Raw genomic sequence first — 111,550 nt, 5'->3', positions numbered from 1 at the left:
TCGCTCTTTGGCGCGCTCATCTACTGGAGCTTCACGCTGGCGCTCTGGGGAGCCATCGCCGGGGGCGGCCTCGCCGTCTATTACGGCGCGCGACTGCCGCCGATCGATCAGCTGGCGGTGCCCAAACGCCCGCCCAATATCGCCATCCTCGACGTGAACGGCGAACTCCTCGCCAACCGCGGCGACACCGGCGGCGCGGCGATCCGGCTCGCGGACCTCCCGCCCTATGTCCCAAAGGCCTTCATCGCGATCGAGGATCGCCGCTTCTACTCGCATTGGGGCGTCGATCCGATCGGCATCGGCCGCGCCATTGTCCGCAACGTCACGGGACGCGGCGGCATGCAGGGCGGCTCGACGCTGACGCAGCAGCTCGCCAAAAACCTGTTCCTGACCCAGGAGCGCACCATCTCGCGCAAGATCCAGGAGGCGATCCTCGCGCTCTGGCTCGAGCATAAATATTCCAAGGACCAGATTCTCGAACTCTATCTCAACCGCGTCTATTTCGGCTCCGGCGCCTATGGCGTCGAAGCCGCGGCCGAGCGCTACTTCGGCCATGGCGCGAAAACCATCACCCTCTCCGAAGCCGCCGTCCTCGCCGGGCTGATGAAGGCGCCGAGCAAGCTTGCGCCGGATCGCAATCCGGAGGGAGCGGCCGAGCGCGCGGCGCAGGTGATCGCGGCGATGGCGCAGGAAGGCCATATCAGCGAGTCGACGGCGACGACGGCGCTGTCGCATTCCGCACGCGCCCGGAGCGACATCGGCGCGGGGTCGATCAATTACGCCGCCGACTATGTCATGGACATGCTCGACGACACGATCGGCGCGATCGACCAGGACATCGTCGTCACGACGACGATCGACGCGCGCATGGAGATGGCGGCGGAAGGCGCGCTCAAGCAGGAGCTCGACGAGAAAGGCGCGAAATTCGGCGTCGCCCAGGGCGCGATCGTCGCCCTCGATCCCACTGGCGCGATCCGGGCGCTCGTCGGCGGGCGCGACTATTCGGCCAGCCAGTTCAACCGCGCGGTCTCGGCCAAACGCCAACCCGGCTCCGCCTTCAAACCCTTTGTCTATCTGACGGGGCTCGAACAGGGGCTTACCCCTGAGTCGGTGCGCGAGGATGGTCCGCTCGACGTCAAAGGCTGGCGGCCTGAAAACTACAGCCGTCAATATCTCGGACCCGTCACCCTCACCAAGGCGCTGTCGCTGTCGCTCAACACCGTCGCCGTGCGCGTCGGCCTCGAAGTCGGCCCCAAGGCCGTGGCGAAGACTGCGCATCGCCTCGGCATCCAGTCCGACCTGCAGGCGAACGCCTCGATCGCGCTCGGCACGTCCGAGGTGACGCCGCTCGAGCTCGTCGCCGCCTATACGCCTTTCGCCAATGGCGGGATCGGCGTCCAACCGCATGTCATTCTCAAGGTGAAGACCGCCGCCGGCAAGACGCTCTACCAGCGCAAGAACGCGTCGCTCGGACGCGTCATCGCGCCGCAATATGTGGCGATGATGAACGACATGATGCGGGAGACGCTGCTCACCGGCACCGCCCGCAAGGCCGAGCTTCCGGGATGGAACGCCGCCGGCAAAACGGGCACGAGCCAGGATTTCCGCGACGCCTGGTTCGTCGGCTACACCGGCCGGCTGGTCGCGGGCGTCTGGCTCGGCAATGACGACAACTCGCCGACGAAAAAAGCTTCCGGGGGCAATCTGCCGGTCGAAATCTGGAGCCGCTTCATGAGCGTCGCCTTGAAGGGCCAACCCGTCGCCGGCCTGCCCTCGGGCGCCTGGCGGTCGGACAACATTGCGCTTCCCGAGGAGATCGCCAAGCCGATGGATGACCTCATCGGCTTGTTCACCGGGGAGTCGAGGCCCGCGCCCCGGCCGCAATCGGCGAGAACGGCGCCTGCGCCGCGACCGCCGGCGCATATCCCCGGCGACTCGCCCGACCAGCCGCCCGTAGCGGAGGCGTCGCCCGCGCCGCGGGACGCTCCGCCCAGGTCGCCGCCGCGCGCGATCGACGATCTTCTGCCGCCGGAAGACATCCCGACGGTCGGTTCGATCGAACGGCCACGGCAGAGGCGCGGGGCGCCGGATAGAAACTTTTTCGAGGATCTCTTCGGCGGCGGCTGAGGCAGGGTCGACGCCTCGCGCGACCGGCCAAACGCTACTCCGCCGGAGCGCCCACCGAGGCCGAGGGCGGCCGCGCGGCAAAAAATTTGGTCGCCGCGACGATGACGACGAGCGTCGCGAGATACACCGCGACCTGCATGGCGGAAGGCTGGTCGGCGTAGCCGATCAGCGTGTGCAGCACCCGGCCGACGATGCTCTTATCCGACAAAATCCATGACGAGTCCCAGGCGGTGTCGGAGAGCGCCGTCACGAAGCCCGCCTGCTGCAGAAAAGCGACGCATTGCGCCGCAAGGCCGGCGGCGAGCAGCGTGATGAGCCATGTCGTTACGGCGAACAGGCGGCGCGGAGGGATCGCGACGAGCCCATAGAATGTCGCGACGCTCGTCAACGCGCCGAGCGCCAGTCCGGCCAGTCCCCCGGCGAAGACGTCCCAGCCGGATTCGCCAGAGGCGAGAATGCCATAGAGAAACAGCGCCACCTCGGCGCCCTCGCGCAAGACGGCCAGTCCGACGACGGCCGTCAGCGCGAAGAGCGTCTCGTCGCCGCGCGCCACCGCCCGCCCGACGTCGGAAAGGTTCTGCGCCAGCTCGCGCCCATGCTGCGCCATCCAGATGTTGTGCCAGACGAGCATGACGACGGCGATCGCGAGGATCGAGGCGTTAAAGAGCTCCTGCCCGCTGCCGGCGAAAGCTTGCGAGAGCCGGTCGGCGAAAGCGGCGACGACAATCGCGCCCAGCGCGCCGATTCCGACGCCGGCCGCGACGAAGCCGCGAGAGCCGGCGACGCCGCGAGTCACGGCCAGAACGATGCCAATGATGAGACCGGCTTCGATGGCCTCGCGGAAGACGATGATGAGCGCGCCGAGCATGGCTATTCCGCGATGACCTCGCCCTTGGCCGTGTTATCGTGAAACTCGCCTTCGAATTTGTAGCGGCCGGCTTTCAGCGGCCGAAGCGTGAAAGTCGCCTCGCTGTTGCCGGGGATCACTTTCTCGATCCGCAGGCTCTTGCTTTCAAACTCTTCGGGCGTGGCGTCGAGGTTCTTCACGGTCAGCGTCGCCGGCTGATTGGCTGGAACGCGAAGTTCGGCCGGTTCGAAGCGATGATCCTTGATCGTGAGCGTGAAGGCGTTCTCAGCCGCAGCGGCGCTGGAGATGCTCAAAGCCGAGGCCACGAGGACCCCCACAAAATGGTCGCGCTTCAAAAACCGCATCTCCCGAGTTCGCTGAGCGCCGACGGTCCCGCCGCGTCCATATCGAAAGTAAGAAGGCCAAAACATGAGGTCAATCAATCTAGTCTGGAGCGCTTCCAAGCTGATGTCGCAGGGGCGCGCGCCTCACCCTGGATAGCCGTGCCGCGATTTCGAGGCGCGCAGGAGCGATATCGCGCGGCCGTCCTGACCGTTGGAGCAGGCTGACGCCGCCTCGCCGATCTCGTTCGAGATCTGAGCATGGACGCTCCTATTGACGTGTCCCATCGCAAGATCATTGTCGATCACTGAGCGATAGCGGGCGACCGCGCCGGCGCAACCCGGGGCGTCCGGCGGAGGCGCTTCGACCATCCGCGCCGGCGGCGGGCCCGCTGGCCCGGGAGGAACGATCTGCGGTTGGCGCGCGGCGTTGCAGCCGGCGAGGCCAGCCGCGGCGCATGCGGCCAAGAAAAGTAGACGTGCGCGCATCCGTTTCTCCAAAGCTTGGCTGAGGTTTCGCTTCTCATAGCGGGGGGCGGGCGTCTTGGGCAAATATGTCCTCTTCGCTTGCCGGCGCCGCCAAACCGCGTCAGCATCGCAAAGCGCCCTGACGCTCTTTTGTCCGCAGTTGCTTAAGCTTCCCAAGCTGCTGGAGGAAAAGATGATTCGCAACATTATCCTGCTCGACGGCACATGGAATACGCCGCGCGATTTCACCAGCATTTGCAAGAAGTCCTGGGACGAGAAAGTCTCCGAAAAGCTCATCCCGCCGAAAGGCGCGGACGGCGTCGAGCAGAACGTCCGCTACTTTTCCGGCGTCGGCGCCGAAGGATTCAAGATCGTCGGCGGCGCCGCCGGCCTCGGCCTGCGGACCATCGTGCAGGACGCCTACAACTGGGTCGTCGACAATTATCGGGACGATCAGGAGCTGTATATCTACGGATTTTCGCGCGGCGCCTATGCCGCCCGCGCCTTGGCCGGCCTGATCGGCGACTGCGGCATCCGAAAGACGACAGACAAAAGCATCTTCGACATCGTGAAGGCCAACAAGAGCGCGAAGAAGTCGTCGCGGCTCGGCGCGCCGCCGAGCGGTCCCGACGTTCAGGCGAACAATCGCATCAAGCTGCTCGGCGTTTTCGACACCGTCGGCTCATATGGCGTGCCCGCCGGGTTCAGCGGGCTTGCGCCGCTCGGCCGCTACGTCACGCTGGCGGTGTTCGGCGGTTTTGAGGACACGCAGCTCGGTCCGCATGTCGATCACGCGCTGCACGCGATCGGCGTCGACGAGCGCCGCCGTCCGTTCACGCCGACCTTCTGGACGGTGAAGAAGGGAGAGCCGCATCCAAAGAACATCGAGCAGATCTGGTTTCCGGGCGTCCATTGCAACGTCGGCGGCGGCTATCCGGAATCCGGCCTTTCGGACATCGCATTGATCTGGATGATCGCGCGCACGCAGGCGCTCACCGGAACCTCCTTCGACGAAGCGGCGATCAGGCGCGCGCTGAAACCGAACATCGACGGAAACATCCCCGATTCCGCCGAGAAATATCCGATCGACAGGAATTTTCCGCGCAGTCGCGAAATGTTTCCGGCCGGGGCGCCCGCCAACAGTTTTTTCAGCTCCGGCGGCGATCCCGCCGAGGAACAGGTCAATGAGAAGATCCATTGGAGCGTGCTGGCCAAGCTCGGCCGCAGCTGCAACATCTATGGCGCCAATAGCCGCTACGATCCTCCAAACCTGAAAGAGGCGATGGCGCGGCTCGGCTCGAACCTCGCGGGGAGGGTGGCGTCCATCACTGAAGAGGAGGCCCGATTGCTGCCGCCCGATCTCGTCGAGCTGGCGAAGGCCAGCGCCGCCGGCCAGCCTGCCGACGCAACGCCGTGAACGGCAGGACGACCCGGCGTCGGTGGCCCGGGGCTCTCGCGTTTTTCGCTTGGCGGCGCGGCGCTAAGGGGCTATAAGCCGCTTGAATTCGTGGCGCGCGGCCGGCAGGTCCCGCGCCGCGATCGTTTTACGGCGCGAGTCATTTGTGACGTGAGTCATAGGGGTGGATCGCGCGTCCCCGCATAGCCCGGTAGCCGAATGGTCAATCCGTTTCAATTCCTGCAGGAAGTCCGCGCCGAGGCGGGCAAGGTCACTTGGCCTTCGCGGCGCGAGACGCTCATCACGACCGGCCTCGTCATCCTGATGGTGCTATTCGCAAGCCTTTTTTTCGTCGTCGTCGATTCGGCGCTGCGTTTCGGCGTCGGGTTGATGCTGGGCGTCGGTCGATAGACAATTGGAGCTAGTCGCGCCGCTATGAGCATGCGCTGGTACATCGTTCACGCCTATTCGAACTTCGAAAAGAAGGTCGCCGAGGCGATCCGCGAGGGCGCGGGGCAGCGCGGGCTCGCCGACCAATTCGAAGAGATTCTGGTCCCGACCGAACAGGTCATGGAAGTGCGACGCGGACGCAAGGTCTCCGCCGAGCGCAAATTCTTCCCCGGCTATGTGCTGGTGAAATGCGAACTCACGGATCAGGTGTTCTCGCTCATCAAGAATACGCCGAAGGTCACCGGCTTTCTTGGCGCCGACAACAAGCCGATGCCGATCAGCGAGGAAGAGGCCCTGCGCATCAAGGGCCAGGTCGCCGATGGCGTCGAGCGGCCGAAGCCCACGATCATGTTCGAGGTGGGCGAGACGGTGCGCGTCGCCGACGGGCCTTTCGCCTCTTTCAACGGCCTCGTCGAGGAAATCGACGAGGCGCGTTCACGCCTCAAGGTCGCCGTGTCGATCTTCGGCCGGCCGACGCCGGTGGAGCTGGAGTTCGCCCAGGTCGAGAAGGTTTAAGCCGCCTGCTGCCGGAAGAGGCGCATCCCTCCCCTTGACGGGGAGGGTGGCTTGCGCAGCAAGCCGGGCGGGGTGCAAAGCATCCCCAACCCGATCTCCTGCGGCGATCGACCTCCCCGCACGGGGCGAGGTAGAGGCTCGGATCAACTGGGTTCGTCCCGCGCTTTTGCAAAATCATGTTATGAAAGAACGCCGCCCGTGTTCAGCGGCGATCGGAGCCGCGATGAGCGACGAGCCCGAGAATTTCACGCTGGCGCTGCTGCGCAAGATCGACGCGAAGGTGGATGGCCTTCGCGAAGAGATGGCGACGAAGAGCGACCTAGCTGACGTCCGCTCGGAGCTTAGCTCTGAGATTCATTCGCTGCGCGCCGACGTGGCCTCGGACATGATGAATCTGGAAAAGCAGATCAAGGAGCAGGAGAAGCGCCTGAGTGACCAGATTTCCGGGCTGCGCCGCTCGGTGATGGAATATCATTCCTCGCAAATCGGGCACGGAGTTCTGCTGACCGAATTCGAAGAGCGCTTACGCCGCCTCGAACAACATGTAGGACTCACGCCCGAGGGGCACTGAGGTCTATTGCGGACGGAACGAGGAGGTTTTCGCACCCGTTTTTCTGAGGCGCTACGACAATTCTCGTTCAACGGAACTTAGCCCTGGTCGCTAAAATGAGTCGGGCACTAAGTCATGCGCCTTGAGCGCGTTAAACAAATCGGCGATGTCAGGGTAGCGATCGCCAAGCAGCGTTGTCTCTGTGGCGAAACCCGGCTTGCGGAAAGCAGTAAAGGCGATCTCAAGCCCAGCGTAATAATCTTCCATCCCCATCTGGTAGCTTGGGACATTGGTGAAAACAATAAATGCCGATATGTCAGGCTTTAAATTACCCGGCTGCTTTTCTACTGCGCGGACTGAAGCGATAGCATCGCTCTGCCACCATACACCCTCATCAGTCCCCGACGGCATTGGAGGTAAATTCATATCAAGAAAGATAAGTCGCTCGCCAGAGGCTGGCTTTTCCAAGGCAACTCGGAGTAGACGAGAAACGTCGCGCTTCATTTCGTCCGGCGAGGGACTCGGGCCAGGTTTGCCCAGGATGCCGGGTCGGCCCTTTGCTTTCATTTCGACGAAATAGCTTCGGGCCGTCCTTCTGTGTATTGCTGTTGCATCGCAATGTTTCCGGTCAGAATCCGTTTCGTCAGAAAAGTCGATCTTGAAGCCCGCCCGCACAAGGGAAGCGGCGACCATTAACTCGTGGCGCGCGCCGTGGAATTGATCTGGGACTCGTAGCGACTTCAACAGCCGCTCCCTGGGTCTCGCATTGTCGGCGATGATAAAAAGATCGTGAGCGACGGTGAAGAAGTTAATTGCTGCCACTGTCGACAGAATTTTGCCGTGCGCGCCAGACTTACTGTAAGCCTCGGCATGGGCACGCATAGACTTCCACCATACGTGGAGAGGATGTGCTTCATTGCGGCGAAACCCTTCGCCCATGTCGCGAAGTAAGTCAGACTCCAAAAAGTTGAGAAAGCTGCCTCCGCCAGCCCAATGCAGAATTTGATCCCCGCGAACGATGAAGCGATCGCGGTCACTGCCCGCAAGTAGAGGAGGGCGATGCAGACCAAATTGCTGATAATGCCTCACCTTTGCCATTTGGCCTTGGTTGAAGGCGTCGCGCACATATTGCGGCACAACATGCCAGTTCTCTATCGGCGCGTCGGGACGATTGATGGTGTAGGCACCATGACAGTGCTTGAAGCGTTTTCCGCTTCCACAGAAACAGGGCTTATTTCGAGACAGCATATTCTGGGCTGACCTCTCAGATCTGCTTGATTTCTCAATATTAATGAGCCTGGAACCAACGGTTCTGCCAAGTTGATGAGCTTACAATCCGGGCTTTTGCCGACCCCCAAATTAACAGATTTGTTCGATTCAGATCAGGCAGTTGATCATTTCTCGGGCATCGCTTAGAAGCTCGGGTTCCTGCGGCAACTTTGCGCTGGACATCATACGTGGCGGGTCTGCCCCGACGCCATTGGGGAGCTCAGACCGGACCACGAACTGCAACCGGCGCCGACGCGTGAAAAATCGCGGCGGGCGTCAAACGTTGGAGAAAGCAAATGGCGAAGAAAATCGCCGGCTATATCAAACTGCAAGTGCCGGCCGGCGCGGCCAATCCGTCGCCGCCGATCGGTCCCGCGCTCGGCCAGCGCGGCCTCAACATCATGGAGTTCTGCAAGGCGTTCAACGCCAAGACGGGACAGATCGAGAAGGGGACGCCCATCCCCGTCGTCATCACCGCCTATCAGGACCGCTCCTTCACCTTCGAAATGAAGCAGCCGCCGGTCAGCTTCTTCCTCAAGAAGGCGGTGGGCCTCAAGATCGGCAAGAAGCCGGCCTCCGGCTCCAAATTGCCGGGCCGCAACGTCGTCGGAAAGATCACACAGGCGCAGATCCGCGACATCGCGGAAAAGAAGATCGTCGATCTCAACTGCGCTTCGATCGAATCCGCGATGTCGATGATCGCCGGCTCCGCCCGCGCGATGGGCCTTGAGGTGGTGGAGTAAAACCATGGCGCATGTCGGAAAACGTATTGCCAAGTCCCGCGAGGGCATCGAACGCACCAAGCTCTATGCGATTGACGAGGCGGTGAAGCTCGTGCGCGAGCGCGCCAAGGCCAAGTTCGACGAATCCGTCGAAATCGCCATGAATCTTGGCGTCGACCCCAAACACGCCGACCAGATGGTGCGCGGCGTGGTCAATCTGCCGAACGGCACCGGCCGCGTTCTGCGCGTCGCGGTTTTCGCGCGCGGCGCCAAGGCCGATGAAGCCACGGCGGCGGGTGCCGACGTCGTCGGCGCCGAAGACCTCGTGACGACGGTGCAGGGCGGAACGATCGACTTCGACCGCTGCATCGCGACGCCGGACATGATGCCGCTCGTCGGCCGCCTCGGCAAGGTGCTCGGCCCGCGCGGCCTAATGCCGAACCCGAAGGTCGGCACGGTGACGATGGACGTCGCCGGCGCGGTGAAGGCCTCGAAGGGCGGCGCGGTCGAGTTTCGCGTCGAAAAGGCCGGCATCGTGCAGGGAACGATCGGCAAGGCCTCGTTCGACGACGGCAAGCTCGTCGAGAACATCAAGGCCTTCGTCGACGCCGTGGCCAAAGCGAAGCCGCAGGGCGCCAAGGGCACCTATATTCAGCGCGTCGCGCTCAGCTCCACCCAGGGGCCGGGCGTGAAGGTCGACGTGTCGAGCCTCGGCGCAGCCCCCCACTGAGCCAAGTCCTTTCGACAAAAAAGCCGGCGGGTGACCGCCGGCTTTTTGTTTTGGTTCATCCAACGTAAAGATTCGCCGCGCCAAAACAGACGGCGAGAGCGCGACGCGGCCCCCTGTCGCAGGGCCCTTCTCCGCCTTGTGCGGCTGAGCTTTTGTCAATAGGTTCCGCGCGGGCGACGACGGGCGGCGGCTCCGGTTTTTCGCTTATTCAAAGGCGCGCGCGCCGTTTTCGCTTGTTTCGGGATTTGCGCTTCATGTCCGTGCTGATCGACAAGAACACCAAAGTCATCACCCAAGGCTTCACCGGCAAGACCGCCACCTTCCACTCCGTCCAGGCCCTCGATTATGGGACCAAAATGGTCGGCGGCGTGTCGCCCGGCAAAGGCGGCTCGATCCATCTCGATCTTCCGGTCTTCGACACGGTGCTCGAGGCGCGCGAAAAGACCGGCGCCGACGCGTCCGTGGTCTATGTGCCCCCGCCAGGCGCCGCCGACGCGATCTGCGAGGCGATCGAAGCCGAGATCCCCCTCATCGTCTGCATCACCGAGGGCGTGCCGGTTCAGGACATGATCCGCGTCAAGCGCGCGCTCTGCGGCTCCAAATCCCGGCTCATCGGCCCGAACTGTCCCGGCGTCGTCACCGCCGGCGAGAGCAAGATCGGCATCATGCCCGGCAATATTTTCTCGCGCGGCTCGGTCGGCGTCGTGTCGCGCTCCGGCACGCTCACCTATGAGGCGGTGTTCCAGACGACGCGCGAAGGCTTAGGTCAAACGACGGCCGTCGGCATCGGCGGCGATCCCGTCAAAGGCACGGATTTTATTGAAGTGCTGGAGTTGTTTCTCGCAGACGAGGCAACTAAGTCCATCATCATGATCGGCGAGATCGGCGGGGCGGCGGAGGAAGACGCGGCCCAATTCTTGAAAGACGAAGCTAAGCGCGGCCGCAAGAAGCCGATGGTCGGGTTCATCGCGGGCCGCACCGCGCCTCCCGGCCGCCGTATGGGCCACGCGGGCGCGATCGTCTCGGGCGGCAAAGGCGACGCCGAAAGTAAAATCGCAGCCATGGAGTCGGCGGGCATCAAAGTGTCGCCCTCGCCTGCGAGGCTGGGAAAGACCTTGGTCGAAGCGCTGAAGGGCTAGCGGCTCGCCCGCTCATCGCTTCGAAAGTCGTCGGGGGCTTTGAGCGCCGGCGCTTTTGGGAAAGATTGAGATGGCGCGTTTTGAAACCAATGGCGGCGCCGGACCCGCCGCGCCGGTGGGCGCGCGCTCGCCGCAAAATGACTTTCTTGCTTCGACATCGTTTCTGCAGGGGGCGAACGCGGGCTATCTCGAGGGCCTGCTTGCGGCCTATGAGGCCGATCCCTCCTCGGTCAGCGCCGACTGGCGCAATTTCTTCGCCGAGATGGGCGTCAGACCGCAGGAGCAGGCCGTCGCCGACGGCCCGAGCTGGGCGCGGCGCGACTGGCCGCAGCCGAACGGCGAATGGGTGAGCGCGATCATCGGCGAGGCGCCGGCGCCTGCAAAATCGCCAGTCGCTCCTGTCCCCGCGCCGACGCCCGGCGGCGAGGACGTGTTGCGGGCGACGCGCGATTCCGTGCGCGCCCTGATGATGATCCGCGCCTATCGCATGCGCGGCCATCTGCACGCCAATCTCGACCCGCTCGGGCTGGAGCAGCGCTACGATCACGGCGAACTCAATCCGCAGACCTACGGGTTCACCGACGAGGACTACGAGCGCAAAATCTTCCTCGATGGCGTGTTGGGGATGCGATACGCCACGCTCTTTGAAATGGTCACGATCCTGCGCCGCACCTATTGCGGGACGATCGGCTTCGAATTCATGCATATCTCCAATCCGGAGGAGAAGGCCTGGCTGCAGGCGCGCATCGAAGGCCCCAAGAAAGAGATCGTCTTCACGCAGGAAGGCAAACGCGCCATTCTCAACAAGCTCGTCGAGGCGGAAGGTTTCGAGAAGTTCCTCGACGTCAAATACACCGGCACGAAGCGCTTCGGCCTCGACGGCGCTGAATCCATTGTTCCGGCGCTGGAGCAGATCATCAAGCGCGGCGGCGCGCTCGGGGTGCAGGAAATCGTTCTCGGCATGGCCCACCGCGGCCGTCTCAACCTGCTTTCGCAAGTGATGGCCAAGCCGCACCGCGCTCTGTTTCACGAATTCAAGGGCGGCTCTTTCCTGCCGGATGAAGTCGAAGGCTCCGGCGACGTCAAATATCACCTCGGCGCGTCGTCGGATCGCGTGTTCGACGACAACAAGGTGCATCTCTCGCTCACCGCCAATCCGTCGCATCTCGAGATCGTCGATCCGGTCGTGCTCGGCAAAGTGCGCGCCAAGCAGGATCAGCATCATTGCGCCGACGGCGACCGCCGCTCGGTGATGCCGCTCCTCATCCACGGCGACGCGGCCTTCGCCGGCCAGGGCGTCGTCGCGGAATGTTTCGGCCTTTCCGGATTGAAGGGGCATCGCACCGGCGGCTCGATCCACTTCATCATCAACAATCAGATCGGCTTCACCACCTACCCGCGCTACTCGCGGTCCTCGCCCTATCCGTCCGATGTCGCGAAGATGGTCGAGGCGCCGATACTTCACGTGAACGGCGACGACCCGGAAGCCGTCGTCTTCGCCGCCCGCGTCGCCGCCGAGTTCCGTCAGCAGTTCCAAAAGCCCGTCGTGATCGACATGTGGTGCTATCGCCGCTTCGGCCATAATGAGGGCGACGAGCCGGGATTCACCCAGCCGCTGATGTATAAGAAAATCCGGGCGCACCGCACGGCGCTCGATATCTATGCGGACCGTCTGATCGCGGAAGGCGTGACGACTCGCGAAGACGTCGATCGCATGAAGGAAGACTGGCGCGCGCGGCTCAACGAAGAGTTCGAAGCGGGCCAGAGCTACAAGCCCAACAAGGCGGATTGGCTCGACGGCCGCTGGGCGGGAAAGAAATCGGGCTGGCAACTCTCGGAGAACGAACGTCGCGGACAGACCGGCGTGGCGCTCGAGACGCTGCAGCACATCGGCGCCGAGATCACCTCGACGCCGCCCGACTTTCACGCCCACCGCACGATCCAGCGTTTTCTCGACAATCGGAAGGCGGCGATCGAACACGGCGGGCCGATCGACTGGGCGACGGCCGAAGCGCTGGCGATCAGTTCGCTGCTCTATGAAGGCTACAATGTGCGGCTCTCCGGGCAGGACAGCGAGCGCGGCACCTTTTCGCAACGTCACAGCGTGCTCATCGATCAGGAGAACGAAGCGCGCTATCTGCCGTTCAATCACATCGCCGAAGGCCAGGGCCGCTACGAAGTCGTCAATTCGATGCTCTCCGAAGAGGCGGTGCTCGGCTTCGAATATGGCTATTCGCTGGCCGAGCCCGACGCGCTGGTGTTGTGGGAGGCGCAGTTCGGCGATTTCGCCAATGGCGCGCAGGTCGTCTTCGACCAGTTCATTTCATCGGCCGAACGCAAGTGGCTGCGCATGTCGGGACTCGTCTGCCTCTTGCCGCATGGCTACGAAGGCCAGGGTCCGGAACATTCCTCGGCGCGGCTCGAGCGCTATCTGCAGCTGTGCGCCGAAGACAATATGCAGGTGGCCAATTGCACGACGCCTGCGAACTACTTCCATATCCTTCGCCGTCAGCTGCACAGAAGCTTCCGCAAGCCGCTGGTGCTGATGACCCCGAAATCGCTGCTGCGCCATAAGCGCGCCGTCTCGCGGCTCGGCGAAATGGGCATGGCCTCAAGCTTTCAGCGGCTGCTCCTCGACGACGCCGAAACGTCGCCGACGGAGACGTTCGTCCTCAAAGCCGACGAAAACATTCGCCGGGTCATTTTGTGTTCGGGCAAGGTCTATTACGACCTCCTCGACGAACGCGAGAAACGCGGCGTCGACGACGTGTATCTGCTGCGGGTCGAGCAGCTCTATCCATTTCCGCTCAAGGGCCTCGTCGCGGCGCTCGGGCGCTTCAAGGAGGCCGACGTCGTGTGGTGTCAGGAAGAGCCCAAGAACATGGGCGCCTGGTCCTTCGTCGACTCCTATCTCGAATGGGTGCTGACGCAGATCGGCGGCAAGTCGAGGCGCGCCCGCTACGTTGGACGCGCCGCCTCGGCGTCGACGGCCACGGGCACCATGTCCCGGCACCTTGCACAGCTGAAATTGTTCCTGGAGGAAGCGTTCGCGCCGTAAGACGCAACGCGAGCGAAGAGAGAGCCGATGGCTGAAATACGCGTGCCGACCTTGGGCGAATCGGTGACTGAAGCGACGATCGGCCGCTGGTTCAAGAAGGCGGGCGACGCGGTGCGCGCCGACGAGGCGCTCGCCGAGCTCGAGACCGACAAAGTCACGCTCGAAGTCAACGCCCCCGCCGCCGGCGTGCTCGCCGAGATCGTCGCCAAGGAGGGCGAAACTGTCGGTCCTGGCGCGCTGCTCGGACAGATTGCCGAAGGCGCCGCCGCGTCGGCGAAGAGCGGCGAGACCGCCGGCAAGAGCCCCGCGCCTAAGCCTGCGCCCAAATCCGCTGCGGCTCCGGCGCCGGCTGCGCCCGCCCCGGCCGCGACGACGATGCCGCCGGCACCCTCCGCCGCTAAGATCGCCGTTGAGCAAGGGATCGACATTGCTCAGGTTCCCGGCAGCGGCAAGCGCGGCCAGGCGCTGAAATCGGACGTCGTTCAATTCGCCGCGCGTCAGGCGGCTGCCCCGCAACCCGCGCAAGAAGGCCGCGTCCAGGAGCTTCCCGCCCAGGAAGCGCGAGTCGAGGCGCCGCCGCCCCGCGTGCCCGTTCCGCAGGAAGACGCCCGCCGCGAGGAGCGGGTGAAAATGTCGCGCTTGCGTCAGACGATCGCGCGCCGGCTGAAAGAGGCTCAAAACACCGCCGCCATGCTGACGACGTTCAACGAAGTCGACATGTCGGCGCTCATCGAATTGCGCAAACGCTACAAGGAGGCGTTCGAGAAGCGGCACGGCGTGAAGCTTGGCTTCATGGGCTTCTTCGTGAAGGCCTGTTGCCAGGCGCTGGAAGAGGTCCCTGCCGTCAATGCGGAGATCGACGGGACGGACATCATCTACAAGCGCTTCTGCCACGTCGGGGTCGCCGTCGGCACGGAGAAGGGACTCGTCGTGCCGGTGGTGCGCGACGCCGAGCGTCTGTCGCTCGCCGAGATCGAAAAAACCATCGCCGAACTTGGTCGCAAAGCGCGCGAGGGCGCGCTCGACATCGCCGATCTGCAGGGCGGCACCTTCACGATTTCCAACGGCGGCGTCTATGGTTCGCTGATGTCCACGCCGATCCTGAATGCGCCGCAATCGGGCATTCTCGGCATGCACAAGATCCAGGAACGCCCTGTGGTCGTCGACGGCAAGATCGAAGCGCGGCCGATGATGTATCTGGCGCTTTCTTACGATCACCGTGTCGTCGATGGGAAAGAAGCCGTGACTTTCCTGGTGCGCGTCAAAGAGTTGCTCGAAGATCCTGCACGGCTGGCGCTCGGCCTGTAGCCGCGACCCCTTCAAAATCTCCAAAGGCTACACATCTTATTTCAGACGGCGCGCCCGCCAGTGGGGCCGTCGGCGGGGACGAAAGGACCGCCTTGGAGGTAGAGATGGAAATGAAAACCGCCACCGAAACCAGAGAGTCTCCGCTGACGCCCGAGCAGTTCGCGCAACTTGGCGATGGCCTCATCGCTTATGTGCGATCGATGAGTTCGGAAGACGTTAACCGGCTTTACCCGCAGGCGCCGCAGATTGCGCCGGGGCTGACGATCTTTGCGCTTTTCGGTGCGGATGGCGCGCCGATCGTGCTTGCGGATTCGGAAGAAGGCTGCATCGGCAACGCACGTGAAAATCATCTGCAGATGGTGAGCCTGCACTAACCGTCCCAGTAAGGGGCGCGCCGTCGGCGCGCCTGCCGCCCGGGCAACGTCACACGCTCGGCGACGACCCCTCCCGCAACTCAGCCGTTAGCTTCTCTCGAGCGGGCGCCGTTATGGCTCTCCGGGGGGAGCTTCGACGCGAGCACCTTGTCGAGACGCCGTCCGTCGAGGTCGATGACTTCGAAGCGCCATCCGAGCTTCTCCACCGTTTCGCCGAGGGTCGGAAACCGAATGAGGCCGTCGAGGACAAGGCCGGCCACCGTTTCAAAGCTCCTATTCTCGGGCAGCGCAACGTGTAAAAGCTCGGCCATTTCGTCGACCGGCATCCAGCCGGCCAGCAGCCAGCTGCCGTCTTCGCGCTGAAGCGCCTCTGGCTCTTCATGCCCCTCGTCGGACCTGAACGCGCCGGCGATGGCGTCGAGAATATCGGCGGGCGTCACCACGCCTTCGAAGTGGCCATATTCGTCGTGCACGAGCGCCATCGGCGTCTCGGCTTCGCGCAAAACATTCAGCGCGTCGAGCGCGTCGATCGAATCGGGCACGACCGGCGCCGACCGGACATGGGATTCGAGGTCGAGCGGCTCGCCGCGCAGCGCGGGTCCAAGCAGGTCTCGGATCAGCAGGACGCCGATCATGTCGTCCATATCGCCCCGACTGACCGGCAGGCGCGCATGGGACGTCTCGATGAGACGCTCGCGCAGAATGTTCTCCGGCTCGCTGAGATTGAGCCAGTCCACCTCCGTGCGCGGGGTCATCAGCGCCCGCGCGGCGCGGTCGCCCAGCCGCAGCACGCCCGCAATCATCTGCTGTTCGTCGGCCTCGATCGCCCCTGCGGAATGCGCCTCGGCGACAAAGGTCTTGATTTCCTCATCGGTGACCCAGGACTGAAGCTCGTTGGCCTGGCCGACGAACAGCAAGATGAGCTTCGTCGACTCATCGAGCAGCCAGACCACCGGCGTGACCAGAGTGGAAAGCAACGCCATCGGCGCAGCCATGCGGCAGGCGATGGCTTCCGCATGGCGCAGCGCGATGTTCTTGGGCAGCAATTCCCCGATCACGACGGAAAGATAGGTGATGACGCCGATAACGCCGCCATAGCCGATCCAGTCCGCCGCACTGTCCGATAGACCAAGCGCGCGCAGCTCTTGCGAAAGCCGCTGACCGAGCGCGGCGCCGGAAAAGGCGCCCGCGAGGACTCCAACGAGCGTGATCCCGATCTGAACGGTGGAGAGGAAGCGTCCCGGGTTTTCCGCCAGCGCCAGGGCGGCGGCGGCGCCGCGGCGACCTTCGGCGGCCAAAGTCTTCAGCCGCACTTTGCGCGACGAAACGATGGCGAGCTCGGACAACGAGAAAATCCCGTTGATGACTATCAACACAAGCGCGACGGCTAGCTCGAACATGACACCTGATAGGGCTTTCTGCGCAGGCTCTCAAGCAAATGGCGTCGGCAAGCGGTGACGGCGACGACATTTGTCGCCTGGGCGTCGATCCTGCCGAGAAGGCGGGCAATCGCGCGTTCCGAAATCTACATCACAGGATTCCAGGTGATCCGGAAGCGCTCAGTCGCGCGCCGCGATGTCGATCTTTTTGATGACCCGCTCCGGCTCGGGCCGCGCCAGATCGATCGAGAGCAGCCCGTTGACGAGATCGGCCCCGAGCACCTGCATCCCTTCGGCCAGGAGAAAGGCGCGCTGAAACTGCCGCGCGGCGATGCCGCGATGCAGGAAATGCCGCTCTCGATCCTCGGTTTGGCGCCCGCGGATGACAAGCTGATTTTCTTCGAGCGAGACGTCGAGCTGGTCGCGGGTGAAGCCTGCGACGGCCAGTGTTATCCGAAGCCGCTCCGGCGCGCTCTCGACGCGCGGAATGCGCTCGATATTATAGGGAGGGTAGCCGTCGGAGGCGGTGCGGGCGACGCGGTCGAGCGCCCGTTCGATCTCATCGAAGCCGAGCAGGAACGGCGAGTTGAGCGGCGGACGCGACATGTCTTGAAGCCCTGTTGGCGCCTCTTCGGCCAGAGCCCGTGAAGCGCTCCGGCTCCAGCTATATGGCCGAGCCAGCCGAGCCATTCAAGCGCGGCCGATGCGCGCGCCCGCCATTGACGCGCGAACGACAAACGCCCATGTGCGAGCAAGCTTCCCCTTAAGAGCGGCAACCATGGGCAAAGCACAGCATCTCTTCCTCGCAATTGTCCTCGCCGCGTCCTTCGGAGCGCCGGCGGCCGCCGAAACGCCGCCGCCAATCATCGCGCCGGAAGGCGAACGCTTCACGCTCACCCCTGCCGAGGGCGGCTACGTCCGGCTGAACAAGGAGACCGGCGCACTGTCCTATTGCTCGGTGAAAGACGGCGTCACGGCGTGTCGGCTTGGCGCCGAGGAGCGCGACGCGTTTGAGGCGGAGATCGACCGTCTGCGCAAGGAGAACGCCGCGCTCAAAGCGCGCGCCGAGGGTGCGCCCGTCCCCCCGGCGGCAAGGCCGAACATGGCGCCGAGCGAAGAGGAATTCGAGCGCGCGCTCTCCTTTACCGAGCGCTTTCTGCGCCGCATAATGCGCCTGTTCCGCGAAGAGACCTCGCCGGGAGGCGCTCTGTGAGGACCAAAGCGACGACGTGTCCGCGGGAGCGCCCCGGTGGCTGATCAGGGACCCTTCGCCAATTGGCCGCATCTCGACAAGCCGCCCCGGCCTGAGCGGTCAGAGACCGCCCATGACGTGCTGCTCCTGCCGATCTCCGACAAAATTTCACAGGAAACCAACCAGATGGCGTCGAACAACACGCTTGAAAATTTCCTCGGCGGCTCGCCGCTCAACATTCTTGCGCGGTTGTTCGTCATTTCGCTCGTCGTCGGCGCCCTGCTGATGTGGCTCGAACTGCGGCCGATCGACATTTTTCGCGGCGTGCAGGCTTTCTTCGACCGCATCTATCAGCTGGGCTTCGGCGCGGTGCGGGAGCTTGTCAGCTATGTGCTCGCCGGCGCCATTTTCGTCGTGCCGGCGTGGCTCGTTCTGCGACTCGTCAATGTGGGCGCGAGCAAGCGATGAGGAAGCGCCAGCCGGCGGCGATCTAAAAGGTTCGGCGCCGGCCGATGCTCGACGTCTGATCCGGATCCTCGATGAGCTGGCCGATGCCGTCCCGGCGCGGCGGAAGCGGCGGCGGCGGCGGCGCATAGGCTTCAGGTCCGGCGACGGGGCCGAACCCGTCCCGCGCGCCGACTCCAGGTCCTTCGAACGCTGCGAGCGGCGGCTTGCCCGTCGTGTCATTGTCGGTCTCGTCATCGGGCGCAGGCGGCGCGCGCCCCTGCGCGATCAGCGGCGACGGGTCGGGCGGCGGCAGCGTCTCTTGCGGCGCGGGCTTGCAGATGCTGCGCCCCGAGCGGCCGTGCAGGGCGAGATCGACGTGAATATGGTTGTAGTGAAAGGCGTTGGAGCCTGGCGACAGCACCGTCGAGAAATGCCCGCACGAGCCGCGATGCACGTCCATCAGGAAGGCGCGCGTCTGGTCGTCGCCGTTGCGCCAGTCTCTCACGAGCGTGATCTCGCGGCCGTTGGCGAGCACGAAGCCGCCGATGTCCAGCGCATTGCCGAAGGAATGTTCAGAAAGCTGCGCGCCGCGCTGATTGTTCATGCCGCGGCAGGCGTAAGAGCCCATTGAATTGATCTGAACCACCTGCTGTCCGAAGCGCGCCTGCGCGGCGGGCTGGACGGTGTCGGCGAGCCAGGCGTCGAGTTCGGCCACCATCGAGCAGTCGAGCGTGGCGGTCGCGTTGAACGAAACGGCCCCGCCCTGCAGCGCCGTCACTTTGAACGGCCTCGTCAGGCCGCAAATGCCCGGACCGTCGACTTCAGGCGCGAGCGCGATGTAGTCGGAAGGGTTGACGCGCCTTTCGGCGAGACAGGCGTTTTCAGCCTGCGTGCGCCAGGCCGGACGCTGCGGCTTCTGCCCGATCGAGCAAGCGGAAAGCGTCGCCGCGACGAGCGCCGGCACGAGCAACGAGTGATGGGCGCGGCGGACCATGGCCGCGACAATGGGCGCCGGGCCGTTAATTCAGGGTCGAGAATTGTGGTTAATGCTCAGATATTTGAGGACTGTGGCGGGCGATCCACACGCCCGCGCAAGCTGCACGGGATGTGCTGCTCACGAGCGCGATAACGGGCGACGTGATCAGCGCGCAAATTTGCTCAAGCGCCGCTTCCATGTTTCGCCGGCTTTCAATTCAGTCTTCAAAACCCATTTCCGTCGAATCGTCCTGATCGCGCGCGACGATGTCTTGAGAATGACTTCCGGTTCCGGTTCTTTTGCGCGCTGCGCCGTGAAAATCGGGGTCACTACTGCCTGCGGCGCGGTCTGCGGCTTCGCCTTTTTTGGTTTCGCAGGAACAGCCTCTGCAACTTTGGCCGGCTGACGCACACGACGCGTCCGAGTTGATGCGCCTCGCGCCGGAGGATCGCTTATGACGTCGTCCTGCAAGAGGTTCGGGAGCACACGTCCCGGCAGGCCTGTCGATGGCGAGAGAATCTGGGGACGTTCAGCCATTTTGGCGCCGAAAACCGCGTCCGCCGCGTTTAGAGCCGCCAAATATGAGGCGTCACGTTCGACCTCAGGGGCGCCCGAAGCGCTGGAGCCATTAAGCGATGGACTCCCACTCGCATTTTCAGGCTCGTCGATCTTCCACGGATTCGAAGTGCGAGATTTGGGAGACCGACCTTTATATGCCGTGATGAACGGACGAGTGGGCTGGCGCATTGAAGCTGAAGATCTTTCTGTTGGGTATATGGCAAGGAAGGTCGCTCGAAAGACCCGCCTCGGCACAAGCGTAACTGAGTATTGAGAAAACGCCCCGGCATGACGCTCAGTCCAAGCGTCTGGGACGAAGGACATTTGCTGCCTATAACAGAAAAGCCGCAAGAAGTCATCGTAATGGCCCACTGATGGCGTAAAGGGGACGGAACTCAAAATTCGTTTTACGCCAGGACGTGGGGCGCTCACATTCCATTTTGAGCCGATCAGTCAGCTTGCTGAGTCACGCTGCGGCTATGGGGTTGCGCGCTTCGATCTCAGATTGTTTTGCAGCCCCTCTAGAAAAGCTTCAGGTCTATCCCAACTGAAAAACGATCAAGCGCTGCGATTTGTCTTCTCCAACAACGAACGACTCGGAGCGTTGCTGAAAGACCCTCTAAACGGATCATCAAAACCCTCCATTCGCTCGCCTGATATGTCGGCGCAACGCAAGAAAACAGAAGTCCATTGACGTTCACCCGGGAGATTTCAGTCATGCGAAACATGCTCGCTGCAGCGACGGTCGGCCTCGTCGTTTTTCTTGTCCAGGACATCGCCCAGGCGGCCACCGCCCAAAGTCCGGCGACGCTACGCGCCGGACCGGGAACGTCGTGGCGTAGAATCGGCCAGATCCCGGCCGGATCCGATGTGCAGGTGTTGAGCTGCAACCCGGGCTGGCGTCACAGCTGGTGCCAGATCCGCTATGGTTCAAAGACCGGGTGGGTGAACGCTCCTGCGCTCGGGACGTCCGGATCGCAGGTCATCGTTGCGCCAGTCGTGACAACTGACGCCGCCAGTCTCAAGCGACGCGCGAGCATGTTTTCCTCGGTTATCGAGGTCATTCCCGGCGGCAAAAAGGTCGACGTCCTTCGTTGTAGAAGTGGCCTCGGCAGGGGTTGGTGCCGCGTCTCTTATCAGGGCAAGACCGGATTCGTCAGAGGCGGTCTTTTGGCGCGCCAACGGTCCGTCATTCCCCGTTAGGAACGCGGGAGCGAGCCAAGAAAATTCGGCCCGAATCCGCAAAAAGATAAAGGCGCAAATCGGACATCGCCGATTTGCGCCTCTTTATGTTCAGGTCAGCGCTTGAGCAGCCTTAACCGGCGTTATGCGCCTTTATCTTCGCCTTTGCGGCCGCGCATAAAGGATTCGAACTCCTCGCGGTCACGGGCGCGGCGCAGCTGGTCGATATGTTCGGCAAAGTCGCGCTCCGCTTCGGCGACCTTGCGACGCTCTTCCTCAAGACGCGCGAGTTCGCCTTCGCGCCACTCATCAAAGGCGACATTGCCGGTGGAGCGCATGAAGGACGGGCCGCTCCAGGCGGCCGAACCCTCTCGGGCGACGCCGCTCACGGCTTCCTTCACCCGCGCGCCCTGCTCCTGGGCGAAGGCGAAGAAGTCGCCTTCAAAGCCCTGGCTGCGCTGCCAAAGCTTCCAGACCAGTATGCCGAGGCCGAGCGGCCAGAAGATCAAAAAGCCAAGGATCACCGCCGCGATCTCGTAGGGCCTCCAGGACATTCGTCCGTGATGCCCCCAGGGCGTGCCGCCCTCTGCGGATGACGACATGCGAGAATAACGATGGCAGCTCATGATGGGCTCCAGTTTGTCAACGGCCGCCCGCCGCAAAGCGGGGCCGACACCAATGTAATATGCATTAACATTGGCGCAAGGGAAAGCGCCGCGCCAAAAAAATTGGCGCGGCGCCTTCAAGCGTTTCGCGTTCGCGTATCAGGCCGCCTTGCCGCTCAGATCCTCTTCAAGCACGGCGTCATCCGCGAAGGCCGCCGCGCTTTCGAGCGTCGCCGCCGGCTCGATCTCAATGTCGATTTCGAGCAGCGACATGTCTTCCTTGCGATGCATCTTCACCATGACCTTTTCGGGGTCGACGTTGATGTGCTTGGAGATCGCGATGAGGACTTCCTTGTGCAGCACGGCGATCAGATCCGAATCGCGCGCCGATTTGCGTTCATGCGCGAGAAGGATCTGCAGGCGCTCGCGCGCAACCGGCGCGGTGGCGCCGCGACGCCCGAACAATCCGAAAATATTCATGCCGCCCTCCGACCAAAGAGCCGAACGAAAAGTCCCCTCTTGTCAGCGGGAATGTTCACCGGCAGTTTTTCGCCGCACAGCCTCTTCGCCGCTTCCGAATAGGCGCGCGCCGCGGGGCTCATGGCGTTGTGAAGAATGATGGGCGCGCCGACGTTCGACGCGCGCAGGACGTCTTCGCTCTCCGGCACGATCCCGAGCAGCGGTATCGAGAGAATTTCGAGCACATCGTCGACGCTGAGCATCTCGCCGCGGCCGGCGCGCTGCGCGTCATAGCGCGTCAGCAGCAGATGCTTCTCGACGCGTTCGCCCTTTTCGGCGCGTTCGGTCTTGGCGTCGAGCAATCCGATGATGCGATCGGAATCGCGCACCGAGGAGACTTCCGGATTGGCGACGACCACCGCGACGTCGGCGAAGCGCATCGCGAGCGTCGCGCCGCGTTCGATGCCGGCGGGACTGTCGCAGACGATCCAGTCGAACTTCTCGCGCAATTCATTGATGACGCGCTGCACGCCCTCTTCGGTCAAGGCGTCCTTGTCGCGCGTCTGCGACGCGGGCAGCAGATAGAGATTGTTCAAGCGCTTGTCGCGGATGAGCGCCTGATGCAGCTTGGCGTCGCCCTGGGCGACGTTGATGAGATCAAACACGACGCGCCGCTCGGCGCCCATGACGAGATCGAGGTTGCGCAGGCCGACGTCGAAGTCGACGACCGCGACCTTGTGACCCTGTTGGGCCAGCGCGGCCCCGAGAGCCGCGGTCGACGTTGTCTTTCCGACGCCTCCTTTGCCGGAGGTCACCACCAAAGTCTTGGCCATTGTTCGTCCTCTCTTAATCGAGCCGCGCGATCTTGACCGTCTCGTTTTCGAGCCAGGCCTGGATGGATTGGCTCTGAACATTCGCCGAGATCTCGTCGGCGGTGAGATAAACGCCGCAAACCGAGAGCAGCTCGGCTTCGAGCTTGCGGCAGAAAATTCGCGCGCGTTTTTCGCCATAGGCGCCGGCCATCGCGCGGCCGCGCAGCGTGCCGTAGATATGCACGGAGCCGCCCGCCATGATTTCCGCGCCCGACGCGACGGAGCCGATCACGGTCACGTCGCCGTCCGGATGATAAATCGACTGCCCGGAGCGCACCGGCTCCAGCAGGATCAGCGGCGCAGCCGAGGGGGCCGGCGGCTCGGACGATTTGGGATCGACGGACTCCGCGCCGCCGGCGCCGAGCGCGTTGGCGATATCCTCGAAGGCTGCTTCTTCGCTTGGGGACAGCGTTCCAGGGCTTGCGTCTTTGGCGCGCGTTGCGCTGACGTCCGGCGGCGGTTGGGGGGTGGCGCGACCGCCGGCCAGAATCGGCGGCAGATCGTCGCTGGCCCATGACGGGTCGACCCCCGACAATCCCATGAGGCGTATGCCGCGCCGGGTGAGATTTTCGAGGAGCTCGGTAAGTTGTGGCCGCTCAATCGTCAGTTTGGCGAGGTCGATGACGATCGACTTCCGGCTGAAAAAGGCGGGCGACTGCTCAAGCAGCGCGTCGAGCTGCTCGAGCCAGCCTTCGATCGGCTGCTCGGGCTCCAGCGTCAGGACGGGAAAGGACCTGCCTCTGAAGCGGATGTGTCGGGATGACGCTTGCGTCACGGGAGCCCTCACGCAATTGGGATTTGCGTCATTTGAGGGCGTTAACGTTAATGAAGGATTAAAGCGCGCGCGTAATTTGGCGCCCTGTCGCGCTTTATTAAGAGATTAAGCTGGCGCGGCTTTCGCGCGCGCCGCAGCGCTCTCCATGACGCCTTGCGCGGCGCTCTCGAGCACCAGCGCCGGATCCGCGCTTTTGACGGGATCGAAATGGCCCGAGATGGTCAGCATCGCGACGCCATGCGCAAGCGACCATATTTGCAGCGCCGCGTAGCGCGCCCCCTGCGCCGGCGCGCCCGCCTGCTGCAGCCACGCCACCACGGCGCGCCAAAGGATTTCGAGCGCATGGTCGGCGGCGCCGCCGGCGCCGGGATCGGCAAGCGTCTTCGCCTGCCCGAACATCGCCGCGTAGAGTCCGGGCTCTTCGCGCGCAAATTTGAGATAGGCGGCGCACATCGCCCGCATCGCGCTCTTGGCGTCAGGCCGGCCTTCGTCCCACGCCGTTTCAATTCGTGCGCCAAAGGTCTCGAAACCGCGGCGCGCCAGCTCGCTCATCAGCGCGTCGCGTCCGCTGAAGTGACGGTAGGGGGCGGCGGGCGAAACGCCGGCGCGGCGCGCCGCCTCGGTCAGCGTCAGCGCCGATGGTCCGCCTTCGGCGAGAATGTCCAAAGCGGCGTCGATCAGCGCCTGTTTGAGCGAACCGTGGTGATAGCCTCGCTTATTGTGCATCTCTCACCCCGGCGCGGATCGGCGTCATCGCCCCGTCGCCGGGTTATCCCGAGAGCTTGGCGACCAGTGCGTCGGAGACCTCGAAATTCGCGTAGACGGTCTGAACGTCGTCATTGTCCTCGAGCAAGCCGACGAGCTTGAGGATTTTCTCGCCCGAATCATCGTCGACCTTGATCGTGTTCTGCGGGCGCCAGACGAGCGCCGCCTTGCGCGGCTCGCCGAATTTCTCCTCAAGCGCCTTGGCGACGTCGCGCAACGATTCGACGGACGTAATCACTTCATGCGTCTCGTCGGTCGTCGAGACGTCGTCGGCGCCGGCGTCGATCGCCGCCTCCATCATCGCATCTTCAGTCGCCGCCTTCTTGTCGAATTCGATGAGCCCGACGCGGTCGAACATGAACGACACGGCGCCTGTCTCGGCGAGCGCGCCGCCGGCCTTAGTGAAATAGGAGCGCACCTCGCCGGCCGTGCGGTTGCGATTGTCGGTCAGGGCCTCGACGATCACGGCGACGCCGCCCGGCGCGTAGCCCTCGTAACGCACTTCATCGTAATTTTCGGCGTCGGCGCCCGAGGCCTTCTTGATCGCGCGTTCGATGTTGTCCTTTGGCATGTTCTCCGCCCGAGCGGCGAGAACGGCGGCGCGCAGCCGCGCGTTCATATTCGGGTCGGGCATGCCCATCTTGGCGGCGACGGTGATTTCTCGGGCGAGCTTTGAAAACAGCTTGGAGCGGATCGCGTCCTGCTTGCCCTTCTTGTGCATGATGTTCTTGAATTGACTATGCCCGGCCATGCGCTCCCGCCCTGCTCCTCGATGAATCTTCGCCGTCCGGCGTCCGGCGGGTCATATACGCCGGACGTATCCGGAAATAAAGAAAAGCGCCCAGGAGAGTATGGGCGCCAAAGGAGAGTATGATTGAGCGCAAGCGATGAAGAGCGAAATTCCCGGCCTGAGCCCGACGGGCCGGCCCCGTCCGCACTCCCGGCGCCGCATATCCCGGACCTCGCCGCCGCCAAGCGGCTGCAGGCGATCCTCTCCAGTCCGTCGTACCGCAAGGCCGACGAGGACATTCATTTCCTGACATCGGCCGAAGCGCGCGGTCCTCGACTGGAGCTCGAATATCTCAAGGCTGAACTGCTGCTGCGACGCCATGGCGTCACCGATACGGTCGTCGTTTTCGGCTCGACTCGCATCGTCGAGCCCGCTTTAGCGGAAAGCCGCCTCGCCGAATCGCAGGCGCGCGCGACAGCCAATCCCGATGACGCGGCTCTCGCCAGACAGCTCGCGGCGGCGAAACGCGCCCGCGATAATTCACGCTATTATCAGATCGCGCGCGAGTTCGGCGCGCTCGTCGGCGCCGCCCGCGAGAGCGGAGACCGGCCGCGCCTCGCGATCGTCACCGGCGGCGGACCGGGCATTATGGAGGCGGCGAACCGCGGCGCCTTCGAGGCCGGCGCCGAGACGGTGGGGCTCAACATCACCCTCCCGCACGAGCAGCTGCCCAACAGCTATGTCACGCCATCGCTTTGCCTGCGCTTCCGCTATTTCGCGCTGCGCAAAATGCATTTCATGCTGCGGGCGCGGGCGCTGGTCGCCTTTCCGGGGGGCTTTGGCACGTTCGACGAATTATTCGAGACGCTCACGCTGGTGCAGACCGGCAAGGTCAAGCCGATCCCGATCATTCTCGTCGGCGAAAGCTATTGGCGACGCGCCTTTGACGTCGACTTTCTGGTCGACGAGGGCGTCATCGCTCCACAGGACCGCGATATTTTCCGCTACGCCGAAACCGCCCCTGACATTTGGGAAGAAATCCGGCGCTGGGGCGACCGTAAGGAAGATCTCCTATTTGAATGAAGGCCTTAGGCTGTGCCGGCGATCGCCTGCCCGATCCCCTGCCCGATCCCCCGCCATTGTAAAGCCTATGCCCCGCCTTATCTCAGCTAGCGCGGCGCAAAGCGCGCGCTTTTTTAAAAAGGGAGAATACTCATGAGTTGGCTCAAGGCGATCGCTGGCGGCGTGATCGGGGCTGAAGCCCTGAACCTTATTAAGGATTATGTGGAGAAGCAGGGCGGCCTCCACGGCGTCGTCAAGAATTTCGAGAACTCCGGACTGGGAAAGCAGATCCACTCCTGGGTCGGCCTCGGTCCCAATGAAAAGATCAGCGAGATGGACATCAGCAAGGTGGTCAACGCCGATAAGCTGATGGAAATCGCCAAGAACGCCGGCATCGACATCGACAAGGCGAAAGCGCTTCTCGCTCAGTATCTGCCGGAAGTGATCGACAAGGCGACGCCGGAAGGCAAACTGCCGCCGCCCGACAAGCCGGCGTAAGCGGACCAACGCCAATTCTCGACACTGCCGACGGCGGCGCGCGCCGCCGTCCGGCCTGTTCCCGCCCACGCTCTTGCTTCACGCGCCCTGATTCTGTAATTCCCTCGCGCGCGCCCTTTGCGCCCGCGCCAGGGCGCGGAACGCCCTGAGGCCGCGCCGCTGCGGGGGTTTCGCCTTCGCCACGGCCGCCAGCCAATTTGAATAGGACCATTAATGACCAAGCGCGCGCTGGTGACCGGGGTTACAGGACAGGACGGCGCCTATCTCTCCCAGTTTCTCCTCGACAAGGGCTATGAAGTGCATGGCGTGGTGCGGCGCTCGTCGCATCGGGGCGTCGAGGACCATCGCCTGCGCTGGCTCGGCATCAGCGGCAAGCTGAATTTGCACGACGCCGATCTTGCGGATCTTTCAAGCCTGCTGCGCACCGTTCAGGCCATCCAGCCGGATGAAATCTATAATCTGGCGGCGCAATCCTATGTCGCGTCGTCCTGGCGCCAGCCGATCCTCACCGCGAACGTCACCGGCGTCGGCGTCACCAACGTGCTTGAGGCGATGCGGCTCGGCGCGCCCAAAGCGCGCTTCTACCAGGCGTCCTCCTCCGAAATGTACGGGCTCATCCAGGAGCCGATGCAAAGCGAGAAGACGCCCTTCTATCCGCGCAGCCCCTATGCCGTGGCGAAGCTCTACGGCCATTGGATCACGGTGAACTATCGCGAGAGCTTCGGCCTTCACGCGTCCTCGGGCATTCTCTTCAATCACGAAAGCCCGCTGCGCGGCGTCGAATTCGTCACCCGCAAGGTCACGACCGGCGTCGCCGCGATCAAACTCGGACTCGCGACGGAGTTGCGGCTCGGCAATATCGACGCCAAGCGCGACTGGGGGCACGCCAAGGATTACGTGCGCGCCATGTGGCTGATGCTGCAGCAGGAGAAGCCGGACGATTACGTCGTGGCGACCGGCGTCACCACCACGGTGCGCGATATGTGCCACATCGCTTTCGAGCACGCCGGCCTCGACATGGAGAAATTCGTCATCATCGATCCGGCCTTCTACCGCCCGGCCGAGGTGGACGTTTTGCTTGGCGATTCAAGCAAGGCGCGGCAGGTTCTCGGCTGGAAGCCGGAGATCGATCTTCGCGAAATGATTTGCGAGATGGTCGACGCCGATCTCGAGCGGCTGCGGCGCGAGTCGGCCTAACCCGAAAAAGGGCGCCCGCGATGGCCGCCTTCGAGCGCATCTTGGTGACGGGCGGCGCCGGATTTGTCGGCGGCCACCTCTGCGCCGCCCTCGCCGAGGCCTATCCGCAGGCGACGCGGTCGCTGCTGCTGCGTCCCGGCGAACGCGGGGGCCATGAGGCTTTCGCCGCAGCCGTCGCCGATCTTGTCGACGAAGCCGCGATCGATTCGCTGATTGCGCGCATGCGTCCCGATCTCGTCGTCCATCTGGCGGGTCAGTCGTCGATCGCGCAGGCGCTGCACGCCGGCGAAATGACCTGGCGGGTGAATTTTCATGGTTCTTTCGCGCTTGCGGCGGCGGTCGCGCGGCACTGCCCAACCGCGGCGTTTCTCTTCGCCTCAACCGCGGCGGCCTATGGCGCAAGCTTTCGCGACGGGGTGTTGAACGAGGACGCCCCGTTGCGGCCGGTGGACGTCTACAGCCGCTCGAAAGTCGCCGCCGAGAGCGCGCTTTCGGATCTGCTGGCTCCCAAAGGGCGGCTCATCGTGGCGCGGCCGGTCAATCATTCAGGGCCGGGCCAGCGCAATCGCAACTTCGCTCTCGCCTCCTTCGCCGCGCAGATCGCCGCGATCGAGGCGGGGCGCGCCGAGCCCCGCCTCAGGGTCGGCGATCTCTCCAAGGCCCGCGATTTCCTCGACGTGCGCGACGTCATCGACGCCTATATGCGGCTGATCGCAAGTGCACGGGATCTGCCCGCCTCCGTCTCGATCTTCAACATCGCGTCCGGAAGGGCGCATCGCATGGAGGCGCTGCTCGAGCGGCTGCGCGGACAGGCAAGGGCGCAATTTGAGATCGAGGTCGATCCGGCGCTGCTGCGCCCTGAAAGCGACATCGCCAGCGTCGCCTGCGACGCGACGAGACTGACTGAAGCGACCGGCTGGCGTCCTCGCCACGACATCGACGACATGCTGCAGGCGCTCCTCGACGACGCCCGCGCCGCCCAAGCGCAGGCCACAACGGCGCCGTCATGAGCAAGCGGTCATGAGCGAGCGGTCATGAGCGAGCGGCAAAACCGAGAGCCCGAGCAGGACCGCGAACGCATCCGCCTGCTCGAATTTCAGCTCGATTATTTGCGCGCCGAACTCCTGCATCTGACCCACGAGCGCTATCGGCTGATCTATTCGGTCTCCGGCCACATCTATCGCTTTCTTCGGCCGGTCGAAGCGTTCCTCGCCGACGCCGCCAGCGCTGTCGTCGCGCGTTTTCGCCCGCCGCCGCCCAACGCGACCACGCCGTCGGCGTCCGGTGAAGTCGCGCCGGCCGCTCGAGGCGCGCCGCTGCCGGCGCGAAGGCTGCTGGTCGATGTGACGGGAACGATCAAGCGCGACGCCGGCACCGGCATTCAGCGCGTCGTCAAGGAAGTGACGCGCGGCCTCTATAGCGGCGAAAGCTTCGACCTGCCGGTTCTGGCGGCACGCTGCGAGGACGGCCGGCTGCTGACCGCCAATGGCTTCATCGCCGAACTTGTCGGCGGCGAAGCCGCGCCCGACTCCGAGATCGCGATCGCCGGAGGCGACCGCTTTCTGATGCTTTCTGACAGCTGGAACGCCTTCGACGAACTCGCGCCGGTTTTTGCGAAGATTCGGGACGCGGGCGGCGAGGTCGTCACCTGCATCTTCGATCTCATTCCGGAGCTTTATCCGCACGCCTGCCACGAAGTGACGGTGCCGCGCTATCGCGCCTGGCTGCGCAAGGCGCTCCTCGAGAGCGACAGTTTCCTGGCGATTTCGCGAACCGTCGCCGATGAACTCGCCGACTATGTCGCCGCGCAAGGGCTGCCGCATCGTCCCGGTCTCAAGATCGGCTGGTTTCACTGCGGCTCCGATCTTGCGCTGCGCGCAGACGCCGCGCCGCGCGACAAAATCAAAGCGGCGGTCGCCGGGGATGCGCCGGTCTTTCTCGCCGTCGGCACGATCGAACCGCGCAAAGGGCAGCGCGTCGCCCTTCGCGCCTGTGAAGACCTCTGGGCGAGAGGCCGCGACGTCCGACTCATCGTCGTGGGTCGGCGCGGCTGGTTTGAAGAAGCGGTGGCAAGCGAAATTCTCGGACATAAGGAATTCGGCCGTCGGCTGTTCTGGTTCGACGATGCGGACGACGACGAGCTTTCGTTTCTCTACGACCATGCGGCGGCGCTGATCTTCCCCTCCTATGCCGAAGGGTTCGGCCTGCCGATCGTCGAGGCGGCGCGCCGCGGCCGCCCGGTCATCTGCAGCGACATCCCGGTCTTTCGCGAGGTCGGACGGGCCGGCGCGCTCTATTTTCAGGTCAACAACGCCAAGGCGCTGGCGGAGACGATCGCCGACTTTCTCGACGGCCGCCGCGTCGCCGACCCGGACCAGGTCTTGCGCGTCGCCTGGCGCGACGCCGCGCGGCGCATCGTCGAGGTGGTCGCGCGTGAGGACTGGAGCCGGCGCCTGCCGTAGCCTGCTGGTTTGCGTTGCACCATGAGAACGCCGGATTTCCGCGCTCCCTCAAAGCGTGTTAGAGAGGCGCCAATTGGCCGTGCGGCCCGGCCAGCGCTCTCGCGGCGCGCTGGGCCACGCGGCTTTTCGCTTCCAATGCGGGTAGGGCTTTCGCCTTCTCCCACGCCAAAAACGGAAACGCTCTCCATGCCGATCAATATTCCGCTTCTCAATCAGCAGACGCCGCAGACCGTGCTCAAGATGATCAATCTCGAAGCGTCGCAGCTCTCGCTGCCGGATTCGCGCGAATTGATGTGGGGCGCTTTCGGCGCCTATGGCGTGCTCCAGGCGATCGCGCAGTCGTTCAACCACTCGCTGCTCGGAAGCCTGATCTACGGCGTGCTGAGCGTGGTCCTTCTCTACGGCGGAACGTACGGCCTGCTGCGCGTTCTGAAAGAGGACGCAAAGTTTCAGCGCACCGCCACGGCGCTCGCCATCATGAGCGGGCTTGCGGCGCTCGTCTATACTATCCTGCACCTCCTCTTCGGCATCGCCCTGCCGCCGCCCTTGCCGACCGAAAAGCTGCTGCGCTTTCTGCTCTTTCCGATTCTGATTTGGATGGTGTTCATGTACGCCTTCGTGTTCCGGCACGTGTCGCTGCGCCCGGCGCCGGCCTTCTTCGCGGCGGCGCTGTTCGTCATCGTCATCGAGGTGATCCTGTCGCCGATCAGCCGATAGCAGCAAATCCCTACTCGGACGGCGCGGCGCCCGGCCGCCTCGTTTCGCGAATTTCGCGAATGCCTCGCATGTGATCGACGGAACCGCGGCGCAATGCTAAACAGCGCGCCAGCGGCGCGCAGACGCCCGATTGCCTACGCTAAACGGATTAACGACGCTTATGACCCTATCATTTGATGTTCTGGGCATTGGCAACGCCATCGTCGACACGATCGCGCGCGCCGAGGACCACGATTTGCTGCAGGCCGGACTGCGCAAAGGCTCGATGACGCTCGTCGACGAAGCGCGCGCCGCTGAACTTTATACAGCGATGGGCCCGACGACGGTTATTTCCGGCGGCTCGGCCGCCAACACCATGGCGGGCCTTGCGAGCCTGGGGCGCGCCGCGGGATTCGTCGGCAAGGTCAAGGAAGACGACGCGGGGCGCGAATTCGCGCACGACATCCGCAAGGCCGGAGTCGCCTTCGACACGCCGGCGGCCGCCGACGGCGCCGCGACCGCGCGCTGCTTGATTTTCGTGACGCCGGACGGCCAGCGCACGATGAACACGTTCCTCGGCGCCTGTCAGGCGCTCGCTCCGGCGGACATCGACGAGGAGACGGTCGCGCGCGCGAAGGTCCTCTACATGGAGGGCTATCTCTGGGACCCGCCCGGCGCCAAGGAGGCCTTCCTGAAGGCGGCGAAGATCTCGCGCGCCAACGGACGCAAGGTGGCGATCACCCTTTCCGACAGTTTCTGCGTCGATCGCTATCGCGGCGAATTTCTCTCTCTCATCCGCGATCGGGTGGTCGACATCGTTTTCGCCAATGAAAGCGAATTGCACGCGCTCTATCAAACCGGCGATTTCGAGACGGCGCTCGCGGCGCTGCGCGCCGAAGACGGACTTCTTGGCGTCGTCACGCGGTCGGAAAAGGGCTGCGTCGTGGCGAATGGCGCGAGCGCCCTCGCCGCGCCGGCCTGTCCTGTCGATGCGGTCGTCGACACGACCGGCGCGGGCGACCTCTTCGCCGCCGGCTTTCTCGCCGGCTATACGCAGGACTTGCCGCATGAGCGCAGCGCGATGCTCGGCGCGCTCGCCGCGGCGGAGATCATCTCTCACGTCGGCGCGCGGCCGCAGAAGGATTTGCTGCAACTCGCCCGTGACACTGGCGTGCTGGAATAAGTTCGGGTTTCCTCGACCTGAGGCGCTCGATCGGCGATTCAAACAAGCTGGAGGAACGAAAGATGCGCCTTGTCTCCAAAGCGGTTCTGGCCGCATTTGCCGCAGTCGCGAGCCTCGCGCTCACCGTTGAAGCGCGCACGGAGGAGCAGATGACGAAAAGCCTCACAGGCCTTCAGCACAAGGACACGAAGGTCGGGACCGGCGCGACCCCCAAGATCGGTCAGACGGCGGTCATGCATTACACCGGCTGGCTCTACAACAATGGCGAGAAGGGCAAGAAGTTCGACTCGTCGCATGATCGCGGCCAACCGTTCGAATTCCGGCTGGGCCAGGGTCAGGTGATCAAGGGCTGGGACGAAGGCGTTGAAGGCATGAAGGTCGGCGGCAAGCGCACGTTGGTCATTCCGCCGGAACTCGGCTACGGCGCGCGCGGCGCCGGCGGCGTCATTCCGCCGAACGCCTGGCTGATCTTCGATGTCGAGCTGGTCGGGGTGAAGTAGCGCTCAGATCAGCGATTCGGCGACGCCGCCGTCAACGCGCAGTCCCGCCCCCGTCGTCGCCGACGACAGGGGCGAGGCGAGATAAACGGCAAGATTTGCGACTTCCTCGACGCTCGCCACGCGCTGAATGATCGATGTCGGCCTTTGCGACGTCACGAACTCCGTCGCGACGATGTCGATTGGCTTGCCGGAATTTCGCCGTTCGGCCTCGAGCATCTCCGCGACCCCTTCGGAAAGCGTCGGTCCCGGCAATATGGCGTTCACCGTCACGCCCGATCCCGCCATACGTTTCGCAAGTCCGCGCGAAAGGGCGAGCTGCGCGGTTTTCATCACGCCGTAATGGATCATTTCGACAGGAATGTTCAGCCCCGATTCGGACGAGACGAATAGCACCCGGCCCCAGCCATTCTTGCGCATCTGCGGCAGATAGGAACGCGAAAGGCGCACGCCGGACATTACATTGACGGCGAAATAGCGCTCCCAATCCTCATCGGTCGTCTCGAAAAAATCCTTTGGTCCATACATGCCCAGATTGTTGACGAGAATGTCCGCGGTGGGCGCGGCGGCGACAAGCGCCTCGCAGCCCGACGCGGCGCCGAGGTCAGAAGCAACGCCGCGATGTTTTTGCGCGGGCGCAATTTGGCGCAGGCGCTCGACCGCAGCCGCGACCGTCGCGCTTTTGCGCCCATTGACGATGACCGCCGCGCCAGCCTCCGCCAGCCCCTTGGCGATGGCGAAGCCGATGCCTTCGGTCGAGCCTGTGACGACGGCGGTTTTGCCGGAAAGGTCGATCCGCACAGCGACTTCCGTGATCTACGCCCGCTTAGCGCCCGAAAATCCACATAGCGGCAAAGAGCACTAAGGCGAGTCCGATCAGCAGCGTTCTGTCCGACCTTCGGCGCGTCTCGCCCAGCGCCTCGATCGAGCGCGCCGAAAGATCAATGCCGCGCTCGGACATTTCGCTCACCCGCTGGATCGCCGTTTCGGCGTCCTGCAATGTCTGCGGCAGCCGCGTCGCGAGCTTCGCCAGCTCCGCGAGACTTCTGCTCGCGTCCTCGATCTTCGCCTTGACGCCGAGGTTCTCTTCGATCCAGGAGCGCACCACGGGGTCGCAGGTCTTCCAGATGTCGAGTTTGGGATCATAGGCGCGGGCGACGCCCTCGGCGACGACCATGGTCTTCTGCAGCAGCACCAGCTCGGTGCGCGTGCGCATGTCAAAGAGCGCGGTCACTTCGAAGAGCAGCGTCAGCAGCCGCGCCATCGAAATATCGGCGGCGTTGATCGTGTGCATCGGTTCGCCGATCGCGCGCAGCGCCTGCGAAAATTCTTCGATGGAATGGCTGGCGGGAACATAGCCTGCCTCGAAATGAACCTCGGCGACGCGTTTATAATCGCGAATGATGAAGCCGTAGAGGATTTCGGCAAGAAACCGGCGCTCCTTCAGCCCCAGCCGGCCCATGATGCCGAAGTCGATGGCGACGAGCCTGCCCCGCTTGTCGACGAAAAGATTGCCCTGATGCATGTCGGCGTGAAAAAAACCGTCGCGCATCGCATGGCGTAGGAACGACTGCAGCACATTGCGGCCGATCGCCTTGAGGTCATAGCCCTCGGCGGCGACCCGCTCGATGTCCGAGAGCGGAACGCCGTCGACCCATTCAAGCGTCAGCACTTCGCGATCGGTGCGGCTCCAGTCGACGCTGGGCACGTGAATCTCCGGATCGCCGGCGACATTGTCGGCGAATTCGGACGCGGCCGCCGCCTCGAGACGAAAATCGGTTTCAAGCCTTACGGTGCGCGCGAGCGTATCGACGACCTCGATCATGCGCAGCCGGCGCGCTTCCGAGGAATAGCGCTCAGCCAGTCGCGCCACGCGATACATGTCGCGCAGATCGAGCGCGAATCGGCCTTCGATCCCCGGCCGCAGCACTTTCACCGCAACCTTGCGCACGCCCTCCTTGTATTGCGCCTGGGCGACATGCACCTGCGCGACGGAGGCGGCTGCGACAGGCTCGCCGAAAGATACAAACAGCTCGTCGATGCTTCGGCCGAGCGCCTTTTCGACGATCGCGACGGCTTTGTCTCGGCCGAACGGCTCCATCCGGTCCTGCAGCGCCGTCAGCGCATCGGCGATCTCGCCCCCGACGATGTCGGGGCGCGTCGCCAGAAATTGTCCGAGCTTCACATAGGAGGGGCCGATCTGCGCCAGCGCGCGCACCAGCGCCCGCCCGGCACCGTCGCGCTTGCTGCCCGCGAAGAGATTGGCGAAGCGCACGAGCGGCGCCGCGGCCGGCGGCAAAAGCGCCGGATCGAGGAGCGCAAAGACGCCTTCGCGCGCCATGATGTAGCCGGCGCGCGCCAGACGATAGAAATGACCGACGCCAAGGATCACGAACGCCGCCGCTCTTTAGATCACGCTGAACTTGGGCGGAATCGCCCAAATTAGCGTGATCGCATGCAAAAGATTAGAGCGCGGCGTCACCGGGTCCCGATTTTTCGCAGCGCGCTCGTTAGAGATCAGCTCTTCCAGCCGGAATGGATCGCCACCACGCCGCCCGTCAACCGCTCGAAACCCGTGCGCCGAAAGCCCGCCTTGCGGATCATCCGTTCGAATTCTTCCGCGCTTGGGAATTTGCGGATCGATTCGACGAGATAGCGGTAGGGCTCGGAATCTCCCGCGACAAGCTTGCCGATCGCCGGAATGACGTTGAACGAATAGGCTTCGTAAAGCTTGTCGAGGCCCGGAACGGCGACCTGCGAAAACTCAAGGCACAGAAAGCGGCCGCCGGGCTTCAGCACGCGATAGGCTTCGGCGAGGGCGACGTCGATGCGCGGCACGTTGCGAATGCCGAAAGCGACCGTGTAGCTGTCGAAATGCGCGTCGGGAAAAGGCAGCGATTCGGCGTTGGCCTGTACGAATTCTACGCCGGAAACGCCGCGCTCGCGCGCGCGATCGCGGCCCACTTCCAGCATGTCGCCATTGATGTCGAGCACGACGATTTCCGCGTCATGGGCCGCGCTCGTGGAGATGCGAAAAGCGACGTCGCCCGTGCCGCCCGCGACGTCGAGATGGCGAAAGTCCTTGCGCCCCCGCGCATTGACCTTGGCGACGAGCGTGTCCTTCCACAGCCGGTGCATGCCGCCCGACATGAGGTCGTTCATGATATCGTAGCGCCGCGCAACCTTGTGGAAGACGTCGTCGACGAGGCCCTGTTTCTCGTTCAAGGGAACCTCGGAATAGCCGAAATGGGTCGAGCCCTCTCGCTCGGAAGTTCGATCAATCATCAGGCGCTCGGGTGACGAGGAAGGAAGGGGACGGTATAGCCTGTCGCCGAGCCGGTGGCTACGCCCGCGCCGCCCCAGCCCGCCGGCACTTTGACGGGATCAACCCACTTCATGCCAGAGCTGCCCGAAGTCGAAACCGTGCGACGGGGATTGGCGCCCGCGCTCGTCGGCGCGACGATCGAGCGCGTCGAGCTGAGGCGCCATGATCTGCGCTTTCCTTTCCCCGAACGCTTTGCCGCGCGTCTTCAGGACCGCCGCGTTCTCGACCTTCGCCGGCGCGCGAAATATCTCCTCGCCGATCTCGACGACGGCCATTCGCTAATCATGCATCTTGGCATGAGCGGCTCGTTTCGGATCGATGAAGAAACGCCGGGCGCGTTTCACCACAAGCGCGACAAAAACGCCGCCCATGACCATGTCGTCTTGCATCTCGATCATGGGCGGCGCGTCGTCTACAACGACCCCCGCCGTTTCGGCTACATGCTGCTCATCGCCACGCAGGCGATCGATGAAGACAAGCTCTTTCGCGGTCTCGGCGTCGAACCTTTGAATGGCGCGCTCGACGCGGCGCTCCTTGCCCGCGCCTTTCGCGGACGCGCCGCGCCGGCGAAGGCGCTGCTGCTCGACCAGCGCCTGATCGCCGGCCTCGGCAATATCTATGTCTGCGAGGCGCTGCATCGGGCGCATATTTCGCCGCTGCGCGCGGCGGGATCGCTCGTCACGGACAGCGGCCGGCCGACGGCGGCGCTGGCGCGGCTGCCGGAGGCGATCAAGGATGTCTTGACCGATGCGCTGAAGGCCGGCGGATCGTCGCTGCGCGATCATCGCCAGATCGACGGCTCGCTCGGCTATTTCCAGCACAGTTTCCGCGTCTACGACCGCGAAGGCGCCGCCTGCCCAACCCCGGGCTGCAAGGGAACGATCACGCGCGTCGTTCAATCTGGCCGCTCGACGTTTTATTGTCCCGGCTGTCAGAAGTAACGCCCTTGCGAGGCGGCCCGCGGCGAGCTTAATAACCCCCATGTCCCAAAATGCAGTCGCGCCAAAGCCGACGCTCGCCGTCGCCGGCCTTTCCAAAACTTATGGCGATCGCAGAGTCGTCGGCCCGCTCGACTTCTCGCTGGAGGCCGGCTCCGTCACCGGCCTGCTCGGCGGCAATGGCGCCGGCAAGACCACGACCATCGGCATGGTGATGGGGCTGATCGAACCGACCCAAGGTTCGGTCCACGCTTTCGGCTACGACATGTCGCGCGAGCGCTACGGCGCGCTCGGCCGGATGAACTTCGAAAGTCCCTATGTCGACATGCCGCATCGCCTCACCGTGCGGCAGAATTTGCGCGTCTTCGGCATGCTCTACGACGTCGACGATCTCGACGCGAAGATCGAGCAGCTCGCGAAGGATCTGGCGCTTGGGGATTTTCTCGACCGCCAGACCGGACGCCTGTCCGCAGGCCAGAAAACGCGCGTCGCCATCGCCAAATCGTTGATCAACGACCCGCAACTGCTGCTGCTGGACGAACCGACCGCGTCGCTCGACCCCGACACGGCGGACTGGGTGCGCGCACGGTTAGAGGCGCATCGGCGCACGCATAATTGCGCCATTCTCCTCGCCTCCCACAATATGAGCGAGGTCGAGCGTCTGTGTGACCGCGTGCTGATGTTGAAGGACGGCACGCTCGTCGACGATGATTCCCCCGCGAGCCTCCTGGCGCGCTATGGCCGCGACACGCTCGAAGAAGTGTTTCTCGACGTCGCCCGCGGTCGCGTGGACGGAGCCCCGGCATGAATGTTTCCGTCAAGCACATCGGCGCGATGGTGCTGCGCTACGCCTATCTCTTACGCGCGTCCTACACGCGCGTGCTCGACATTATCTATTGGCCGACCGTCCAGCTCCTCACCTGGGGATTTCTGCAGACCTATCTCGTGCGCGCCGGCGCTCTCGCGGCGCCGGGCGGGGCGGCGCAGGCCGCCGGCACGCTGATCGGCGCCATTCTTCTGTGGGACATTCTGCTGCGCGGACAACAGGGCTTCTGCTTCTCCTTCATCGAGGAGTTGTGGTCGCGCAATCTCCCCAACATTCTGATGAGCCCGCTGCGGCCGGCGGAGTTCGTCGGCGCGCTTGTGGCCTTGAGCCTCATTCGACTCGCTGTCGGCGTGCTTCCCGTTACGATTTTTGCGATCCTGTTCTTCGGCTTCAATCTCTGGGCGCTCGGGATCGCCTTCGCCGCCTTCTTCGTCGTGCTGATGTTGTTCGCCTGGAGCATCGGTCTCTTCGTCTCCGGCATTCTGCTGCGTTATGGACTTGGCGCGGAAAACCTCGTGTGGTCGCTGATGTTCTTCGTGCAGCCGCTCGGCGCCGTCTATTATCCTGTGACTACGCTGCCCAACTGGCTGCAGCCGATCTCCTGGATGCTGCCGCCGACCTATGTGTTCGAAGGTCTGCGCGCCGTGTTGATCGATCACGTCGTCCGCTGGGATTTGCTGGCGCAGGGCTTCGCGATCGACGTTTTTCTCTTCGCGGCCGCATCGGCGGCGTTCGGCCTGCTGCTGAAAAGCGCGCGGCGCGCCGGCACGCTGCTGCAGACCGGAGAGTGACGATGGCCGCGAGCCGCGCCGACACAGCTCTCCACGCGCGAGGGCTTTTCGAGAGTCGCGCCAAGGCGCGCGAGGCGATCGAAGCCGGGCTTGTCACCGTCGACGGACGCATTGTCAAAAAGCCATCCGAGCCGATCGCCGCCGACGCCCATATTGTCGCGCAAGCGGCCTACCCCTGGGTGTCGCGCGGCGGCGTGAAGCTTGCCCACGCGCTCGATCATTTCGGCGTTGATCCCGAAGGGCGCTTCTGTCTTGACGTCGGCGCCTCGACGGGCGGCTTTACCGACGTTCTGCTGAATCGCGGCGCGCGCCATGTCGTCGCGGCCGACGTCGGTCACGGGCAATTGCATGCGCGGCTGCGCGCGGATCGGCGCGTGACCTCGCTTGAAGGGGCGGACGCGCGCGCGCTGACGGCGGCGCATCTGACTGAGGCGCCGAGCCTGATCGTGATCGACGCAAGCTTCATTTCGCTTAGCGTCCTGCTGCCGCATGTTCTGTCACTCGCCGCGCCGCGCGCCGACCTTGTCGCGCTGATCAAGCCGCAATTCGAAGCGGGACGCGCGGCCGTGAAGAAAGGCGTGGTGCGCGACGAGAAGATTCACGCACAAGTCTGCGCGCGCATCGAAGGCGAGATCGAAGCTTTGGGCTGGCGTGTCTTGAGCGTCATTCCCTCGCCGATCGAGGGCGGCGACGGCAATCGCGAGTTTCTCGTTCACGCCACGCTTGGATAGGACAAACGGATTGTTTGAAAGTCAGGCCAAACCCTCGGCCCCTCATCTCACTTCTCCCCGCAAGCGGGGAGAAGGGATATCGGCGCCACGCCTTCGGGACAAAGCAAGCGCGCGATTTTTTCGCGGAACGCCTGCCGTCCCCTCTCCCCGACGCAAGTCGGATGTTTCCGACTTGCGCATCGGAAGCCAAAGTCGGCAACAGCCGACTTTGGGTCGGGGAGAGGTAAGGTGAGGGGCTTGGTGACTGGCCCGCAGCGTCTCGTCATCGAGCGGCTCGGCAATCGCGGCGAGGGCGTGGCGCTGCTTGGCGGACGGCGCGTCTTCATTCCCTATGCGCTTGCCGGCGAGACCGTGACGGCGGAGGTCGACGGCGAGCATGCGCATCTCGTCGACATCGTCGAAGCGTCGCCGCAGCGCATCGCGCCGATCTGTCCATACTTTGAGGATTGTGGCGGCTGCGCCGTTCAAACGCTGCGCGCCGACGCCTATGCGGCGTGGAAGCGCAGTCTCGTCGAAACGGCGCTCCTCAATGCTGGACTGACGCTCGACGTGGCGCCGACCGTCGACGCGCATGGCGCAGGCCGGCGGCGCGTGACCTTCCATGCCCGGTTCGACGACGGCAAGGCGTGGGTCGGCTATATGGCGGCGCGCTCGCATCGAATCGTCGAGATCGAAGCCTGTCCATTGCTCGCGCCCGAACTTGCCGGCGCGCTGCCCGCCGCCCGCGCGATCGCGACAATTCTCGCGCCGCGCAGCAAGCCGCTCGACATCGCCGTCACCGCGACCCTCGGCGGCCTCGACGTGGAGCTGCGCGGCGGCGGGCCGCTCAATGATTCGGAAACCAGCGCGCTGCTCGCCTCCGCTGATGCGCTTGATCTCGCGCGGCTGACGAACCACGGCAAGCTTGTCGCTCTCCGCCGTGCGCCGCAGATCAAAATCGGCGAAGCGACGCTCACGCTTCCGCCTGGCGTATTCCTGCAGGCGACCCAGGACGGCGAAGAAACGCTCGCGGCGCGCGTTTTAAGCGCGACGGCGAAAGCGCAAAACGTCGCCGATCTGTTTTGCGGCGCCGGCGCCTTCGCGCTTCGGCTGGCGCGGCGCGCGCAAGTGAAAGCCTATGATATGGACGCCGGCGCACTCGCGGCGATGCGCGCCGCGGCGCATGCGACGCCCGGCCTGCGCGCACTCGAAGACGCCGCCCGCGATCTCTTCACGCGTCCGCTCAGCGCCAGTGAACTCAATGGATTCGACGCCGTCGTGTTCGATCCGCCGCGCGCCGGCGCCGCCGCGCAGGCGGCTGAAATCGCGCGATCGGAAGCTCCCATCGTCGTCGCCGTCTCCTGCCATGCACAAAGTTTCGCCCGCGACGCCGCAATTTTGCTCAAAGGCGGCTACGTCATCCGGGAGATCACGCCCATCGACCAGTTCCGCTATGCGGCGCATGTCGAGATCGTGGCCGTTTTTGAGAAGTCGAGCGGACGCAAATCCGCAAAACGGCGGCTGCTTGGATGAAATTGTCGGCGCCTGCGCCGCTCGTGCGTGCCAAGAATGTCACAGGATGGTTAAGAAACGCCGAGGCGCGGCCGGGTTCTCGCAGAGCGGAGTTGCCGGGCGCCCAAATCAGGCATAGGATTTGCGAGTGGTCCAGCGTAGCCGGAAATTCAAATGATTTCCGCGGTCTGGAAGGAGAACGTCATGATGAATGCGCTTATCGCCGCGACATTATGCAGTATCGTCCTCGCAAGCGCGCCGGTCGCCATGCGCGCTTATGTCTATGCCCGCCGCAAAGATGATCGCCGCCGTCACTATCGCTAAGGACAGCGCGACAAAAAGGGCGCATCTTACTGCCTGTGACAGCCATTCGGTCTGACGCGCCTCTTTTGCTATCTCGTCTCGCAGCCATTGTCGGCGAGGCGGCCGTCGTAACGGATGCGACGGTGATGTCCCCTTACCTGGCCGAGCCTCGCGACCTCTATCATGGCCGCGCGCTCTGCGTTCTCAAGCCAAAAAGCCCGCAAGAAGTCGCCGGCGTCCTGGCGCTGTGCAATGAAACCGGCGTGTCCGTAACGCCCCAGGGCGGCAACACCGGCCTCGTCGGCGGACAAACCCCCGACCCAAGCGGCGCATCCGTCGTGCTCTCGCTCGAGCGCCTCAATCAGATTCGCGCCGTCGACGCGACGGCCGACGCGATGACGGTCGAGGCCGGCGTGACGCTGTCGCAGGCGCAGGACGCCGCGCAGGCCGCCGACCGCTATTTCCCGCTTTCGCTGGCCTCCGAAGGAAGCTGCACCATCGGCGGCAATCTCGCGACCAACGCCGGCGGGGTGCATGTCCTCGCCTATGGCTCGATGCGCGATTTGGTGCTGGGCGTCGAGGTCGCGCTCGCCAACGGCCGGCTGCTCTCGACGCTCGGCGCGCTGCGCAAGGACAACACCGGCTACGATCTGACGCGTCTCTTTGTCGGTTCGGAAGGCACGCTCGGCGTCATCACCGCCACGACGCTGAAGCTTTTCCCCTCACCGCGCTCCCACGCCGTCGCCTTTCTCGGGCTTCGCGATCCCGCTCAGGCGCTTTTACTGCTGAATTTCGTCAAAGGCCGTGCGGGGCCGATGCTCCACGCCTTCGAACTCGTGTCGCGGCAGGGCCTCGAACTCGTTCTGCGTCACATTCCCGGAACGCGCGATCCTCTGGCGCAGCCGCATGACTGGTATGCGCTGATCGAGCTTGCCGCCTTCGCCGATGGCGAAGCCGAGCGCGCCGCCGCCGAGGTTCTCGCCGCCGCGATCGAGGCGGAGTTGGCGCAAGATGCAACGCTCGCGCAATCACTGGATCAGGTGCGCGCCCTGTGGAAGCTGCGCGAAAGCATGTCGGAAGCCCAGAAGCGTGAAGGCGGCTCGATCAAGCACGACATCGCCGTTCCGGTGAACGCGATTCCACGCTTCATCGATGAGGCTGGGCGACGGCTGCGCGCCGCGCTCCCACTGGCGCGGCCGGTGCCCTTCGGCCATATGGGCGACGGCAACATCCACTATAACGTCTCGCAGCCTGTCGGCGCCGATAAGGCGAAATTCATCGCGCGCTGGGCCGAGGTCAACGCCATCGTCCACGGCGTCGTGCATGAGTTCGGCGGCTCGATTTCCGCCGAACATGGGATCGGACGGCTGAAGCGGGAGCTCCTGCGCGAAACGAAAGACCCGGTCGCGCTCGACGCCATGCGCGCTATCAAGGCTGCGCTCGACCCGAACGGCATCCTCAACCCGGGCGTATTGCTCTAGCTTCGGCGTTGCGGACAGACGATCTTCACCGTGATCCCGTCCCTGTAGATGAAATATTCGACGCAAGACTGACCATTGACGTCGACCGGCCGCTTGCCGACGTCAGCGGCGCGCAGGAAATCCGTCATCGACGTATGGCCTTTGTCGTCCCAATCCATCTCCGCCCAGTCGTAGCCTTGCCGCCAGGCTGTGATGGCGCGCGCGACGAAAAAGAACGCCGGAATCGCCAGGATCGCGGCGATTGTCGCCACAATGAGCCATTTGCCTACGGGCGCCGACATGTCATCCTTTCTTGGAGCGCTTCACCTCGGTGAGCGCCCATTCAGCGGTTTTTTCGCGACAGGCCGCGCCCTGAAGGCTTTCCTCCGTCTCTTTCACGACGATGTCGCCATGGAAGGCGCGGCAAATCCTGCCTTCCAGCGGATAGGGCTGGCCCACCGGCGTGAAGGAGCCCTTGGCGCCGCTCTGCGGATTGTCCCAATTGACGCTCGTCCCGCTTCCTTGCGGATCGAGCGCGGTGCTCAGCGCCGCGATCGCTCGGCGCTGATCTTCCGAATCGAGCGCGCCGGACAGTTTGGGAGGAGACTTTGGAATCGCGCTTGTGACGTCCGACGCGACGCGTTCAGAATTCCACATGACGGAAGGGTCCGAGGCCATGGGGACGGCGATCGAGCAGCCGGCAAGGCCGCCGGCCGTCGCCGTCAGGACAATGAGCTTTGCGCCGCGCGACATTTGAGCAATGACGCAAGCGGCGGTATGTCTGACGCACTGAAACTGCAAAGCGCCACCTTTGAAGCGCCGATCTTTGACTCGGCTTGAGAAAGGATTCTCGCTTGAACGCGTTAACGTCGGGTGACTTTGTCGAGGCCGCCGAACCTTTCGCATTGTTTGGTCAATGGTTCCAGGACGCTCAACTCAAGGAGTTGAACGATCCCGAGGCGATGGTCTTGGCGACGGCCGACGCGCACGGCCTGCCCGACGCGCGCATGGTGCTCCTGAAGGAATGGACGCCAGAGGGTTTCGTCTTCTACACCAACGCCGAGAGCGCCAAGGGGCGCCAACTCGAGGCGAACATGCAGGCGGCGGGGCTCTTTCACTGGAAGTCGCTTCGCCGGCAGGTGCGGCTGCGCGGACCCGTCAGCCGCGTCAGCGACGCCGAGGCGGACGAATATTTCGCCAGCCGGCCGCGCGATTCCCGCATTGGCGCGTGGGCGAGCCAACAGTCGCGCCCGCTGGAAAGCCGGTTCGCGCTCGAAAAGTCCGTCGCCGTCTTCGCCGCCAAATATGCGGTGGGCGGCATTCCCCGCCCGCCTTATTGGCGCGGCTTTCGAATTGCGCCGGTCGCGATGGAATTCTGGTCCGATCGGCCGTTCCGGCTCCACGACCGCGTCCGCTTTTTTCGGGCCGAGCCGGGACAAGATTGGCAAAAGGAGCGGCTCTATCCATGACAGGGCAAGCAAAGCGCGCGACGGCGGCGCTCGTTGTGGCGGCGGCCGCGGCGCTTTTTTCGGCCGACGCCGCCGCGCAGGATCCTTTCGATTTCCTCTTCGGCGGCGGCTACGACGGTCCCCGCCGCGCCCGACGCGCGCCCAGCGCGCCGCGGCGGTCCGAGCGTCCGCCGCCGCGCAAGCGGGATGGCGCCGCGCAGACCCAGACCAAGGGTCAAAATCAGCAGGCTCCGGGCGCGCCAGCGGCGACCGGAGCGCCGGCGGCGCCGAGCGGGCCGGAGGGGCCGCCGCCGCCCTATGATCCCCAGATCACGCGGCTCTCGGAAGTCCTCGGCGCGCTGGCCTTCCTGCGCGACCTCTGCGGGTCGGGGGACGGCGAGGAATGGCGGGGGAAGATGTCGGCGCTGCTCGACGCCGACGCCCCCAGCGGCGCGCGCCGCCAGAGGCTCATGGCGTCCTTCAACCACGGATTTCGTGGCTATGAGCTGACCTATCGCGCCTGCACGCCCAACGCCAAGACGGTGATCTCCCGCTATCTGGCGGAGGCCTCGCGGCTGACCCGCGACATCACCTATCGCTACGGAAACCCCTAAGCGGACTCGCGAAATTAACCTTCCGGCGAGCGTCGCCTCGCGCGGCGCGGGCGGGTTCTCTAGAGTAGCGTCATGAACGAATTGAACGTCGCCTCGCTCTACGACTTGGGCGGGGACCAGCACCGAGCGGCCCTTGCCTATGTCACCGAGGCCTTCGCCGAGGCGATTCTCGCGGGGATCGAAAGCGATTCCTTCGCGCATGCCGCCCTCTGCGCGGCGTTGCGCGAACTGGTGGCGACCTATGGCGAGGAATCGGTGGCGGTCTTCGCCGAAACGCTGCCCGCGCGGCTGCGGGCGGGCGAATTCACCACCGGCCTGAGACATTAGATCGCACTGCATTTGAGCAAGATCGCTCGAATGCGGATCAATCTCAAAAGTTTAGGGCGCGCTCTCCGCCCCTAACGCCGCCACTTTTGCGCAGCGCGCGCCAAGTCGATTGCGGTTATTCGCCGCGACCCCGCGAATGCGGACTGACTTTTGCACTGCAAGGCCCTAGAACGCCGGACGCCGCAGGCGTAGACGCCCGGCGGCTTTGCACAGCGACTCCTGCGCCTTAAATCCGAAACGACATGCCCCGCACGCTTCTGTGTCTCGCACGGCACGGCGAGACCAACTGGAATATCGAAAGGCGCTTTCAGGGCCAGTTCGACATTGCGCTGAACGCCCGCGGACGCGCGCAGGCGGCCGCCCTGGCGAAGGAGCTCGCCGGCGCGCATTTCGACAGAGTCTATTCAAGCGACCTGCGCCGCGCGCTCGCGACAGCGACGCCGATCGCCGGCGCGCGCGGCCTCGACGTCGCCAAGACCCCGGCGCTGCGCGAGAAGGACGACGGCGTTTGGCAGGGCCACACGCATGCGGAAGTGCAGGCGACGCACGCCGACATCTATCCGAACTATCTGACGCGCCGGCCGGATTTCGCCGCGCCGCAAGGCGAAAGCCTGGAACATTTCGCCGAGCGGGTGCGCAAGGCCTTGACCCAGATCGCCAAGGAGAGCGCCGGCGAAACCGTGCTGGTCGTCGCCCATGCCGGCGTGCTCGACATCGCCTGGCGGCTCGCCGCCGGCAAGAAGCTCGACGAAAAGCGCGAGCATCCGGTGCTCAACGCCACGCCGAACTGGATCGCCTATGAGGACGGGAAATGGTCGCTCGTCGACTGGGCGACGCCGGAGGGACGCGCCGAAATCGCCGCGCCATGGGACGGCCGTGAACTGCCTCGTCGCGAAGCCGCACGCGCGTTGATCGTCGATCAGGATAACGACGTCCTGCTGATGCGCTACGCCGGCGGGCTCACGCCGCATTTTCTGGCGCTCGGACATCATCACTTCTGGGCGACGCCGGGCGGGGCGGTCATGGAAGGCGAGGACTTCGAGTCGGCGCTGCGTCGGGAGGTCTATGAAGAGACGGGCCTCACCCTTCTCGATCCCGGTCCGGTCGTCGCGACGCGCGAATTTCCGATGGAGATCGGCGACGACTGGCATCAGGCGGTGGAGCGCTATTATCTCATCCGCACCGAACGCTTCGCGATCGAGCCGCACGACCTGACCGAGGAGGAAAAAATCCATGTGCTCGGCTGGCGCTGGTGGAGCGCGGACGAGATCGCGGTCTCGCACGATCTGATTTTCCCCGAAGGGCTCGAGGCGCTGCTGCGCAAAGTCGGCACGTAGCGAGGTTCGCTGGCGCGAGCGTCTCAGACGCATTCCGCTCGCCTGTCATTCCCGACGCGCGTATGGACGCGCGATCGGGAATCCAGAGCAAATCCAGCACTCCTGAGTCGGCTCTGGATTCCCGGTCAGGCCTTCGGCCTGCCGGGAATGACAGGCCCCGCAAATGGATCAACCGGATTTCGTAATTACTCACTTCGTCATGAAGACGTCCCTGCGCGGGAATTTCTCGAAGACCGACGGATCCTGCCCGAAATTCGTCGCGAGAATGTCGGTCGGATTGCCGGCGATCCATTGTGACAGATCGATCGTCTGATAATGCGCGTTGTTGAAGACGATGAGCACGCGCACCGTATCGGTCCCGACATTTTCCAGCGAATGACCCATGCCCTGGGGAATATAGCCGACGTCGCCTTTCGAGAACGTCTCCTGGCGCCAGCGGCCCTTTGACCCAAACAGCGTGACGCAAAGCTGTCCGCTCAGCACATATTGCCATTCGGAAGCATTGGGGTGCCAATGCAATTCGCGAAGCGCGCCGGGCTCCATTTCCAGAACGACGCCGGTCATCGTCGTGGAAATCGGGAATTGCGATCCGTCGACGCGCCACTCGATTCCGCCGGGGAACGTCTCGAAGGGCTTCTGCGACAGAAGGCTGTATTTGTGGGTCAGCGGCGGCGGCTTCCATCCCTGCAACGGTCGCGAGGGGATCTCCGGCGGATTATTGCCCCTGGCGAAATAGACTTCCTGCTTGGGGAAACTGTCGAAGGTCGACGCTGGGACGCCGAAATTCTTGGCGAGCAGCTCCTTGGGCGCATGGCCGAGCCAGTCGCTGATACTGAAGGTGCCGAATTCGGAGAAATAGCCGTTGTCGAAGACGAGGATGAAATGACACAGGTCTTTTCCCAGCGTCTCGATGACATGGCCATGGCCGCGCGGAAAATACCAAAGATCGCCCGCCTCGAAATCATTGGTCTCCGAGCAGCCCGCCGGATCGATGACGGTGGTGCGCACACGTCCCTCAGTGACGAAGCCCCACTCGGCGGCTGTCGCGTGCCAGTGAAGCTCGCGCATGACGCCCTGCTCCATGCGCATTGAAACGCCGGCGATATCCTTGGAGATCGGCAGCTGAGCGACGGTCGCTTCCTTGCCATAGCTGGCGCCGTCGACGCGTCCTTGAGATTTTTCAAGCTCGAACTTGAACGTCGGCAGCTCGGCGCCCGAGGTCACGGGGTCGGGCACATTATTATGAAAGCTCGTGTGTCCGCCTTCCGAGCTTATCGGGATCGTCAATGAGAACATTACCAGCCCCCGCTGTTCTGACTGTGTGTCGCAATCTCTCGTCGCATGACAAGCACATCGGCTGATTCTGAATCGCGACGGCTCAGCTTGCGAGCATGCCTGCTCGAACGGCGCGCGACAAGGCGCGGCTGCGGCGACTGCGCTTCGCCCGCAGATGAAATTCTCCCGTTACGATTTACATTGGTGACAAAGGGAAGCCTTAAGGCGAAAACTTCTTGCCGAGAAGCGGCCCTTCCCGGGCCTTGCCAAGCAGCGGCCCTTGCCAAGTAGATCCTGTGTCCGGCCGCCGCCGGCGCCTCGTGGAGACAAATGTGACGCCAGCGACGACCGCCAACGCGCCCATTCCGCAACGCGGCGATATGCGCCGCTCCGTGCATGTGCCCGAAGGCGGCAGATTTCTCCGGCGGCTCTTCGTGTTTCTGGGTCCGGGCTATCTCGTCGCCACCGGCTATATGGACCCCGGCAACTGGGCGACGGCGCTCGCCGGCGGCTCGAAATTCGGTACGGCGTTGCTTTTCGTCGCCGTGCTGTCGAGCTTAATGGCGATCGTCCTGCAATCCCTTGCGGCGCGGCTCGGCGTCGGCGCGGAGCTGGATTTGGCGCAGGCCTGCCGGCGGCATTATCCCTTCCCGGCCGCGGTCGGGCTCTGGATCTTGGCGGAAATCGGCATTTTCGCCACGGATCTCGCCGAAGTGATCGGCACCGCCATCGGCCTGCAGTTGCTGTTCGGCCTGCCGCTCGCCGTCGGCATCCTCATTACGGTGCTCGACACCTTTCTGGTCCTTGCTCTGGAGCGGGCCGGCTTTCGCAAGATCGAGCTTTTCGTCGTCGCGATGCTTGCGCTCATCGCCTTTTCCTTCCTGGCGCAACTCATCATGGCGCGCCCCGATCTGGCGCAGATCGCGCAAGGACTCGTGCCGACGCAGCGCTTTTTCACCGATCCAGAGATGCTCTACATCGGCCTGGGCATCCTCGGCGCGACGGTCATGCCGCATAATCTCTTCCTGCACTCTTTTGTCGTGCAAACCCGCGCCGTCGCCGAGCCGCTCGATAAGAAACGCGAGGCGATTCGCTTCGCGGTGATCGACAGCACGCTGGCGCTGTTTCTCGCGCTGTTCGTCAACGGCGCCATCCTCGTTCTCGCCGCCGCGGTCTTCCACGCGACCGGCCATACGGAAGTCGCGGAGCTTGGCGAGGCCTATAGGCTCATCGCGCCTTTGCTCGGGCAGCCGGTCGCTGCGACGCTTTTCGCCGTCGCGCTCATCGCCTGCGGGCTCAATTCGACCGTGACCGCCACCCTCACCGGCCAGATCGTCATGGAGGGATTTGTGCGGCTGCGGATGAAGCCGGCGACGCGTCGGCTCATCACCCGCTGCATCGCGATCGCGCCGGCGATCGGGGTGACGCTTTACGCGGGCGAGTCGGCGACGGCGCAGCTGCTCGTCCTGAGCCAAGTGGCGCTGAGCGTGACGCTGCCCTTCGCCGTCGTGCCGCTCATAGCCTTCACGGCGCAGCGCAGCGTCATGGGAGAACTCGTCGCGCCCAAACGCACCACCGCGCTTGCGGCGCTCATCGCCGCCGTCATCATCGCGCTGAATGCGAAGCTTCTGTGGGACGCCGTCGCCGGCTGAGCGCCTCGCGGACGTGACAGCGCGCGCCATTGCCAAGCCGACGCATCTCGCTTAACTCGTCGCAACTTTTGTTGGAGCCGCGTCGAGATGAAACTCCCCAATCAATTCTACCGTCCGCTCGCCATCGGCGCCCCGGCGCCGCTGCGCGAACCGCCCGTCAAGGTCGAGCGGATGATTCATTTCGTCCCGCCGCATCTTGAAAAATTCCGCGCCAAAGTTCCCGAGCTCGTCAAACAGGTCGACGTTGTGCTCGGCAATCTCGAAGACGCGATTCCCGCCGACGCCAAAGAAGCCGCCCGCGCCGGCTTTATTGAAATGGCCAAGGCGACCGACTTCGGCTCGACTGGCCTGTGGACGCGCATGAACGCGCTGAACAGCCCCTGGGCGCTCGACGACATGATCGAGATCGTCGGCGCGGTCGGGCGCAAGCTCGACGTCGTCATGCTGCCCAAGGTCGAGGGACCCTGGGACATCGCCTATCTCGACCAGCTTCTGGCGCAGCTCGAAGCGCGGCATAGCGTGACGAAGCCGATCCTTATTCACGCCATTCTGGAGACGGCGGAAGGCGTCAAGAATGTCGACGCCATCGCGTCGGCTTCGCCGCGCATGCATGGCATTTCGCTTGGACCGGCCGATCTCGCCGCCTCTCGCGCCATGAAGACCACCCGCGTCGGCGGCGGCCATCCGGATTATAAGGTGATCGCCGACGCCGAGCCCGGCCAGGGCCTGCGCGCATCGTTCCAGCAGGACCTCTGGCATTACACCATCGCCAAGATGGTCGACGCCTGCGCGTCCGCCGGCATCAAGGCCTTCTATGGCCCCTTCGGCGATTTCTCCGACGCCCCCGCCTGCGAGGCGCAATTCCGCAACGCCTTTTTGCTCGGCTGCGCCGGCGCCTGGTCGCTGCATCCGTCGCAAATCGCCATCGCCAAGAAGGTCTTTTCGCCCGATCCGCAAGAAGTCGCCTTCGCCAAGCGGGTGCTTGACGCCATGCCGGACGGCACCGGCGCGGTGATGATCGACGGCCGAATGCAGGACGACGCCACCTGGAAGCAGTGCAAGGTCGTCGTTGACCTCGCCAAACAGGTCGCCGCCAAAGACGCCGACCTCGCCACGCTCTACGGATTTTGAGAGGATTTGGCTGTGGCGCGACGTCCGATTGACGGCTGCGCCCCGGCTGCGTTACTAAAAGGCAAGTAAACAGCGTGTTAAAGGCGCCTTGGAATGCCGCGAGAAAACTCCGCGAAATTTTCTATTGGACAGGTGGTCAAGCATCGCCGCTATCCGTTCCGCGGCGTGATCTATGACGTTGATCCGGTGTTCGCCAACACTGAAGAGTGGTGGCTTTCAATTCCGGAAGAGCTGCGTCCGAACAAGGATCAGCCTTTCTATCACCTCTTCGCCGAGAACGCCGAAACCGAATATGTCGCCTATGTGTCGGAGCAAAATCTGCTGCCCGACAACAGCAACAGGCCGGTGCGCCATCCACAGGTCGACGAGACCTTCGAGCGCGATGACGACGGCGTCTATCGCATGCGGGCGCCCAAGCGCCACTGAGCAGCGGCGCTTCCGATCGGACCACGCGCTGCCGCATTGCGAAAAAAACCCGCAGCGCCGGGATTGACGATCGCGCGAATCGACCACATTTTGGTTGCAGGTCGAACTTCATCGCGGGAGAGACCGGCGCTCGCGCCGGCGCCGAAGGCGAAACCGCCCCGGAAACGCTCAGGCCCAAAGGACCGCGACGAAGTAGAAACTCTGGAAAGCGGCGACGCGCGCAAGCGTTTCGCCCACCGAAGGGCGTAACCTGTCGCTTTTAGCGCAGGGAAATCTCTCAGGTCACCGGACAGAGGGGGCGCGTAGCGAAGTTTTAGCTTTGCTGCGCCAACCATGTCCTGGCGGAGTTGATGGTGACCGAACTCGACGTCGCGACCGCGCCTCCCGCGCTGGCCAAACTCCCGCTCGACGCCGTGCATCGACGGCTTGGCGCGCGCATGGCGCCTTTCGCCGGCTACGAGATGCCGCTGCAATATGAGCAGGGCATCGTCGCCGAAACGCTCCATACGCGACGCAGCGCGAGTCTGTTCGATGTTTCGCATATGGGTCAAGCCATCCTCGCCGGCGCGCGCGCCGCACGGGCGCTTGAAAGTCTAACGCCGGCGGATTTGGCGTCGCTTTCGCCGGAACGCACGCGTTACACGCAGCTGCTCAATGAGAGCGGCGGCATCCTCGACGATCTTCTCGTCACCCGTCTGCCAGGCGTCGAGGAGCGGCTGCTGCTTGTGGTCAACGCCTCGCGCAAGCAGGCCGATTTCGCGCTTATCAGCGCCGCGTTGCCGCAGTTCGACTTCAATCCATTGGACCGCGCGTTGCTCGCCCTTCAGGGCCCGCGCGCGTCCTCGGTCCTCGGCGCACTCCTCCCCGGCGCCGAGGACCTTCCTTTCATGGGCTGGCGCGCCTTCGACTTCGGCGGCGCGCCGCTCTTCGTGTCGCGCAGCGGCTATACGGGCGAAGACGGATTTGAGCTGTCGCTGCGCGCCGAGCATGCCGAAGACCTTGCGCGCCTGTTGCTGTCGCATGAGGACGTCGCGCCGGCGGGCCTTGGCGCGCGCGACGCCTTGCGGCTGGAGGCGGGCCTGCCCCTCTATGGCCACGACCTCGACGAAACCACAGATCCCGTCGAAGCCGGACTCGGCTGGTCGATCGGCAAACGCCGGCGCGTCGAAGGCGGGTTCCCCGGCTTCGAGCGCATTCGGCTCGCGCTTGAGCAGGGTCCCGCCCGCAGGCGCGTCGGGCTCGAGCCGCAATCAAAGGCGCCGCTGCGCGAAGGCGCGGAGCTCTCGGCGCGCGACGGCGAAGCTGTTGGCCATGTGACGTCGGGCGGCTTTTCGCCGACGCTGCAACGCCCGATCGCGATGGGCTATGTCGCCAGCAATCACGCAAACCTCGGCGCGACGCTTTCGGCGCCGCTGCGCGACAAACGCGTCGACGTCACAGTGGCGGCTCTGCCTTTCGTCCCGCACCGCTATTTCAAAACGCCGGCTGGAAAGGATGCGAGATGACCGATCTTCGTTACTCGAAGGATCATGAATATGTCGCGCTCGATGGCGATCTCGCGACGCTGGGCATATCGGACTATGCGCAGTCGCAGCTCGGCGACATCGTCTTCATCGAACTGCCTGAAGTCGGCAAGAAGGTCGCGAAGGGCAAAGAGATCGCGGTCATCGAGAGCGTAAAAGCCGCGAGCGAAGTCTATTCGCCTGTGAGCGGCGAAGTCGTCGAAGTCAATCCCGAGCTTGGCGAAGCGCCGGCGCTCGTCAACGACGATCCGCTTGGACGCGGTTGGCTCATCAAGGTGAGAGTCAGCGATCCTGGCGAATGCGCATCGCTGATGGACGACGCCGCCTATTCGAGCTTCCTGAAAACGATCTAGAGCAGGTTCCGAAAAAGTTGACAGACTTTTTCGATGAGAACCTGCTCCAGCATTTTGGTTTTGAGCGATTCCTTCTCGATCACATGATTCCATGTGATCGGGAAGCGCTCTAAGCGCAAGGAAAAGAACGATGCGCTATCATCCGCTGTCGGAGGCCGACAGAAACGCGATGCTCGCGACGATCGGCGTGTCGTCGATCGAAGCGCTCTACGCCGATGCGCCGCCCGCGACTCTGCTAAAGACGCCGCTCGACCTGCCGTCCGGCAAGTCGGAGCTCGACGTCGAGCGTTTCTTCGCAAGGCTTGCCGCCCGCAATATGCCTGCATCGCGCGCGCCGTTCTTCGTCGGCGCCGGCGCTTACAAGCATCACATTCCTGCAAGCGTCGATCATCTCATTCAACGATCGGAATTCTTGACGAGCTACACGCCTTATCAGCCGGAGATCTCGCAGGGCACGCTGCAATATCTTTTTGAATTCCAAACCCAGGTCGCTCTGCTCACAGGTATGGAGGTCGCCAACGCCTCGATGTACGACGGCTCAACGGCGACCGCCGAAGCCGTGCTCATGGCGCATCGCGTGACGAAGCGACGCAAGGCGCTGCTCTCCGGCGGCCTGCATCCGCATTACGCCGAAGTCGTGCGCACCATCTCGCGCCTCGCCGAAGACGAAGTCGAGACAATGGCGCCCGACATTCGCGCCGCCGAAGATCTCATCGCGCGCATCGACGACACGCTTTCTTGCGTCGTCGTGCAGACGCCCGACGTCTTCGGCAATCTGCGCGATCTGACGGAGATCGCGGAAGCTTGCCACAAGAACGGCGCGCTTCTCATCGCCGTCTTCACCGAAGCCGTGTCGCTTGGTCTCCTAAAATCTCCTGGCGCGATGGGCGCCGACATTGTCGTCGGCGAAGGCCAGTCGATCGGCAATTCGCTCAATTTCGGCGGACCTTATGTTGGTCTCTTCGCGACGCGACATGAATTCCTGCGGCAGATGCCCGGCCGCCTCGCCGGCGAAAGCGTCGACGCCGACGGCAGGCGCTCCTATGTGCTGACGCTGTCGACCCGTGAGCAGCATATCCGCCGCGACAAGGCGACCTCGAACATCTGCACCAACTCGGGCCTGTGCGCGCTCGCCTTCACCATTCATCTGACCCTGCTTGGCGAAGCAGGATTGACGCGGCTCGCGCGCGTCAATCACGCCAATGCGGTCTTGCTGGCGCAAATGCTCAAGGAAGTTCCAAACGTCGAAGTGCTCAACGAGACCTTCTTCAACGAGTTTACGCTTCGCATCGAAGGCGACGCCGCCGCGCTTGTTGAGAGAATGGCGGCGCGCGGCGTGCTCGCCGGCGTTCCCGTCTCGCGGCTCCTGCCGCGCGCGGGGCTTGACGATCTTGTCCTCGTCGCCACCACCGAAGTGAATACGCAAGAAGATCGCGACGCGTTCGTCGCGGCGCTTAAGGAGTCGCTCTGATGCTCGACAGACCCGCAGTCATCGAACCGCTCGATGACGACAAAACGCCCGCGACCTTCACCGGCAATCGCGGGCTCGATCAGGAAGAGCCGCTGATCTTCGAGATCGGCCGGCTCGACGCGACCGGCGTCGACATCGACCATCCTGCGCCGATCGCGACGCGGCTCGGCGCGCTGGAGCGCAATGCGCCCATCGGTCTTCCGGGCCTCACCGAACCGGAGACGATGCGCCATTATGTGCGTCTGTCGCGCAAGAATTATTCGATCGACGCGGGGCTCTATCCGCTCGGCTCCTGCACGATGAAGCATAATCCGCGCAGCAATGAGAAGATCGCGCGCTATGAGGGCTTCGCCGATCTGCATCCGCTGCAGCCGCAATCGACGGCGCAGGGCGCGCTGGAGTTGATGCAGATTCTCGCCGACTGGCTGATGACGCTCACCAATATGCAGGCGGTGGCGATGTCGCCGAAGGCCGGCGCGCATGGCGAACTCTGCGGCATGATGGCGATCAAGTCTGCGATCGCCGCCAGAGGCGAAAGCGCGACGCGCAATGTCGTTCTCATTCCGCAGTCGGCGCACGGCACCAATCCGGCGACGGCGGCGCTGCTCGGCTTTTCGGTTCGCGTCGTTCCGGCGGCGGCGGATGGAACCGTGCGCGCCGAGGCTGTCAAAGAGGCGCTCGCTCCCGACGTCGCCGCGATCATGCTGACCAACCCCAACACTTGCGGGCTGTTCGAGCGCGAGATCGTCGACATCGCCGACGCGATGCACGAGGCCGGCGGCTATTTCTATTGCGACGGCGCGAATTTCAACGCGATCGCCGGCGTCGCGCGGCCCGGCGACTTCGGCATCGACGCCATGCACATCAATTTGCACAAGACCTTCTCGACGCCGCATGGCGGCGGCGGACCTGGCGCAGGCCCGGTCGTTCTCTCAGAACGTCTCGCGCCTTTCGCGCCGGTCCCCTTCATTCGACGCAACGGCGATGCGCTGGAGCTTGTCGAAGCGGCTGAGGGCACGCAGAGCTTCGGGCGCCTGACCGCCTTCCACGGCCAGATGGGCATGTTCGTGCGGGCGCTCGCCTATATGCTTGCGCATGGCGCCGACGGGGTCGCCCAGGCCTCGAAAGACGCCGTGCTGTCGGCGAACTATGTCCGCGCGTCGCTACGTGACGTGATGACTCAGCCGTTCGGCGATCGCATCTGCATGCATGAAGTTCTGTTCGACGACGCCTGGCTGCGCGGCACCGGCGTGACGACGCTCGATTTCGCCAAGGCGATGATCGACGAAGGCTATCATCCGATGACGATTTATTTCCCGCTCGTCGTCCACGGCGCCATGCTCATCGAGCCGACGGAATCGGAATCGAAAGCCTCGCTCGATCTCTTCATCGCGACGCTGCGCGATCTCGCGCGCAGCGCCAAAGCCGGCGAGGTGGCGCGCTTTACCCCCGCGCCGCGATTGGCCCCGCGTAGGCGCGTCGATGAAGCGCTCGCGGCGAGAAAGCCGGTGCTGCGTTGGGAGAAGAAAACGGCGACGATTTAGCAGTGGATCGTTGATGACGGAATCGCGCGTTCGCTTGGGCCGCGTCATTCCCGGCAGGCCGTAGGCCTGACCGGGAATCCAGAGCAACGTCACCAAAGATTATTCTTTCTGGATTCCCGGTCGCGCGCTATGCGCGCGTCGGGAATGACATTCGAACTGTTCGATAGACGCGATATCAGAGCGCCGGCGGCGCGGTGTGCGGCGGCAGAATCGGCAGCACGACCTCAGGCTGGCGCCCGGTCAGCGAATCCAGGAAGGCGACGATCTTGTCGGTCTCGTCGGCGCTGAGTTCGACGCCGAGCTGGCTTTCGCCCATCACCGCCACGGCCTTCTTCAGATCGAAGGTCGCGCCGGTGTGGAAATAGGGCGCCGTCAGTTCGACATTGCGCAGCGAGGGCACCTTGAAGGCGTATTTGTCGGCGACCGCCTTGGTGACCGCGAAGCGGCCCCAATCGTCCGGCGGCAGAAATTCCGCGGTCGGCTGCTTGACGACGCCGAAACGCGCATACATGCCGCCGCCGACATTGACGCCGTTGTGGCAGGTGACGCAGCCCTTATCGATGAAGAGCTTCAACCCGTCCTTCTGCGCGTCGGACAGCGCCTGATCGTCGCCTTTGAGCCAGCGGTCGAACGGCGCGTCCGGCGTGATCAGCGTCGCTTCAAACAACGCAATGGCCCGGCCGATATTGTCATAGGCGACGGGATCGCTCTGTTCGGGAAAGGCCTGTTTGAAGGCCGCCACGTAACCTGGGATTTTCTTGAATTGCTCGACGGCGCGCTGTTTGGCGATTGCGTGCTCCGTCGGATTGATCGGCATCGGCCCCCCGCGCGTCTTCAACATCGCCTTGGGATTGGCCATCACCGAATTAACCACCTGGTCCGAAAGATTGGCGGCGCGCCCGTCCCAATATTGGGCCTTGTTGAAAATGGCGTTCAACACCGTGAGGACTTCGCGGCCGGCGAGCTGCGCGTTGTGCCCGCCCGAGAGCGCGCCGCCGTCGACGCCGCCCATGCTCAGATTGTGACAGTCGGCGCAGCTGACATCGCCGCTTCCGGAAAGTCGCGGCTCGAAGAACAGCATCTTGCCGAGCGCGAGTTTTTCCGGCGTCGCCGTCTCTCCAGGAATCGCCGGCGGCGCCGTGGGAATCGGCTCGAACAATTCCTTCGCCCGGTCCCTCAGGCCTGCCTCGGCAAAAGCCGGGCCGCCGACAAGAAGCGCGACAAGAGAGACGATCGAAGAAAGACGCATGGCGGATTTCACCCGGATGGAAGCGGCGCAAGAGGTTGAAGCTTATACCACAGCTGCATGGGCGCGAGGCTAGATGCGTCGGTCGGCGGCTAAGCGTCACACGTCATTGGATTCCGGCTGAACCTTTCGCTTGGACCCTTGTCATTCCCGGCAGGCCGAAGGCCTGACCGGGAATCCAGGGCCTATGCGGAAATGGTGGTTTTGCACTGGATTCCCGATCGCGCGCGTTGCGCGCGTCGGGAATGACAGCCAAGCAGATCGGCCAAAATTCGTATCATTGGCTCGCCCAAAGAATGCGGGCCATCCAGCTGACCTCGTCGCGCGGAATCGTGCGGTCGGGATAGGCCGGATTGACCGAACGCAGTTCGATGGTTCGCGCCGTCTCGCGCTTCAGCTCCTTGGCCATGATCTCGCCCGCGGTGGTCTTGACCACCACCCGGTCGCCGCGCCGCACCGGCGCCGCCGGCGAGACGATCACCACATCGCCGTCGCGATACAGCGGCGCCATGGAGTCGCCTGAAATCTCGAGCGCGTAGGAATGTTCGTCGGCCTCGGCCAAGACGTCGATTTCGTCCCAGCCGGCGCCGGTGGCGAAGCCGGCATCGTCGAAAAAGCCGCCGACTCCGGCCTGGGCGAGACCGATCAGCGGCCGGGTATGACGCCAGCGGCCGGCGGCGCTGTTCGCCATCACCAGCGACATGAATTCCTCGAGCCCGGCGCCGGTCGCCTGCAACACTTTGGCGATCGATTCGGTCGAAGGCCAGCGCTGGCGCCCGCTCGTCGTTTCGCGCTTGGAGCGATTGAAGGTCGTGGGATCGAGGCCGGCTTTGCGCGCCAGGCCCGACGGCGTCATGCCATATCGCTCGCCGAGCGCGTCGATCGCCGCCCAGATCTGAGCATGGGTGAGAATGTCGGACATGGCTGGCCGCGTTCGGAAGAATTTCCTAGTCGGTAGGAATATATCTATTAACTATGCCGCACAATAGGAAATCCGCGCTTCGGCTTGGCGCGAACGGAGCCAAGCGCCATAACCTCCACTCCCTGTGCGATCTTTTGATTCGCCGCGCTAACTTCCGGTTCCATGCTCTCCTCGCCCGAGCCCGCGCCAAATCGCCCGCGCCGCCCTTTCCTCACACTCTGGCTTGGGATTCTCGTCGCCATCATCGTCGCGGGGAGCGTGGCCTTGGCCGCTGTCGCGATCCTCGGACTCGGCGAATTTCTGTCGCTCGTGAGCCGCCTGCCGACGCCGACGCCGCAGACGGCGGCCGTCGCAGCGATCTTCGCGGCGACCTATCTCGTGCTCGCGATCGGCAAGCTGCCCTACTATCGGCTCGACCGCGCCGGCGGCGCGCTGCTCGGCGCGAGCCTGATGATCGGCGTCGGCGCCTTGAGCCTCGACGAGGCCTACCGGTCCATTGATTTCGACGCCATCACCCTGCTGCTCGGCATGATGATCGTCGTCGCCAATCTGCGCCTTTCAGGCTTCTTCCGCCGCGCCGCCGATTGGCTCGCGGACGTCGCGCGTCGCCCGATTTTTCTGCTCGCGGCGGTCGCGGCGGCGACGGGGCTGTTTTCGGCTTTTCTCGTCAATGACGCGATCTGTCTCGTCATGCCGCCGCTGGTCGTCGATCTGGCGCGGCGGCTCAAGCGCGATCCGACGCCCTATGTGCTGGCGATCCCGCTCGCCTCCAATGTCGGCAGCGTCGCGACGATCACCGGCAATCCGCAAAATATGATCATCGCCGCCGCCTCGGGCATTTCCTACGGCGACTTCGCTGAGGCGCTCTGGCCGATCGCCCTCGCCGGCGTCGCGCTGACGATCCTTTTGGTGGCGATCGCCTTTCCGCGCGAATTTTTTTCGCGCGAGAAGCTGACGCCGATCGTCGCGGCGCCGCGCCCTTTTCATGCGGCGCTCGCCTCGAAAGCGCTGCTGATCACCGCGGCGATGATCGGTTTCTTTTTCGCCGGCGTTCCGCCCGCCAAAGCGGCGATCATCGCCGGCGGGCTGCTGCTGCTCACGCGGCGCATCGGCTCGAAGAAAATCTACAGCGAAATCGACTGGCCGCTGCTTCTGATGTTCGCCGGACTCTTCATCGTCGTCGGCGCCTTCGACAAGGTGGTGCTGACGCAAGGAGAGATCGCGGACGTCGGGCGGCTCAAACTCGATGACGCATCGACGCTCGCGCTCGTCTCCGCCGTGCTGTCCAACATCGTCAGCAATGTGCCGGCGGTCCTCGCGCTGAAGCCGTTCATCGTCGGACTGAGCGATCCGAGGCGCGCCTGGCTGATCGTGGCGATGGCCTCGACGCTCGCCGGCAATTTCACGCTTGTCGGCTCGATCGCCAATCTCATCGTCGTCGAGCGGGCGCGCGCGCTTGGCGTCACGATCGGCTTCTGGACCTATTTTAAGGTCGGCGCGCCGCTGACACTGGCGACGATCGCGCTCGGACTGTGGAGGCTGTAGGGGGCGCTACGCCTCCTCCCCGCTTTCTTCCGCGGCGCGTCCCGATATGCGCCGGCGCGTATGCTCGCGCCGGATCTTTCGATTGCGCTCCGCATGCCGCGCGCGCGTCTTGTCGTCGGACGGCTGCAGCAGCTTGCGAAACTCGTCGCGTTTTTCGTGGATCGAAGCGATGACGAAGCCCATCGGCACGCCGATATCGACGAGCACGGTTTCGGCGAGCTGCAGGCTGGCTTCGACCGTTTCGGGAATCGCGTCGGTCGCGCCGAGCTTGTAGAGTTCGGTGGCGTGGTCGGCGTCGCGCGCCCGCGCGACGATGGTGAGATCGCCGCGGATTTCATGCGCCAGACGGACGATCTCGCCGGCCGCGTGAACATTCTCGATCGTCACGACGAGCGCGCGGGCCTGCGCCACGCCGCAACGCATCAGGAACTCGCGCCGCGTCGCATTGCCCCAATAGATTTCGACGCCGTCCTCGCGCCCCGCGGTCACCAGCGACACGACGTTTTCGACGGCGACGAACGGGATGTCGTGGCGCTTCAGCATTTCGCCGACAAGGCTGCCGATTCTGCCATACCCGACGACCACGACGCGGTCCTCGGCGACTTCGGCCGCCGGCGCGAGATCCGCATAAAGCAGCTCGTCTTCGCCTTCCGTCGCCGGCGGGACCAGAGCCGCGCCAATCCGGCCAAGAAGGGGAATGGCGAAAATGCTGATCGTGACGACGATCATCGCGTCGGCGCCATAGTGACCCGGCAGCACGCCGACGGCCATCGCCGAGGTCAGCAGCGCGAAGGCGAATTCGCCGCCAGGCGCAAGCAGCAGCGACGCCTCGGCTGAGGGGCGCCATTCGACGCCAAAGAGCCGCGCGAGAACGAAGATGATCGCGCCCTTAACCGCGATCAGCCCGGCGGCGTATATGAAGATCGGAACGGGATCCGCGGCGACGGCTCCCATATCGAGACCGGCGCCGACCGAAACGAAGAAGAGCCCGAGCAACAGGCCCTTGAACGGCTCGATCGTCACCTCGACCTCGCGCCTGAACTCCGTCTCCGCCAGCAGCAGCCCGGCGATAAAGGCGCCAAGGCCCATGGAGAATCCGGCGGCCGCCGAAAGCGCCGCCTCGCCGATGACCACGAGAAGGCAGGCCGCCATGAACAGTTCGGTCAGCTGCACGGCGGCGACCATGCGAAACAGGGGACGCAGCAGCAGCCGTCCAATGAAGATCAGCGCGCCCATGGCGAGGAAGGCGCGCCCAAACGCCCACGCCGCCTGTTCGCCGGTGAAGCCGCCGTTCTTGGCTTCGGCGAGCGCGGAAACCAGAAAAAGCGCCGGCGCAACGGCAAGGTCCTGAAACAACAGCACCGAAAACGCGACGCGTCCGGAGGTCTTGTTTAAGCGCCGCGCCTCGGCGAGCACCGGCAGCACAACCGCCGTCGAGGACATGGCGAGGGCGATGCCCATCAACATCGAGGGGCCGAGTTCGACGCGGAAATAATAGAAGCCCACAGCCGCGAGCACGCTTGCGCACACCACGACCTGCGCGAGACCCAGTCCGAAGACAAGCCGCCGCATGCGGGCGAGTCGCTCCCAGGACAGTTCGAGACCGATCATGAACAGCAGGAAGACCAGCCCGAATTCGGCGAGATTGGAGACGCCCTCGACATTGGTGATGGTGAAATTGCGTGCCCATTCATGATCGCCCGCCAAGCGGCCGAGACCGAACGGCCCAAGCACGACGCCGGCAAAGAGAAAGCCCAGCACCGGCGAAACCTTGATGCGATGAAACAGCGGGACGACGACCCCCGCCGTGGCGAGAAAGACCAGCGCCTCGCGATAGGATTCAAGATGCAAAGAGCCTGTCATGCCGCCTCGTCGTTCGCGCGCTGGTCCCGAAGGATAAATGGGTCACGCGGCGATCGGCGATGAAAAGAGCAAGAGTCGCGCCGCCAGGCGAGCTTAGGGGGAGCCCGACTGGCGCGACCATAGCGCTGCGCGCGAGATCGTCCGATGACGACGGGAGTCTATCCGATTCGGCGGGTGTCTCGCGCCCGCGGTGACGGTTGATAATAGTTATTGGTCCGTGACATGTTAACCACAAGGAGGATCGTGTCATGGCCATCAGCCCAGACTTGGGAAGCCAGCTCGAGGCCTTCGTCACCGAGCTGGTGGCGTCGGGCCGCTACAACTCAAAGAGCGAGGTCTCGCGCGAGGGGGTTCGGCTCATTCAGGAGCGCGAGGCCCGTCTTGCCGCCCTGGACGCCTCCATTGCGAGGGGCATCGCCGACGCTGACGCCGGACGCGCCAAGCCCGCGAAGGCGGCGTTCGATCGCTTGGAGGCTAAATTCAAGGCCAAGGCCGCTATTTGCATTTTGGCGATTTCGCCAAAATGCAGCGTGATCTAAAGCCCCAGCAGACGCTCATAGACCTGCAGCGTGGCGCGCTGCATCTCCTCGACCGAGAAGCGCTCCTGCGCGTTTCGGCGCGCCCGCAGCGCCAGGTCGTCATGCGCCGAGGCCTGCAGGCTCAGCGCCTCGGCGATGGCGTCCGCCAACGCGACCGGATCGCCGGGCGGCGTCCGCCAGCCTGTCGCAAGATGGCGCGGGGTCTGCGGCGGCGCCAGGACGATCTCCGGCGCGGCGCCGATATCGGAGATGATCACCGGCGCCCCCATCGCCTGCGCTTCGACGGCGATCCGCCCGAACGCCTCCGGCTCCGTCGCCGGCGCGACAATGACGGCCGCGGCCATATAGGCGGCGGGCATGTCCTCGCAGTAGCCGGCATTGCGAACGACGTCGCTCAGGCCGGCGTGCTCGATCTGCGTTTCGAGGGCGCGGCGCGTGGAATCGCTGTGCGGGTCGCCGACGAAAATGACGCGCAGATCGCAGACCCCTTGCTTGATCAGCCGCTTGGTCGCCTCGACCAGAACCGAATGGCCTTTGCGCGCGGAAAGCCGCGACGGCAGCAGCACGACGCGATCATGCGCCGCGACGCCCCACGCCGCGCGCAGGCGCTCGACGCGGCGCCGGTCGACGGCGGCGGGCGAGAAGGCGCGCAGATCCGCGCCGCGCGGGATGACCACAATCCGCTCCGCGCTTTCCGGATGCAATTCCCGAATGCGCTGGGCGGCGAATTCGGAAATGGCGATCACCGCGTCGCCCGCCGACATGATGGCGTTGTAGCGCTGCTTGATCGCCGACGCGCCGCTATAGGCGCTGTGATAGGTCGTGACCAGCTTTGCGCCGGTCTGACGCGTCGCATAATAGGCGACCCAGGCGGGCGCGCGCGAGCGCGCATGCACGATGTCGACGCCTTCGTCGCGGATGATTCGCGCCAGCCGCACCGAATTCAGCGCCATCGCGAAGGGATTTTTCGTCGCCGCCGGAAACGGCGCCCAGACGCCGCCTTTCGACTGCAACTCGCTGACCATGCGGCCGCCGCGCGACGCCACAAGACAGCGGGCGCCGACCCGGCTTAACGCCTCGGCCACGTCCACCGTCGCGCGCTCCGCCCCGCCCGACTGGAGATCAGGCACGATCTGCAGGATCGTTCGTCCGGCGAGTCGCTGGCCGGGGGCGGCGATCGTGGCGGTTTGTTGCGACATCGCTGGGCTAACGCGCGCCCCGGACAGAATTGTCCGGCTGCGGCATTCTGTTGCGAGATCCTTTACCAACTGTGAGCGAACCGCCTATTTTCAATCGCGTCGCCTCTTCCATCTCAAGTGAACCTGCTTGTCGGACACGCTCGACTTCCTCGACATTCCCAATCCGGCGGGCGGCGTCTGGCGCATCGCCCGGCGACGGCGCGCCGCGACGGCCGAGGGCGGAAACGCGCCGGGCCTCGTCTGGCTTGGAGGCTTCGCCTCCGATATGGACGGAACCAAGGCGAGCTTTCTCGACGAATGGGCAAAGGCGCGCGGGCGCGCCTTTCTGCGCTTCGATTATTCGGGCCACGGCCGCTCGGCGGGACGTTTCGAGGAGGGCTGCATCGGCGATTGGCTGGAGCAGAGCCTCGCCGTTTTCGAGCGCTCGACGCAAGGGCCGCAGATCCTCATCGGCAGCTCGATGGGCGGCTGGATCGCGCTGCTTCTGGCGCGCCGGCTCGCCGAAAAAGGCGAGAGCGCAAGGCTCGCCGGACTGATTCTGCTCGCGCCGGCGGTGGACTTCACCGAGGCGCTGATGTGGGAAGGCTTCGATGAAGCGACGCGCCGCGAACTCTTGGAAAAAGGCGTTCTGCCCGCCAAGGAGCCGGATCACGGGCCGGTCACGCGAAGGCTGATCGAAGAGGGGCGCCATCATCTGCTGCTCGGCGGTCTCATGCGCGCCCATGCGCGCGTGCATATTCTGCAGGGCATGCGCGATGACGCCGTGCCCTGGCGGCATGCGCTGACGATCGTCGAGCATCTGAACGCCGATCCGGTGACGCTGACCTTTATCGCCGACGGCGATCATCGGCTGTCCCGCCCCGAAGATCTCGCGCAGCTCGCCGCCGCGGTGGAGACGATGAGCGCCCCCCCGCCGGGCGAGCCGCCGCGCACGCTTTTTGATTGACGAGGGCGGCTATACCGCGCACGGGCGCTCGCTGCTAATCTTCTTGGGCGGCATCGCCGAATCGAGCGCGACCTCATCCGCGCGCGAACGAGCGAAGGCGCGGGCGCGCCAAGGAGGGAGGCATTCAGATGGGGCCGCCCGCCCTCACGCCACACCAGCGCGAGGAAGCCTTGCAGACGACACCGCGACGCAGGCAGACTTGGCGCGCCGGTTCAATGTTTCACAAAGCACGATTTCGAGATTGATATGAACAACACCACCGCGGACGACGGTCATTTGCAGCAAGAAAAGAAACTGTGCCGTATTCTGAGCCTCGACGGCGGCGGCGCTAAAGGCTTCTACACCTTAGGCGTACTCAAAGAAATCGAAGGAATGGTAGATCGCCCGCTCTGCGAGTGTTTTGACTTGGTTTTTGGAACTAGCACGGGAGCCATAATCGCTGCACTCATCGCGCTTGGCTACAAGGTTGATGAGATTCACGATCTTTATAAGCAGCACGTTCCCACTATTATGAAGGCGAAAAGCCGGACCGCGAAATCAAAAGCACTTGCGGAACTAGCAGACGTGGTTTTCTGCGACAAAAAATTCGATGCGGTGAAAACCGGCGTTGGAATTGTTACGACAAAGTGGATAATCGAGCGTCCTATGATTTTCAAAGCCAGCAGAGCGCAGGCCCACGGGCGCGTTGGGACATTCGCCCCTGGTTTTGGTTGTAAAATAGGCGACGCCGTTCAAGCGTCTTGTTCGGCATATCCGTTTTTTGAGCGCAAGGTAGTCGCGACGGAAGCCGGAGATTATGTCGAATTAATCGACGGCGGCTATTGTGCTAACAATCCCACTTTATATGCCTTGGCAGACGCGATCATTGCGATGAAAGTTCCACACGCCGACGTCCGAGCGGTGAGTATCGGCGTTGGCGTATACCCAGAGCCGAAGCCAAGTTTCTTGATGAAGCTGGCAAAAAAATATCTTGTTAGTGTGCAGTTGTTGCAAAAGACTCTTGAGATAAACACCCAATCAATGGATCAGCTGCGAGCAATATTGTTTAAGGATATTCCTACGATCAGGATAAATGATACTTACGAGCAGCCTGATATGGCAACGGATTTATTCGAACACGACCTTATTAAGCTGAACATTCTGCGGCAGCGGGGCAGAGAGTCTTTCGCAAGCAGAGAGCAACAGCTTAGAGAGTTCCTCCTCTAGACAGAAGCAATTAGCCGATGACCATTCCAGAATTCCAACTTGAACGCTGGTCGCATCTGGGGGCGGTGACCACCTCCAAAGATACCTACGCGACTATCAAGCGCGCATTGGAAAGCCCTGATGCAGGATATTCCGGACGATCGTACAAGGTGTTCTTGCAAGGATCGTATGGGAACGACACCAACATTTATTCGGAGAGTGACGTCGATATTGTGATCTGTTGCGCAGACGCTTTCTACTACGACCTCGATCACTTGAGCCTTGAGCATAAGGGAGCGTTCAATGCGAATCGGGTTTCGGCAACCTACGCGTATGCAACTTTCAAAGCCGATGTTCAGGCTGCGCTGGTAGCCGCATTTGGATCTTCGGTTCAGGTAGCTAATAAGGCGTTCAAGATTGCTGCCGCCGGAAACCGACGTAGTGCGGACGTTGTGGCCGCTTTTGAGCATCGGCGATATATCGAGTTCAAAAATGCAATCAGCCAATCCTTCTATGAAGGAATATCGTTTTTCACAACCGACGGAAGGCGCATTAATAACTTTCCAAATTATCACTCGAATAACCTCACTGCGAAACATCAAGCTACCGGCAATCGGTTCAAGCCTGCAGTTAGGATTTTCAAAAATATTCGCTCAAAAGCGACGGAGATAGGACTCCTAGAAAAGGGAGATGCGCCTTCGTATTTCATCGAAGGCCTTTTGTATAATGTTCCCAACGAAAAATTTATAAGCGGATTCAGTGATACAACATTGGGGATATTGAGCTGGCTCTATGAAAACGCGGATCGAACGCAGTTCGTATGTGCAAATGAGCGCTATTACCTCTTACGGGACAATGACTCTGTTTGCTGGCCGAGGGCTAAAGGAACAAAATTTATCAATGCGGCGATAACGCTGTGGAACGAATGGCAGGATCAGTCGAGGACGCGCTTCATATAAGACCGAACCCGACCCTTTCACGGTTCCTGCAAAAGGCGGAGCTTCTGCAAGACAGCGGATCACCCGCGCCGCTCGTTCTCGAGAAGCTGCAGCGCGGTCGCCATCGGCAGAAACATCCGCCGGGCTTCATCGGGAATTGAGGCGAAGCCGTTCGCTGCATAAAAGGCGCTCGCGCGTTCGTCTTTGGCGTCCACGATCAGCGCATAAGCGCCGATGCGAAAGCTTTCCGTGCGAATGATGGCGTCGGCGATGAGGGCGCGGCCAAGCCCCTGTCCCTGGCGTTTCGTCGCGACGGCGAGCCGGCCGATCAGCATGGCCGGCAGCACGGGATAGCGGGGCAGCTTTTTCGCCGCCGCCGGCGGCAACAGATTGAGCGGCACGCTCGTCGCCGCGAGCGTGTAGAATCCGGCGATTTCACCGGCGTCATCGAGGGCGACGAAGCAGCCGGCGACGCGCCGCTTGATGTCTTGAAAAGCGAATTCCCGAAGATAGCGGTCAAGCGCCTCGACGCCGGAGTGAAAGCCGTTGCGGTCGTGATCGCGGCTCAGGCTGGCGGTTACAAACGCCGTCAACGAACCTCGCGAACGAGGCGGCGGTGACTGGCGAAGGCGCGCTTCAACCCTTCCGACGGCGCGGGCGGTTTCAGGATCGCGTCGGCGAAAGCTTTTTGACCGGCGACCGAGAGGCGGATGATTTCCGTGTCCTCAATGGCGCGGTGGGCGGCTTCCTGCGCGGCGCTCACGACAAATTCGCTGACGCTGCGCCCCTGAATTTCTGCGGCCCGCTTAACAAGCGCAAGCACATCGGGCGCGAGACACGCTTCGATGCGGGCCGTGCGTGCGGTTTCTTGAGACATCACATCTTTCTCTCTACGAGAGGACTTTCCCTTCTTATGGTATTGTACGGAAATATGCCGGACAAAACAAGAAGAGAGACGCCGGCCTTGCGCCGAGCATCCCCGCCGGGACATCGCGAAATGCACCGCGCGGAGCTGGCATGTTCGGCTCATGTTGTCACATTTGGACGCGTCATCGCGTGGATGGCCGCGACAAGCGCGGCCATGACGCGGGAGATGACGTCTCGATAATCTGGATTCGAAGCCTTGTGCGCCGCCGCGCGGCGCTTGACACCTCCGCCGGCCCCATCGATGTTGCCGAACGAATTGTTCGGCATATCGAACGCTAGGATGATCGCTTGTCCGTATTGTCAGAAGCGCGGCCGGCCTGCAGCGAGGGCTTCACGCCGAAAACCGTCGTCTTTCAGCCCGACCGACCGCTTCTGACGGACGGCGGCGGCCGCATTGCGCCGCTCGCCATCGCTTACGAGACCCGTGGAACGCTCAACGCCGCCCGCAGCAACGCCATTCTGCTGTGCCATGCGCTCACCGGCGACCAATATGCCGCGGGCGTAAATCCCGTCACCGGCAAGCCCGGCTGGTGGGAGGCGATGGTCGGACCCGGCAAGCCTTTCGACACGGATCGCTATTTCCTGATCTGCTCGAATGTCGTCGGCGGCTGCATGGGCACGACCGGCCCGGCGTCGATCAATCCGACGACCGGCAAGCCCTATGGCGTCGATTTCCCCGTCGTCACCATCCGCGACATGGTGCGCGCGCAGGCGATGCTCATCGATCATCTTGGCATCGAGACGCTGTTTTGCGTCGCCGGCGGCTCGATGGGCGGCATGCAGGTGCTGCAATGGGCGGCGAGCTATCCGGAGCGGGTCTTCTCGGCCATGCCGATCGCCACCGCCGCCAAACATTCGGCGCAGAATATCGCCTTCCACGAAGTCGGCCGACAGGCGGTGATGGCCGATCCGGACTGGCGCTCGGGCCGCTATCAGGAGCAGGGCGTGCGGCCGGAGAAGGGGCTCGCGGTGGCGCGCATGTCGGCGCACATCACCTATCTCTCGGAAGCGGCGCTGCAGCGTAAGTTCGGCCGCAAGCTGCAAGACCGCAGCGCGCCGACCTTCTCCTTCGACGCGGATTTTCAGGTCGAGAACTATCTGCGCTACCAGGGCCTCGCCTTCGTCGAGCGCTTCGACGCCAATTCCTATCTCTTCGTCACCCGCGCCTGCGACTATTTTGATCTTGCCGCCGACTATGGCGGTTCGCTGGCCATGGCCTTCAAGGACACGAAGACGCGCTTTTGCGTCGTCTCCTTCACGTCGGACTGGCTCTATCCCACCTCGGACTCGCGCGCCATCGTTCACGCGCTCAACGCCGGGGGCGCCTCGGTGTCCTTCGTCGAAATCGAATCCGACAAGGGGCACGACGCATTCCTGCTGCACGAGCCGATGTTCATCGCGACGACGCGCGGCTTTCTCGATTCAGCCGCAAACGCGCGCGGGCTCGCGCCTGACGGAACCTCGAAATGAACTACACGCCTGCGGCCGACGCGCCTGAGCGGCCCGCGCAGCCGCTCGAGCAATCGCGTCTCGATCTCGCCGTCATCGCCGAGATGGTCGCGCCCGGCGCGCGCGTTCTCGACGTCGGCTGCGGCGACGGCGCGTTGCTGCAGCTCCTGGCGCAGAAGAAGGGCGTCGACGGCCGGGGCGTCGAACTCTCGCAGCGCGGCGTCAACGAATGCGTGGCGAAAGGACTCTCCGTCATTCAAGGCGACGCCGACACCGACCTCTCCGATTATCCGGACGACGGATTCGACTATGTGATTCTTTCCCAGACGCTGCAGGCGACAAGGCGCCCGCGCGCGGCGCTCGCCAATATGCTGCGCATCGGTCGGCGCGCCATCATCTCATTTCCCAATTTCGGCTATTGGCGCGTGCGCGCGCAGCTCGCCTTTGGCGGCCGCATGCCGGTCACCGGGCGACTTGACTATCATTGGCATGACACGCCGAACATTCATCTTTGCACCGTCCGTGACTTCGTCGAGATCGTCGACGAACTCGGCGCGCACATCGAGCGCGGCGTCGCCTTTGATCGCGCCGGCGCGCCGATCCGCTTCAGCGCGCCGTGGTGGGTTTGGAATCTCTTCGGCGAACAGGCTGTGTTTCTGCTGGAGCGTGGCGACCAACGACGCTGACGCGTGCGACGGTTTGTCCCGCGTGCGTCGCCTTTCGCGGGTTGACGGTTCGCGTTAGCCTTCCCCTTGGCGGCATTAAGAGAATTATGCGCGGGAGGGAGCGGCGGCGCCTCCGCTTCATGCGTCGTCATCCTTGGATGACGCGCGTAATTCCGCGCGCTTCGGAGGAGGCGCGAGCTTGACAGTCGACACCGGCCCCGCCGTGCGAAGCTATGACAGCGTCTCGCAAAAGAGCCGCGCGGGTCCATGCGCGCCGCAGCCGGCGGGCCCGGGGGAGCTGCGCAGCGCGCCGCTCTTCGCCGGGGTCGACGAAGCGACATTGTCGCGTCTGTCGGCGGAAGCCAGGATCGAGTCCCTCCAGGACGACGATGTGCTTTTCCATCAAGGCGCTGTCGTCACGGACCTCGCATTCGTCTTGAGCGGCTATGTGAAGCTGCTGCGCATTTCGTCTTCGGGACGCCAAACGCTCATTGGCATTTGCTCGGACGGCGAAATCATCGGCGAGGCCCCGACCGACGCCGATGAGAGTCACATGCTCTCCGCCAAGGCGGTAGGCGCGACCCGCGTGCTCAAGCTGCCGGCGGCGCTGTTCGCTCGGCTCGTCAAGGAGTCGCCGTCGCTCTGCGCCGCGGTGATGCAAAACTCCAAGGAGAGCATCGCGCGTCTCCTCGGCGAGATCGAGTCGCTCAAGAGCCAGAACGCCGATCAGCGCCTTGCCAGTTTCCTACTCGGTCTCTGCCCGCCGGGCGAAGACCGGTGCCGCTTCCGCCTGCCCTATGACAAGCGCCTGATCGCGGCGCGTCTCGGCGTCAAGCAGGAGACGCTATCGCGCGCCTTCGCCAAACTCCGCGCCCATGGCGTCCGCACGGAGACGCGCAACGTGCATGTCGAAAGCGTGTTGCATCTCGCGGATCAGTGCGACCGGCTCGGTCGGCCGCCGCGTCTCGCTTTCGGACGACGCAAGACCGAGAAGCGGCACGACGCCGCTTAGAGCGCGGCTCGCGAATAAAAGTGAAGTCCGGATTTTCGCGCGAGGCGCGCTATAAGACGTAAGGGCGTCCCCGACTTTGCCGGAGGCGGTCGACGTGTGCGCAGAGCGGAAATGCTTTGGCCCTCGCCGCCGGGCGCGAAGAAAGCGTCGGTAAGTTTGGCGTTCGGCGAAAATTGGCGGCGCGTATGGCTTCTCACGGCAACAAGAATGAAAATATCGCGCCGATGCTAGCTCACGCGGCATTTTGGCGGAATCGCCAAAATGCAAATAGCGTGATCGCTTCCAAAAGCTTAGAGCGCGCTCGATGCGAAAGGCCGGATTTCGCTTTTTTCACGAGCCGCGCTCTAATGATCGGCTTGCTCCTCGCGGGCGTCGAGATGCTTTTCTTTTCCGTCGCCGCTCACGGGCAGGCGATTTCGCCCGACGCGTTGACGCACGCCTATCCAGATCAAATCGCCGGTCGCGACGACGCCGTGATCATATTCCGTGACGGAACAAGACAGAATCTCTCTGACGGCAGGACCGACAAGAGCTTCGACGAGAAACTGAAAAACGCCTCTCTCCTAGATCAGTTGAGCCTTCCCTATCCTAAGGGCGCGCTGACGAAGCCTCCCGGACCGCAGGACGATCCGGGCCGCTTCCGCAACGCCGCCTTCTTCGACAAAATGTATGGGGATTGCGACAAGCGCGAAACGCAGAAGCATTTGGCCGATATTCCCTGGTTCACCGGCAAGGTGCGAGTCACCACGATCAATGGCGTCGCCGAAAAGCTGCGCGCGGTCGCCGCGGAAATTGATCGTCTGCCACAGGACATTAAGCGTCATGCTTATCCCAGCGCCGGCGCCTTCAATTGCCGCGTTGTGAAGGACACCGGCAAACGCAGCATGCACGCCTATGGCGCGGCGATTGATCTCAACACCGCCTTCTCTGATTATTGGCTCTGGCGTAAAGGCGGTTACCGCAATCGAATTCCTTACGAGATCGTGGAGATTTTCGAACGCCATGGGTTCATCTGGGGCGGCAAATGGGGGCATTTCGACACGATGCATTTCGAATACCGGCCCGAATTTTTCGCGACATCGCCAGGCAACGAAGAGAAATAGCAACATAGCGATTGAAAAGAACTGCGCGGATCGTACGTAACATCCATTAGCGGAGGGAATTCCTATGAAATCACAAAAGATTTTCGCGGCTTTTAGCCTTATCGGCGCGATAGGCGCGGGATCGATGGGGGTCGTCGCGCCGACCCCGGCGGCGGCGCAGGATCCGGCTTACATGTCTTGCGGGGATCTCTGGTACGCGCGCAACCGGATATACGCGCGTAACGGCCATTGCTTCAATACCGACCGGGGGCGGGCCGCCTTCGGAGCCGGCTGTTTTCCACCTTACGGGCGGCTGAGCGGTTGGGAGAAAAGCCGCGTCAATCAGCTTCAAATGTGGGAGCGCCGTAAGGGCTGCTGAGCCCCCTGTGCGGGCCAAAATTTCGCAGTTCAACAAGAGCCGCCACATAATCGAGCGGTCGACGGTCCGCCTGCGCCTCTAATTTTCAGACGCGCATTCACGGTGACGAAAATGGCGGATATGTTCTTCGCCGTCGACTGAACGCGCCTTCGTCGCAAATTCGGCGTCGGCTCTTGGTCAATTGCGCAGATGCATTTGTCGGGGAATCATCATGATCGCCATTAAACCGGTTGGCTTGTTTTTTTTGTCCATCATCGCGCCCGCGGCTGCTCAAGCGGGGGCGAGCAACGGCTCCAATGCGCTCGCGCTTGCGGCGATCGTCGGCGAATTGTCGCCCCAGACGAGCGCGCCCAATAAAAAGCTTCTTGCGGCGTTCTTCAGCGGCAAGGCGGACGCGCCGCACGCCAAGGATCTGCGCATTGCGGTCAAGGCGGATGCGATCGACTGCCGCGCCGGCAATGTCGACATCACGTCACGCGCCTGCGAGCTGACCTTCGGCGCCAAGAAGATCGAACTGCGCGGCCGCAAGGCGCATGAGCTCTATGCGACCTTGATCGAGAATAGCGTCGCCCTGGACGGCGCCGCCGGCGCCTCGCATGCGGCGCTCACCGGGCTCGACTGCATCGTCGACGCCGATGAAGTGGCGGAAAAGGCCGGCGGCGGCGCGCGCTGCGCCTTCAATCCCTAAAAGCTACGCCCCGGCACGACTTGTCTTTGGGGCGACTTTGGCCGAGAAGGCGCGTCCATAGACAGGAGTTCTAAATGGCTGCGCCGGGCGTCACCGTCTTTGTTTGCGTCTCTTGCCGCGACGGCGGCGACGCCGACATGCGTCCCGGCGCGCTTTTGTTGGAGGCGCTGCGCACGCGGCTTGAGGAGCGCAATCTCGATATCGCCGTCGAACCGGTGGAATGCCTCGCGGTGTGCAAGCGCCCGGCGACGGTCGCCTTCGCCGGCGGCGGCAAATGGACTTATGTGATCGGCGATCTCGACGGCGGCGTCCATGTCGACGAGCTGATCGATTCGGCGCAAAGCTTCGCCGCGACGGACAATGGCATCGTCGCCTGGAAAGACAGGCCGGCGTGCTTCAAGAAGGGCGTCGTGTCGCGCACGCCGCCGCTTCGCTAGGTTACTTCGCCGCTCGCGCCCGTTCGATCGCCTCGCTGATCAGCCCGCGCGCCTCGGCGGCGTCGCCCCAGCCCGCGATTTTGGCCCATTTGCCCGGCTCGAGATCTTTATAATGCACAAAGAAGTGCTCAATCCGGCGCCAGGTCATCTCCTGCAGGTCGGTGTAATTCTCGACGTCGACATAGCGTTGCGTGAGCCGCGCGGACGGCACGGCGACGATCTTTTCGTCGCCGCCAGCCTCGTCCGTCATGCGCAGCACGCCGATTGGCCTGACTGCGATAACCGCGCCCGGCGCTACAGGCCGGGTGTTGGCGACGAGCACGTCGCAGGGATCGCCGTCGTCGGAAAGCGTATGCGGAATGAAGCCGTAATTGCCGGGATAGCGCATCGCCGTATACAGGAACCGATCGACGAAGAGCGTGCCGGAGGCCTTGTCGAGCTCATATTTGATCGGCTCGCCGCCAAGCGGCACCTCGACGATCACATTGACTTCGTGCGGCGGGTTCGCGCCGATGGGGATGGCGTCGAGACGCATTCAAGTGCTCCGATTGAGATCGACGGCGCAGCGAAACAGCCGGCGCAGTATTGGGTTTCGTTGAGGAAGGACGCGCAACAAACCATGCGTGGATCGCGGCGCTGCGCGGTCCATATCTTCGCAGTGCTTCGCGTTTATGTCGCCAAATTTGATTTACCGCACCGGGGCGGAAACGAAGCCGAACGCGACGCGCGTCAGCATGTCCGAGCCGAACCGCTCCTCGGCGCGGCGAACCGTCTGGCCGCCGAGGCTGCGATAAAAGGCGAGCGCCTTCTCATTGTCGGCCAGCGCCCAGACGATGGTGGAGAGATAGCCGTGCTCGGCGAGTTCGCGCCGGGTGGCGTTGAACAGCCGGCGACCCAAGCCAAGCCCTTGCTGCTCAGGCGCCAAATAGATCTCAAAGATCTCGCCGGAATACGGCATCGACGGAACGCGGTTTCGCCCATAGGTCGAGTAGCCGACGATAGCGTCATCGAAGTCGAGCACGAGAAGACCGGTGCCGCGCACGATGGCCGAATGCCACCAGTTGGGACCGCGGCGAGCGATCATCCGCTCAAGCTCGGCGCCGGGTATGACGCCGCGATAGGCGTAGCGCCACGAGGCGTCGTGAACGCGCGTGATCTGCTCTGCGTCTCCGGGACGTGCATGACGGATGGAGAATGCGGTTTTGACCATGCCTTTGATGTTAGGTCCCATCGGTTCGTTTCGGCAAGAGCCATAAGCGTTTCAGTCGTAAAAATTCTCCGCGCCGAGACGCTTAGGCGTTTGGCGTCATTGCCTGTTTCACTTTATGACGCTCGCAAGCGGCGCGAGATGGCGCGCGGCGACGCGGCGCTTGCGGCGCGGGGCCTTCTTGCGCTATTCTTTCTGCGATTGCGGCTAACGCCGCCGGAACGGGACGAGATCGTTGCCCCACGCAACCGCCATTGCGAATGACCCTGTGACGCCCGCGCGCGCACACGGATTCGCTCGGCCGCGTTCCCTGCCGCTTTTCGGCCTGCTGCTTCTTAGTCGCCCCTGAGCGCCCGACGGGCTCGCGCCCAGGCCTTCAGGGGACATGTCATGCAGTCAGACGACAAGAGCCCCTCAGCGGGCGCGGCACAGCAGGATTTCAAAACCGATGAGCAACACGTCACAGCCCGGCGCCGTCGCAGATAATGACGCGCGCGTCCTGATTTTCGACACCACCCTGCGCGACGGCGAGCAATCGCCCGGCGCCTCGATGACCCTGGAAGAGAAGCTCGAGGTCGCGGATCTCCTCGACCAATTGGGCGTCGATATTATCGAGGCCGGCTTCCCGATCGCGAGTCCCGGCGATTTCGAGAGCGTCAGCGAAGTGGCGCGGCGCGTCAAGAACGCCTCCGTCGCAGGATTGGCGCGCGCGTCCGAGAAGGACATCGACCGCTGCGCCGAAGCGCTGCGCGAGGCGAAGCGCCCGCGCATCCACACCTTCATCTCCACCTCGCCGGTGCATATGAAATACAAGCTCCAGCTGGAGCCGGAGCGCGTCTTGGAGATGGTCTCCGCGTCGGTGACGCGCGCGCGCAATCATGTCGCCGACGTCGAATGGTCGGCCGAAGACGGCACGCGAACGGAGCTCGATTTTCTCTGCCGCTGCGTGGAGGCCGCGATCACGGCGGGCGCAACCACGATCAATATTCCAGATACGGTCGGCTACATCACCCCAACGGAATATGAGCAGCTGTTCCGCACGGTGCGCGAGCGGGTGCCCAATTCCGACAAGGCGATCTTCTCGGTGCACTGTCACGACGATCTGGGGCTGGCGGTCGCCAATTCGCTCGCCGGCGTGCGCGGCGGCGCGCGGCAGGTGGAATGCACCATCAACGGCATCGGCGAGCGCGCCGGCAACGCGGCGCTCGAAGAAATCGTGATGTCGATGAAGACGCGCGCCGACGCGCTGCCGTTCTTCACCGATATCGACGCCAAGCTCTTAACGCGCGCCTCGAAGCTGGTCTCGGCGGTCACGTCCTTTCCGGTGCAGTACAACAAGGCGATCGTCGGGCGGAACGCATTCGCGCATGAGAGCGGCATCCATCAGGACGGCATGCTCAAGAATGCGCACACCTATGAGATCATGACGCCGGAAAGCGTCGGGGTCTCCAAGACCTCGCTCGTCATGGGCAAGCATTCGGGACGCCACGCCTTTCGCGAAAAGCTGAAGGAGCTCGGCTGTGACCTCGGCGAGAACGCGCTGCTGGACGCGTTCAATCGCTTCAAGGATTTGGCCGACCGCAAGAAATTCGTTTACGACGAAGATCTGGTGGCGCTGGTCGACGACGAGATCGTCAACGCCCATGATCATATCAAGGTCGAGGCCTTGATGGTGATGGCCGGCACGCATGGCCCGCAATCGGCGGCGCTCACGCTCGACGTCGACGGACAGAAGCTGACGCATCAGGCGACCGGCAACGGCCCCGTCGACGCCATCTTCAACGCCATCAAGGCGCTCGCGCCGCATGACGCCACGCTGGAGCTGTTCCAGGTCCACGCCGTCACCGAAGGCACCGACGCGCAGGCGGAAGTCTCCGTGCGCCTCTCCGAAAACGGCAAGTCGGTGACGGGCCGCGGCGCCGATCCCGACACGCTCGTCGCTTCGGCGCGCGCCTATGTCTCGGCGCTCAACCGGCTGATGGCGAAGCGCGCGCGCGGCAAGCCCGAAGCCATGCAGGCGATCTAGGCAGCCAACGACTGAAGCCTCCCGCCGGTCATCGTCCGGCGGGAGTCTTCGGTTAAGGCGGCCGCGAGCCAATCGGCGTAATGGCATCGATGCGAAACGTACCCAAGATGTTGCGAGCGATGCCGACAAGACATTGAGCCGGTTGTCGGACGCCTGCACGCCCAGCCAACCGCAAAAATATTCAAAGCCTCCATCGGCGAAAGAGCGCGATCGAAAAACCGCCCAGACGCGCGCGGGTCGAGAAGACGCGCGACTAGCCTCAAGAAATCGTTGAAGAAATAACGCAGCGCTCAGCTAACGTCTAAGCCGCTGATCGCCGCCGAAAAGGAAACGCGCGCGCGCGCCTGCCGCAGCCATGGCCGAGCGGCCTTGCAACCCGAGGAACGTCGGGTCTATCCTCGAAATTGGGGCAATTCGCGTTTTTTCAAACAGGCGAAGACGAGCGCGCTTTTGGCGCAGGGGGCAGTAATGACGATTCCAATCGAGCGTATCATCATACGACATCTGTCGGGCTCGAAAGCCAATCAGATCGAACAGCTGCCCGTCGGCGACTCGCGCGAATTCACTATCGGCCGCGATCCCACGTCGAAGATCGCTTTCGATCCTGTCGGCGACAGCGTCGTCAGCCGCAAACATGCGCTCATCCGCATCACGGGCGAAGGCGACAATATCTCCTTCAAGCTCTCGGACGCCGGCAGCAGCAATGGCACTTTTCTCAATGGCGAGCGGGTGAACGGGGAGGTCGAACTTCTTCCCGAAGACACGATCGAACTTGGCGCCAAAGGTCCGAAATTCGCCTTCGACGTGCAGCCGCGGCCCGCAAGTTTCGCCGCCAGAACTAAGGTGATCGGCGTCGGGGACACAGCGGCGACCCGCGTCATCAAGACCGCCGAAGCCGCCGCCTCGACGGCTGTGAACGCCGCCGCGACCGGCGCCAGCACGGCGACAGGAGCGAACGCCGACGGCGGAGCGCCGAAGAAGGTCGGAATCGGCCACGAAACTGTGCAGCGGCTTATCGGAGAAGAGCGCGGCAAGGCCAATCGAAACATGACCGGCGCGATCGCCGCGGTGGTCGCCTTCTTCGTACTCGGCGGCGCGGCGCTCTACTGGGCTCAGCATCGCGAACTCGAGCGAAGAGACGCGGAAGACAAGCTCGCTCAAACCGAGACCGATGAAAGGCTGTCGCGCATCCCCGGCGACGTCAACCTCAAGATCGGCATGAAGCCGCGCGAGATCTATGACAAATACGCGAAAGCGACTGTCCAAGTCGGCATGATGTGGCGGCTGTACGATAAGCAGACCGGCAGGCCCATCCAGCATAAGACGATCGACTACAAAGGCCGGCGCTATCCCGCCTATGTGCAGCTGCCGAACAATCTCGGCGTCGTGCGCTGGCTGACCCTTGAAGACGATCACATCACCAATCTCATGGTCGGCGGCGGCGGCACCGGCAGCGGCTTCGTCATCAGCGAGCAGGGTTATATTCTCACCAACAAGCATGTCGCCGCCGGCTGGCAGGTCGCCTATGGCGCCGAAGGCGGCAGGGAGGGCATCCTCTACGATTACGTCGTCGTCTCATCGGGAAAGAAGCGCAAAGCCAAAATCAAGGAGCCGAAGCTCATCGATCTCTATGATTCGACCTATTCCGACGTTTTCCATTGGATTCCAGAATCCGGCGGCTACATTTTCAAGACCGACGATCCAACGACGGCGCTCGCGGGCAACACTCCTGATCCAAATTCCAACAACAAGGCGTCTTTCGTCGGCCGCAACGAAGTTCTCGAGGTCAAGTTTCACGGCAGCCGTTTGGGCGTGAACGCCAGCCTGGTGAGGACATCGGCGGACGCCGACGCAGCGCTCGTCAAGATCGATTCGCCCCAGACTTTGACCAAGGTGGATATGGCGCCCAACGCTCCCGTCGAGATCGGCGAGAACATCACCGTGCTCGGCTATCCCGCCGTCTCGGTCGAGAATTTCGTGCTGCGGCAAACGGAAGAGCGCGGCCGCATCCGCAGCCAGCTCGAAAAGATCACCGAGGCGACCGTCACCGAAGGCATCGTGTCGAAGACCGCGAGCGGCGTGAAGTCGACGGAGGGCGGCACCTTCGCCAGCGACATGGGCGACGTTTACCAGCTCAGCGTCGTCGCCACCGGATCGGGCAACAGCGGCGGGCCGGTGTTCAACTCCTCCGGCAAGGTCATTGGTCTGTTCACTTACAGCCGCAATGTTGGCGACACCAAAGCGACCATGGCGGTTCCGATCAAATATGGCGCCGAACTCACCCAGGCGCAGCGCGAATAGCAAAGGGTCCGTCCTCCATGACGGCGAACCGGCCAGAAGACCCGTTGCGCATCGCAGGCGCCATCCGCACGGATGTCGGATGCGTCAGGCAGCTCAACGAAGACTCCGTCGCCTTCATCGCAGGCGCCGGCCCCTCGCAGACATGCGATTATGGTGCGCTGGCGCTTGTCGCCGACGGCATGGGCGGCCACGCCGCCGGCGAAGTGGCAAGCGCGCTCGCGCTCGAAGTCGTGCGGCGCGTCTATTATTCGCTCGACAAGATCGCTTCTGAGGCGCTGCGGGCCGCTTTTGACGCCGCCAATCGAGCGATCTTCGACTACGCCGCCAAACATCCTGACTGCGCCGGCATGGGGACGACCTGCACGGCGCTCGGCGTCAGGGACGGTCTTCTGTGGCTCGCGCATGTCGGCGACAGCCGCGCCTATCTGATGCGCGACGGCCGGCTTACCCAACTTTCCGACGATCAGACGCTGCACGCGCAATTGGTGCGCGACGGCGTCATGTCGCCGGAGGACGCAGGCAAGGGCGCCGGAAGCAATGTCATTCTGCAGGCGCTCGGCACGCGTCTCGACGTCGAGCCGACAATCTGGACGGAAGGCCTGCCGCTGCGACAGGGCGACATCGTGATCTTGTGCTCCGACGGTTTGACCAATCTCGTCTCCGACGCAAGGATCGCCGAAGTGGTCTCAAAAAACCCGCCGCCGGAGGCCTGTCGGCTATTGATCGACGCCGCACGCCGCGGCGGCGGACATGACAATATTTCGGTGGGCGTCTTCGTGGCGGAAGCCGACGGCGCCGGTCGGACGGCCGATCAAGCGGCGACGAAGCGCATTAACATCGCGGACCCGCCGACGGGCGCCCTGACGGCGAAGATCGACGCCGTCGCGGAGGGTTGAGCATGACCGACCCGCAGATGATCGGACACTATCGCATCGTCAAGCTGCTCGGCGTCGGCGCGATGGGCAAGGTGCATGCCGCGCTCGACACTTTCCTCGAGCGCGAAGTCGCGATCAAATCCCTGCGCGCGGAGCTCACGCAGGACCCCGACTTCGTCGGACGTTTCCGCGCCGAAGCGACGAGTCTCGCCAAACTCAACCACCCCAACATCACGACGCTGTATTCGCCGGTGCTGCAGGGCAGCGACCTTTACATGGTCATGGAGCTCGTAAACGGCCGGCCGCTCGACGAGATCTTGAGGGAGCGCGGCAAGCCGCTTGGCGTCAAGGAAAGTCTCGCCATCATCGCGCAGGCGGCGGATGGACTCGCCTATGCGCATCAGATGGGCGTCATTCATCGCGACATTAAGCCGTCCAACCTCATGGTCGCCGACGACGGCCGAATCAAAATCATGGATTTCGGCATCGCGCGGGTGCGCGGCAGCGTGCGTCTCACGCGCGCCGGCACGGCGGTCGGCACGCCGCTTTACATGTCGCCCGAGCAGTGCCGCGGCGGCGAAGGCGACGAGAGGAGCGATCTCTATTCGTTGGCCGTCGTGCTTTACGAGATGCTTGCCGGCGCGCCGCCCTTTTCCGGCGCGACCGAATATGATCTCACTCAGGCGCAGATCCACGCCGAGGCGCCGCCGCTCGTGCCGCGCATATCGGGCGTCACGCCGGAAATTGAATCGGCGATCATGACGGCGCTGTCGAAACGTCCGGAGCAACGCTTCCCGAATATGCGCGCCTTCAGCGACGCGCTTGGCGCCACGGCGCTGCGCATCGACGCCTCGAGCATTATTCGAAGCGCGGGACATCTCGTCCAGGATTCGACGGCCGAGCGCGACGTGCCGACGCCCGAGCGCATGTCGACGAAGCTTATCGCCCTCGCGAAAAGTCGCAGCGCGACGCTCGTGCGCCGCTTCAAGCGGCTGCACCCAGCGGCGCAAGGCGCTTCCCTCGGCATCGCGGCTGCGGCGCTCGCCACATTGGCTTTTCTCGCGCTGATCGAGCCGTCGGCGCCAGCACGGGACGAACGCCAGACCCGAATCGATCCAGGCGACGGCGACCACCGCCCCATCAGCAGAGTCAATGATGCGCCGATCGCTCGGGGCGGCGACTGCAATTCGCAGTTTGCGACGCGGAACGATCCGTTGGGCTGCAATTGGCGCCAGCCATCCTCTTCAAACTCGAGCGCTTCGATTTCCGAGCTGCGCGCGGCGATGAAGGATCGCAGCCGATGGGACATCGCTTTCCCCATAGCGCAAAAACTGGCGGAGTCCGGCGATAAGGAGGCGCAGTATCATCTCGCCACTCTCTATGCGAAGGCGCCGGGCCGGCAGAATTTCTCGGAGGCCTTCAATTGGTTCAAAAAATCCGCGATGCAAGGCTATGCCGACGCGCAGGCGTCGCTCGGCGTTATGTACAAGGACGGCATGACGCCCGACGGCAGGCAAGACCCGGCCGAAGCGGTGCGTTGGTTTGAGCAGGCGGAAGCGCAAAACAACGGCAGAGCGCAATATTGGCTCGGCGAAGCCTATGAGAAGGGCCTGGCAGGACTGGACGTTAGTCGCGGCAAGGCCGAAGAACTCTATTACAAGGCGAGTCTGCAGGACGTCCCTGACGCCGCCGAAGCCTTGCAGAGACTCAAGCGGCGACGCGGCCGACGTTAAAGTCCGCCTTTGCTGAATTGTCCGCCGCCGCCACCCCCGCCGCCGCCGCTGTCCCCTCCGCCACCGCCGCCGCCTCCGCCGCCATGACGGTGACGGTTCGCGACATGTACGCGTCCGCGATGACGCGCGTAATGGCGGCGCGCCTGATAATGATGGTAGCCGCCAGAATGGCGCCGATGAAATCGGAAGCGAAACCCTCCAAGCATCGCGCCAATGAGACCCAGCTGCGCGGACGCCGGCTCCGGCTCCAAAACGACAAGAGGCAGCGTGAAAGCGCCGAGCAAGAGAGCTCGGCGCGAAAGCCGACGGTCAGCGCCGTCGTCATTGTCAGTCATGGAACTCGCCCCCGCAGACGGTAGGCGATGATATTGTTCTCGCGGCTGCGTCCTGTCAATTTGCCGCACGCTTCGTCAGAGTTCGCATCGGTTCTTGAAAAATCGCGCTCAGGCCGACGGTCGGCGATGGCCGCGTCTTTCACATTGTCGTGGATGCAGGATATTCCCGAAGCCGCAAAGATTTGGAGCAAGGTTGATGGGGGACATTGAGAATCGCGGCGCCGCGCCGTCCGACTTTGTCGACGCGCGCGCGGACGGACCGGGAGTCGTCCGCATCTTTGAAGATGATCCAGCCGCGCCCTTCTATCGATTGCTGTCGAAACTGCGCGCGCCCGTCGCGATGCGAGACATGATGATGGCGCCCGTGCGCGCCTGTTACAGAGGCGAGGGGCTGACGATCGACCCGGCGGAACTGCCGCCGGGCGCCGCGCAGCTCTATCCGCAGGTCTCGGTTTCGACGCTCGCCGTTCCTTCGGACGCTGGGCCGATCCGCTGCGAATGTTATGCGCCGCCCGGCGACGGCCCGAAACCGCTGATGCTGTATGTGCATGGCGGCGGCTTTGTCGTCGGACGATCCGAGGACACCGCCTATGTCACCAGCCGCATCGCCGCCGAAAACAACGTCATCGTGGTCAGCGTCAATTATCGCTGGGCGCCCGAATGGCCTTTTCCAGCCGGCCTCGACGATTGCATGGCGGTTCTGCGCTGGATGCGCGACAGAGGCGCCGCCATCGGCGGCGACGCATCGCGCATATTGGTGTGCGGCGATTCCGCCGGAGGCAATCTCGCGGCGGCGTTGCCGCTCAGAGGGCGCGAGGAACGCATATCCATTCTCGCGGCCGTGCTTTTATGTCCGGTCACGGATTTTCACTTCGAAGAATTTCCCTCCTTCGAGCGGCTGGCGCCGACCGGCGTCGTGATCGACGCCTCCTTCATGGGATTTGCGCGCGGCGCCTATCTCACGAAGCTCGAGCAGTGGCGAAATCCCTGGGCGAGCCCGGCGCTTGGCGATTTGAACGGCTACCCGAGAACGTTGCTCGTCAGCGGAACCGCCGATCCGCTTGTCGATGATAATCGCACCTTTGCCGAGAGATTGACGGCCGCGGGCGTGGCGGTCACGCATTTCATTGGCGAGGCCATGCCGCACGGCTTCTATTTCTTCCCTGGCCTGTTGAAAGAGACCGACGCCGCCTTCGCGGCGATCGCGAGATTCCTCCCGGCGGCGCTCCAAGGCTAGTTAAAACAATCCCCTCTTCGCTGCGCGCGAAGCAAAGCTCAAGCATTGAATCTTGATCTTGGTTGCTGTTTGGCCACGCATTAGCCATTCATTATCGTTTAAATAAGAAATTCGCCTTAGTACCGAAGGTGCTCAACCGCAGTTTGGAGCGGCACATGCGCTTGCGAACGCGCTCTCGCGCCCGGCTTTTTTCGAAGGTGGCAGTGACCGCCGCCGCGACGCTCGGCTTGGCGCGGACGCCTGCCATCGCGCAGGGCTATTATTTCTGGGGCGACCGCGAGCCTCTCATCAATGCGGTTCCAGAGCCAGAGCGAATCACTCGCCCGCAACGCCCGGCCGCGCGAAAAAAGATCTCTCGTCCAGCGAGCGACAAAAGCGGCGCGGCGACTTCGCTCGACGCCAAGCCCGAGTCAGCACGGCTCGATCGGCCGCTCTTCGTCGTCGCCTCCATCGCCGACCAGCAGGTGTCGATCTACAACCATAGCGGCCTGGTCGCGCGTTCGGCGATTTCGACAGGCATTTCCGGACATCCGACGCCGAAAGGCATTTTCACCATCATCGGCCGCGAACGGTTCCATCGATCCAACATCTATTCAAGCGCGCCGATGCCGTTCATGCAGCGGATCACCTGGTCCGGCATCGCCATGCATCTTGGAGTCGTGCCGGGACATCCGGCCTCGCATGGCTGCATCCGGCTTCCCGCCGCGTTCGCGGCGAAGCTCTGGGGCATGACCAGAATCGGCGAGCGGGTCGTGATCACGCCGCATGACGTGTTTCCGGCCGAATTCGAACACCCCTTGCTGCCCGCGCCTATGATGCGCGCGTCCGAAAAAGGCGCGCCAGGGGGCGACTCTCAACAGCCTCCCAACGTCGCCGCAGATCGTCCCGCCCAGCCTCAGGCGGAGCAGCCCAAGGCGACCGGCGAAACTGTCGCGAGGACCGCAGACCCACAGAAGCAGCCCCTCGCCGCGACCGACCAGCCGGCGGCCAGTGGGCAGCAGCCGGCCACTCAAGCCAACGCCGCGGCCGACGCTGCCGCCAGTTCCAAGCAACAAGCCGAGCAGCCCAAGGCGGAAGCCGGCGCCGAGGTTGCTTCGGCCGATACAGCCGCGCCCGCTGCAGACTCGCAGCAGCCGGACTCCGCCGACGCCGCGTCGAAGACCGAGCAGGATGCGGAGCAGCCCAAACCCGGAACCACGGCAGACAAACAGGCATCGTCGGTCCCCTCAAGCCCGGCCGCCGTCGCCGAACGCCTGACGGTAAACCCGCATCAATATGCCCAGCGACTCAAGGCCAAGGCCCAGGCTGACGCCGCCGCCGCCAGCAAGGCGATCAAGGCTTTGTCCGCTGAAGTGGTCATCAAGCAGAAAGAGGCCGCGCGCGCCGCGGTCGAGCTCCGCGCCGCAAAGGCCGCGCAGGCCTTGGCCCACGTCAAAGCGGACGCGGCTGCGGCCTCCTATGACGCTGCTAAGGCCGCAGTCGCCAGCCAGCAGGAGCCGGCCGTAACGGCGGAGCGCAGCGCGTCGGCGGGCGACGAGCAGGCCAAAGCCAGAGCCGACCGTCTGACGAGAGCCTATGGCGAAGCTCTTTTCGCTGAGGACGCGGCGCTGCTGATTCAGACGAACGCCAGCTCCGCGTTGGCGGAAGCCACGGCAAAGCTCGAACAGGCGAGCGCGGCCGTCATCGCCGGGGACTCGGATCTGGCCGACGCGGAACGGCGTTTGGATGAGGCGAAAACGACCGCCGTCGCCGCCGCAACCGCTCAAAGAGAAGCCGAGCGGCGCGTAAACCCCGTCTCGGTGCTGATCAGCAAGAAGGATCGGCGGATCTATGTTCGCCAGGGCCTGTCGCCGCTTTTCGACGCGCCAATCGAGATCCGCGATCCGGACGCGCCGCTCGGCTCGCATCTTTATGTTGCGACGGCGGCCAAGGACGACGGAAGCTCGCTCAAATGGTCGGTCCTGTCGATGCCGGAAGCGCAGACCGAGCGCAGGAAGAATGTGGCGTCGGCCGACGCCAAAGCCGACATATCCTGGGATTGGCGCCCTGCGAGCGCGAGCCCATCCGAGGCGCTGGAGCGCGTCGACATCCCGAAAGACGTACGCGACCGGATCGCGGAGCGGCTATGGACTGGGGCGTCGCTCATTATCTCGGACCAGCCCGTCAGCGGCGAGACCGGAAACGACGGCACGGATCTGACGATCAAATTGCGCTAGCGGCGCGCGCGCCGCGCTCCATCGGTTCTCCCGCGCGCGACAGCGATATTGCTCGGCAGTTGGAAGCTGCGCCTGTATTCTCCCCGCGTCATGCCCGCGAGCGCTGTAGAGGCGCTGAGCGCGATATCCGAAGGCGCGCCTGCGTCCAATCACAATGAGAGGTGAGCGATGAACCTTGACATGAACAAGCTCGACTCGCTGCTCGGAACGGTCGTCAATGAGCTGGGGGCCGCTTCCAACGCGGCTCTGGTGATCATCGGAGACAAGCTCGGCCTGTTCCGCGCGCTCTCGCAAGGCGCCGCGACCTCCGCCGAACTCGCCGACAAGACCGGAACGCATGAGCGCTATGTGCGCGAATGGCTCTCCGCGCAAGCGGCCTCCGGCTTCGTCGATTATGACGCCGAGGCGCGCAAATTTTCGATGTCTCCCGAGCAGACCGCGGTGTTTGCCGCCGAGGACAGCCCCGCCTTCATGGTGGGAGGTTTCAGCCTGATGACCGCGATTTTTCACGACGAACCCAAACTCGCCGAAGCCTTCAAGAGCGGCAAGGGCATGCATTGGGGCGACCATTGCAATTGCCTGTTCTGCGGCGTGGAGCGCTTCTTCCGGCCGGGCTACCGGACGCATCTTGTCGCCGAATGGCTGCCGGCGCTTGACGGCGTCACCGCCAAGCTCGAACGCGGCGCGAATGTCGCCGACGTCGGCTGCGGACATGGCGTCTCGACCCTGCTCATGGCCGACGCCTTTCCAAACTCGGAATTTGTCGGGATCGACTACCACGAGGGTTCGATCGCTCATGCGAGGGAGAAGGCGAACGGTCGCAAGAACGTGCGCTTCGACGTGGCGCGGGCGCAGGATTTCGCCGGCGCGCGCTACGATCTCGTGACGATGTTCGATTCGCTGCACGACATGGGCGATCCCGTCGGCGCCGTCGCGCATATTCGCGACGTTTTGGCGGAAGACGGAACGCTGATGCTGATCGAGCCCGCGGCCGGCGACAGCCTTGCGGACAATCTGAACCCCGTTGGGCGGGTCTATTATGCCGGCTCGACCCACATCTGCGTGCCGACGTCGCTCAATCAGGACGTCGGGCTCGCGCTCGGCGCGCAAGCCGGCGCGAAGCGCATCGGCGAGGTCGTGCGCGAAGGCGGCTTCTCCCATTTCCGCAAGGCGGCGGCGACGCCGTTCAACATGATCCTGGAGGCGCGGCTTTAGCGCGACACGTAAACGCTTCGCGGACGTCCAACGAACGGGCCGTCGTGTTCTGACTGCCGTTACGGCGCCGCGGGCCGATTGATCGTGACTTCGGCGCCCGGCGGCAACTGATCGATGACCAGCAATTTGACCGGAACGGCCCCGACCGTCGCGCCGAAATGCCAGCGGTCGACGCTCTCGATGACGAATTCGCCAGCGTGATAGACGCGCGACGAGGAATCGGCCTGCTGGACCATCAGTTGCCCTTCAAGAATATAGGCATAGCGCTGATAGGGATGCTTATGTTCCGGCAGTTTGACGCCCGGCGCCAGAGTGTAAATCGAAGCCACGACCTCCAAGGGCCCCTGCGGAAGCGTGATCGGCTGCCCGGTGGCGGTTTTTGTCGCCCTGGCGATTTCCGTCACGACTTCGGCTGGCGCAGGCTCCTTCGCGACGGCCGCCCCGACCATATTGAAAGCGATGCTCAGGACCGCGACAAACCCCAGGCGAATCATCTGTTGCTCCATTCGCGATCTGCTTCTTGCGTTCGCCATATAGAACTGTTTCCGCGATCGCCGGTTCTTTTAAACGGCCATTAAACGGCCATGCCGAAAATCTTGCCGACGCCCGCCGTCAGCGCCAGCGCCAACGCGCCCCAGAACGTCACCCGAATCGCGGCGCGCAGGACGCCGGCGCCGCCGGCCTTGGCGCCGACAGCGCCGAGCAGCGCGAGGCACCCTAAAGACGCGGCCGAGACGATGGGGATGGTCGCGTCGCGCGGCGCGATCGCAACGATGAGGAGCGGCAGCGCGGCGCCCGCGGCAAAGGTGACGGCCGACGTTAGCGCCGCCTGCACCGGCCGCGCGCTGGCGATCTCCGAAATGCCCAATTCGTCGCGCGCATGCGCGGTCAGGGCGTCCTTCTCCATGAGCTGCAATGCGACTTCCCGCGCCAGCTCAAGGTCGACGCCGCGCTCGACATAAATCTGCGCAAGCTCCTCTCTTTCGAGTTCGGCGTAATCGCTCAGTTCCTCGCGTTCGCGCGCGAGGTCGGCCTTTTCGGTATCGGATTGAGAGCTGACCGAAACATATTCGCCCGCCGCCATCGACATCGCGCCGGCCACCAACCCCGCCGCGCCGGCGACGAGCACATCATTGCGTGTCGCTTGCGCCGCGGCGACGCCGACGATGAGGCTCGCGGTCGAGACGATGCCGTCATTGGCGCCGAGCACCGCCGCCCGCAGCCAGCCGATGCGCCGGACGAGATGACTCTCCCGGTGGATGCGAAGTCGGCTCATGTTCCCTCTTGGTCAGCGCTACGTCACAAGCGCACGCGCTATTCCTCACGTGTCGTGTCAATCGCCAAATCAAGGGCCGCGACGCGCCGCGCCGACGCCGACCAGTTCGCGATGCTCAGGGCGTTGTCGGCGAGCCAATTGAGGGAAAGCTGCACCTGCAAAAAGGCCGCGGCCGCCTGCATCAGATCTCCGAGCGTCAAATCGCCGGCAAGATATTTCGGCGCGCCAAGCAGCAAGGGGACGGCGGGCGCCAGAAGATTGTTGGCGTGCGTTAAAAAGACGATCTTTGTCTGCCCCTGGATGACGCGCCCCCAGGTCGCTGCGAGCAGAAAGAGAAATCTGTCGAAGGGATTCCCGCTCCGGGCGTCGATCTCGGGCAGCCGATCCGGAATGATCGGAACCCCCTTGACGACGGGATGGCGCAGGTAATCGCCAATATCGCGGTCGATGTCCTCGTCGGCTTCCACCACCGCTCTCGACTCGAACTCATGACGGGCGCGGGTGAGCGCATAGCGGAAGTTCCCCTCCGCCGCGGCCTTTGCTTCGACGCTTGCCACCAGCGGTCGCCCGAGCACCCACATGCAAAACGAAGTCACCACTGAATAGACGAAGACCGCGAGCACCAGATAACCGGGGATGACCACGCCGAGAAACTCATAGGAGCCCCCGACTTGCCAGAGAACGAGGATGAAGGCGGCCGACACCAAGAAAATATTGATGACGCCTCCGGCGAGATCGACAAAAAGCTCGATCGCCAGCCGGCCGTCATCGGCGATGCGGGCTTCAGGATTGTCGATTGCAGGAGATATGGCGCATGCTTGGCGAGACTCGTTGACGAGCCATTTCTCAATGAGCGAGGCGGTGAGCCACAATCGCCAGTTGACCTGAAGTCGCATACGAAACTGCGTTGTGGCGATCGAGGCAAGACCGACGCCGACGGCCAGAACGGCGAGTTGCAGAATTCCCCCGGTCACTTCATCGACTTTATGCGTTTGAAGCGCGTCGAAGAAACTCTTGCTCCAGCGATTCACCGCCAGAGCCATGTAAGTGTTCACGACCAGGCAGATCAGAAATCCAACCGAGAGAACCCACGCCGGGCGCTGCGTCTGGCCCTTCCAATAGCCCATCGCAAGCCAGAGGAACCGCTGAATCACGTCGTTCCCTTCGAGCGAGATTTGTGAGATCGGCTCGAGTATTGCGCTGCGCGCGCGAGCGACAAGACCCTATTCATGCTTCGCTTTGTAGCTGGTCTGGGCGCTGCAGGAAATGCCGGCGGGTGGCCGGGGGCGCTTGGCGCCGGTCAGAATGTGGGATTGTAACAGCCGAGCCTTGGACGGCGCGTCCGCATTGCCAAGTGACCCACAGAGTAGTACATATGCTCATATAGAGTTGCGGCATGATCGAAAGCTTTCGGGACGATTGGTTGCGCGCCTTCTTTGTCGACGACGTTCGCTCAAAGAAAATCCCGCCCGATCTCGAAAGCCGCCTGTTCCGCAAACTACAGATGATCGACGATGCGACGACAGATCAAGATTTGCGTGTCCCGCCGAGCAATCACTTCGAGAAACTGCGCGGCGATCTGGCTGACTTTTATTCGATCCGGGTGAACAAGCGGTGGCGACTCATCTTTCAGTGGGATGGCGCTAAGGGTGAAGCATCCGGCGTCTATCTGGACAACCACAGTTACCAGTGAGGCGAGCCATGTTGATGACGAAGCGCAAGCCCGTGACGGTGGCGGAGATTCTGGTCGAGGAGTTCATGGAGCCGATGGGGCTGACCCAGGCCGCCTTGGCCGCGGCGATGGGCGTCCAGCGCAAGCATGTCAACGAACTGTGCAATGACCGCAGGAATGTGACGGCGGCGACGGCGCTCATCCTCGCCCGCGTGTTTGGCAATAGTCCCGACTTCTGGCTGAACGTACAGAGACGTAGCGATTTATGGGAAGCAATGCATTCGCCTCGCGAGCGCAAGCGTATCGAACGGGCGAAGCCGTTAAAGGCCGTCGCGTGATGCGCGCCGGAGCTACGTTGATGCAGCCCGGAGACAGTTGCCCTCGATAGAAGTGGCGGAGGGGGCGGGATTCGAACCCGCGATACGGTTTCCCGCATACACACTTTCCAGGCGTGCGCCTTCAACCACTCGGCCACCCCTCCGCGAAGCGCGCACTATATTCACGCGCGACCGGAACGCAACGCCAAGCATGGACAGACGCGGCCGCGGCGCCTATTCTCCCCACGCTTTTTCGACCCATCGCAACATCTACGTTCGCACGAAGAGACCATGCTGCGACTCCTCACAAGACTGATCGGCCTTCTCCTGCTCGCGGGCGGGTTCATCGCCCTCATCGTCGACGGCACCCGCTCGATCGCCGCCGGCCGCGTCATGGTGACGAGCATCAGCAGGGGAACGTCCGCGGTGTTTCCTGGCCTCTACCAGTCGCTGCAGTCGAGCGTCGAGAATGTCTCGGCCTTTCTGTGGGACCCGGTTCTGACCACGCTGATGCTGGCACCGGTCAGCGTCGCCTTCGGCGGCGTCGGGGCCCTGCTGATCCTGCTCAGCCACCGGCGGTCGGCGCCTCTCTATTACGCACGGCGCTAGTTTCCCTCGAGCCGCCACACTATATCGGCGCCATGACGATCTTCGACGAACTCGGTCTTGCCAAACTGCTCGGGCCCATTCCCGACCGCGAAACACCGGTGGCGCATGGGGCGCGCCATTTCGTTAACGGGCGCCCGCTCGACCCGCCGTTTCCGCTGGGGTCCGAACAGGTCCTCTTCGGCATGGGCTGCTTTTGGGGCGCGGAGCGCAAATTCTGGCAGGCCGGCGAAGGCGTCTATGGGACGGCGGTCGGCTACGCCGGCGGCGTGACGAAAAATCCCACCTATGAGGACGTCTGCAGCGGCCGCACCGGCCATGCCGAGGTGGTGCGCGTCGTCTACCAGCCGCCGGCGATGAGCTTCGAACAGCTCTTGCGCATTTTTTGGGAAAGCCATGACCCGACGCAGGGCATGCGCCAGGGCAATGACGCCGGCACGCAATATCGCTCGGCCATCTATGTTTCGACGCCGGAACAGCTCGCCGCCGCGAAGGACTCTCTCGCCATGTATCAACGCGTATTGACGCAGGCGGGCCTGGGCGCGATCACGACGGAAATCCGCGAGAGCCCGCCGTTTTATTACGCCGAAGAATATCACCAGCAGTATCTCGCCAAAAATCCCGGCGGCTACTGCGGACTCGGCGGAACCGGCCTCGCCTGCCCGCTGGGCTCTTGCGACTGAGCGCTTCCCGATCACATCGAATCATGTGATCGATAGGAAACGCTCAAAATCAAAACATTGGAGCAGGTTCTCATCGAAAAAGTCTGTCAACTTTTTCGGAACCTGCGCTGAGGCCTATTGCGCGCGCAAAACCTCGCGGCAGGCGGACGGCAGTCCCGCCATGGTCATCGGCGGCCAGCTTTTTCCCGACTTCTTCGCGTGCAGCACCCCGTCCTGGAACCACCAGGCGAGCGAGGCGTCGCAGCCATCGCCGGCGGGCGTCGGGTCCTGGTCGCGGCAGTTGGAGCCGTTCGGGCAGTGAAGCCGGATGTGGAAATGGTAGTTGTGCCCCCACATCGGCCGCACCTTGTGCATCCAGCTTTCGCCTTGCGCCGAGCGGCATAACGCGCGTTTGATCGCGGCGTTGACGAAGATGCGCTGCACGGCCGGCTCCATCGCCGCCGCGCGGATCAGGGCGATGTGGCCAGCGCTCCAGACCTCGGGGCGGACGTCGAGCCCGTCGTCGCGCACCACGTCCGTCGACATCAGCTCTTCGCGCTCTTCGCGGGTGAGTTCTCGGTTGGGCATCGGCGTCAGCCAGATGTCGGCGTCGAGCCCGATCTGATGCGACGCGTGGCCAGAGAGCATCGGCCCGCCGCGCGGTTGCGATAGATCGCCGACGAGCAGGCCTGGCCAGCCCGATTCGCGCGCCGCCTTCGACGAAAAATGTTTCAAGAAGGCGATGAGATTGGGATGTCCCCAATTGCGGTTGCGCGACAGGCGCATGACCTGCCAGTGAGGGCCGTTGATCGGCAGCGGCTCGCCGCCCGCGAGACAGCCGCGCGAATAGAAGCCGATCGGATCGGGATGGAGGGGCGCCGCCTCCTGCGCGCGGCCAAACAGTTCTCGCGCCGGCGTCACCGGACTAGAGGGATTGGCGAGCGGCGGCAGCGGCTTTGGATCGAGCACGCCCCTATCCTGCGCCAGAGCGCCATTTGTCGTCGCCAGCGCCGCCAAGGACGCCAAGGACGCCAAGGACGCTAAGGACGCTAAGGACGCTAAGGACGCTAAGCCTGCTAAGGCGAACAGCGCCACGCGCAGCGCGCGCAATATCGAATTTGTCGTCATGGGCGTTTCGCCCCCAGTGTCGAAGCGCGCGTCGCCGGCGCAAAGGTTTGCGATTCATCCTTGCCGGGAAAGCTTACCGCTTCATTTAGTTTGATGGCGCGCTAAGCCACAGCAGAATGCCCGGCGCGGCGCCTGCGCGTTTGGTTAGGAGTCCATCATGCGTATTCCCGTCATCATTCCTTTCATTGTTTGTCCGTTTGCGTGGGCGAGCGCGGCGAACGCCGCCGCCCACATCCACATCAATCTTTCGACGCAGACCATGCATGTGCAGTCTTCGTCGGGCAGCTATTCGTGGCCGGTGTCGACGGCCCGCGCCGGCTATTCTACGCCACGCGGCTCGTTTGCGCCCACCGGCATGCAGCCCATGCATTATTCCCGAAAGTATCACATGTCGCCCATGCCCCACTCGATCTTTTTCCGCGGCGGCTATGCGATTCACGGGTCTTATGCGACGGGGATGCTCGGCCAGCCGGCGTCGCACGGCTGCGTGCGCCTGTCGCCAGGCCACGCGGCGATGCTGTATCAAATGGTCCAGAATGAAGGCGGCCGCATTTCGATCACCGGCTCGCCGCCACACGGCCAATACTATGCCAGCACGCGGCGGGGGAGCAGCGTCCACTATGCGTCCTCGCGCGGCCGTTCCTATTATGGCTCGGGCTACGCCGTCGCCGATCCTTTCGCCGCTTTGTTTGGCGGCGGCCTTTTCTGATCCGAACGTTTGATCTGAACGCCTCAGCAAGGGCCCGTCCTGACCGGGCGGGCCTATTCCTTGTTTTCGCCTTTTGCGCCCCGTTAATGGATCGCGACGCTTGCCGCGCGCTTCCTTCGCGCGCGATAAGGAGTTCAAAAAGCAGCAAGGAATCGTCCAGTTGACCACATTCGATCGCCGCCGCTTTCTTTTGGGAGCCGGCGGCTTGGCCTTCACCGGTTCAGCCTCGGCGCAGGCTCCGGACGCGGCCGAAGAGTTGCAAGTTCGCGTCGAGAACAATTCGGCCCCGGAGCTCTGCGCCGAGAAGGACAATGTCGAGCTCGACTTCATCTCGCCGCGCGTGCGCAGTCTGCAAATCCAGGCCGTGCACCCCTCCTACATCAACACGATCGCCTCGGATCGCTGGGCGCCCGACTGGTCGAGCTGCGATTTCACCGTGGACCCGAAGGCGTTTTCGCAGGCGCGCCGCAAGACCTTCTGGGAGACGCCGGAATTCTGGCTGACGGGCTACACCTTTCCCTCGTTCTGGCGCCCCAACGACGTGCCGATCCGCGTCGGCGATTCCGTCGAGCACGGCTTCCATCTGATCCAGCTCTGGATGTGGCATCGTGAACGCGCCGAAGAAATCATGGTGCTCTATCCGCCCGACGGCTATTGGCGCGCGCGGCCGCTGCCCTTCGACGACATGCGCTGGACGGCTTACGGCTCGTCCTTTCTCGTCGGGCCGGTCGAGACGCAGGAGCGGCCGATCGTCGATCTCGAGGAAATCGTCTTCGAGCCTCAATCGCGCAGCCTGATCCTCAAATTCAGGCGCGGCGGCGAAGGCCGCCTCTCGATCAAGAGCGTCGATCAGGACCGGATAACGCTGGACGTCTCCTTCAGTCAGGCGATGCCGAATGGATTGCCCTTCGCGGCGCTGCGATCGATGTACGCCATGGAGACGATGAGCGACGCCGCCATCGTCGCCTGGCGCAGCAAGCGCGGCAAGAGTTGGGAGGAAGCGCCCGTCATTCGCTTTCCTGGCGCCAGCGCGACAGAAGTGTGGGTCGGTCGCCATCTGCCGTCGCGCCACAATCTTTCGGCGCCCGACATGGTGTTCAGCAAATTCCAGGGCGCGCCGCCGGCGGCCGCGCGCCGATGAGTCAGGGCCGGTGGTGGGCGCTCGACGCGGCGCGCGGGCTCGCCGTCCTGGCGATGGTCGTTTTTCACGTCATCTGGGATCTCGCGCATTTCGGCTATGCGCCGGCTAATCTCCCCTGGTCGGCGCCCGTCAAAATATTCGGCCATTCGATCGCCTTCGCCTTCCTCTTCATCGCCGGCGTCGCGCTGGTCCTGGCCAATCGTTATTCAATGCGCTGGCCGGCCTTCTGGCGCCGCTTCGCGCTCATCGCCGCGGCGGCGGCGCTGGTGACGGCCGGCACCTATGCGCTCTTTCCCACCTCCTATGTGTTCTTCGGCATTCTGCATTGCATCGCGGTCGCCAGCCTGATCGCCGTGCCGTTTCTTTTCGCGCCGTGGCCAGCCGCATTCGCTTGCGGCGCCTTCTTCCTTCTCGGCGGGGAGTTCTTCGCGTCGTCCGCCTTCAACGCCGATTGGCTGCAATCGATCGGGCTTTCGACGAGCGAGCCTATGACCCAAGACTGGCGTCCACTGTTTCCCTGGGCGGGCGCGCTGCTGCTCGGCGTGGCGGGGGGGAAACTCTCTCTCCCCCTTTACGGTGAGAGGCTTGGCTCGAGCGGCGAGGGCGCTAACCCTCTCCCGACACATTCCAAGAGAGAATGGCTTCCCTTCCTCGGCCGGCACAGCCTTCTCATCTATCTCGCACATCAGCCGGCGCTCTTCGCGCTCTTTATGGGACTCGCCTATCTCATTCCGCCCGCCGTCGACGCGACGGAATTCGTCGCCTCATGCGAAGCGCGTTGCATGAATGAGGGTGGCGAAGGAAAAATCTGTCACGACGCCTGTGCGTGCACGGCGCGGGAGGCGATCAGCAGCAAGGCGCTCGCCGGCGTGACGGATGAGGTCGAGCGCGGGCGAAAGCTCAACGAGATCGCGCAAAGATGCGTGGCGCGGGGCAATGAATGAGGCGCGCTTCCCTTCTCCCGCAAGCGGGAGAGGGTGTCACGCCCCCCTTCACATCCCGCCGAGATACTCGGCGACGGTGAAGATGTCCTTGTCGCCGCGGCCGCACATATTCATCACCATCAGATGATCGCGCGGCTTTTCCGCCGCGAGTTCGAACACTTTCGCCAGCGCGTGAGACGGCTCGAGCGCTGGGATGATGCCCTCGAGTTTCGAGCACAGCTGAAAGGCGCTTAGCGCCTCCTGATCGGTGGCGTTCAGATATTTCACTCGGCCGATCTCATGCAGCCAGGAATGTTCCGGGCCGATGCCGGGGTAATCCAGTCCCGCCGAAATCGAATGGCCTTCGAGAATCTGGCCGTCGTCGTCCATCAGGAGATAGGTGCGGTTGCCGTGCAGCACGCCCGGACGCCCGCCGGTGAGCGAGGCCGCATGGCCGTTCGGCACATGGACGCCATGGCCCGCCGCCTCGACGCCGTAGATCTCGACGCTGGCGTCGTCGAGAAACGGGTGGAACAGGCCAATGGCGTTGGAGCCGCCGCCGATGCAGGCGACGAGCGAATCCGGTAACCGCCCTTCCATCTCCTGCATCTGGACGCGCGTCTCATTGCCGATGATCGACTGGAAATCGCGCACCATCGCCGGATAGGGATGCGGCCCCGCCGCCGTGCCGATGCAGTAGAAGGTGTCGGCGACATTCGTCACCCAGTCGCGCAGCGCCTCGTTCATCGCGTCCTTCAAGGTGCGGGCGCCCGACTGCACGGGAATGACTTCGGCGCCGAGCATCTTCATGCGGAAGACGTTGGGCTTCTGCCGCTCGACGTCGACCGCGCCCATATAGACGACGCAGTCGAGTCCGAAGCGCGCGCAGGCGGTGGCGGTGGCGACGCCATGCTGGCCGGCGCCGGTCTCGGCGATGATGCGCTTCTTGCCCATGCGCCGCGCGAGCAGGATCTGCCCGAGTACATTGTTGATCTTATGCGCGCCGGTGTGGTTGAGCTCGTCGCGCTTGAAATAGACTTTGGCGCCTTTGCCCTCGCCCGCGCGCTCCCGCACATAGTCGGTGATGCGCTCGGCGAAATAGAGCGGCGAGGGGCGCCCGACATAGTGCTTGTGGAGGCTCGTGAGCTCCTCGTGAAAGGCCGGATCGATCTTCGCCTTCTCGTACGCCGCTTCGAGGTCGAGCACGAGCGGCATCAGAGTTTCGGCGACGAAACGCCCGCCGAAAATGCCGAAGCGGCCGTTTTCATCCGGGCCGGCGCGGAAGGAATTGGGAATCGGCTTGTTCACGGGGGGTGTCCTCGCTCTGCGTCGCTACCCCCTCCCCAGCCCTCCCCCGCTACGCGGGAGAGGGAGTCAGATTCGGCGCTTCATCGAGTTTCCCGCAATGCGGCTCGTTGGCGTCCCCTCTCCCGCGAAGCGGGGGAGGGACAGGGAGGGGGCCGATCCGTCGGCGCAGTCTTAAACTGTCAAACGCCGCTATGAAAGCCGAGCGGCGGCCAGGAAGGCTGCAATCTTCGCCGCGTCCTTGACGCCGCGTTCGCGCTCGACGCCGGAAGAGACGTCCACCGCGCGGGCGCCGGTGAGGCGCATCGCTTCCGCCACATTCGCGGGCGTCAGACCTCCCGAAAGCATCCAGCGTTTCACAGCGACGCCGCGCAGCAGAGACCAGTCGAAAGCGACGCCGGCGCCGCCGGGAACCGCTGCGTCCGGCGCGGGCTTGGCGTCGAACAGAATGACGTCGGCGACGCCTTCATAGGCGCGCGCCGCCTCGACATCGGCGGTGGTCGCGACGCCAGCCGCCTTGATGACCGGCAAGCCGAAGCGCGCCTTCACCTCGGCGACCCGCGCCGGCGTCTCACTTCCGTGAAGCTGGAGATAGTCGGGCGCGAGCGCCTCGATGATGTCTTGAAGCGCGGCGTCGTCAGCGTCGACGGCGAGCGCGACTTTGCTGATGCGATCCTGCGCGAGAAGGCCGAGCGTGCGGGCGGTCTCAAGGTCGATATGGCGCGGGCTTTTCTCGAAGAAGACGAAGCCCGCCATGTCCGCGCCGGCTTCGATCGCCGCGAGAAGCGTCTCGGGCGAGGACAGACCGCAGATTTTGACGATGGCTGATTGCGTCATGGCCGCGCTTGTCGCGGCCATCCACGCCGGCCGCTACGGTTATTTTGCAAAGTTGGCGCGCGTCTTAAACGTGGATGGCCGGCACAAGGCCGGCCATGACGCCAAAGGTCGGGCGCTAACTACCCCCGATTATAGGCGTCTTCGAAGCGGACGATATCGTCTTCGCCAAGATAGGAGCCCGTCTGCACTTCGATCAGCTCCAGATCGATCTTGCCGGGATTGGTCAGGCGGTGCTTGCTGCCGATCGGCAGATAGATCGACTCGTTCTCATGGACGAGATGGATTTCCTCGTCGCGGCCGACCTCCGCCGTGCCGCGCACGACGATCCAATGTTCGGCGCGGTGGAAATGCTTCTGCAGCGACAGGCGTTGGCCGGGCTTCACCACGATGCGCTTCACCTGATAGCGCTGGCCTTCGTCGATCCCTTGATAGTACCCCCACGGCCGAAAAATGCGCTTGTGCTCGCCCGCTTCGCGCCGGTTTTCGCTGCGCAGCTGCTCAACGAGCTGTTTGACCTGATCGCCATGCTCATGGCTGAGCACCAGCACGGCGTCCTGCGTCGTCACGACGATGATGTCGTCGACGCCGACCACCGTCGTCAGCGTGTCCTCCGAGCGCACATGGACGTTGCGCGCATCCATCACGACGCCATGGCCGCGCACCGAATTTCCGTTTTCGTCGCGGTCCGACAATTCCCACACGGCGCGCCAGGTGCCGACGTCGGACCAGCCGATGTCGGCCGGAATCAACGCCGCCTTGTCGGTCTTCTCCATCACCGCGTAGTCGATCGATTTCTTCGGCGCATGCGCGAAAGCCTCAGCGTTCAAAATCATGAAGCCGAGGTCCTGGCGGGCCGCTTCGATCGCGGCCTCGGCGGCGGCGAAAATGCCGGGCTCGAACTGCGCGATCTCCGACTGCATGACGTCGGCGCGAAAAATGAAGTTGCCGCTGTTCCAAAGATAGCCGGCCTCGACATAGTCCTGCGCCGTGGCGCGGTCCGGCTTCTCGACAAAAGCGTCGAGTTTGTAGACCTCGCAACAGGTCTCGAGCGGCGCGCCGGGGCGCAGATAGCCGTATCCCGTCGCGGGGCCGTCGGGCTTGACGCCAAGCGTGACGATATAGCCTTCGGCGGCGGCGGCGCTCGCGCGCTTGCACAGATCGACGAGGCCCTGCGTGTCGCGCACGACATGGTCTGCGGCAAGCACGACGACGATGGTGTCCGGCGCGCGGCGTGCGGCGAGGCCCGCCGCGACGGCGACCGCCGGACCCGAGTCGCGGCGCGACGGCTCCAGCACGACGTCGGCCTCCGCGCCGATCTCGCGCAGCTGGTCGGCGACGAGGAAGCGGTATTCCAAATTGGAGACGACGATTGGCCGTTCGAACGCCGGGTCGGCCAGCATCGCGATCGTCGTCTGGAAGGTGGAGCGCTCGCCCACGAGCGGAATGAACTGCTTGGGAAACGTCTCGCGCGACTCGGGCCACACCCGCGTCCCAGATCCGCCGCACATGATAACGGGCAAAATCTTCTTCATAAGCCCCTCTAGCACTCGGCCGCGCCCGCCCCCGGGCAGCCATAATTGTCAGCCCGACTATTGGCAATACGATGGCGAAGCTATGGGCAGAAGCGCAAGCGCCGCTATTTGCCCTTCTTCTCGAGCTCGGCCTTGAGAGCCGCAAGCTTGGCGAAGGGCGAATCCGGATCGGGCTGGCGCTCGCGCCGCTCCGGCGCGGCGAAGCCTGCCGGGCGCCGGGCGCGGGCGTCATCGCGCGGCGGGCGGCCCTCGAAGCGCGGCTTTCCGGCCGGACGCCCCTCCTTGCCCGGAGCGTTGCCGGGCCGCTGGTCGCGGCGCGGCGGCCGCTGCTGCTTGTTGTCCTCAGCGCCCGGACCGGGGGCCTGCCGATGCGCGCCGGCCTCGCGGGGGCGCGGAGCGGCATGAACGTGGCGCTGCGGACGCCAGATTTCGATGGATTCCGGCTCGGTCGGCGCGGCTTTGGGGGGCGCAGCCTCCGAGGCAGGCTCTTCCCGCGCTTCGGCCGCTGTCGCCTCTTCTTCGTGCGCTTCGGCGCTTTCCTCCACGGCGACGGACGCCGGAGCCTCTGTCGCCGGCTCTTCCACGGCGGCAGGCGTCTCGACCTGCGCGTCCTCCGAGGCGGCCGGCTGCGACGCGAGAGCGATCTCCGCTTCCGCGGCGGCGGGCGCCTCGGCGGCGGCGCTTTCGGCCTGAATATCTTCGCTCGCGGCTTCCGCTGGCTTGGCCGCGGTCTTTGGCGTCACCGGCTCCATCGCCGCCGCCGGCACGATCGCAACCGTAATCGCAGGCCCTGGACGCTGCGTCGAAGCATAGCCGAGCGACTTCAGGATCGAGGAAAAAGCCTCGCCGGAACAGCCCGTGAGCGAGGTCATCGCGACGGTGACGACGAAGCCGTCGGCGTCGGCCGCGCCGGGCGGCGGCTCACCCGCGGTGAGCCCCGGACGGTAGGCGATCGCCGGCCGAATGAGATCGGCGAGACGTTCGAGAATGTCGACGCGAACGACGCGCTCGCCGCAGACTCGGAAGCCGGCGGCGCGATAAAAGCCTTTGGGGATCGAAGCGTCGGCGGCGAAGGATGTGCGTCCCGAGGCCGCCAGATGCGGCACTTCCTCAAGACCCCTCACGTTTTCGAGACCGCCGTGATGCAAGGCCCAAAGCAGCGCCGAAAGCGCGCGCGGCGCAGGCTTCAGAAGCGCGGGCAGATAGATGTGATAGGCGCCGAACCGCACGCCGAGCTTGCGCAGCGCGGCCCGGTCCTCCTGGGAGAAAGCCTTCACATCCTTGGCGACGCGCGCGCGGTCCAGCACGCCCAATTCTTCGGCGAGCTGGAAGGCGACGCCGCGCGTCACCCCTTCCAAGCCTTCGCCCTTCTCCAGCTGCTCGAGCGGCCCCAGCAGCTTCTTGACATGTTGCGCGAGCCAGAGGTCGAGGCGCTGCTTGACCTTCTCCAGAGCCGGTCCTGTCAGCTGCTCGTCGGCAAGCACGCGCGTCGTCGGCGCCAGCACGCCGGCGCCAGAGGCGATTTTCCCCACGGGTTCGCCGAGCCAGCGAATCAGGCCGTCATTGCCGAGCGCGAAGGCGTCGTCGACCGCGTCGAACACGCGAGTCGCCCGAGCCTCGAATTCTCCAGCAAGCGCCTTCTGCGCCGCCGCGTTCAACGTCTTGGCCGCTTCGCCCGCCGCGCCGGGATCCGGCGTGAAGCGAAATCCCTGGAGGCTTCCGACATGCTGGCCCTCGACCAGAACGTCGCCGGCGGCGTTGATTTCGGCTTCAAGCATCGCATTCTCTCTTAAGCGGCGCGCCAGCACGCTGGTGCGGCGGTCGACGAAACGCTGCGTCAGTCTGTCGTGCAACGCGTCGGATATGCTGTCCTCTACCCGACGCGCGACGCTCTGCCAATGCTGAGAGTCGTCAAGCCAGCCGGAACGGTTGGCGATAAAACTTGCGGTACGCACTTGCGCGAGGCGGTTCGACAGCGTCGCGATGTCGCCGTCGATGCGGTCGACCGCTTCGATCTGCCGCGCCATCCAGTCCTCGGGGATCTTGCCACGCCGGGCGATGAAGGCGAATATCGCCAGCGCGAGCTCGGCGTGAGCGGCAGGTGAAGTCTTGCGGTAGTCGGGGATTTGGCAGGCTTCCCAGAGTCGCGCGACATCGGCTGTCGTCTTGGCGTTGCGCCGCGCGATTTCATCACGGCTCGCCGCTTCAAGCGCCCTTTGATCGTCTGCGACCCGGGCGCGCACTAGATCCGGATGCGCCGGGACCTGGTCGAGAGAATGCATCAGCGCGTCGATCGAAGAAAAATCGAGGGAGCTGGTGCGCCATTGCAGCGTCTTCACCGGATCGAAGCGGTGGTCCTCCAAAGCCTCGATCAACTCCTCGTCGAAGGGCGGGCAGCGGCCGGTCGCGCCAAAAAATCCGTCGCTCATATGGCGCCCCGCTCTGCCGGCGATCTGTCCAAATTCCGCTGGCGTCAGCCTGCGATGGCGTATTCCGTCGAACTTGCGATCGGAGGCGAAAGCGACATGATCGACGTCGAGATTGAGGCCCATGCCGATGGCGTCCGTCGCGACGATGTAATCGACGTCTCCGCCCTGATAGAGCTCGATCTGCGCGTTGCGCGTGCGCGGCGACAGCACGCCGAGCACGACGGCCGCCCCGCCGCGCTGGCGCTTGATCAGTTCCGCGATCGCGTAAACCTCTTCGGCTGAAAAGGCGACGATGGCGGTGCGCGGCGGCAGCCTCGAGATTTTCTTGTCGCCGGCGAAAGAAAGTTTTGAAAGCCTCGGGCGCGTAAAGATCGGCGCGCCGGGAAAGAGCTCCGTAACGAGCGGCGCCATCGTGGCCGCGCCGATCAGGAGAGTCTCCTGGCGTCCGCGCCAGTGGAGCAGCCGGTCGGTGAAAATGTGGCCGCGGTCGAGATCGGCGGCGAGCTGGATTTCGTCGATCGCGACGAAATCCGCCTGGACGTCGCGCGGCATCGCTTCAACCGTCGCGACCCAATAGGCCGGCGCGCGGGGCTTAATTTTTTCCTCGCCGGTGATGAGCGCGACATTGTCCACGCCGACGCGTTCGGCGACGCGATTATAGACCTCACGCGCGAGCAGGCGCAGCGGCAACCCAATGACGCCGGAGGGAAAGGACAGCATACGCTCGATGGCGTGATGCGTCTTGCCGGTGTTGGTGGGGCCGAGCACCGCCGCCACGCCCCTGTCGAACGGCCTTGCGCGGGGGGCGGCGCGGCTCGTCGGGTAAGACGGCGCGACTGTCATTTTGTTCTTTGCTGCCTGACGCGCGCCGCAGCGCGCCTTCGTTTCATATCGAAACTTAGAACAGGGCGCGACTTTACCTTCTGAACAGCCTGCGAACGAATCGCGCCCGAATCGCTGACTCTCGCCGAGTCATGCTCTGTTCCAACAATATATGGACGCGCGGGCGAAACAAAACGCCAGAACTTGCGAGAACGGTCTATCGATGGCCTCACGCGCGCTTTTGGCGAATGAGCCGCCGGCAGACTCTTTTCGGCCCTTCTGTCAACGGCCAAGATTAGGCGGTTTGGCGTCTTGCGGTTAAGCTTTGGGATCAACCGGGAACGCAGCAGGCACGAATCGGTGGTCGATCTCAGTTGGCGTTGCGTTCCGGCGATTTTCCGCGACCTTCCAGCGCCTCATCCGCAGCGTCGACGCGAGGAACGCGCCGCAAACATACAAGAACGCTTAACGCCATGTCCTTCTCTGGGACGCTTGGACGAGGCGGCGCGGCGTTCGCGCGCGCGGCGTCTCGACGTTGCGGCGTCTTTGCACGGCGCGCCTTTGCGCGTCACTGGTAAACGGCAAGGTCGATTCGCGCATTGGCGAGACTCTGAACAGGAGGCCGGAAAGGCTGTCGCAGCGGGCAAGGCGCGGCCGAACGCAAAAGAATGGCGGGCCGTAATCGCTCACGCTGGGGAAAATTCAGCAAAAAGGGATGGAGCGGGTGAAGGGAATCGAACCCTCGTATTCAGCTTGGAAGGCTGCTGCTCTACCATTGAGCTACACCCGCGTGACGGTGATTCTATGCCAATCTGCGCGGCGCTTGGCAATGGGCGCGCAGACAATGCATTTCCCATTTGACAGCGAGGCGGGACGCCACTAACCGGAGCGCCCAAACAGTCTCTCAATACAGGCGGGGCGTTCCCACGCTGCTTCTCGAGGACCAATCGACCGTGGCAAAACCCGAACTCGGCGCCAAACGCCAATGTCAGTCCTGCGGGACGAAGTTTTACGACTTTAACAAGGACCCGATCGCCTGTCCGAAATGCGGCGCGATTTATCAGGTTGTTGCGCTGACGCGCGCGGCGGCGCGCGCGCAACAAGAAGAAGAAGAGAGCGAACTCGAAAAGGAGAGCCCCGAAACCGTGTCGCTCGAAGAAGTCGAGGAGACGGAGACGGTGGCGGAATCGATCGATGTCGAAGATGATGTGGAGATCGAAGCTGACGACGCCGAAGACGACACCTTCCTGGAGGAAGAAGAATCCGACGACGATGTCTCCGGATTGATCGACGGCGATATCGAAACTGACGAAGAGACCTGAACCGCGGGGCGTCGCTGACCTAGCGCGACAGCGCGCGCCGCAGTTTTCAGGTCAATGGGATAAAAGGCGGCCGTTTTGGCCGCCTTTTTATTTGCCCCGACGCCGGCGCTGCTGGCCGAGCCCCATCTGCTTGGCGAGATTAGACCGCGCCTTGGCGTAGTTGGGCGCAACCATCGGATAGTCGGCCGGGAGGCCCCACTTCTCACGATAGTCTTCGGGCGACAGACCATATTGCGTGCGCAGATGACGCTTCAGCGACTTGAACTTCTTCCCGTCCTCAAGGCAGATGATGTAGTCATTGGTCACCGAACGCTTGACGGGAATCGCCGGTTTCGGCGGCTCGGCGGGCGCGGCCGCGGAGCCCGCGCCAACGCGCAACAGGGCGCTGTAGACTTCGTTGATAAGCCCGGGCAACTCACCGGCGGGAACGGAGTTGTTGCTCACATAGGCGGAGACGATGTCAGCCGCGAGTTCAATGTTGTTGGCTTGATTCATCGGATTGCTCACCACTTCCTGTTGAGACGGACGCCGCCCCCGCCGCCCTTGGTCAATGCTTTGTTGCATAGAACCGTCGCCCTGCCGTTACTTGTTGACTGACTAACAGAATAGTGCGACTGCATCAAGTAATATTATGCACTATTGGCGCTGCCCAATTCTGCATAGTTGAACAATCAGAATTTCGGACTTTATCGCCGAGACCGCCTCATGTTTTCTTTTTTTTTGTCTTCTTTTCTCCGCTAAAAAGCGCTGGTTGGTCGCAGCCAACGGCGGAGGCGCAGCCACATGACTGACTTCAGGGCCATTCGCATCGACAAAGACGATCACGGCCAACACGCCGATTACGTCGTCATGCGTGAGTGCGATCTGATGGAGGGCGATGTCGATGTTGACGTCGCTTTCTCGGCGATCAACTACAAGGACGGTCTCGCGGTCACCGGCAAGGGACCGGTGGTGCGTCGCTTCCCAATGATCCCCGGCGTCGATCTCGCTGGCCGCGTCACGCGCTCCGCGCATCCGGATTTTGCATCAGGCGACATTGTCGTTGCGACGGCGTGCGGCCTGGGCGAAGCGCATTATGGAGGCTTTGCGGAAAAGGCGCGGCTATCGGGCGATTGGCTCGCGAAACTGCCGCCGCCGCTAACGCCGGCGCGCGCCATGGCGGTTGGCACCGCGGGCTTGACCGCTCTGTTCTGCGTGCTTGCGCTCGAGCGCCATGGCGCCCGGCCCGAGGACGGGCTCGCGGTGGTGACCGGCGCGACGGGAGGCGTCGGCTCTTTCGCCGTCGCATTGCTCGCCAAGGCTGGCTGGCGCGTCGCCGCCGTCACCGGACAGGCGAGGCAAGACGCCTATCTCAGAAGCCTCGGCGCATCCGAGATCATCGGCCGCGACGAATTTTCCGCTCTCGGAAAGCCGCTGCAAAAGCAGCGCTTCGCCGTCGGCGTCGACACGGTCGGCGGCGTCACTCTCGCCAATCTTCTTGCCCAGACTCGCTTCGATGGGGCCGTCGCCGCCTGCGGCAATGTCGGCGGCATGGAGCTTCCGGCGAATGTCGCGCCTTTCATTCTGCGCGGCGTCTCGCTGCTCGGCGTCGAAAGCGTGCGCCCGCGCATCGGCTTGCGGCGGGCGGCGTGGACGCGAATCGCGCAGGATCTCGATCCCTCCACAATCGACGCGATGAGCGAGATCATCCCCTTCGATGCGGCGCTGGATCGGGCCCGCTCGATCGTTGGAGGAACGATTCGCGGACGCGTCGTCATCGACATGGGCCGGCATCTTCCGCTCTAAGGTGGTAAGATCGTCGTTCACACGACGAGGAGCTCCCGTGTCGCGACCGCCCCTGCCGCCCTTCACGCTCGAAACCGCCACGCAGAAAGTGCGCATGGCTGAGGACGCCTGGAACACGCGAGACCCCGAACGCGTGTCGCTCGCCTATACGGTCGACAGCCGCTGGCGAAATCGCGCGGAATTTCTTGTCGGCCGCGATGAAATCGTCGCCTTTCTCACCCGCAAATGGCGCCGCGAGTTGGACTATCGGTTGATCAAGGAGATCTGGGCGTTTCGGGATAACCGAATCGCCGTGCGTTTCGCCTATGAATTTCATGACGACTCGGGCAGTTGGTATCGCGCTTACGGCAACGAGAATTGGGAGTTCGACGAGAACGGGCTGATGCGGCTGAGGATCGCCAGCATCAACGACCTGCCGATCAGCGAGAGCGAGCGGAAGTATCGCTGGCCGGCAGGCCCGCGTCCGCCCGATCATCCCGGCCTTTCCGATCTCGGTCTTTGAGCCGCCAAGCTAAGCCTTCGGAAGCGCGCGCGAATCGTCGCATTGCGACGTCAATTTCTCGACAAGCGCGCCCGTCTCGGCTCTAATACCCGCGACGGCCCGCTTGGGCCGATTATTTTTGTTAAGGACGCTCGCCGCATCGGCGCGGCGAACGAAAGGTCAAAAGCGCATGAGTTCGGCTTTTACGAAAGAACAGGACGACGACAATCCGCGCGAGGACCTGCCTGACCGGCCGGTCAGTCCGCACCGCAATCTGGTCACGCCCGAGGGCCTCGAACAGATTGAAGCCGAGCTTACGCGCCTGCAGAAGGAAATCGAACGCGCGACGGCGAGCGAAGACAATCACGCGCTCGCGCTGGCTCAACGCGATCTGCGCTATTGGTCGGCGCGTCGCGCCAGCGCCGAAGTCATCCGGGCGATCGCCGATCATTCGCATGTGCGGTTCGGCCATCGCGTCGTCGTCGAACTCGAGGACGGCGAACGCCGCAGCTTCCGGCTCGTCGGCGAAGACGAAGCCGATCCGACCAAGGGGCTCATTCCCTATGTCGCGCCGCTCGCAAAGGCGCTGATGGGCAAGTCCGTCGGCGACAAGGCGGAGGTCATCCACCACAGCGCGCGAATCGTCGAGATCGGGTAGCGCAAGCCCCGCAGCGATCAGGCGGCCTTTCTGGCCGCCTTCCCTCCCCTCGGGGCTGGCGTCTTTGCGGCGTTCGCCGGCTTTTTCAATCTGCGCTTGATCGAGGCCCAGAGCTCCCGCATCTCCTCGGCCGCGACGCCGTCGGGGTTATATTCGCCGACCCCTCGCCCGAGCCTCGCCGCTTCCTGATAATCGACGCGCGATGAAACGAGCGGCGCGAGAAGGCCCCCCATCTCCTGCAGCGCCTTGGCCCCGAGTTCGACGCGCGCGCTCTGTTGCGCGGGCGGACATTGGTTGAGCAGAAAGGCGTAATCCTTGCCTTTCTCCTTCACGCGCATGCGGGTTGCTTCCGACGCCCACAGATCGAAGGCGTTGGGGCGCGCCGGAATGACGCAAAGATCCGCGGCGCGCACGGCCGCCGAAAGATAGTCGCCCTCCTGGCCCGGCGCATCGATAATGGCGAGCGTCACGCCCTTTGCCGCAAGCGCGGCAAGCGCCTTGCTCAGCTTCGCCGGCGGCACGTGTTCGACCGGGATGTCGGCGGCGCCGCGCGCACGCGACCATTTGACCAGTGTTTGCAGCGGGTCGAGATCAATGATGAATACGCGTTCCCCAGCCTGGCGCGCGGCGACGGCGACGCTGCTGGCGAGCGTGCTCTTGCCGGCGCCGCCCTTCTGGGTGACGAAAGCGATTTTGCGCATGTGCGACGGTCCAGTTTTTGGTTGATATCGACGCTGTGCACGCGAAGCTTAACGAATGAGATCCCGGCCCCGAATTCATTCACTGAATCGTAATACTTGCGGCAAGGTTAATCGAGGGTTAACGGCTCCGCTTCAGTAGTCACACGACGGCGCACGATCCGCCGCGTTTGCGACGCGCGCCCTTTTCTTCGGCTCCAGAGATTCTCTCAAGCGTGCCCGCCCCGCTATGTTAATCAGTGACCATGTCCGACCTGTTCCAAGCCGCGAAGCTCGAAGAAGACGCGCCGCGTCCGCTCGCGGACAGATTGCGGCCGACGCGTCTCGATGAGGTGGCGGGACAGGATCATCTGCTTGGACCCGAGGGCGCGCTGACGCGGCTCATCCGCGCCGGCGCGCTCGGTTCGCTCATCTTCTGGGGGCCGCCCGGCACCGGCAAAACCACGGTCGCGCGGCTTCTCGCGCATGAAACCAAGCTCGCTTTTGTTCAGATTTCGGCGATCTTTTCCGGCGTCGCCGATTTGAAGAAGACGTTCGAGGCGGCGCGCGCCAGACGCGCGGCCGGCCAGGGGACCTTGCTCTTCGTCGACGAGATTCACCGCTTCAATCGCGCGCAACAGGATTCCTTCCTGCCGGTGATGGAGGACGGCACGATCACGCTCATCGGCGCAACGACCGAAAACCCTTCCTTTGAGCTCAATGCCGCGCTGCTCTCGCGCGCCCGCGTGATGACCTTCAAGGCGCTCGACGAAGCGGCGATCGAACAGCTGCTCAAACGCGCCGAAAACGCCGAAGCCAAACCATTGCCGCTCGAACCCGACGCGCGCGAAGCGCTTGTCGGCATGGCCGACGGCGATGGCCGCGCGGCCTTGACGCTCGCCGAGGAAATCTGGCGCGCCGCGAAGCCCGGCGAGATCTTCGATCGGACGGGGCTCGTCGACATCGTGCAGCGCCGCGCGCCGATCTACGACAAGGCGCAGGAAGGCCACTACAATCTCATCAGCGCATTGCATAAATGCGTCCGCGGCTCAGACCCCGACGCCGCGCTCTACTATCTCGCGCGCATGCTCGCCGCCGGAGAAGATCCGCTGTTTCTCGCACGCCGCATCGTGCGCATGGCGGTCGAAGACATCGGCTTGGCCGATCCGCAAGCGCTCGTCGTCGCCAACGCCGCCAAGGACGCCTATGATTTCCTCGGCAGCCCCGAGGGCGAACTCGCGCTGGCGCAGGCGGTGATCTATGTGGCGACCGCGCCCAAATCCAACGCCGCCTATGTCGCCTTTAAGCGCGCGCAGCGCGTGGCGGAGGAGAAGGGCTCACTGATGCCGCCGAAAGTCATCCTCAACGCGCCAACGAAAATGATGCGCGAAGAGGGCTATGGCGCGAACTACGAATATGATCATGACTCGCCCGAGGCCTTCTCGGGCCAGAACTACTGGCCCGACTCGCTCTCGCGGCAGAAGTTCTACAAACCGGTCGAGCGCGGATTCGAGCGCGAGATCGCCAAACGCATCGACTATTGGGATCGACTGCGCAAAGAGCGCGGCGATTCATAATGTGGTCGTGTCCGGGCTTTTCTTTTTAAGAACTGCGGCATGTGCGAAAGAGCCGCGAACCGCCGCATGGACCGGGTCAGTCAACTCCTTTAAAGAAAGATGAATCAACGCCGGACGCGCGATATCCCCCCACCTGCGCCGCGGCGGCCAATGGCTCGAGCGGCGCGCCAATGCTACGCCCTTCAGACCGCTCGTGACGGAGCTGACTTCGCGATCATGACCCGTAATAGGTCCATTCTGGTTCTTGCCGTTCTCGCGAGCCTGGCGATTGGCGCCGCCCTGCCGTCGCTCTTCGGCGCCATGCGCAGCCGCGTCGCGCCTGACCGCCAAAGCGAAGCGACCCAGCCCGAGTCCGCCGACGGCGAAGTCCGGCTTTCCGCCGCTCAGATCGAAGCCTCCAAGATCGCGACGGCGACGATCGGCCCTGGCGTCGTTACGCGCCGGATCACGGCGCCTGCCGCCATCAAACCCGATCCGGACAAAGTCGCGCGCGTCGCCGCCAAGGTCGCCGGCGTCGTCGAGGAGATGCGCAAGCGGCTGGGTGACCAGGTCGCACGCGGCGAAACCATCGCGATTATCGACTCGCGCGAAGTAGCGGAGGCGAAGAGCGAATACCTCGCGGCGCTGGCGAATTTCGATCTTCAGAACGTGCTCTTTCAGCGCGAAAAAGGTCTGTTTGAAAAGAAAATCACCGCCGAACAACTGTTCCTGAAAGCCAAAGCGGTGTTCATGGAAGCCAAAGTGAAACTCGATCTTGCGCGCCAGAAACTCGCCGCGCTGGACATGAGCGAGCAGGAGATCGGCGCCCTGCCCTCTCAGCCCATCGCCGATCTTCGCCGCAAGGAGATCCGCGCGCCGATCTCCGGGCGCGTCATCGAGCGTCTGGTCAGCGTCGGACAGCCGGTCGGCGGCGAGGGTCAGGCCAAGGAGCTCTACGTCATCTCCGATCTCTCTGTCGTAGAGGCCGAACTCGCCGTGCCCGCCGCCGATCTCGCCCTGTTGCGGGAAGGCCAGGAGGTCCGGATTTCGAACGCCGAAGGACGCGCCTTCGAGGGCAAGATCACCTACGTCAACGCAATGATCACCCGGGAGACGCGGTCGGGCCAGATTCTTGTGCGCTTTCCCAATCCGGATTTCTCGCTGCGTCCGGGCAGCCTCGTGGAGGCGGAAATCTCCCTCAAAGAGGCGCGGGTCAAACTCAAAATTCCGCGCTCGGCGGTGATGATCATCGACGGCAAGCCCAACGTCTTCGTTCGGACGCCAGAGGGCTTCACCAAGCGCGACGTCGAACTTGGCCGGGGAGACGATGACTCGGTTGAAGTCGTCTCCGGATTGCAGCAGGGAGAGCAGATCGCCGTCTCCAATGTCTTTCTGCTGAAGGCGGAACTCGGCAAGCAGAACATTCCGGAGGAATGATGCGAGTCGGCGGCTTTCCTTCCTCGACGTCATGGACGACGCTTCGACTCCGCCCCCAAACTGTCGCCTTGAGTGCTAGCGGCCGCCGATGATCAAGAATCTCATCGCTATCTCGGTCCGAAGCCGGTGGCTCGTGGTGTTGTTGACGGCGCTCGTCGTCCCGCTTGGCGTCTGGTCGCTGATGCGATTGCCGATCGACGCGGTGCCGGACATCACGAACAATCAGGTGCAGATCAACGCTTTCGCGCCGGCGCTCTCCGCCTTCGAGATCGAGAAACAGGTCACCTATCCAGTCGAGAACGCCATCGCGGGAATTCCGGGGCTCGAATATACCCGCTCGCTTTCGCGCAACGGCTTCGCGCAGGTCACCGCCGTCTTCGCCGACAGCGTCGACATCTATTTCGCGCGTCAGCAGGTCGGCGAACGCCTGACGCTCGCCAAGGAGATTTTTCCGCCTGGCGTCGAATCGCATATGGGCCCGGTCGCCACGGGACTTTCGGAAATCTACATGTGGTCGGTCGACTACGCGCCGCGCGGCGACGAGAAGCCGGCGGCTGATGGGAAGCCTGGCTGGCAGCGCAACGGCGACTATCTCACGCCGGAAGGGCAGAGGCTGCGCAATTTGCTCGAACGCACCGCCTATTTGCGCACCGTGCAGGATTGGATCATCAAGCCGCAGCTGCGCACCGTGCCCGGAGTCGCCGGCGTCGACTCGCTTGGCGGCTACGTCAAGGAATATCACGTTCAGCCGGACCCGGCGAAGATCTTCGCTCTCGGACTGTCCTTCACCGATCTCGCCGGCATTATCGAACGCAACAATATCAGCCGCGGCGCGGGCTATGTCGAACGCAACGGCGAGGGTCTCGTCGTGCGCAGCGCGGGACGGCTCGAGTCGATGGATGACATCGCCAAGGTCGTCGTATCGACGCGCGGCGGCACGCCGGTGCGACTCGAAGACATCGCGGAGGTCGGCGTCGGACGCGAGCTGCGCATGGGCAGCGCCAGCATGAATGGCGAAGAGGTGGTCATCGGCACGGCGCTGATGCTGATTGGCGCCAACAGTCGCGAAGTCTCGAGCGCGGTCAATGCGAAGATGGACGAGATTCGCCGGCTGCTGCCGCCCGGCGTTGAAGTGCGCACGATCTTGAACCGCACCTTGCTCGTCAACGCCACGATCACCACCGTCGCCAAGAATCTTCTCGAGGGCGCGGCGCTCGTCATCCTCGTGCTCTTCGTCATGCTCGGCAATTTCCGCGCGGCGCTCGTGACGGCGATGGTCATACCGCTGACGATGCTGCTGCTGGGCGTCGGCATGCATGTCGGAAAGATCAGCGCCAATCTGATGAGTCTCGGCGCGCTTGATTTCGGACTGATCGCCGACGGCGCGATCATCGTCACCGAGAATTGCTTGCGTCGCTTGACGCAGCGTCAGAACGCCCTGGGACGTACGCTCACGCTGGAGGAACGGCTGACGACCGTCATCGATTCGGCGGTCGAGATGCGGCGGCCGACGGTCTACGGCCAGGCGATCATCATTCTCGTCTATGTGCCGATTCTGACGTTTTCCGGAGTGGAAGGGAAGATGTTCCATCCGATGGCGATGACCGTCATCATGGCGCTCGCTGCGGAATTCGTTCTGTCGCTAACATTCTTTCCAGCGATGATCGCCATCGGGCTTTCTGGCCACGTGCGCGAATCCGAAAACATCGTCGTCGAAGGGCTCAGGCGCGCCTATGAGCCGATGTTGAAATGGGCGATGGCCGCGCCTTTGAAGCCGATCGCGCTTGGCGCGGGCGCCTTCATTCTCGCGGCGGGTCTCTATCTGACGCTGGGCGAAGAGTTCGTTCCGACGCTCGACGAAAAAAACCTCGCCATGCAGGCGAATCGCATCCCGAGCGCGTCGCTGACGCAAGCGCAGGCGATGCAATTCGACATCGAACGCGCGCTGCGCAGCTTTCCAGAGGTCGACTACGTCTTCTCCAAAACCGGGACGGCCGAGATCGCAACCGATCCGATGCCGCCGAACCTGACCGATACTTTCATTATGTTGAAGCCGCGCGACAAATGGCCCGACGCAGGCCTCGCCAAGGCGGCGCTGATCGAAAAAATGGAGGCGCGGCTCGCGCAACTGCCGGGCAACGCCTATGAGTTCTCACAGCCCATTCAACTGCGCTTCAACGAATTGCTCGCCGGCGTGCGCGGCGACATCGCCGTAAAAGTGTTCGGCGAAAATTTCGACGTCTTGTTGAAGGCGGCCAATCAGATCGCCGGCGTTCTCAATACGGTCAAAGGCGCGAGCGATGTAAAGGTCG

112 protein-coding genes, 2 tRNA genes and 1 riboswitch (2 of these 115 running past the window's edge) are annotated in these 111,550 nt (G+C 63.7%); of the genes, 74 read left to right on the top strand and 40 right to left on the bottom strand.

The window, feature by feature from the left end; genetic code table 11:
• A protein-coding gene (locus ACPS74_RS11015) for a transglycosylase domain-containing protein (protein ID WP_029649119.1) crosses the window boundary here: on the top strand, positions 1 to 2,127 show its 3' portion. Its footprint begins 120 nt before the window's first position; only the last 2,127 of its 2,247 coding nucleotides appear in the window; its start codon lies beyond the left edge, outside the window; the stop codon is at positions 2,125 to 2,127.
• Between the two features lie 34 nt (positions 2,128 to 2,161).
• Here ACPS74_RS11015 and ACPS74_RS11010 read toward each other — a convergent pair whose 3' ends face one another.
• The 3 genes from ACPS74_RS11010 to ACPS74_RS11000 all read right to left on the bottom strand — a co-directional run bounded on the left by ACPS74_RS11010 (position 2,162) and on the right by ACPS74_RS11000 (position 3,804).
• Positions 2,162 to 2,995: an FTR1 family iron permease gene (locus ACPS74_RS11010; RefSeq protein WP_029649120.1), complete on the bottom strand. Its 834-nt coding sequence runs from the start codon at positions 2,993 to 2,995 to the stop codon at positions 2,162 to 2,164.
• A 2-nt stretch (positions 2,996 to 2,997) separates the two neighbouring features.
• Positions 2,998 to 3,300 (bottom strand): cupredoxin domain-containing protein, encoded by a 303-nt coding sequence (locus tag ACPS74_RS11005; RefSeq protein ID WP_239753660.1) that lies wholly within the window; start codon positions 3,298 to 3,300, stop codon positions 2,998 to 3,000.
• A 162-nt stretch (positions 3,301 to 3,462) separates the two neighbouring features.
• Positions 3,463 to 3,804 (bottom strand): hypothetical protein, encoded by a 342-nt coding sequence (locus ACPS74_RS11000; protein WP_029649122.1) that lies wholly within the window; start codon positions 3,802 to 3,804, stop codon positions 3,463 to 3,465.
• Between the two features lie 172 nt (positions 3,805 to 3,976).
• Here ACPS74_RS11000 and ACPS74_RS10995 point away from each other — a divergent pair, with 172 nt between their 5' ends.
• From ACPS74_RS10995 to ACPS74_RS10980, 4 genes are all read left to right on the top strand, one after another.
• Complete coding sequence (locus ACPS74_RS10995) at positions 3,977 to 5,200, top strand: DUF2235 domain-containing protein (protein WP_157055212.1); 1,224 nt, start codon at positions 3,977 to 3,979, stop codon at positions 5,198 to 5,200.
• 198 nt (positions 5,201 to 5,398) lie between these two features.
• Entirely contained in the window at positions 5,399 to 5,590 is a 192-nt protein-coding gene (gene secE, locus ACPS74_RS10990) for a preprotein translocase subunit SecE (RefSeq protein ID WP_018406587.1), read from the top strand.
• Positions 5,591 to 5,614: 24 nt separating this feature from the next.
• Positions 5,615 to 6,145, top strand: a complete 531-nt coding sequence (gene nusG, locus ACPS74_RS10985) for a transcription termination/antitermination protein NusG (protein WP_029649124.1) — start codon at positions 5,615 to 5,617, stop codon at positions 6,143 to 6,145.
• A 181-nt stretch (positions 6,146 to 6,326) separates the two neighbouring features.
• Positions 6,327 to 6,716, top strand: coding sequence for a hypothetical protein (locus tag ACPS74_RS10980; protein WP_244471405.1), 390 nt, complete (start codon positions 6,327 to 6,329; stop codon positions 6,714 to 6,716).
• 90 nt (positions 6,717 to 6,806) lie between these two features.
• On the opposite strand, the gene ACPS74_RS10975 is transcribed toward ACPS74_RS10980, so the two are convergent.
• Positions 6,807 to 7,943, bottom strand: a complete 1,137-nt coding sequence (locus tag ACPS74_RS10975) for an SEC-C domain-containing protein (protein ID WP_083481320.1) — start codon at positions 7,941 to 7,943, stop codon at positions 6,807 to 6,809.
• 317 nt (positions 7,944 to 8,260) lie between these two features.
• Here ACPS74_RS10975 and rplK point away from each other — a divergent pair, with 317 nt between their 5' ends.
• From rplK to ACPS74_RS10945, 6 genes are all read left to right on the top strand, one after another.
• On the top strand, positions 8,261 to 8,707 hold the full coding sequence (gene rplK, locus ACPS74_RS10970; RefSeq protein ID WP_014891468.1) for a 50S ribosomal protein L11: 447 nt from the start codon (positions 8,261 to 8,263) through the stop codon (positions 8,705 to 8,707).
• Between the two features lie 4 nt (positions 8,708 to 8,711).
• A complete protein-coding gene (rplA, locus tag ACPS74_RS10965) occupies positions 8,712 to 9,416 on the top strand; it encodes a 50S ribosomal protein L1 (protein WP_018406583.1) in 705 nt (234 codons plus the stop codon).
• 254 nt (positions 9,417 to 9,670) lie between these two features.
• Positions 9,671 to 10,555: a succinate--CoA ligase subunit alpha gene (sucD, locus tag ACPS74_RS10960; RefSeq protein WP_029649127.1), complete on the top strand. Its 885-nt coding sequence runs from the start codon at positions 9,671 to 9,673 to the stop codon at positions 10,553 to 10,555.
• Positions 10,556 to 10,625: 70 nt separating this feature from the next.
• On the top strand, positions 10,626 to 13,613 hold the full coding sequence (locus tag ACPS74_RS10955; protein WP_029649128.1) for a 2-oxoglutarate dehydrogenase E1 component: 2,988 nt from the start codon (positions 10,626 to 10,628) through the stop codon (positions 13,611 to 13,613).
• Positions 13,614 to 13,640: 27 nt separating this feature from the next.
• Positions 13,641 to 14,921, top strand: coding sequence for a 2-oxoglutarate dehydrogenase complex dihydrolipoyllysine-residue succinyltransferase (odhB, locus tag ACPS74_RS10950; RefSeq protein ID WP_029649129.1), 1,281 nt, complete (start codon positions 13,641 to 13,643; stop codon positions 14,919 to 14,921).
• A 104-nt stretch (positions 14,922 to 15,025) separates the two neighbouring features.
• A complete protein-coding gene (locus ACPS74_RS10945) occupies positions 15,026 to 15,295 on the top strand; it encodes a DUF1150 family protein (protein WP_018406579.1) in 270 nt (89 codons plus the stop codon).
• Positions 15,296 to 15,375: 80 nt separating this feature from the next.
• Here the strand turns inward: ACPS74_RS10945 and ACPS74_RS10940 are convergent, their stop codons facing one another.
• Both ACPS74_RS10940 and ACPS74_RS10935 read right to left on the bottom strand, forming a co-directional pair.
• Positions 15,376 to 16,695, bottom strand: a complete 1,320-nt coding sequence (locus tag ACPS74_RS10940) for a hemolysin family protein (protein WP_029649130.1) — start codon at positions 16,693 to 16,695, stop codon at positions 15,376 to 15,378.
• A gap of 159 nt (positions 16,696 to 16,854) precedes the next feature.
• Complete coding sequence (locus ACPS74_RS10935; protein ID WP_029649131.1) at positions 16,855 to 17,280, bottom strand: Hsp20 family protein; 426 nt, start codon at positions 17,278 to 17,280, stop codon at positions 16,855 to 16,857.
• 172 nt (positions 17,281 to 17,452) lie between these two features.
• Between ACPS74_RS10935 and ACPS74_RS10930 the strand changes: the two genes are divergently transcribed.
• The gene (locus ACPS74_RS10930) at positions 17,453 to 17,887 is read left to right on the top strand and encodes a hypothetical protein (protein ID WP_036241542.1); all 435 of its coding nucleotides are present in this window, start codon (positions 17,453 to 17,455) and stop codon (positions 17,885 to 17,887) included.
• A gap of 36 nt (positions 17,888 to 17,923) precedes the next feature.
• Positions 17,924 to 18,334: a DUF6460 domain-containing protein gene (locus ACPS74_RS10925; RefSeq protein ID WP_029649133.1), complete on the top strand. Its 411-nt coding sequence runs from the start codon at positions 17,924 to 17,926 to the stop codon at positions 18,332 to 18,334.
• A 22-nt stretch (positions 18,335 to 18,356) separates the two neighbouring features.
• On the opposite strand, the gene ACPS74_RS10920 is transcribed toward ACPS74_RS10925, so the two are convergent.
• Positions 18,357 to 19,307: an extensin family protein gene (locus tag ACPS74_RS10920; RefSeq protein WP_029649134.1), complete on the bottom strand. Its 951-nt coding sequence runs from the start codon at positions 19,305 to 19,307 to the stop codon at positions 18,357 to 18,359.
• On the opposite strand from ACPS74_RS10920, the gene ACPS74_RS10915 reads away from it, so the two are divergent.
• Complete coding sequence (locus ACPS74_RS10915; protein WP_157055213.1) at positions 19,306 to 19,695, top strand: hypothetical protein; 390 nt, start codon at positions 19,306 to 19,308, stop codon at positions 19,693 to 19,695. The genes ACPS74_RS10920 and ACPS74_RS10915 overlap by 2 nt on opposite strands.
• A gap of 869 nt (positions 19,696 to 20,564) precedes the next feature.
• Positions 20,565 to 21,050 (top strand): SH3 domain-containing protein, encoded by a 486-nt coding sequence (locus tag ACPS74_RS10910; protein ID WP_239753661.1) that lies wholly within the window; start codon positions 20,565 to 20,567, stop codon positions 21,048 to 21,050.
• 122 nt (positions 21,051 to 21,172) lie between these two features.
• On the opposite strand, the gene ACPS74_RS10905 is transcribed toward ACPS74_RS10910, so the two are convergent.
• From ACPS74_RS10905 to ACPS74_RS10880, 6 genes are all read right to left on the bottom strand, one after another.
• Positions 21,173 to 21,655 carry a DUF2852 domain-containing protein gene (locus tag ACPS74_RS10905; RefSeq protein WP_029649137.1) on the bottom strand — a complete coding sequence of 161 codons (483 nt, stop codon included), beginning with the start codon at positions 21,653 to 21,655 and terminating at the stop codon, positions 21,173 to 21,175.
• A 138-nt stretch (positions 21,656 to 21,793) separates the two neighbouring features.
• A complete protein-coding gene (gene minE, locus ACPS74_RS10900) occupies positions 21,794 to 22,114 on the bottom strand; it encodes a cell division topological specificity factor MinE (RefSeq protein ID WP_018406568.1) in 321 nt (106 codons plus the stop codon).
• Positions 22,111 to 22,926 carry a septum site-determining protein MinD gene (gene minD, locus ACPS74_RS10895; protein WP_018406567.1) on the bottom strand — a complete coding sequence of 272 codons (816 nt, stop codon included), beginning with the start codon at positions 22,924 to 22,926 and terminating at the stop codon, positions 22,111 to 22,113. The genes minE and minD overlap by 4 nt, the downstream gene beginning before the upstream one ends.
• A 13-nt stretch (positions 22,927 to 22,939) precedes the next feature.
• Positions 22,940 to 23,740: a septum site-determining protein MinC gene (gene minC, locus ACPS74_RS10890; RefSeq protein ID WP_029649138.1), complete on the bottom strand. Its 801-nt coding sequence runs from the start codon at positions 23,738 to 23,740 to the stop codon at positions 22,940 to 22,942.
• A 105-nt stretch (positions 23,741 to 23,845) separates the two neighbouring features.
• Entirely contained in the window at positions 23,846 to 24,466 is a 621-nt protein-coding gene (locus tag ACPS74_RS10885; protein ID WP_029649139.1) for a TetR/AcrR family transcriptional regulator, read from the bottom strand.
• Between the two features lie 43 nt (positions 24,467 to 24,509).
• Positions 24,510 to 25,256, bottom strand: coding sequence for a YebC/PmpR family DNA-binding transcriptional regulator (locus tag ACPS74_RS10880; RefSeq protein WP_018406564.1), 747 nt, complete (start codon positions 25,254 to 25,256; stop codon positions 24,510 to 24,512).
• Between the two features lie 123 nt (positions 25,257 to 25,379).
• Here ACPS74_RS10880 and ACPS74_RS10875 point away from each other — a divergent pair, with 123 nt between their 5' ends.
• The 8 genes from ACPS74_RS10875 (at position 25,380) to ACPS74_RS10840 (ending at position 32,833) form a co-directional block, all read left to right on the top strand.
• Positions 25,380 to 26,318 (top strand): TIGR00730 family Rossman fold protein, encoded by a 939-nt coding sequence (locus tag ACPS74_RS10875; protein WP_029649140.1) that lies wholly within the window; start codon positions 25,380 to 25,382, stop codon positions 26,316 to 26,318.
• 132 nt (positions 26,319 to 26,450) lie between these two features.
• The gene (locus ACPS74_RS10870) at positions 26,451 to 26,795 is read left to right on the top strand and encodes a YidB family protein (RefSeq protein ID WP_029649141.1); all 345 of its coding nucleotides are present in this window, start codon (positions 26,451 to 26,453) and stop codon (positions 26,793 to 26,795) included.
• 213 nt (positions 26,796 to 27,008) lie between these two features.
• Complete coding sequence (gene gmd / locus ACPS74_RS10865; protein WP_018406561.1) at positions 27,009 to 27,992, top strand: GDP-mannose 4,6-dehydratase; 984 nt, start codon at positions 27,009 to 27,011, stop codon at positions 27,990 to 27,992.
• 20 nt (positions 27,993 to 28,012) lie between these two features.
• Positions 28,013 to 29,002 (top strand): NAD-dependent epimerase/dehydratase family protein, encoded by a 990-nt coding sequence (locus ACPS74_RS10860; RefSeq protein ID WP_029649142.1) that lies wholly within the window; start codon positions 28,013 to 28,015, stop codon positions 29,000 to 29,002.
• A gap of 24 nt (positions 29,003 to 29,026) precedes the next feature.
• Positions 29,027 to 30,454 carry a glycosyltransferase family 4 protein gene (locus ACPS74_RS10855; protein WP_029649143.1) on the top strand — a complete coding sequence of 476 codons (1,428 nt, stop codon included), beginning with the start codon at positions 29,027 to 29,029 and terminating at the stop codon, positions 30,452 to 30,454.
• A gap of 186 nt (positions 30,455 to 30,640) precedes the next feature.
• Positions 30,641 to 31,171, top strand: a complete 531-nt coding sequence (locus ACPS74_RS10850; protein WP_018406558.1) for a hypothetical protein — start codon at positions 30,641 to 30,643, stop codon at positions 31,169 to 31,171.
• 160 nt (positions 31,172 to 31,331) lie between these two features.
• Positions 31,332 to 32,333, top strand: a complete 1,002-nt coding sequence (locus ACPS74_RS10845) for an adenosine kinase (RefSeq protein WP_029649144.1) — start codon at positions 31,332 to 31,334, stop codon at positions 32,331 to 32,333.
• A 62-nt stretch (positions 32,334 to 32,395) separates the two neighbouring features.
• Positions 32,396 to 32,833, top strand: coding sequence for an FKBP-type peptidyl-prolyl cis-trans isomerase (locus ACPS74_RS10840; protein WP_018406555.1), 438 nt, complete (start codon positions 32,396 to 32,398; stop codon positions 32,831 to 32,833).
• A gap of 3 nt (positions 32,834 to 32,836) precedes the next feature.
• Here the strand turns inward: ACPS74_RS10840 and ACPS74_RS10835 are convergent, their stop codons facing one another.
• From ACPS74_RS10835 to ubiE, 3 genes are all read right to left on the bottom strand, one after another.
• On the bottom strand, positions 32,837 to 33,631 hold the full coding sequence (locus ACPS74_RS10835) for an SDR family NAD(P)-dependent oxidoreductase (protein ID WP_029649145.1): 795 nt from the start codon (positions 33,629 to 33,631) through the stop codon (positions 32,837 to 32,839).
• 25 nt (positions 33,632 to 33,656) lie between these two features.
• The gene (gene ubiB, locus ACPS74_RS10830) at positions 33,657 to 35,222 is read right to left on the bottom strand and encodes a 2-polyprenylphenol 6-hydroxylase (protein WP_029649146.1); all 1,566 of its coding nucleotides are present in this window, start codon (positions 35,220 to 35,222) and stop codon (positions 33,657 to 33,659) included.
• 125 nt (positions 35,223 to 35,347) lie between these two features.
• Positions 35,348 to 36,118: a bifunctional demethylmenaquinone methyltransferase/2-methoxy-6-polyprenyl-1,4-benzoquinol methylase UbiE gene (ubiE, locus tag ACPS74_RS10825; RefSeq protein WP_193392180.1), complete on the bottom strand. Its 771-nt coding sequence runs from the start codon at positions 36,116 to 36,118 to the stop codon at positions 35,348 to 35,350.
• A 108-nt stretch (positions 36,119 to 36,226) separates the two neighbouring features.
• Between ubiE and mutM the strand changes: the two genes are divergently transcribed.
• The 7 genes from mutM to ACPS74_RS10790 all read left to right on the top strand — a co-directional run bounded on the left by mutM (position 36,227) and on the right by ACPS74_RS10790 (position 42,716).
• Positions 36,227 to 37,096 (top strand): bifunctional DNA-formamidopyrimidine glycosylase/DNA-(apurinic or apyrimidinic site) lyase, encoded by an 870-nt coding sequence (gene mutM, locus ACPS74_RS10820; RefSeq protein WP_029649148.1) that lies wholly within the window; start codon positions 36,227 to 36,229, stop codon positions 37,094 to 37,096.
• 40 nt (positions 37,097 to 37,136) lie between these two features.
• Positions 37,137 to 37,901, top strand: coding sequence for an ABC transporter ATP-binding protein (locus ACPS74_RS10815; protein WP_029649149.1), 765 nt, complete (start codon positions 37,137 to 37,139; stop codon positions 37,899 to 37,901).
• A complete protein-coding gene (locus tag ACPS74_RS10810; RefSeq protein WP_029649150.1) occupies positions 37,898 to 38,710 on the top strand; it encodes an ABC transporter permease in 813 nt (270 codons plus the stop codon). Before ACPS74_RS10815 ends, ACPS74_RS10810 begins: the two co-directional genes overlap by 4 nt.
• A 2-nt stretch (positions 38,711 to 38,712) precedes the next feature.
• On the top strand, positions 38,713 to 39,441 hold the full coding sequence (locus ACPS74_RS10805; protein WP_029649151.1) for a TlyA family RNA methyltransferase: 729 nt from the start codon (positions 38,713 to 38,715) through the stop codon (positions 39,439 to 39,441).
• 237 nt (positions 39,442 to 39,678) lie between these two features.
• A complete protein-coding gene (locus ACPS74_RS10800) occupies positions 39,679 to 40,953 on the top strand; it encodes a class I SAM-dependent RNA methyltransferase (protein WP_029649152.1) in 1,275 nt (424 codons plus the stop codon).
• A 153-nt stretch (positions 40,954 to 41,106) separates the two neighbouring features.
• Positions 41,107 to 41,256, top strand: coding sequence for a hypothetical protein (locus ACPS74_RS10795; RefSeq protein WP_154452038.1), 150 nt, complete (start codon positions 41,107 to 41,109; stop codon positions 41,254 to 41,256).
• A 35-nt stretch (positions 41,257 to 41,291) separates the two neighbouring features.
• Positions 41,292 to 42,716 carry an FAD-binding oxidoreductase gene (locus tag ACPS74_RS10790; protein ID WP_029649153.1) on the top strand — a complete coding sequence of 475 codons (1,425 nt, stop codon included), beginning with the start codon at positions 41,292 to 41,294 and terminating at the stop codon, positions 42,714 to 42,716.
• On the opposite strand, the gene ACPS74_RS10785 is transcribed toward ACPS74_RS10790, so the two are convergent.
• Both ACPS74_RS10785 and ACPS74_RS10780 read right to left on the bottom strand, forming a co-directional pair.
• On the bottom strand, positions 42,713 to 42,997 hold the full coding sequence (locus ACPS74_RS10785) for a hypothetical protein (RefSeq protein WP_029649154.1): 285 nt from the start codon (positions 42,995 to 42,997) through the stop codon (positions 42,713 to 42,715). The genes ACPS74_RS10790 and ACPS74_RS10785 overlap by 4 nt on opposite strands.
• Before the next feature lies 1 nt (position 42,998).
• On the bottom strand, positions 42,999 to 43,448 hold the full coding sequence (locus ACPS74_RS10780) for an RT0821/Lpp0805 family surface protein (protein ID WP_029649155.1): 450 nt from the start codon (positions 43,446 to 43,448) through the stop codon (positions 42,999 to 43,001).
• Between the two features lie 101 nt (positions 43,449 to 43,549).
• Here ACPS74_RS10780 and pdxH point away from each other — a divergent pair, with 101 nt between their 5' ends.
• The 4 genes from pdxH to ACPS74_RS10760 all read left to right on the top strand — a co-directional run bounded on the left by pdxH (position 43,550) and on the right by ACPS74_RS10760 (position 46,421).
• Entirely contained in the window at positions 43,550 to 44,164 is a 615-nt protein-coding gene (gene pdxH, locus ACPS74_RS10775; protein WP_029649156.1) for a pyridoxamine 5'-phosphate oxidase, read from the top strand.
• Complete coding sequence (locus ACPS74_RS10770; RefSeq protein WP_029649157.1) at positions 44,161 to 44,757, top strand: TIGR02301 family protein; 597 nt, start codon at positions 44,161 to 44,163, stop codon at positions 44,755 to 44,757. The genes pdxH and ACPS74_RS10770 overlap by 4 nt, the downstream gene beginning before the upstream one ends.
• Positions 44,758 to 44,829: 72 nt before the next feature.
• Positions 44,830 to 45,084, top strand: coding sequence for a hypothetical protein (locus ACPS74_RS10765; protein WP_018406540.1), 255 nt, complete (start codon positions 44,830 to 44,832; stop codon positions 45,082 to 45,084).
• A gap of 242 nt (positions 45,085 to 45,326) precedes the next feature.
• A complete protein-coding gene (locus ACPS74_RS10760) occupies positions 45,327 to 46,421 on the top strand; it encodes a histidine phosphatase family protein (RefSeq protein ID WP_029649158.1) in 1,095 nt (364 codons plus the stop codon).
• A 189-nt stretch (positions 46,422 to 46,610) separates the two neighbouring features.
• Here the strand turns inward: ACPS74_RS10760 and ACPS74_RS10755 are convergent, their stop codons facing one another.
• Positions 46,611 to 47,717 carry a cupin domain-containing protein gene (locus ACPS74_RS10755; protein WP_051381722.1) on the bottom strand — a complete coding sequence of 369 codons (1,107 nt, stop codon included), beginning with the start codon at positions 47,715 to 47,717 and terminating at the stop codon, positions 46,611 to 46,613.
• Positions 47,718 to 48,076: 359 nt separating this feature from the next.
• Between ACPS74_RS10755 and ACPS74_RS10750 the strand changes: the two genes are divergently transcribed.
• From ACPS74_RS10750 to gcvPB, 7 genes are all read left to right on the top strand, one after another.
• Positions 48,077 to 49,348, top strand: a complete 1,272-nt coding sequence (locus tag ACPS74_RS10750; protein WP_244471406.1) for an Nramp family divalent metal transporter — start codon at positions 48,077 to 48,079, stop codon at positions 49,346 to 49,348.
• A gap of 87 nt (positions 49,349 to 49,435) precedes the next feature.
• Positions 49,436 to 50,479: an HpcH/HpaI aldolase/citrate lyase family protein gene (locus tag ACPS74_RS10745; RefSeq protein ID WP_029649161.1), complete on the top strand. Its 1,044-nt coding sequence runs from the start codon at positions 49,436 to 49,438 to the stop codon at positions 50,477 to 50,479.
• A gap of 93 nt (positions 50,480 to 50,572) precedes the next feature.
• The gene (gene hspQ / locus ACPS74_RS10740; RefSeq protein ID WP_018406534.1) at positions 50,573 to 50,905 is read left to right on the top strand and encodes a heat shock protein HspQ; all 333 of its coding nucleotides are present in this window, start codon (positions 50,573 to 50,575) and stop codon (positions 50,903 to 50,905) included.
• Positions 50,906 to 51,009: 104 nt separating this feature from the next.
• Positions 51,010 to 51,100, top strand: a riboswitch (glycine riboswitch).
• A 155-nt stretch (positions 51,101 to 51,255) separates the two neighbouring features.
• A complete protein-coding gene (gene gcvT / locus ACPS74_RS10735) occupies positions 51,256 to 52,410 on the top strand; it encodes a glycine cleavage system aminomethyltransferase GcvT (protein WP_029649162.1) in 1,155 nt (384 codons plus the stop codon).
• Positions 52,407 to 52,781 carry a glycine cleavage system protein GcvH gene (gene gcvH / locus ACPS74_RS10730; RefSeq protein WP_014891518.1) on the top strand — a complete coding sequence of 125 codons (375 nt, stop codon included), beginning with the start codon at positions 52,407 to 52,409 and terminating at the stop codon, positions 52,779 to 52,781. Before gcvT ends, gcvH begins: the two co-directional genes overlap by 4 nt.
• Positions 52,782 to 52,911: 130 nt before the next feature.
• A complete protein-coding gene (gene gcvPA / locus ACPS74_RS10725; protein WP_029652139.1) occupies positions 52,912 to 54,252 on the top strand; it encodes an aminomethyl-transferring glycine dehydrogenase subunit GcvPA in 1,341 nt (446 codons plus the stop codon).
• Positions 54,252 to 55,796 (top strand): aminomethyl-transferring glycine dehydrogenase subunit GcvPB, encoded by a 1,545-nt coding sequence (gcvPB, locus tag ACPS74_RS10720; RefSeq protein WP_029652140.1) that lies wholly within the window; start codon positions 54,252 to 54,254, stop codon positions 55,794 to 55,796. Before gcvPA ends, gcvPB begins: the two co-directional genes overlap by 1 nt.
• Positions 55,797 to 55,971: 175 nt before the next feature.
• On the opposite strand, the gene ACPS74_RS10715 is transcribed toward gcvPB, so the two are convergent.
• Positions 55,972 to 57,045, bottom strand: coding sequence for a cytochrome-c peroxidase (locus ACPS74_RS10715; RefSeq protein ID WP_029652141.1), 1,074 nt, complete (start codon positions 57,043 to 57,045; stop codon positions 55,972 to 55,974).
• A 274-nt stretch (positions 57,046 to 57,319) separates the two neighbouring features.
• Positions 57,320 to 57,964: a S24 family peptidase gene (locus ACPS74_RS10710; RefSeq protein WP_029652142.1), complete on the bottom strand. Its 645-nt coding sequence runs from the start codon at positions 57,962 to 57,964 to the stop codon at positions 57,320 to 57,322.
• A 162-nt stretch (positions 57,965 to 58,126) separates the two neighbouring features.
• Here ACPS74_RS10710 and ACPS74_RS10705 point away from each other — a divergent pair, with 162 nt between their 5' ends.
• On the top strand, positions 58,127 to 59,509 hold the full coding sequence (locus tag ACPS74_RS10705; RefSeq protein WP_029652143.1) for an anion transporter: 1,383 nt from the start codon (positions 58,127 to 58,129) through the stop codon (positions 59,507 to 59,509).
• A gap of 6 nt (positions 59,510 to 59,515) precedes the next feature.
• Here the strand turns inward: ACPS74_RS10705 and ACPS74_RS10700 are convergent, their stop codons facing one another.
• Positions 59,516 to 61,372, bottom strand: a complete 1,857-nt coding sequence (locus ACPS74_RS10700; protein ID WP_029652144.1) for a cation:proton antiporter — start codon at positions 61,370 to 61,372, stop codon at positions 59,516 to 59,518.
• Between the two features lie 248 nt (positions 61,373 to 61,620).
• Between ACPS74_RS10700 and ACPS74_RS10695 the strand changes: the two genes are divergently transcribed.
• Entirely contained in the window at positions 61,621 to 61,911 is a 291-nt protein-coding gene (locus ACPS74_RS10695) for a type II toxin-antitoxin system ParD family antitoxin (protein ID WP_051381869.1), read from the top strand.
• Here ACPS74_RS10695 and ACPS74_RS10690 read toward each other — a convergent pair.
• Positions 61,908 to 63,110, bottom strand: coding sequence for a glycosyltransferase family 4 protein (locus ACPS74_RS10690; RefSeq protein ID WP_029652146.1), 1,203 nt, complete (start codon positions 63,108 to 63,110; stop codon positions 61,908 to 61,910). The two genes, ACPS74_RS10695 and ACPS74_RS10690, sit on opposite strands and share 4 nt — an antisense overlap.
• A 127-nt stretch (positions 63,111 to 63,237) precedes the next feature.
• Here ACPS74_RS10690 and ACPS74_RS10685 point away from each other — a divergent pair, with 127 nt between their 5' ends.
• From ACPS74_RS10685 to ACPS74_RS10675, 3 genes are all read left to right on the top strand, one after another.
• Entirely contained in the window at positions 63,238 to 64,056 is an 819-nt protein-coding gene (locus ACPS74_RS10685) for an alpha/beta hydrolase (protein ID WP_029652147.1), read from the top strand.
• Positions 64,057 to 64,302: 246 nt separating this feature from the next.
• A complete protein-coding gene (locus ACPS74_RS10680; protein ID WP_029652148.1) occupies positions 64,303 to 65,262 on the top strand; it encodes a patatin-like phospholipase family protein in 960 nt (319 codons plus the stop codon).
• A 17-nt stretch (positions 65,263 to 65,279) separates the two neighbouring features.
• On the top strand, positions 65,280 to 66,200 hold the full coding sequence (locus ACPS74_RS10675; RefSeq protein ID WP_029652149.1) for a nucleotidyltransferase domain-containing protein: 921 nt from the start codon (positions 65,280 to 65,282) through the stop codon (positions 66,198 to 66,200).
• A gap of 59 nt (positions 66,201 to 66,259) precedes the next feature.
• Here ACPS74_RS10675 and ACPS74_RS10670 read toward each other — a convergent pair whose 3' ends face one another.
• Both ACPS74_RS10670 and ACPS74_RS10665 read right to left on the bottom strand, forming a co-directional pair.
• Positions 66,260 to 66,772, bottom strand: coding sequence for a GNAT family N-acetyltransferase (locus ACPS74_RS10670; RefSeq protein WP_083481433.1), 513 nt, complete (start codon positions 66,770 to 66,772; stop codon positions 66,260 to 66,262).
• Positions 66,769 to 67,056 carry a DUF1778 domain-containing protein gene (locus tag ACPS74_RS10665; RefSeq protein ID WP_029652151.1) on the bottom strand — a complete coding sequence of 96 codons (288 nt, stop codon included), beginning with the start codon at positions 67,054 to 67,056 and terminating at the stop codon, positions 66,769 to 66,771. Before ACPS74_RS10665 ends, ACPS74_RS10670 begins: the two co-directional genes overlap by 4 nt.
• A gap of 347 nt (positions 67,057 to 67,403) precedes the next feature.
• Between ACPS74_RS10665 and metX the strand changes: the two genes are divergently transcribed.
• The 7 genes from metX (at position 67,404) to ACPS74_RS10630 (ending at position 72,818) form a co-directional block, all read left to right on the top strand.
• Complete coding sequence (gene metX / locus ACPS74_RS10660) at positions 67,404 to 68,576, top strand: homoserine O-acetyltransferase MetX (RefSeq protein WP_370646335.1); 1,173 nt, start codon at positions 67,404 to 67,406, stop codon at positions 68,574 to 68,576.
• Entirely contained in the window at positions 68,573 to 69,241 is a 669-nt protein-coding gene (gene metW / locus ACPS74_RS10655; RefSeq protein WP_029652153.1) for a methionine biosynthesis protein MetW, read from the top strand. The genes metX and metW overlap by 4 nt, the downstream gene beginning before the upstream one ends.
• Before the next feature lie 178 nt (positions 69,242 to 69,419).
• Positions 69,420 to 70,232: a Crp/Fnr family transcriptional regulator gene (locus ACPS74_RS10650; protein ID WP_239753667.1), complete on the top strand. Its 813-nt coding sequence runs from the start codon at positions 69,420 to 69,422 to the stop codon at positions 70,230 to 70,232.
• 347 nt (positions 70,233 to 70,579) lie between these two features.
• Positions 70,580 to 71,335 (top strand): M15 family metallopeptidase, encoded by a 756-nt coding sequence (locus ACPS74_RS10645; protein ID WP_036242470.1) that lies wholly within the window; start codon positions 70,580 to 70,582, stop codon positions 71,333 to 71,335.
• 64 nt (positions 71,336 to 71,399) lie between these two features.
• On the top strand, positions 71,400 to 71,693 hold the full coding sequence (locus ACPS74_RS10640) for a YARHG domain-containing protein (RefSeq protein ID WP_029652156.1): 294 nt from the start codon (positions 71,400 to 71,402) through the stop codon (positions 71,691 to 71,693).
• Between the two features lie 211 nt (positions 71,694 to 71,904).
• Entirely contained in the window at positions 71,905 to 72,381 is a 477-nt protein-coding gene (locus ACPS74_RS10635; RefSeq protein WP_029652157.1) for a hypothetical protein, read from the top strand.
• 74 nt (positions 72,382 to 72,455) lie between these two features.
• Positions 72,456 to 72,818 (top strand): DUF1636 family protein, encoded by a 363-nt coding sequence (locus ACPS74_RS10630; protein ID WP_029652158.1) that lies wholly within the window; start codon positions 72,456 to 72,458, stop codon positions 72,816 to 72,818.
• Between the two features lies 1 nt (position 72,819).
• Here the strand turns inward: ACPS74_RS10630 and ppa are convergent, their stop codons facing one another.
• Both ppa and ACPS74_RS10620 read right to left on the bottom strand, forming a co-directional pair.
• Entirely contained in the window at positions 72,820 to 73,353 is a 534-nt protein-coding gene (gene ppa / locus ACPS74_RS10625; RefSeq protein ID WP_029652159.1) for an inorganic diphosphatase, read from the bottom strand.
• A gap of 153 nt (positions 73,354 to 73,506) precedes the next feature.
• Complete coding sequence (locus ACPS74_RS10620) at positions 73,507 to 74,028, bottom strand: GNAT family N-acetyltransferase (RefSeq protein ID WP_029652160.1); 522 nt, start codon at positions 74,026 to 74,028, stop codon at positions 73,507 to 73,509.
• A gap of 445 nt (positions 74,029 to 74,473) precedes the next feature.
• Between ACPS74_RS10620 and ACPS74_RS10615 the strand changes: the two genes are divergently transcribed.
• The 4 genes from ACPS74_RS10615 (at position 74,474) to ACPS74_RS10600 (ending at position 80,960) form a co-directional block, all read left to right on the top strand.
• A complete protein-coding gene (locus tag ACPS74_RS10615) occupies positions 74,474 to 76,051 on the top strand; it encodes a 2-isopropylmalate synthase (protein ID WP_239753668.1) in 1,578 nt (525 codons plus the stop codon).
• 468 nt (positions 76,052 to 76,519) lie between these two features.
• Positions 76,520 to 78,352, top strand: a complete 1,833-nt coding sequence (locus tag ACPS74_RS10610; protein ID WP_029652163.1) for a trypsin-like peptidase domain-containing protein — start codon at positions 76,520 to 76,522, stop codon at positions 78,350 to 78,352.
• A 17-nt stretch (positions 78,353 to 78,369) separates the two neighbouring features.
• Complete coding sequence (locus ACPS74_RS10605) at positions 78,370 to 79,248, top strand: PP2C family protein-serine/threonine phosphatase (protein ID WP_029652164.1); 879 nt, start codon at positions 78,370 to 78,372, stop codon at positions 79,246 to 79,248.
• A gap of 2 nt (positions 79,249 to 79,250) precedes the next feature.
• The gene (locus ACPS74_RS10600) at positions 79,251 to 80,960 is read left to right on the top strand and encodes a serine/threonine-protein kinase (protein WP_029652165.1); all 1,710 of its coding nucleotides are present in this window, start codon (positions 79,251 to 79,253) and stop codon (positions 80,958 to 80,960) included.
• Here the strand turns inward: ACPS74_RS10600 and ACPS74_RS10595 are convergent.
• Positions 80,935 to 81,285 carry a hypothetical protein gene (locus tag ACPS74_RS10595; protein WP_162231981.1) on the bottom strand — a complete coding sequence of 117 codons (351 nt, stop codon included), beginning with the start codon at positions 81,283 to 81,285 and terminating at the stop codon, positions 80,935 to 80,937. The genes ACPS74_RS10600 and ACPS74_RS10595 overlap by 26 nt on opposite strands.
• A gap of 206 nt (positions 81,286 to 81,491) precedes the next feature.
• On the opposite strand from ACPS74_RS10595, the gene ACPS74_RS10590 reads away from it, so the two are divergent.
• The 3 genes from ACPS74_RS10590 to ACPS74_RS10580 all read left to right on the top strand — a co-directional run bounded on the left by ACPS74_RS10590 (position 81,492) and on the right by ACPS74_RS10580 (position 85,963).
• The gene (locus ACPS74_RS10590) at positions 81,492 to 82,532 is read left to right on the top strand and encodes an alpha/beta hydrolase (RefSeq protein WP_029652167.1); all 1,041 of its coding nucleotides are present in this window, start codon (positions 81,492 to 81,494) and stop codon (positions 82,530 to 82,532) included.
• A 203-nt stretch (positions 82,533 to 82,735) separates the two neighbouring features.
• Positions 82,736 to 84,748: a L,D-transpeptidase family protein gene (locus ACPS74_RS10585; protein WP_239753670.1), complete on the top strand. Its 2,013-nt coding sequence runs from the start codon at positions 82,736 to 82,738 to the stop codon at positions 84,746 to 84,748.
• A gap of 168 nt (positions 84,749 to 84,916) precedes the next feature.
• A complete protein-coding gene (locus tag ACPS74_RS10580) occupies positions 84,917 to 85,963 on the top strand; it encodes a class I SAM-dependent methyltransferase (protein ID WP_029652170.1) in 1,047 nt (348 codons plus the stop codon).
• Positions 85,964 to 86,022: 59 nt separating this feature from the next.
• Here the strand turns inward: ACPS74_RS10580 and ACPS74_RS10575 are convergent, their stop codons facing one another.
• From ACPS74_RS10575 to ACPS74_RS10565, 3 genes are all read right to left on the bottom strand, one after another.
• The gene (locus ACPS74_RS10575) at positions 86,023 to 86,457 is read right to left on the bottom strand and encodes a cupin domain-containing protein (RefSeq protein WP_239753671.1); all 435 of its coding nucleotides are present in this window, start codon (positions 86,455 to 86,457) and stop codon (positions 86,023 to 86,025) included.
• 80 nt (positions 86,458 to 86,537) lie between these two features.
• Positions 86,538 to 87,239 carry a VIT1/CCC1 transporter family protein gene (locus ACPS74_RS10570; protein WP_029652172.1) on the bottom strand — a complete coding sequence of 234 codons (702 nt, stop codon included), beginning with the start codon at positions 87,237 to 87,239 and terminating at the stop codon, positions 86,538 to 86,540.
• A 38-nt stretch (positions 87,240 to 87,277) separates the two neighbouring features.
• Complete coding sequence (locus ACPS74_RS10565; protein ID WP_055725734.1) at positions 87,278 to 88,393, bottom strand: SbmA/BacA-like family transporter; 1,116 nt, start codon at positions 88,391 to 88,393, stop codon at positions 87,278 to 87,280.
• Positions 88,394 to 88,635: 242 nt separating this feature from the next.
• Between ACPS74_RS10565 and ACPS74_RS10560 the strand changes: the two genes are divergently transcribed.
• Together ACPS74_RS10560 and ACPS74_RS10555 are read left to right on the top strand one after the other, a co-directional pair.
• Positions 88,636 to 88,932, top strand: coding sequence for a type II toxin-antitoxin system RelE/ParE family toxin (locus ACPS74_RS10560; RefSeq protein ID WP_029652175.1), 297 nt, complete (start codon positions 88,636 to 88,638; stop codon positions 88,930 to 88,932).
• An 8-nt stretch (positions 88,933 to 88,940) separates the two neighbouring features.
• On the top strand, positions 88,941 to 89,249 hold the full coding sequence (locus ACPS74_RS10555) for a HigA family addiction module antitoxin (protein WP_029652176.1): 309 nt from the start codon (positions 88,941 to 88,943) through the stop codon (positions 89,247 to 89,249).
• Positions 89,250 to 89,302: 53 nt separating this feature from the next.
• Here the strand turns inward: ACPS74_RS10555 and ACPS74_RS10550 are convergent.
• Positions 89,303 to 89,392 (bottom strand) — tRNA-Ser (locus ACPS74_RS10550).
• A gap of 127 nt (positions 89,393 to 89,519) precedes the next feature.
• Here ACPS74_RS10550 and ACPS74_RS10545 point away from each other — a divergent pair.
• Together ACPS74_RS10545 and msrA are read left to right on the top strand one after the other, a co-directional pair.
• A complete protein-coding gene (locus ACPS74_RS10545; RefSeq protein WP_026222665.1) occupies positions 89,520 to 89,837 on the top strand; it encodes a hypothetical protein in 318 nt (105 codons plus the stop codon).
• A gap of 32 nt (positions 89,838 to 89,869) precedes the next feature.
• A complete protein-coding gene (gene msrA / locus ACPS74_RS10540) occupies positions 89,870 to 90,517 on the top strand; it encodes a peptide-methionine (S)-S-oxide reductase MsrA (protein ID WP_029652177.1) in 648 nt (215 codons plus the stop codon).
• A 114-nt stretch (positions 90,518 to 90,631) separates the two neighbouring features.
• Here the strand turns inward: msrA and mepA are convergent, their stop codons facing one another.
• Positions 90,632 to 91,624, bottom strand: coding sequence for a penicillin-insensitive murein endopeptidase (gene mepA, locus ACPS74_RS10535; RefSeq protein ID WP_083481415.1), 993 nt, complete (start codon positions 91,622 to 91,624; stop codon positions 90,632 to 90,634).
• A 157-nt stretch (positions 91,625 to 91,781) separates the two neighbouring features.
• Here mepA and ACPS74_RS10530 point away from each other — a divergent pair, with 157 nt between their 5' ends.
• From ACPS74_RS10530 to ACPS74_RS10520, 3 genes are all read left to right on the top strand, one after another.
• A complete protein-coding gene (locus tag ACPS74_RS10530; protein ID WP_029651806.1) occupies positions 91,782 to 92,333 on the top strand; it encodes a L,D-transpeptidase in 552 nt (183 codons plus the stop codon).
• A gap of 160 nt (positions 92,334 to 92,493) precedes the next feature.
• The gene (locus ACPS74_RS10525; RefSeq protein WP_036242259.1) at positions 92,494 to 93,474 is read left to right on the top strand and encodes a hypothetical protein; all 981 of its coding nucleotides are present in this window, start codon (positions 92,494 to 92,496) and stop codon (positions 93,472 to 93,474) included.
• Positions 93,471 to 94,418, top strand: coding sequence for a heparan-alpha-glucosaminide N-acetyltransferase (locus tag ACPS74_RS10520; protein ID WP_029651808.1), 948 nt, complete (start codon positions 93,471 to 93,473; stop codon positions 94,416 to 94,418). The genes ACPS74_RS10525 and ACPS74_RS10520 overlap by 4 nt, the downstream gene beginning before the upstream one ends.
• A gap of 48 nt (positions 94,419 to 94,466) precedes the next feature.
• Here the strand turns inward: ACPS74_RS10520 and trpB are convergent, their stop codons facing one another.
• From trpB to ACPS74_RS10495, 5 genes are all read right to left on the bottom strand, one after another.
• On the bottom strand, positions 94,467 to 95,705 hold the full coding sequence (gene trpB / locus ACPS74_RS10515; RefSeq protein WP_029651809.1) for a tryptophan synthase subunit beta: 1,239 nt from the start codon (positions 95,703 to 95,705) through the stop codon (positions 94,467 to 94,469).
• 189 nt (positions 95,706 to 95,894) lie between these two features.
• Positions 95,895 to 96,539: a phosphoribosylanthranilate isomerase gene (locus tag ACPS74_RS10510; protein ID WP_029651810.1), complete on the bottom strand. Its 645-nt coding sequence runs from the start codon at positions 96,537 to 96,539 to the stop codon at positions 95,895 to 95,897.
• A gap of 119 nt (positions 96,540 to 96,658) precedes the next feature.
• Entirely contained in the window at positions 96,659 to 98,071 is a 1,413-nt protein-coding gene (locus ACPS74_RS10505) for a mannose-1-phosphate guanylyltransferase/mannose-6-phosphate isomerase (protein ID WP_029651811.1), read from the bottom strand.
• Positions 98,072 to 98,175: 104 nt separating this feature from the next.
• Complete coding sequence (locus ACPS74_RS10500; RefSeq protein WP_029651812.1) at positions 98,176 to 101,343, bottom strand: helicase-related protein; 3,168 nt, start codon at positions 101,341 to 101,343, stop codon at positions 98,176 to 98,178.
• 695 nt (positions 101,344 to 102,038) lie between these two features.
• Positions 102,039 to 102,112 (bottom strand) — tRNA-Gly (locus ACPS74_RS10495).
• A gap of 163 nt (positions 102,113 to 102,275) precedes the next feature.
• Between ACPS74_RS10495 and ACPS74_RS10490 the strand changes: the two genes are divergently transcribed.
• A complete protein-coding gene (locus tag ACPS74_RS10490; RefSeq protein WP_029651813.1) occupies positions 102,276 to 102,644 on the top strand; it encodes a TIGR02300 family protein in 369 nt (122 codons plus the stop codon).
• A gap of 87 nt (positions 102,645 to 102,731) precedes the next feature.
• On the opposite strand, the gene ACPS74_RS10485 is transcribed toward ACPS74_RS10490, so the two are convergent.
• The gene (locus ACPS74_RS10485) at positions 102,732 to 103,139 is read right to left on the bottom strand and encodes a MucR family transcriptional regulator (protein WP_018406485.1); all 408 of its coding nucleotides are present in this window, start codon (positions 103,137 to 103,139) and stop codon (positions 102,732 to 102,734) included.
• 288 nt (positions 103,140 to 103,427) lie between these two features.
• On the opposite strand from ACPS74_RS10485, the gene ACPS74_RS10480 reads away from it, so the two are divergent.
• The 3 genes from ACPS74_RS10480 (at position 103,428) to greA (ending at position 105,568) form a co-directional block, all read left to right on the top strand.
• Positions 103,428 to 104,429: an MDR family oxidoreductase gene (locus tag ACPS74_RS10480; RefSeq protein ID WP_029651814.1), complete on the top strand. Its 1,002-nt coding sequence runs from the start codon at positions 103,428 to 103,430 to the stop codon at positions 104,427 to 104,429.
• Positions 104,430 to 104,523: 94 nt separating this feature from the next.
• Positions 104,524 to 104,931, top strand: coding sequence for a DUF1348 family protein (locus ACPS74_RS10475; protein WP_239755376.1), 408 nt, complete (start codon positions 104,524 to 104,526; stop codon positions 104,929 to 104,931).
• Between the two features lie 169 nt (positions 104,932 to 105,100).
• Complete coding sequence (gene greA, locus ACPS74_RS10470) at positions 105,101 to 105,568, top strand: transcription elongation factor GreA (protein ID WP_029651816.1); 468 nt, start codon at positions 105,101 to 105,103, stop codon at positions 105,566 to 105,568.
• 17 nt (positions 105,569 to 105,585) lie between these two features.
• Here greA and ACPS74_RS10465 read toward each other — a convergent pair whose 3' ends face one another.
• Positions 105,586 to 106,269, bottom strand: a complete 684-nt coding sequence (locus ACPS74_RS10465; protein WP_029651817.1) for a ParA family protein — start codon at positions 106,267 to 106,269, stop codon at positions 105,586 to 105,588.
• A gap of 242 nt (positions 106,270 to 106,511) precedes the next feature.
• On the opposite strand from ACPS74_RS10465, the gene ACPS74_RS10460 reads away from it, so the two are divergent.
• From ACPS74_RS10460 to ACPS74_RS10450, 3 genes are all read left to right on the top strand, one after another.
• The gene (locus tag ACPS74_RS10460; protein ID WP_029651818.1) at positions 106,512 to 107,822 is read left to right on the top strand and encodes a replication-associated recombination protein A; all 1,311 of its coding nucleotides are present in this window, start codon (positions 106,512 to 106,514) and stop codon (positions 107,820 to 107,822) included.
• 216 nt (positions 107,823 to 108,038) lie between these two features.
• On the top strand, positions 108,039 to 109,238 hold the full coding sequence (locus ACPS74_RS10455; RefSeq protein WP_036242261.1) for an efflux RND transporter periplasmic adaptor subunit: 1,200 nt from the start codon (positions 108,039 to 108,041) through the stop codon (positions 109,236 to 109,238).
• Between the two features lie 88 nt (positions 109,239 to 109,326).
• Positions 109,327 to 111,550: the 5' portion of an efflux RND transporter permease subunit gene (locus ACPS74_RS10450; protein WP_029651820.1), read on the top strand. It continues 992 nt past the right edge of the window; only the first 2,224 of its 3,216 coding nucleotides appear in the window; it begins with the start codon at positions 109,327 to 109,329; its stop codon lies beyond the right edge, outside the window.

It is taken from the genome of Methylocystis sp. SB2, assembly GCF_049817085.1.
GTDB classification, from domain to species: Bacteria; Pseudomonadota; Alphaproteobacteria; order Rhizobiales; family Beijerinckiaceae; genus Methylocystis; species Methylocystis rosea.
This window is presented reverse-complemented; position numbering and strand designations above follow the sequence as displayed.

Coding starts and splice junctions, on each gene's coding strand:
- ACPS74_RS11010 (WP_029649120.1), bottom strand. CDS start 2,995: ATGCTCGGCGCGCTCATCATCGTCTTCCGCGAGGCCATCGAAGCCGGT.
- ACPS74_RS11000 (WP_029649122.1), bottom strand. CDS start 3,804: ATGCGCGCACGTCTACTTTTCTTGGCCGCATGCGCCGCGGCTGGCCTC.
- ACPS74_RS10995 (WP_157055212.1), top strand. CDS start 3,977: ATGATTCGCAACATTATCCTGCTCGACGGCACATGGAATACGCCGCGC.
- secE (WP_018406587.1), top strand. CDS start 5,399: ATGGTCAATCCGTTTCAATTCCTGCAGGAAGTCCGCGCCGAGGCGGGC.
- nusG (WP_029649124.1), top strand. CDS start 5,615: ATGAGCATGCGCTGGTACATCGTTCACGCCTATTCGAACTTCGAAAAG.
- ACPS74_RS10980 (WP_244471405.1), top strand. CDS start 6,327: ATGAAAGAACGCCGCCCGTGTTCAGCGGCGATCGGAGCCGCGATGAGC.
- ACPS74_RS10975 (WP_083481320.1), bottom strand. CDS start 7,943: ATGCTGTCTCGAAATAAGCCCTGTTTCTGTGGAAGCGGAAAACGCTTC.
- rplK (WP_014891468.1), top strand. CDS start 8,261: ATGGCGAAGAAAATCGCCGGCTATATCAAACTGCAAGTGCCGGCCGGC.
- rplA (WP_018406583.1), top strand. CDS start 8,712: ATGGCGCATGTCGGAAAACGTATTGCCAAGTCCCGCGAGGGCATCGAA.
- sucD (WP_029649127.1), top strand. CDS start 9,671: ATGTCCGTGCTGATCGACAAGAACACCAAAGTCATCACCCAAGGCTTC.
- ACPS74_RS10955 (WP_029649128.1), top strand. CDS start 10,626: ATGGCGCGTTTTGAAACCAATGGCGGCGCCGGACCCGCCGCGCCGGTG.
- odhB (WP_029649129.1), top strand. CDS start 13,641: ATGGCTGAAATACGCGTGCCGACCTTGGGCGAATCGGTGACTGAAGCG.
- ACPS74_RS10945 (WP_018406579.1), top strand. CDS start 15,026: ATGGAAATGAAAACCGCCACCGAAACCAGAGAGTCTCCGCTGACGCCC.
- ACPS74_RS10940 (WP_029649130.1), bottom strand. CDS start 16,695: ATGTTCGAGCTAGCCGTCGCGCTTGTGTTGATAGTCATCAACGGGATT.
- ACPS74_RS10935 (WP_029649131.1), bottom strand. CDS start 17,280: ATGTCGCGTCCGCCGCTCAACTCGCCGTTCCTGCTCGGCTTCGATGAG.
- ACPS74_RS10930 (WP_036241542.1), top strand. CDS start 17,453: ATGGGCAAAGCACAGCATCTCTTCCTCGCAATTGTCCTCGCCGCGTCC.
- ACPS74_RS10915 (WP_157055213.1), top strand. CDS start 19,306: ATGGCCGCGACAATGGGCGCCGGGCCGTTAATTCAGGGTCGAGAATTG.
- ACPS74_RS10920 (WP_029649134.1), bottom strand. CDS start 19,307: ATGGTCCGCCGCGCCCATCACTCGTTGCTCGTGCCGGCGCTCGTCGCG.
- ACPS74_RS10910 (WP_239753661.1), top strand. CDS start 20,565: ATGCGAAACATGCTCGCTGCAGCGACGGTCGGCCTCGTCGTTTTTCTT.
- ACPS74_RS10905 (WP_029649137.1), bottom strand. CDS start 21,655: ATGAGCTGCCATCGTTATTCTCGCATGTCGTCATCCGCAGAGGGCGGC.
- minE (WP_018406568.1), bottom strand. CDS start 22,114: ATGAATATTTTCGGATTGTTCGGGCGTCGCGGCGCCACCGCGCCGGTT.
- minD (WP_018406567.1), bottom strand. CDS start 22,926: ATGGCCAAGACTTTGGTGGTGACCTCCGGCAAAGGAGGCGTCGGAAAG.
- ACPS74_RS10885 (WP_029649139.1), bottom strand. CDS start 24,466: ATGCACAATAAGCGAGGCTATCACCACGGTTCGCTCAAACAGGCGCTG.
- ACPS74_RS10880 (WP_018406564.1), bottom strand. CDS start 25,256: ATGGCCGGGCATAGTCAATTCAAGAACATCATGCACAAGAAGGGCAAG.
- ACPS74_RS10870 (WP_029649141.1), top strand. CDS start 26,451: ATGAGTTGGCTCAAGGCGATCGCTGGCGGCGTGATCGGGGCTGAAGCC.
- gmd (WP_018406561.1), top strand. CDS start 27,009: ATGACCAAGCGCGCGCTGGTGACCGGGGTTACAGGACAGGACGGCGCC.
- ACPS74_RS10860 (WP_029649142.1), top strand. CDS start 28,013: ATGGCCGCCTTCGAGCGCATCTTGGTGACGGGCGGCGCCGGATTTGTC.
- ACPS74_RS10855 (WP_029649143.1), top strand. CDS start 29,027: ATGAGCGAGCGGCAAAACCGAGAGCCCGAGCAGGACCGCGAACGCATC.
- ACPS74_RS10850 (WP_018406558.1), top strand. CDS start 30,641: ATGCCGATCAATATTCCGCTTCTCAATCAGCAGACGCCGCAGACCGTG.
- ACPS74_RS10845 (WP_029649144.1), top strand. CDS start 31,332: ATGACCCTATCATTTGATGTTCTGGGCATTGGCAACGCCATCGTCGAC.
- ACPS74_RS10840 (WP_018406555.1), top strand. CDS start 32,396: ATGCGCCTTGTCTCCAAAGCGGTTCTGGCCGCATTTGCCGCAGTCGCG.
- mutM (WP_029649148.1), top strand. CDS start 36,227: ATGCCAGAGCTGCCCGAAGTCGAAACCGTGCGACGGGGATTGGCGCCC.
- ACPS74_RS10815 (WP_029649149.1), top strand. CDS start 37,137: ATGTCCCAAAATGCAGTCGCGCCAAAGCCGACGCTCGCCGTCGCCGGC.
- ACPS74_RS10810 (WP_029649150.1), top strand. CDS start 37,898: ATGAATGTTTCCGTCAAGCACATCGGCGCGATGGTGCTGCGCTACGCC.
- ACPS74_RS10805 (WP_029649151.1), top strand. CDS start 38,713: ATGGCCGCGAGCCGCGCCGACACAGCTCTCCACGCGCGAGGGCTTTTC.
- ACPS74_RS10795 (WP_154452038.1), top strand. CDS start 41,107: ATGATTTCCGCGGTCTGGAAGGAGAACGTCATGATGAATGCGCTTATC.
- ACPS74_RS10785 (WP_029649154.1), bottom strand. CDS start 42,997: ATGTCGGCGCCCGTAGGCAAATGGCTCATTGTGGCGACAATCGCCGCG.
- ACPS74_RS10780 (WP_029649155.1), bottom strand. CDS start 43,448: ATGTCGCGCGGCGCAAAGCTCATTGTCCTGACGGCGACGGCCGGCGGC.
- ACPS74_RS10770 (WP_029649157.1), top strand. CDS start 44,161: ATGACAGGGCAAGCAAAGCGCGCGACGGCGGCGCTCGTTGTGGCGGCG.
- ACPS74_RS10765 (WP_018406540.1), top strand. CDS start 44,830: ATGAACGAATTGAACGTCGCCTCGCTCTACGACTTGGGCGGGGACCAG.
- ACPS74_RS10760 (WP_029649158.1), top strand. CDS start 45,327: ATGCCCCGCACGCTTCTGTGTCTCGCACGGCACGGCGAGACCAACTGG.
- ACPS74_RS10755 (WP_051381722.1), bottom strand. CDS start 47,717: ATGTTCTCATTGACGATCCCGATAAGCTCGGAAGGCGGACACACGAGC.
- ACPS74_RS10750 (WP_244471406.1), top strand. CDS start 48,077: ATGCGCCGCTCCGTGCATGTGCCCGAAGGCGGCAGATTTCTCCGGCGG.
- ACPS74_RS10745 (WP_029649161.1), top strand. CDS start 49,436: ATGAAACTCCCCAATCAATTCTACCGTCCGCTCGCCATCGGCGCCCCG.
- hspQ (WP_018406534.1), top strand. CDS start 50,573: ATGCCGCGAGAAAACTCCGCGAAATTTTCTATTGGACAGGTGGTCAAG.
- gcvT (WP_029649162.1), top strand. CDS start 51,256: ATGGTGACCGAACTCGACGTCGCGACCGCGCCTCCCGCGCTGGCCAAA.
- gcvH (WP_014891518.1), top strand. CDS start 52,407: ATGACCGATCTTCGTTACTCGAAGGATCATGAATATGTCGCGCTCGAT.
- gcvPA (WP_029652139.1), top strand. CDS start 52,912: ATGCGCTATCATCCGCTGTCGGAGGCCGACAGAAACGCGATGCTCGCG.
- gcvPB (WP_029652140.1), top strand. CDS start 54,252: ATGCTCGACAGACCCGCAGTCATCGAACCGCTCGATGACGACAAAACG.
- ACPS74_RS10715 (WP_029652141.1), bottom strand. CDS start 57,045: ATGCGTCTTTCTTCGATCGTCTCTCTTGTCGCGCTTCTTGTCGGCGGC.
- ACPS74_RS10710 (WP_029652142.1), bottom strand. CDS start 57,964: ATGTCCGACATTCTCACCCATGCTCAGATCTGGGCGGCGATCGACGCG.
- ACPS74_RS10705 (WP_029652143.1), top strand. CDS start 58,127: ATGCTCTCCTCGCCCGAGCCCGCGCCAAATCGCCCGCGCCGCCCTTTC.
- ACPS74_RS10700 (WP_029652144.1), bottom strand. CDS start 61,372: ATGACAGGCTCTTTGCATCTTGAATCCTATCGCGAGGCGCTGGTCTTT.
- ACPS74_RS10695 (WP_051381869.1), top strand. CDS start 61,621: ATGGCCATCAGCCCAGACTTGGGAAGCCAGCTCGAGGCCTTCGTCACC.
- ACPS74_RS10690 (WP_029652146.1), bottom strand. CDS start 63,110: ATGTCGCAACAAACCGCCACGATCGCCGCCCCCGGCCAGCGACTCGCC.
- ACPS74_RS10680 (WP_029652148.1), top strand. CDS start 64,303: ATGAACAACACCACCGCGGACGACGGTCATTTGCAGCAAGAAAAGAAA.
- ACPS74_RS10675 (WP_029652149.1), top strand. CDS start 65,280: ATGACCATTCCAGAATTCCAACTTGAACGCTGGTCGCATCTGGGGGCG.
- ACPS74_RS10665 (WP_029652151.1), bottom strand. CDS start 67,056: ATGTCTCAAGAAACCGCACGCACGGCCCGCATCGAAGCGTGTCTCGCG.
- metW (WP_029652153.1), top strand. CDS start 68,573: ATGAACTACACGCCTGCGGCCGACGCGCCTGAGCGGCCCGCGCAGCCG.
- ACPS74_RS10645 (WP_036242470.1), top strand. CDS start 70,580: ATGATCGGCTTGCTCCTCGCGGGCGTCGAGATGCTTTTCTTTTCCGTC.
- ACPS74_RS10640 (WP_029652156.1), top strand. CDS start 71,400: ATGAAATCACAAAAGATTTTCGCGGCTTTTAGCCTTATCGGCGCGATA.
- ACPS74_RS10635 (WP_029652157.1), top strand. CDS start 71,905: ATGATCGCCATTAAACCGGTTGGCTTGTTTTTTTTGTCCATCATCGCG.
- ACPS74_RS10630 (WP_029652158.1), top strand. CDS start 72,456: ATGGCTGCGCCGGGCGTCACCGTCTTTGTTTGCGTCTCTTGCCGCGAC.
- ppa (WP_029652159.1), bottom strand. CDS start 73,353: ATGCGTCTCGACGCCATCCCCATCGGCGCGAACCCGCCGCACGAAGTC.
- ACPS74_RS10620 (WP_029652160.1), bottom strand. CDS start 74,028: ATGGTCAAAACCGCATTCTCCATCCGTCATGCACGTCCCGGAGACGCA.
- ACPS74_RS10615 (WP_239753668.1), top strand. CDS start 74,474: ATGAGCAACACGTCACAGCCCGGCGCCGTCGCAGATAATGACGCGCGC.
- ACPS74_RS10610 (WP_029652163.1), top strand. CDS start 76,520: ATGACGATTCCAATCGAGCGTATCATCATACGACATCTGTCGGGCTCG.
- ACPS74_RS10605 (WP_029652164.1), top strand. CDS start 78,370: ATGACGGCGAACCGGCCAGAAGACCCGTTGCGCATCGCAGGCGCCATC.
- ACPS74_RS10600 (WP_029652165.1), top strand. CDS start 79,251: ATGACCGACCCGCAGATGATCGGACACTATCGCATCGTCAAGCTGCTC.
- ACPS74_RS10595 (WP_162231981.1), bottom strand. CDS start 81,285: ATGACGACGGCGCTGACCGTCGGCTTTCGCGCCGAGCTCTCTTGCTCG.
- ACPS74_RS10590 (WP_029652167.1), top strand. CDS start 81,492: ATGGGGGACATTGAGAATCGCGGCGCCGCGCCGTCCGACTTTGTCGAC.
- ACPS74_RS10580 (WP_029652170.1), top strand. CDS start 84,917: ATGAACCTTGACATGAACAAGCTCGACTCGCTGCTCGGAACGGTCGTC.
- ACPS74_RS10575 (WP_239753671.1), bottom strand. CDS start 86,457: ATGATTCGCCTGGGGTTTGTCGCGGTCCTGAGCATCGCTTTCAATATG.
- ACPS74_RS10570 (WP_029652172.1), bottom strand. CDS start 87,239: ATGAGCCGACTTCGCATCCACCGGGAGAGTCATCTCGTCCGGCGCATC.
- ACPS74_RS10560 (WP_029652175.1), top strand. CDS start 88,636: ATGATCGAAAGCTTTCGGGACGATTGGTTGCGCGCCTTCTTTGTCGAC.
- ACPS74_RS10555 (WP_029652176.1), top strand. CDS start 88,941: ATGTTGATGACGAAGCGCAAGCCCGTGACGGTGGCGGAGATTCTGGTC.
- ACPS74_RS10545 (WP_026222665.1), top strand. CDS start 89,520: ATGCTGCGACTCCTCACAAGACTGATCGGCCTTCTCCTGCTCGCGGGC.
- msrA (WP_029652177.1), top strand. CDS start 89,870: ATGACGATCTTCGACGAACTCGGTCTTGCCAAACTGCTCGGGCCCATT.
- mepA (WP_083481415.1), bottom strand. CDS start 91,624: ATGACGACAAATTCGATATTGCGCGCGCTGCGCGTGGCGCTGTTCGCC.
- ACPS74_RS10530 (WP_029651806.1), top strand. CDS start 91,782: ATGCGTATTCCCGTCATCATTCCTTTCATTGTTTGTCCGTTTGCGTGG.
- ACPS74_RS10520 (WP_029651808.1), top strand. CDS start 93,471: ATGAGTCAGGGCCGGTGGTGGGCGCTCGACGCGGCGCGCGGGCTCGCC.
- ACPS74_RS10510 (WP_029651810.1), bottom strand. CDS start 96,539: ATGACGCAATCAGCCATCGTCAAAATCTGCGGTCTGTCCTCGCCCGAG.
- ACPS74_RS10505 (WP_029651811.1), bottom strand. CDS start 98,071: ATGAAGAAGATTTTGCCCGTTATCATGTGCGGCGGATCTGGGACGCGG.
- ACPS74_RS10500 (WP_029651812.1), bottom strand. CDS start 101,343: ATGACAGTCGCGCCGTCTTACCCGACGAGCCGCGCCGCCCCCCGCGCA.
- ACPS74_RS10485 (WP_018406485.1), bottom strand. CDS start 103,139: ATGAATCAAGCCAACAACATTGAACTCGCGGCTGACATCGTCTCCGCC.
- ACPS74_RS10480 (WP_029651814.1), top strand. CDS start 103,428: ATGACTGACTTCAGGGCCATTCGCATCGACAAAGACGATCACGGCCAA.
- ACPS74_RS10475 (WP_239755376.1), top strand. CDS start 104,524: ATGGCTGAGGACGCCTGGAACACGCGAGACCCCGAACGCGTGTCGCTC.
- greA (WP_029651816.1), top strand. CDS start 105,101: ATGAGTTCGGCTTTTACGAAAGAACAGGACGACGACAATCCGCGCGAG.
- ACPS74_RS10465 (WP_029651817.1), bottom strand. CDS start 106,269: ATGCGCAAAATCGCTTTCGTCACCCAGAAGGGCGGCGCCGGCAAGAGC.
- ACPS74_RS10460 (WP_029651818.1), top strand. CDS start 106,512: ATGTCCGACCTGTTCCAAGCCGCGAAGCTCGAAGAAGACGCGCCGCGT.
- ACPS74_RS10455 (WP_036242261.1), top strand. CDS start 108,039: ATGACCCGTAATAGGTCCATTCTGGTTCTTGCCGTTCTCGCGAGCCTG.